The sequence below is a fragment of the Streptomyces sp. NPDC028289 genome, from assembly GCF_055565975.1.
This window is the reverse complement of sequence record NZ_JBVHTI010000002.1, coordinates 1,275,331-1,360,860: the sequence shown is the minus strand read 5'-3', so window position 1 is coordinate 1,360,860 and position 85,530 is coordinate 1,275,331. Positions and strand designations below refer to the sequence as shown.

The 85,530-nt window shown below is 71.7% G+C and carries 73 protein-coding genes and 3 pseudogenes (1 of these 76 only partly in view); 33 read left to right on the top strand and 43 right to left on the bottom strand.

Going from position 1 to position 85,530, the window contains the following annotated elements; all coding sequences use genetic code 11:
* Positions 1-91 precede the first annotated feature (91 nt).
* From ACZ4UV_RS14045 to ACZ4UV_RS14030, 4 genes are all read right to left on the bottom strand, one after another.
* The gene (locus ACZ4UV_RS14045) at positions 92-223 is read right to left on the bottom strand and encodes a hypothetical protein (RefSeq protein WP_467837901.1); all 132 of its coding nucleotides are present in this window, start codon (positions 221-223) and stop codon (positions 92-94) included.
* A 50-nt stretch (positions 224-273) separates the two neighbouring features.
* Positions 274-420, bottom strand: a complete 147-nt coding sequence (locus ACZ4UV_RS14040; RefSeq protein WP_451015684.1) for a hypothetical protein — start codon at positions 418-420, stop codon at positions 274-276.
* A gap of 221 nt (positions 421-641) precedes the next feature.
* On the bottom strand, positions 642-917 hold the full coding sequence (locus ACZ4UV_RS14035; RefSeq protein ID WP_351485970.1) for a hypothetical protein: 276 nt from the start codon (positions 915-917) through the stop codon (positions 642-644).
* Positions 914-1,732: a phytanoyl-CoA dioxygenase family protein gene (locus tag ACZ4UV_RS14030; protein WP_451015685.1), complete on the bottom strand. Its 819-nt coding sequence runs from the start codon at positions 1,730-1,732 to the stop codon at positions 914-916. Before ACZ4UV_RS14030 ends, ACZ4UV_RS14035 begins: the two co-directional genes overlap by 4 nt.
* Positions 1,733-1,814: 82 nt before the next feature.
* Between ACZ4UV_RS14030 and ACZ4UV_RS14025 the strand changes: the two genes are divergently transcribed.
* Both ACZ4UV_RS14025 and ACZ4UV_RS14020 read left to right on the top strand, forming a co-directional pair.
* Positions 1,815-2,600, top strand: a complete 786-nt coding sequence (locus ACZ4UV_RS14025) for an AraC family transcriptional regulator (protein WP_467837960.1) — start codon at positions 1,815-1,817, stop codon at positions 2,598-2,600.
* A gap of 435 nt (positions 2,601-3,035) precedes the next feature.
* Positions 3,036-3,704: an MFS transporter gene (locus ACZ4UV_RS14020; protein WP_467837898.1), complete on the top strand. Its 669-nt coding sequence runs from the start codon at positions 3,036-3,038 to the stop codon at positions 3,702-3,704.
* 715 nt (positions 3,705-4,419) lie between these two features.
* On the opposite strand, the gene ACZ4UV_RS14015 is transcribed toward ACZ4UV_RS14020, so the two are convergent.
* On the bottom strand, positions 4,420-5,394 hold the full coding sequence (locus ACZ4UV_RS14015; protein WP_451015687.1) for an aldo/keto reductase: 975 nt from the start codon (positions 5,392-5,394) through the stop codon (positions 4,420-4,422).
* 212 nt (positions 5,395-5,606) lie between these two features.
* Between ACZ4UV_RS14015 and ACZ4UV_RS14010 the strand changes: the two genes are divergently transcribed.
* On the top strand, positions 5,607-6,527 hold the full coding sequence (locus tag ACZ4UV_RS14010; RefSeq protein ID WP_451015688.1) for a helix-turn-helix transcriptional regulator: 921 nt from the start codon (positions 5,607-5,609) through the stop codon (positions 6,525-6,527).
* Positions 6,528-6,595: 68 nt separating this feature from the next.
* Here the strand turns inward: ACZ4UV_RS14010 and ACZ4UV_RS14005 are convergent, their stop codons facing one another.
* On the bottom strand, positions 6,596-7,291 hold the full coding sequence (locus ACZ4UV_RS14005; RefSeq protein WP_467837895.1) for a type 1 glutamine amidotransferase domain-containing protein: 696 nt from the start codon (positions 7,289-7,291) through the stop codon (positions 6,596-6,598).
* 221 nt (positions 7,292-7,512) lie between these two features.
* Between ACZ4UV_RS14005 and ACZ4UV_RS14000 the strand changes: the two are divergent.
* From ACZ4UV_RS14000 to ACZ4UV_RS13990, 3 genes and pseudogenes are all read left to right on the top strand, one after another.
* A pseudogene (locus ACZ4UV_RS14000) lies at positions 7,513-7,920 on the top strand (SDR family NAD(P)-dependent oxidoreductase); the annotation flags it as partial.
* Positions 7,921-7,994: 74 nt separating this feature from the next.
* Positions 7,995-8,267 carry a Rossmann-fold NAD(P)-binding domain-containing protein gene (locus ACZ4UV_RS13995; RefSeq protein WP_451015741.1) on the top strand — a complete coding sequence of 91 codons (273 nt, stop codon included), beginning with the start codon at positions 7,995-7,997 and terminating at the stop codon, positions 8,265-8,267.
* A 49-nt stretch (positions 8,268-8,316) separates the two neighbouring features.
* Positions 8,317-8,970 carry a mycothiol-dependent nitroreductase Rv2466c family protein gene (locus ACZ4UV_RS13990; RefSeq protein WP_451015734.1) on the top strand — a complete coding sequence of 218 codons (654 nt, stop codon included), beginning with the start codon at positions 8,317-8,319 and terminating at the stop codon, positions 8,968-8,970.
* 123 nt (positions 8,971-9,093) lie between these two features.
* Here the strand turns inward: ACZ4UV_RS13990 and ACZ4UV_RS13985 are convergent, their stop codons facing one another.
* A complete protein-coding gene (locus ACZ4UV_RS13985; RefSeq protein WP_467837893.1) occupies positions 9,094-9,483 on the bottom strand; it encodes a YbhB/YbcL family Raf kinase inhibitor-like protein in 390 nt (129 codons plus the stop codon).
* Between the two features lie 73 nt (positions 9,484-9,556).
* On the bottom strand, positions 9,557-10,735 hold the full coding sequence (locus ACZ4UV_RS13980; protein ID WP_467837957.1) for a YbfB/YjiJ family MFS transporter: 1,179 nt from the start codon (positions 10,733-10,735) through the stop codon (positions 9,557-9,559).
* Positions 10,736-11,057: 322 nt separating this feature from the next.
* Here ACZ4UV_RS13980 and ACZ4UV_RS13975 point away from each other — a divergent pair, with 322 nt between their 5' ends.
* Complete coding sequence (locus tag ACZ4UV_RS13975; RefSeq protein WP_451015690.1) at positions 11,058-11,675, top strand: TetR/AcrR family transcriptional regulator; 618 nt, start codon at positions 11,058-11,060, stop codon at positions 11,673-11,675.
* 127 nt (positions 11,676-11,802) lie between these two features.
* Here the strand turns inward: ACZ4UV_RS13975 and ACZ4UV_RS13970 are convergent.
* From ACZ4UV_RS13970 to ACZ4UV_RS13960, 3 genes and pseudogenes are all read right to left on the bottom strand, one after another.
* Positions 11,803-12,159, bottom strand: a pseudogene (locus ACZ4UV_RS13970) (MDR/zinc-dependent alcohol dehydrogenase-like family protein); the annotation flags it as partial.
* A 613-nt stretch (positions 12,160-12,772) separates the two neighbouring features.
* On the bottom strand, positions 12,773-13,876 hold the full coding sequence (locus ACZ4UV_RS13965; protein ID WP_451015691.1) for a sugar ABC transporter substrate-binding protein: 1,104 nt from the start codon (positions 13,874-13,876) through the stop codon (positions 12,773-12,775).
* Positions 13,863-16,403 carry a SpoIIE family protein phosphatase gene (locus tag ACZ4UV_RS13960; protein ID WP_467837890.1) on the bottom strand — a complete coding sequence of 847 codons (2,541 nt, stop codon included), beginning with the start codon at positions 16,401-16,403 and terminating at the stop codon, positions 13,863-13,865. The genes ACZ4UV_RS13965 and ACZ4UV_RS13960 overlap by 14 nt, the downstream gene beginning before the upstream one ends.
* Before the next feature lie 289 nt (positions 16,404-16,692).
* Here ACZ4UV_RS13960 and ACZ4UV_RS13955 point away from each other — a divergent pair, with 289 nt between their 5' ends.
* From ACZ4UV_RS13955 to ACZ4UV_RS13935, 5 genes are all read left to right on the top strand, one after another.
* Positions 16,693-17,781: a substrate-binding domain-containing protein gene (locus tag ACZ4UV_RS13955; protein WP_467837888.1), complete on the top strand. Its 1,089-nt coding sequence runs from the start codon at positions 16,693-16,695 to the stop codon at positions 17,779-17,781.
* 36 nt (positions 17,782-17,817) lie between these two features.
* Positions 17,818-18,603: an ATP-binding cassette domain-containing protein gene (locus ACZ4UV_RS13950; protein ID WP_390036703.1), complete on the top strand. Its 786-nt coding sequence runs from the start codon at positions 17,818-17,820 to the stop codon at positions 18,601-18,603.
* On the top strand, positions 18,596-19,867 hold the full coding sequence (locus tag ACZ4UV_RS13945; RefSeq protein ID WP_390036705.1) for a sugar ABC transporter permease: 1,272 nt from the start codon (positions 18,596-18,598) through the stop codon (positions 19,865-19,867). Before ACZ4UV_RS13950 ends, ACZ4UV_RS13945 begins: the two co-directional genes overlap by 8 nt.
* 57 nt (positions 19,868-19,924) lie before the next feature.
* On the top strand, positions 19,925-20,989 hold the full coding sequence (locus ACZ4UV_RS13940; RefSeq protein WP_451015694.1) for a sugar ABC transporter substrate-binding protein: 1,065 nt from the start codon (positions 19,925-19,927) through the stop codon (positions 20,987-20,989).
* Positions 20,990-21,382: 393 nt separating this feature from the next.
* Complete coding sequence (locus ACZ4UV_RS13935) at positions 21,383-22,984, top strand: phytoene desaturase family protein (protein ID WP_451015695.1); 1,602 nt, start codon at positions 21,383-21,385, stop codon at positions 22,982-22,984.
* A 100-nt stretch (positions 22,985-23,084) separates the two neighbouring features.
* On the opposite strand, the gene ACZ4UV_RS13930 is transcribed toward ACZ4UV_RS13935, so the two are convergent.
* Positions 23,085-23,519 (bottom strand): RidA family protein, encoded by a 435-nt coding sequence (locus tag ACZ4UV_RS13930; RefSeq protein ID WP_390036711.1) that lies wholly within the window; start codon positions 23,517-23,519, stop codon positions 23,085-23,087.
* A gap of 147 nt (positions 23,520-23,666) precedes the next feature.
* Between ACZ4UV_RS13930 and ACZ4UV_RS13925 the strand changes: the two genes are divergently transcribed.
* The 13 genes and pseudogenes from ACZ4UV_RS13925 to ACZ4UV_RS13865 all read left to right on the top strand — a co-directional run bounded on the left by ACZ4UV_RS13925 (position 23,667) and on the right by ACZ4UV_RS13865 (position 39,295).
* Entirely contained in the window at positions 23,667-24,482 is an 816-nt protein-coding gene (locus ACZ4UV_RS13925) for a fumarylacetoacetate hydrolase family protein (RefSeq protein WP_467837885.1), read from the top strand.
* Positions 24,483-24,546: 64 nt separating this feature from the next.
* Positions 24,547-25,062 (top strand): cupin domain-containing protein, encoded by a 516-nt coding sequence (locus ACZ4UV_RS13920; RefSeq protein ID WP_467837883.1) that lies wholly within the window; start codon positions 24,547-24,549, stop codon positions 25,060-25,062.
* On the top strand, positions 25,062-25,997 hold the full coding sequence (locus ACZ4UV_RS13915) for an acyl-CoA thioesterase (RefSeq protein WP_451015697.1): 936 nt from the start codon (positions 25,062-25,064) through the stop codon (positions 25,995-25,997). The genes ACZ4UV_RS13920 and ACZ4UV_RS13915 overlap by 1 nt, the downstream gene beginning before the upstream one ends.
* Positions 25,994-27,658: an AMP-binding protein gene (locus tag ACZ4UV_RS13910; protein ID WP_451015698.1), complete on the top strand. Its 1,665-nt coding sequence runs from the start codon at positions 25,994-25,996 to the stop codon at positions 27,656-27,658. Before ACZ4UV_RS13915 ends, ACZ4UV_RS13910 begins: the two co-directional genes overlap by 4 nt.
* Positions 27,655-30,030 carry a bifunctional salicylyl-CoA 5-hydroxylase/oxidoreductase gene (locus ACZ4UV_RS13905; protein ID WP_451015699.1) on the top strand — a complete coding sequence of 792 codons (2,376 nt, stop codon included), beginning with the start codon at positions 27,655-27,657 and terminating at the stop codon, positions 30,028-30,030. The genes ACZ4UV_RS13910 and ACZ4UV_RS13905 overlap by 4 nt, the downstream gene beginning before the upstream one ends.
* Entirely contained in the window at positions 30,027-30,518 is a 492-nt protein-coding gene (locus tag ACZ4UV_RS13900) for an acyl-CoA thioesterase (protein WP_390036723.1), read from the top strand. The genes ACZ4UV_RS13905 and ACZ4UV_RS13900 overlap by 4 nt, the downstream gene beginning before the upstream one ends.
* Positions 30,515-31,363, top strand: coding sequence for a PaaX family transcriptional regulator (locus tag ACZ4UV_RS13895; RefSeq protein WP_390036725.1), 849 nt, complete (start codon positions 30,515-30,517; stop codon positions 31,361-31,363). Before ACZ4UV_RS13900 ends, ACZ4UV_RS13895 begins: the two co-directional genes overlap by 4 nt.
* Positions 31,364-31,500: 137 nt before the next feature.
* Positions 31,501-32,700 (top strand): cysteine desulfurase-like protein, encoded by a 1,200-nt coding sequence (locus ACZ4UV_RS13890; RefSeq protein WP_467837880.1) that lies wholly within the window; start codon positions 31,501-31,503, stop codon positions 32,698-32,700.
* A gap of 122 nt (positions 32,701-32,822) precedes the next feature.
* A complete protein-coding gene (locus ACZ4UV_RS13885) occupies positions 32,823-33,260 on the top strand; it encodes an XRE family transcriptional regulator (RefSeq protein WP_467837878.1) in 438 nt (145 codons plus the stop codon).
* A 658-nt stretch (positions 33,261-33,918) separates the two neighbouring features.
* A complete protein-coding gene (locus tag ACZ4UV_RS13880; RefSeq protein ID WP_451015702.1) occupies positions 33,919-35,139 on the top strand; it encodes a metallophosphoesterase in 1,221 nt (406 codons plus the stop codon).
* 539 nt (positions 35,140-35,678) lie between these two features.
* Positions 35,679-36,604: pseudogene (locus tag ACZ4UV_RS13875) on the top strand (DeoR family transcriptional regulator).
* A 138-nt stretch (positions 36,605-36,742) separates the two neighbouring features.
* Positions 36,743-38,536, top strand: a complete 1,794-nt coding sequence (locus ACZ4UV_RS13870) for an FAD-dependent oxidoreductase (RefSeq protein WP_467837876.1) — start codon at positions 36,743-36,745, stop codon at positions 38,534-38,536.
* 162 nt (positions 38,537-38,698) lie between these two features.
* Positions 38,699-39,295 (top strand): dioxygenase, encoded by a 597-nt coding sequence (locus ACZ4UV_RS13865; protein ID WP_451015706.1) that lies wholly within the window; start codon positions 38,699-38,701, stop codon positions 39,293-39,295.
* On the opposite strand, the gene ACZ4UV_RS13860 is transcribed toward ACZ4UV_RS13865, so the two are convergent.
* A complete protein-coding gene (locus ACZ4UV_RS13860; protein ID WP_451015707.1) occupies positions 39,234-40,178 on the bottom strand; it encodes a helix-turn-helix transcriptional regulator in 945 nt (314 codons plus the stop codon). The two genes, ACZ4UV_RS13865 and ACZ4UV_RS13860, sit on opposite strands and share 62 nt — an antisense overlap.
* A gap of 154 nt (positions 40,179-40,332) precedes the next feature.
* On the opposite strand from ACZ4UV_RS13860, the gene dacB reads away from it, so the two are divergent.
* The 3 genes from dacB (at position 40,333) to ACZ4UV_RS13845 (ending at position 45,779) form a co-directional block, all read left to right on the top strand.
* The gene (gene dacB, locus ACZ4UV_RS13855; RefSeq protein ID WP_451015708.1) at positions 40,333-41,667 is read left to right on the top strand and encodes a D-alanyl-D-alanine carboxypeptidase/D-alanyl-D-alanine endopeptidase; all 1,335 of its coding nucleotides are present in this window, start codon (positions 40,333-40,335) and stop codon (positions 41,665-41,667) included.
* A gap of 69 nt (positions 41,668-41,736) precedes the next feature.
* Positions 41,737-44,952, top strand: coding sequence for an NACHT domain-containing protein (locus ACZ4UV_RS13850; protein WP_451015709.1), 3,216 nt, complete (start codon positions 41,737-41,739; stop codon positions 44,950-44,952).
* 101 nt (positions 44,953-45,053) lie between these two features.
* A complete protein-coding gene (locus ACZ4UV_RS13845; RefSeq protein WP_451015736.1) occupies positions 45,054-45,779 on the top strand; it encodes a phosphatase PAP2 family protein in 726 nt (241 codons plus the stop codon).
* A gap of 12 nt (positions 45,780-45,791) precedes the next feature.
* Here ACZ4UV_RS13845 and ACZ4UV_RS13840 read toward each other — a convergent pair whose 3' ends face one another.
* From ACZ4UV_RS13840 to ACZ4UV_RS13725, 24 genes are all read right to left on the bottom strand, one after another.
* On the bottom strand, positions 45,792-47,126 hold the full coding sequence (locus tag ACZ4UV_RS13840; RefSeq protein ID WP_467837872.1) for a glutamate-1-semialdehyde 2,1-aminomutase: 1,335 nt from the start codon (positions 47,124-47,126) through the stop codon (positions 45,792-45,794).
* Positions 47,127-47,133: 7 nt separating this feature from the next.
* Positions 47,134-47,685: a dTDP-4-dehydrorhamnose 3,5-epimerase gene (gene rfbC, locus ACZ4UV_RS13835; RefSeq protein ID WP_451015711.1), complete on the bottom strand. Its 552-nt coding sequence runs from the start codon at positions 47,683-47,685 to the stop codon at positions 47,134-47,136.
* Positions 47,682-48,914, bottom strand: coding sequence for a polysaccharide pyruvyl transferase family protein (locus tag ACZ4UV_RS13830; RefSeq protein ID WP_451015712.1), 1,233 nt, complete (start codon positions 48,912-48,914; stop codon positions 47,682-47,684). Before ACZ4UV_RS13830 ends, rfbC begins: the two co-directional genes overlap by 4 nt.
* On the bottom strand, positions 48,911-49,858 hold the full coding sequence (locus tag ACZ4UV_RS13825; protein WP_451015713.1) for a glycosyltransferase family 2 protein: 948 nt from the start codon (positions 49,856-49,858) through the stop codon (positions 48,911-48,913). Before ACZ4UV_RS13825 ends, ACZ4UV_RS13830 begins: the two co-directional genes overlap by 4 nt.
* Positions 49,855-51,153, bottom strand: coding sequence for a hypothetical protein (locus tag ACZ4UV_RS13820; RefSeq protein ID WP_467837869.1), 1,299 nt, complete (start codon positions 51,151-51,153; stop codon positions 49,855-49,857). Before ACZ4UV_RS13820 ends, ACZ4UV_RS13825 begins: the two co-directional genes overlap by 4 nt.
* Positions 51,150-52,403: a DUF4910 domain-containing protein gene (locus ACZ4UV_RS13815; protein ID WP_467837954.1), complete on the bottom strand. Its 1,254-nt coding sequence runs from the start codon at positions 52,401-52,403 to the stop codon at positions 51,150-51,152. The genes ACZ4UV_RS13820 and ACZ4UV_RS13815 overlap by 4 nt, the downstream gene beginning before the upstream one ends.
* Before the next feature lie 17 nt (positions 52,404-52,420).
* Positions 52,421-53,446: an NAD-dependent epimerase/dehydratase family protein gene (locus ACZ4UV_RS13810; protein ID WP_451015715.1), complete on the bottom strand. Its 1,026-nt coding sequence runs from the start codon at positions 53,444-53,446 to the stop codon at positions 52,421-52,423.
* 6 nt (positions 53,447-53,452) lie between these two features.
* Positions 53,453-54,100 (bottom strand): PIG-L deacetylase family protein, encoded by a 648-nt coding sequence (locus ACZ4UV_RS13805; RefSeq protein WP_451015716.1) that lies wholly within the window; start codon positions 54,098-54,100, stop codon positions 53,453-53,455.
* Positions 54,097-54,891 carry a sugar phosphate nucleotidyltransferase gene (locus ACZ4UV_RS13800; RefSeq protein WP_451015717.1) on the bottom strand — a complete coding sequence of 265 codons (795 nt, stop codon included), beginning with the start codon at positions 54,889-54,891 and terminating at the stop codon, positions 54,097-54,099. Before ACZ4UV_RS13800 ends, ACZ4UV_RS13805 begins: the two co-directional genes overlap by 4 nt.
* On the bottom strand, positions 54,888-56,123 hold the full coding sequence (locus ACZ4UV_RS13795; protein WP_467837866.1) for a class I SAM-dependent methyltransferase: 1,236 nt from the start codon (positions 56,121-56,123) through the stop codon (positions 54,888-54,890). Before ACZ4UV_RS13795 ends, ACZ4UV_RS13800 begins: the two co-directional genes overlap by 4 nt.
* Positions 56,120-57,361 (bottom strand): glycosyltransferase, encoded by a 1,242-nt coding sequence (locus ACZ4UV_RS13790; RefSeq protein ID WP_451015719.1) that lies wholly within the window; start codon positions 57,359-57,361, stop codon positions 56,120-56,122. The genes ACZ4UV_RS13795 and ACZ4UV_RS13790 overlap by 4 nt, the downstream gene beginning before the upstream one ends.
* Positions 57,362-57,363: 2 nt before the next feature.
* Positions 57,364-58,605 (bottom strand): O-antigen ligase domain-containing protein, encoded by a 1,242-nt coding sequence (locus ACZ4UV_RS13785; RefSeq protein WP_467837952.1) that lies wholly within the window; start codon positions 58,603-58,605, stop codon positions 57,364-57,366.
* A gap of 73 nt (positions 58,606-58,678) precedes the next feature.
* Positions 58,679-60,220 (bottom strand): right-handed parallel beta-helix repeat-containing protein, encoded by a 1,542-nt coding sequence (locus ACZ4UV_RS13780; protein WP_451015720.1) that lies wholly within the window; start codon positions 60,218-60,220, stop codon positions 58,679-58,681.
* A 7-nt stretch (positions 60,221-60,227) separates the two neighbouring features.
* Positions 60,228-62,177 carry an alginate lyase family protein gene (locus ACZ4UV_RS13775; protein ID WP_451015721.1) on the bottom strand — a complete coding sequence of 650 codons (1,950 nt, stop codon included), beginning with the start codon at positions 62,175-62,177 and terminating at the stop codon, positions 60,228-60,230.
* Entirely contained in the window at positions 62,174-64,369 is a 2,196-nt protein-coding gene (locus tag ACZ4UV_RS13770) for a bi-domain-containing oxidoreductase (protein ID WP_451015722.1), read from the bottom strand. Before ACZ4UV_RS13770 ends, ACZ4UV_RS13775 begins: the two co-directional genes overlap by 4 nt.
* A 17-nt stretch (positions 64,370-64,386) precedes the next feature.
* Positions 64,387-66,321 (bottom strand): asparagine synthase (glutamine-hydrolyzing), encoded by a 1,935-nt coding sequence (gene asnB / locus ACZ4UV_RS13765; protein WP_451015723.1) that lies wholly within the window; start codon positions 66,319-66,321, stop codon positions 64,387-64,389.
* Between the two features lie 3 nt (positions 66,322-66,324).
* Positions 66,325-67,845 carry a Wzz/FepE/Etk N-terminal domain-containing protein gene (locus ACZ4UV_RS13760; RefSeq protein ID WP_467837863.1) on the bottom strand — a complete coding sequence of 507 codons (1,521 nt, stop codon included), beginning with the start codon at positions 67,843-67,845 and terminating at the stop codon, positions 66,325-66,327.
* Positions 67,842-69,212, bottom strand: a complete 1,371-nt coding sequence (locus ACZ4UV_RS13755; RefSeq protein WP_451015725.1) for a Wzz/FepE/Etk N-terminal domain-containing protein — start codon at positions 69,210-69,212, stop codon at positions 67,842-67,844. The genes ACZ4UV_RS13760 and ACZ4UV_RS13755 overlap by 4 nt, the downstream gene beginning before the upstream one ends.
* Positions 69,209-70,474 (bottom strand): glycosyltransferase family 4 protein, encoded by a 1,266-nt coding sequence (locus ACZ4UV_RS13750; RefSeq protein ID WP_451015726.1) that lies wholly within the window; start codon positions 70,472-70,474, stop codon positions 69,209-69,211. Before ACZ4UV_RS13750 ends, ACZ4UV_RS13755 begins: the two co-directional genes overlap by 4 nt.
* Positions 70,464-71,780 (bottom strand): nucleotide sugar dehydrogenase, encoded by a 1,317-nt coding sequence (locus ACZ4UV_RS13745; protein ID WP_390036793.1) that lies wholly within the window; start codon positions 71,778-71,780, stop codon positions 70,464-70,466. The genes ACZ4UV_RS13750 and ACZ4UV_RS13745 overlap by 11 nt, the downstream gene beginning before the upstream one ends.
* A 73-nt stretch (positions 71,781-71,853) precedes the next feature.
* Positions 71,854-73,332 (bottom strand): sugar transferase, encoded by a 1,479-nt coding sequence (locus ACZ4UV_RS13740; RefSeq protein WP_451015727.1) that lies wholly within the window; start codon positions 73,330-73,332, stop codon positions 71,854-71,856.
* Between the two features lie 997 nt (positions 73,333-74,329).
* Complete coding sequence (locus ACZ4UV_RS13735) at positions 74,330-74,740, bottom strand: nuclear transport factor 2 family protein (protein WP_351485872.1); 411 nt, start codon at positions 74,738-74,740, stop codon at positions 74,330-74,332.
* A gap of 2 nt (positions 74,741-74,742) precedes the next feature.
* A complete protein-coding gene (locus ACZ4UV_RS13730; protein WP_451015728.1) occupies positions 74,743-75,549 on the bottom strand; it encodes an MBL fold metallo-hydrolase in 807 nt (268 codons plus the stop codon).
* 190 nt (positions 75,550-75,739) lie between these two features.
* Positions 75,740-76,234 carry a MarR family winged helix-turn-helix transcriptional regulator gene (locus tag ACZ4UV_RS13725; RefSeq protein WP_390036800.1) on the bottom strand — a complete coding sequence of 165 codons (495 nt, stop codon included), beginning with the start codon at positions 76,232-76,234 and terminating at the stop codon, positions 75,740-75,742.
* Positions 76,235-76,518: 284 nt separating this feature from the next.
* Here ACZ4UV_RS13725 and ACZ4UV_RS13720 point away from each other — a divergent pair, with 284 nt between their 5' ends.
* Positions 76,519-76,893 (top strand): roadblock/LC7 domain-containing protein, encoded by a 375-nt coding sequence (locus ACZ4UV_RS13720; RefSeq protein WP_390036802.1) that lies wholly within the window; start codon positions 76,519-76,521, stop codon positions 76,891-76,893.
* 199 nt (positions 76,894-77,092) lie between these two features.
* On the top strand, positions 77,093-77,458 hold the full coding sequence (locus ACZ4UV_RS13715) for an ArsR/SmtB family transcription factor (protein WP_451015729.1): 366 nt from the start codon (positions 77,093-77,095) through the stop codon (positions 77,456-77,458).
* A gap of 255 nt (positions 77,459-77,713) precedes the next feature.
* Here ACZ4UV_RS13715 and ACZ4UV_RS13710 read toward each other — a convergent pair whose 3' ends face one another.
* From ACZ4UV_RS13710 to ACZ4UV_RS13700, 3 genes are all read right to left on the bottom strand, one after another.
* The gene (locus tag ACZ4UV_RS13710; RefSeq protein WP_467837950.1) at positions 77,714-78,775 is read right to left on the bottom strand and encodes a maleylacetate reductase; all 1,062 of its coding nucleotides are present in this window, start codon (positions 78,773-78,775) and stop codon (positions 77,714-77,716) included.
* A 5-nt stretch (positions 78,776-78,780) separates the two neighbouring features.
* Complete coding sequence (locus ACZ4UV_RS13705) at positions 78,781-79,638, bottom strand: intradiol ring-cleavage dioxygenase (RefSeq protein WP_451015730.1); 858 nt, start codon at positions 79,636-79,638, stop codon at positions 78,781-78,783.
* 98 nt (positions 79,639-79,736) lie between these two features.
* Positions 79,737-80,249, bottom strand: coding sequence for a hypothetical protein (locus ACZ4UV_RS13700; RefSeq protein ID WP_390036806.1), 513 nt, complete (start codon positions 80,247-80,249; stop codon positions 79,737-79,739).
* Between the two features lie 130 nt (positions 80,250-80,379).
* Here ACZ4UV_RS13700 and ACZ4UV_RS13695 point away from each other — a divergent pair, with 130 nt between their 5' ends.
* Positions 80,380-80,727: a cupin domain-containing protein gene (locus tag ACZ4UV_RS13695; protein ID WP_390036808.1), complete on the top strand. Its 348-nt coding sequence runs from the start codon at positions 80,380-80,382 to the stop codon at positions 80,725-80,727.
* A gap of 18 nt (positions 80,728-80,745) precedes the next feature.
* Here ACZ4UV_RS13695 and ACZ4UV_RS13690 read toward each other — a convergent pair whose 3' ends face one another.
* Positions 80,746-81,777, bottom strand: a complete 1,032-nt coding sequence (locus tag ACZ4UV_RS13690; RefSeq protein WP_451015731.1) for a LacI family DNA-binding transcriptional regulator — start codon at positions 81,775-81,777, stop codon at positions 80,746-80,748.
* Between the two features lie 122 nt (positions 81,778-81,899).
* Between ACZ4UV_RS13690 and ACZ4UV_RS13685 the strand changes: the two genes are divergently transcribed.
* A complete protein-coding gene (locus ACZ4UV_RS13685; RefSeq protein WP_451015740.1) occupies positions 81,900-83,066 on the top strand; it encodes a phytanoyl-CoA dioxygenase family protein in 1,167 nt (388 codons plus the stop codon).
* Positions 83,067-83,193: 127 nt separating this feature from the next.
* The gene (locus ACZ4UV_RS13680; protein ID WP_451015732.1) at positions 83,194-84,198 is read left to right on the top strand and encodes a Gfo/Idh/MocA family protein; all 1,005 of its coding nucleotides are present in this window, start codon (positions 83,194-83,196) and stop codon (positions 84,196-84,198) included.
* A 195-nt stretch (positions 84,199-84,393) separates the two neighbouring features.
* Here ACZ4UV_RS13680 and ACZ4UV_RS13675 read toward each other — a convergent pair whose 3' ends face one another.
* Positions 84,394-84,564, bottom strand: coding sequence for a hypothetical protein (locus ACZ4UV_RS13675; protein ID WP_177232845.1), 171 nt, complete (start codon positions 84,562-84,564; stop codon positions 84,394-84,396).
* Positions 84,565-84,692: 128 nt separating this feature from the next.
* Positions 84,693-85,530, bottom strand: the 3' portion of a protein-coding gene (locus ACZ4UV_RS13670; protein WP_451020784.1) for a sugar phosphate isomerase/epimerase family protein. It continues 65 nt past the right edge of the window; 838 of the gene's 903 nt are visible here — the last part of the coding sequence; its start codon lies off the right edge, out of view; its stop codon occupies positions 84,693-84,695.

The following is an 85,530-nucleotide window of genomic DNA, read 5'->3' as shown; positions in this document are numbered from 1 at the left end:
GAATTCGTCACAGGCAATCACTCTCGCATCCACCCCACCTGACCAGCACACCGGCCCCCACGACTCCACCACAAGATCGCCCGGACACTGCCTAGTCACAGCCCAGGAAGTCCAGGCCCGTGTCGTCGAGGAACCAGTAGCGGACCCGGCTGTCGCCGACGTCGTAGCGCGCCTTGACCACCTGCTGTACATGGCCGGCGTACTGGCCGGCTCCCACCGCCACGATGGTCGCGTCGGCTCCCTGGCGTGTGCGCAGCTTCTGGGTGAAGTCGCCTAGGCGCTGCGGTAGGCGGCCGCGAGGCTGCCGGGCGTCCGTGGCTCACCGGGGTTGACGGCGGTCGAGAAGTCGTTGGTGCCGAGGTTGACCACCACGACCCGGGGGCGCCAGGTGCCCGGGTTCTGCCACACGTCGCCAAACACGTGCAGCAGCGCACGGTCGTCGTAGGTCCGGTACGTGACGTCCGTCCGGCCTCCGTATCGGCACCGTCCGCGGTCGAGGCGTTGTCCACCTCGACGGCCCTGCCACTGCCCCGGTCGACCAGCGCGTACCACGCGTTCGTGTCCACAGTGGCCGCCTGCGCCGTCCCGGCGGGACAACGCCCTTCACGGGATGCCTCCTTCCCCGGGTGGCCGGCGCCGGGTCAAGGGCCAGAGCCGTCCTCCACCTTCTCGAAGAAGAACTCGTGCTTGAGGAAGGAGACGTCGTACTCGTGGCCGGGCTGGGGCGGCAGTAGTTGGGATGCCTGGAACAGGCGCCACCCGTCGTGGAGCGCGGCAAGCCCGGTGGCATAGGGCGGCTCGTCGCTGTCGCCGGTCGTCGGACGGGTACGGCCGGTCCCGTCGTAGCGGGACCAGCCCACCACGTCGGAGTCCAGCGCCGACGTTGCGAGATAGAGGACCAGAACCTGCTGCCTCATGCGTGACTCCTCAGGGCCGGCCGGTTGCCGACGCGTGTGACCCAGTACTCGACATCGAACGAGTCGTCACCGGTCAGGGCTCGCCACAGCAGTACCCGGTTGTAGATCTCCAGTCGGGCCGTGGCCTGCTCGTACCAGGGGAAGTACGTGTTGAGTTCCGTGGTCACCGCGGGGTCGTGCAGGTCGGAGAGGTCCCACAGACGCACCTGCGGCACGGTCGGGTTGAGGCGGATTTTGTACATGTAACGCCGGCCCGCGGTGTCGTTGCGGCGGCCACTGTGCCAGATGCCGTGGTGCACGAGGACGACCGTCCCCGCCGGGCAGGTCAGACGGGTCTGCCCCCTGAGGTTCTGGACCCGGCCGACGTCCGTCTCGTTGATCCTGCGCAGATGGCTTCCGGGCACACTGAGGGTGCCGCCCATCTCGGCGGTCACCTCGTGCGGGTAGTACATGAGCTGGATGTCGAACGCATCCGGCCGCACATCGATGATCGCGTCCCCGTGGAGCGGCTGCGCCTGTCCCTCGTGCGGCTCGCGCACATGAACCGCATGGTGGTCGACGGTCGGCTCGGGGCCGACCAGGCTCTCGACGGCGCCTGCCACGACCGGCAGGGCCAGCAGCTCGTGGACGAAGGTGTCCGGCGCGAACGCCGCGCCCAGCGGAGTGCCGTAGGACACTTCCGGCAGACCCTCGGTCAAGGCCGCGACGGCCCGTTCGTTGACCTCCTGCGGCACCACCCCGTCCAGGCGCAGAAATCCCTGCGCGACGAAGCGGGCCACCTGAGCCGATGTCAGGAGTTGTTTGCTGGTTGACATGCGATGAACGTATGCGCCCCGCGCGGATCGGTCGTGGGCTGGAATCGCCCAGTGCTGGTAGTTTTCCACCCTCGTGAAACACGTGACACTACGGCTCGACGAGTCACCCACCGTGGTCAACGCAGGCATCGGGGTGCATGGCGTCTCCACCGCCCACGACGTCTTCCGCTTGCCCGACCTGTGGCAGCTGCACCTCTACAACTACGAGGGTGCCCTGTCCCTCGGGCAGTCGGTCCACCCCATACGCCCCGGCCACGTCAGCCTGGTGCCGCCGAACACCGAGGTGCACTTTCACTACCGGGGCAGGTCGGAGCATCTCTACGTCCATCTACGGCTGCACGACGGCGGAACGGCGCGGGTGCTGCCGGTGATGCAGGACGCCGCCGCCGAGAGCACGCGCCTGGCCGATCTGCTCCGACACGCCGTGACGGCCATGCCGACTTGCCCCTGGCGAGCCACGGCCGAGGTCTGGACCGCTCTGTGGCGCATCGCCGAGTTGCCGAGGGGCGACGGAGCCGGGCGCCGCCACCCCTTCGTGGCCGCGGCACAGGCCTACGTCGAGGAACACCTGGCCGGCCCGTTGTCCGTACCGGACGTCGCACGTGCCGTCGGAATCTCCCACACGTACCTGACGCGAGTGTTCCGTGCGGAAACCGGCCTCACGGTCGTGTCGTACATCCGGCACCGACGCCTTCAACGCGCCCGCCACCTCCTGTTGTCCTCCACCCTGTCCATCACCGCCATCGCGGCGGCCGTGGGCATCGCCGATCTCCAGGCCTTCAACAAGGCCTGCCGCCGCGAACTCGGCGCGAGCCCGCGCGCCGTACGTGCGGCTACCCCTGCGGAGCCGGACGGCCCAGGACCGTGAGTGAGGCGGCGGGCAGCTCCCTCATGCCGGGCGAAGCACGTACGCGAAGCTGACCCTGACGGATCCCCGCGACCCAACGGCCCATGTCGTGCTTCCCGGCTCGTCCATGCCCATCGCCACGGACACTTTGCTCCGCCCTCGCCACCACCGGGCCGACGACGACCCCGCACCTCTCACGGCCCTGCCCTCGGAACAGCAGAGCAGCCGAGGCCGCCGGTCGGGTCCCCCTCCCAAGATCCGGACCGTACCCGGGCCAACGTTTGCCCGTGCCCTTCGCACAGCACATGTGCACTGTTCAGATCTCCTGGACACGTGGAACCGTGGCGCAGGCGGGCCGCCAGGGTGGGCGCGGCACGCGCTGGGGCCTCGTGAGGCGTCCTCACCCACGGGGCCATCGAGGCCGGCGCCGCCGGATTCGGGGAGCCGCGCGTCCTGGTGGCCTTCGCACTGTCCGTGGTGGCGGGGCCCGTGTTCCTCATCGCGCAGGCGCGCGCTGCGCACCCGATGGTGCCACCGGAGTTGCTGCGCTCACGCACGATGCGCATCGCGGCCGCCGCGGGCTTCGCCGTCAACGTCGGCTTCTACGGCATGATCTTCCTGTTCAGCCTCTACCTGCAGCAGAGCCGAGGGCTGTCCTCACTGGCCGCGGGCCATACCTTCGTGCCGATGACGGTGCTCACCGCGTTCATCAGCCGGGCTTCGGCCTGGATGGCCGTTAGATTCGGGCCTCGGGTGCCTGTCGTCACCGGGCTGCTCGTCATGTCCACGGGCCTCGCGGTGCTCAGTCTCAGCCCGGTGTCCGTGCCCGTAGGGACGCTGGTGGCGCTGATGGTCCCGGTCGGCGCCGGGGGCTCGCTCGCGCTGCCCTCGGTGACCGCCGTGCTCCTGGACCGGGTTCCGGCCGAGCGGGCGGGCACCGCCAGTGGCGTGCTGAACGCCTCCCGGCAACTCGGCGGCGCCCTGGCCGTCGCCGCATTCGGCGCCCTGGTCGCGAACGCGAGCAGCTTCCATGACGGCCTGCGCATCAGCCTCCTGACGGCCGCTTCCCTCGTCCTGCCGGCCACCGCGGCCAGCCTGCTGCTGCGGCCCGGCGTGCAGAATTGACGCCCCGTCAGAGAGTCCGTTGCGTGTGAACATTCACGAGCGGGCTCTGACGGATCTGCGCCGACGCATCATGGCGACACGGTGGCCCGACCGTCGCCGCCCGGCGACGGCTTCTCGGAACGCCGGCCGCCACCGGCTGGGACCCCGACCGCGTCGCGCGCGCCCGTGCCGTGCCGTGCCGTGCTGATGGAGCGGCTCGGGGTATCGGCGGTACGTCTCCCGTGCCGTCCGGTCTGAGCGCAGACGGGAAAGCCGCGTACAGCAGACTCGCTGCCTGGATGTACGACAAGTTCGGCGTCTGGACCTACAGCGGCGGCCATCCCGAGCGCGTGCTGACCGTGGACGAGTTGCTCGACGGCATCACGCTCTGCCGGTTCACGGTGGGTCACGAACACGGCGGTCTCCTTCTCGCGTCCGTACCGGGAGAACAACGCCGGGAACTTCGACGCCGTGTCGGCGTCCGTCCCGGACGCCCTCATGGTGTTTCCCGGCGAGATCCAGCAGGCGCTGCGGAGTTGGGCATCACGCGCCCACCACAAACGGTTCCACTACCACCAGGTGGGCAACGGCGGCCACATCGCCTGCGACGGACGCGTCATCGATGCTTCCGGGCGGTACACCGGTTCCCGGTCCCTTCGGTCCCTGATCACCGCGCACCCTGCCCCACCCGCACCGCATCAGGTGCAGGTGGGGACGGTTCCGACGGGCGGGGCGGTCAGTAGCGGGCGCCGACGGGGGCCGGGATGGCGTCGAGGTCGGCGAGGTCGGCCGCGGACAGTCGGACGTCGGCGCCGCCGGCGTTGTCGGCGAGGTACTTCGGGGTCTTGGTGCCGGGAATCGGGACGACGTGCTCGCCCTGGGCGACGAGCCAGGCGAGGGCGACCTGGGCGGGGGTGGCGCCGATGCGGTCGGCGACCTCGCGGACCTTGCCCGCGATGTCCAGGTTGGCGCGCAGGTTGTCCTGCTGGAAGCGGGGCAGACGCCGGCGCTGGTCGTTCTCCGGGAGTTCGTCGAAGGAGGAGAAGCGCCCCAGGAGGAAGCCGCGGCCCAGCGGCGAGTACGGCAGCAGGCCGATGCCGTGCGCCTCGCAGTAGGGCAGAACCTCGGCCTGGACGTCTCGCGTCCACAGCGAGAACTCGGACTGCACGGTGGTGACCGGGTGGATCGCCTCGGCGCGCCGGATCTGCTGCACGCTCACCTCGGACAGGCCGATGTGGCGGGCCTTGCCTGCGATGACGGCCTCGGCGAGGGCGCCCCAGGTCTCCTCGAGGGGTACTTCGGGGTCGACACGGTGGAGCTGGTAGAGGTCGATGTGGTCGGTGCGCAGACGGCGCAGGCTCGCGTCGATGGCGGCGCGGACATGTTCGGGCCGACCGTTGGGCCTCACCAGGGGGGCACCGCCGGGGCCACCGGTGGGGTCGATGCACTCCATGCCGACCTTGGTGGCGATGACCGCACGGTCGCGGTGACCGGCCAGGGCCCGGCCGACGAGCTCCTCGTTGGTGTAGGGGCCGTAGACGTCGGCGGTGTCGATCAGGGTCATGCCCAGGTCGAGGGCCTGGTGGATGACGGAGACGGAAGTGGCCTCGTCGCGCGGGGTGGCCATGTCGTAGGCGAAGCTCATCCCCATGGCGCCCAGGCCGATGACGCCGGCCTTCGGTCCGTGGTTGCCCAGAGTGGTGGTGCGCATGCTGTGCTCTGCCTTCGTACGGAACGGCAGGCTGCCGTGTCGCAGCCCGTGGACGTAATGCCGCTGGAGCGTCGTGTCCCGGCGGCTCCTCCACCGTCGCGTTCCCGGGCAACGTGTGGCAGGCCGGAGGGTGCCGGGGAGCGGCGTTCCAGGGAGTAGCACGGCCCCCCACGGCCGCCTGACACGGGCATCGCGACTGGCACACTGGGCGTATGAGCCCTGACCAGCACAGCAACGACCTGGCGGGGTTCCTGCGCGCCCGCCGCACCCAGATCACCCCCGAGCAGGCCGGCCTTCCCACCGGCCCGGGGCTGCGCCGCACCCCGGGGCTGCGCCGCGAGGAACTCGCCACCCTCGCCGGAGTCAGCATCGACTACTACACCCGGCTCGAACGCGGCAGGGAGACGCGGCCCAGTCCCTCGGTCGTCGACTCCCTCGCCCGCGCGCTGCAGTTGCAGGAGGAGGAGCACGAGCACCTGCACCGACTGGCCGCCCGGGCCGCCCGAACCGCCCCCGAGCCACCCACCGCGCCCAGCCGCACCGTCCGGCCGGGCGTCCGGCTGCTGCTGGAGAACCTGCGGCCGAGCCCCGCCTACGTCCTCAGCCGCACCTTGGACATACTCGCCGCCAACCCGGGCGGCCTGCACCTGTACGCGGGCATCGAAAACTGGCCGGCCAAGCAGCGCAACCTCGCCCGTTACTACTTCCTCCACCCCGCCGCCCGCGAGGTGTTCCCCGAGTGGGAGACCCGCATCCGCGGCTGCGTCGCCCGCCTGCGCGCACTGGCCGGCACCGACCCCGACGCCCCCGACCTCGCCCAGCTCGTCGGCGAACTCCTCCTCAAGAGCGCCGACTTCGCCCGCCTGTGGGAGCGTTACGACGTCCGCCCGCATCGCCCCGGCACCAAGCGCTTCCACCACCCCCAGGTCGGCGACGTCACCCTCGGCTACCAGGCCATGCAGCTCGAAGGCACCCCCGGCCACCGCCTCGTCGCCTACTACGCCGACCCCGGGACCCCCGACCACGACGCCATGCTCCTGCTCGACATGCTCGGCACGCAGCGCACCCCCGACCCAGCCCTCCGCGCCGACGCGCCCGCTCCTGACCAGCGCACCGAACCGGGACGGCACTGACACGGCCGGGGCCGCCGTCCGCACGCGCACGCGAGCGGGAGTGTGTTCCTCCCGCCACTGCTACCCGGTCATTTCAGGACCTCAAGAAGCCGGTCGGCGAGAACCGTCGCCGAGTGGGGGTTCTGGCCGGTGATCAGGTTGCGGTCCTCCACCATGTACGGCTCCCAGATCGGGCCGCGGCTGAAGTCGACGCCGACCTTTTCCGTCAGCTCCGTCTCCAGCAGCCACGGTGCCCGGGAGGCCAGGCCGACGCCTTCTTCCTCCTCGTCGGTGAAGCACGTGACCCGGTAGCCCTTGAACGGGGACTCGCCGTGGATCCTGGTGGCCAGCATCGAGGCCGGAGCGTGGCACACGATGGCGAGTGGCCTGCCCGAAGCCAACTGCGCCGTCAGCAGCCGGCCGGCGTCGGCGTCGAATGCCAGGTCGGACATCGGACCGTGGCCGCCGGGCAGGTACACCGCGTCGTAGTCCTCCAGGCGGACGTCCGACAGCTTGAGGGGCCGCCGCATCACCTCAGCGGAACGGATGATCTCCTCCAGCTCCAGGGCGCCCTCCTCGCCACCCGCCATCGACGGACGCAGGCTCATCATGTCGACGTTCGGGGTCACGCCGCCGGGTGTCGCGACCACGACGTCGTGTCCGGCCTCCGTGATCTTCTTGTACGGCATCGCGAACTCTTCCGCCCAATAACCCGTCGCATACCGGGTCCCGTCCTTGAGCACCCAGTACGTCGCCCCACTCACTATGAAGAGGACTCTCGCCATGGCACCTGACCTCCTAGTCCCCGGGAACCTCTCGAACGAGCCGGGAAATGCGTGGAATTCAGCTCGGACACATACTTGACCGGGCATGAGCGAGCTTCTTCCTCATTGCACGTCCAGCACTGCAGTCGGGCAACTCGGCGACGCCCCGGGCCCGGCCGCACGCCGCGCACCGCGTCCGACCGACCCGCGTGCGACTCGGTGACCGCCATAGGTGACGTGACATGTGCCATCGGCCGGCGTGCGCCTTTGACACGGGTGAAATGGCAAACCAGCACTTTAGACGACCGGTCGGCTATTACTTCTGCGGCAGGAGACTCTCATGGGCAGGGCTTTTGGTCGACGACGTCGAACGGACCGTCGGCGCGATCGACGTGCTGATCAGCGACGCCGGGTACAGCCTGGAGGGCACCGTCGAGGAGACCGGCGTGGAGGACGCACGCCGGCAGTTCGAGGTCAACGTGTTCGGCAGCGTCGCCGTCATCAAGGCGGTCCTCCCCCATATGCGGGGCCGACGCCGCGGCCACATCTTCACCGTGTCCTCCATGGCGGGGCTGACGGCACTGCCCGGGGTGGCCTTCTACGGCGCGAGCAAGTTCGCGATGGAGGGCATCGCCGGTTCACTGGCCCAGGAGGTCGCCGGGTTCGGCATCCACGTGACCTCGCTGGCGCTCGGCCCTTCGGCACGGACTGGGCGGGCCGCTCCATGGTCCGTGTTCCGCGCACCGTACCGGACCACGACGAGGTGTTCGGCCCGATCCGTGCCGCCCGGCAGGCGAAGGACGGCAACCAGACGGGCGACCCGGCGCGCTCTGCGGAGGCCGTTCGCCGGGTCCTCGACAGTGACGAGCCGCCCGTCCATCTCGTGCTCGGCAGCGACGCCGTGCGTCTGGTGGAGCAGGGGCAGCGGCAACTGGCCGACGATCTGGCCGCCTGGTCCGACCTGTCGGCCTCTACCGGCTTCCGCGCCGGCGACTGACTTTCCCCGGCCCACAACGACACCCCCAGCAACGGCAAGAGGAGTTCCCATGGCCGCGCCCGCCTCCCCCGAGTCCCCGACCCCGGTGGATTTCTGGTTCGACCCCGTCTGCCCGTGGACCTGGCTGACGTCCCGTTGGATCCTCGACGTCGCCGACCAGCGCCCCGTGAAGGTGTCCTGGCACGTCATGAGCCTGTCCATCCTGAACGAGGACCGGCTGGACCAACTGCCCGAACGCATCCGCGTGCTGATGGGCGAGGCCTGGGCGCCGGTACGCGTCCTGACGGCTGCCCGCCTCCTCCACGGACCCGAGGCGCTGGAGCCGCTGTACACCGCCCTGGGGACCCGTTATCACCTGGAGCAGCAGCCGAAGAACCGGGCCACGCTGGAGGCGGCCCTGCAGGATGCGGGGCTGCCCACGGACCTGGCTGCCGCCGGGGACACGGATCGTTACGACGACGAGCTGCACGCGTCGCACGCCCGGGGCATCACCCTGGTCGGCCAGGACGTCGGCAGCCCGATCATCGCCGTCCCGGGCGCCGAACCGAGCGGCGATCCGGTCGCCTTCTTCGGACCCGTCGTGAACCCCGCCCCCAAGGGCGAGGACGCCGCCCGGCTCTGGGACGGCGTGATCGCCGTGGCCTCCGCGCCGAGCTTCTACGAGATCAAGCGCACCCGCACCGGCGGTCCAGACTTCAGCTGACGTGCGCCCCTCGGACTTCGGTGACGGCCGAAGTCCGAGGAGGGAGGGTCGGCCCCTGGGGGACCACGCACGACGAGCGCCGCCTCACCGCGGGGGATCCACGGCCGGGTGATGACGACGTGATCAACCCGATCCACCAGGGATCCCGAACACCGGCGTGAGCCTCGCCCGCGCCAGACCGTGGACCACGAGCCGGAAGCCGAGCCAGGCGGGGCTCGCCGTCGTCGTCACGTCGTCGAGGGTGGGGACGTCGAGTGCGTGAACGACGAACATGTACCGGTGAGGCTCCTCCCCCGGCGCTGGTGCGGCGCCGAGGAAACCGCGCCGGCCGGCGTCGTTGGTCAGCGTCCTCTCCCCGGCGGGCAGGTGTGTTCCGGCCGGGTCTCCCGCGCCGGCGGCGAGCTCGTTCACCGACGCGGGGATGTCGTGGACCGCCCAGTGCCAGAAACCGCTGACCGTCAGAGCATCCGGGTGCGGGAACGGCGGGGCCCACGCGAGCGACCGCGCGGCCACCCTGCCCCCATCGCCGACAGCGACGGGAAGCCCTCTCGGAGATGACACATGTGTCCCGTCCCCGAAGGTTCATTCAGGCCTCGGCGGCCGCCTTCGCCTCGGCCACGAGCCGGACGCGGCCGGACGCGGATCCGGCACTCGGGGTCGCCTGCCACGTCGGCAGGGTGTGCGGGAACTTGACGCGGAGCCCGAAGGCCGCCAGCGCCGCGGCCAGGACGATGCAGGAGGCCAGGAGCAGAGCCCGGTGGTAGCCATGGTGCAGGAGCGGAGTCGCCACCAGTGGCCCGAGGATCTGACCGACCGAGTACCCGGCGGTCAGCAGGGCGACGGCACGCGGGAACCGCAGATGCATCCCCGCCCCCAGGGCCAGGGTGCTCACGCCGATGAAGGTGGAGCCGAACAGCACCGCGGAGATCAGCGCGGGCGCCACTCCCCCCACCAGCGCGGGCAGGGCGATACCCACGGCCTGGACGGCGAGCGCGGTGAGCAGCAGGTCCGGCCGGGACCAGCGGCGCCCCAGGCCGGCCCACAGGGCGGCGGAGGGGATGGCCGCCACGCCCACCAGCACCCACGCGCCGCTGCCTATCCAGCCGGGCGAGGTCTGGTTGACGGCCGCGACGAGGAAGGTGCCGGCGATGATGTAGCCGATCCCCTCAAGCGTGTAGGACGCGAACAGGGCACCGAACCAGCGGTGGGTACGCGGCCCGGTCGACCCGGCCCGCGGTGCGGGTGCCGAGGGGGCCTGTTGGGGAGCCGGCTCGGGACGCAGTCCCCAGGCGCCGACGGTGAGCACCACGGCCAGCGCCGCCGAGGCCCACCACGCGGCCTGCCAGTTGCCGACCGTACGCAGCACGAGGACGAGCACGCCGGACAGCGCGATGCCCGCCCCGACTCCGCCGAAGGCCCAGCCGGGCAGGTGGGCCGGGTGCTCGCGCAGATGGCTGAGCAGGGAGCTGGCGGCGATCACGAAGATCATCGCGCTGAAGGCGCCCGCGCCCAGGCGCAGCAGCAGCCAGACGGTGGTGCTGTGCGTGAGCGCCATGGCGGCCAGTGTGGCGGCCAGTGCCAGCAGACAGCAGCGCAGTACCGCCGGGGAGCGCACCAGCCGGGGGACGAAGGTGCCGGCCAGCGCTCCGATCAGATAGCCCACGTAGTTCGCGGTCGCCAGGTTCGCTCCGGCGCCGGCCGACAGTCCGGCCTGGGCGTGCATCAGCGGAAGGATGGGGGTGTAGACGAAGCGGCCGACACCCATGCCCGTCGCCAGAGCGGCCGCGGCCTGCAGGACGTGAACCCACGGTGACCGCGGCACGCCCCTCGCGGCCGATGCCGTGTCTCGCAGGGGTACGGTGACCGCGTCGCGGCCGGTGCCGGGAACCGTGGAGCCGATGTTTCGCCTTCTTGCCATACAGACAGGCTGCGCAGGTCGGCCCGGGAAATCCACGACCCGTTTCCTCGCTGCTGCGAACCTCGGCCTCCCACCGACCAGGGCGGTCCCATGCTCCGCGGACACGCGTGCCGGACGACCGCTGCCGACAGGCCCGCGCGAAATAGTCGATCGGTCATATACTTTTGCCATGGGACGGACGAGTGATGCCAAGAACAAGATCCTCACCGCCGCTCGGTCACTGATCGAACAGCGGGGGTACTCGGCTCTTGGCGTCGCCGAGATCTGCAAGACGGCCGACGTGCCCAAGGGCAGTTTCTACTACTTCTTCGAGTCCAAGGAAACCCTGGCGCTCGCCGTGATCGACCAGCACTGGGCCGACGAGCGGCGCGAGTGGGAGTCCGCGCTGAGCGGCGACGCCGAGCCCATGCAGCGGCTGCGGCAGCTCTTCGAGTCCATGGAGACGCAGCAGCGCGTCGGCCAGGACGGTTGCGGATCGGTCCTCGGGTGCATGTTCGGGAATCTCTCCCTGGAGATGAGCAATCAGGCCGACGCCGTGCGCCGACGCCTGCAGGAGATCTTCGAGACCCAGGTGGATCTGGTCGCCGCGGTCGTGGCCGAGGCCCGGCAGCGGGGCGAGGTGACCGTGTCCGACGCCCGCGCCGTCGCCCGGTCCATGGTGGCGCTGACCGAGGGCCAGGTGCTCTTCGCCAAGCTGCACAACGACCCCGCTCAGCTCGGGACGCTCTGGCCGAACTGCCGCGCCCTGTTGGGCCTGCGGGACCAGCAGGTGCCGGCTCACGCCTGACTCGCCCGCGGCTCGGGCCGGGCGACGTGACGGCCGCCGTCGGCGGCGGGCAGCGCGGTGCTGAACAGCGCGGCCCAGCTGCGGCACGCGCGCGGGCCGGGCCGCACACCGGTCGGTCGGAGCAGCAGATGCGGTGGCACAGCGCCGGCTGCTCCCCGGCGGCCAGGCGCGGCATCACTTCGGGCAGTTCCTCGAACGCACTCTCGCCGGCGATCAGGGCGTCCAGGGCTGGGTCGGCGACCAGATCCGGGGCCAGGGCGAGCCGGTCGGCCTACGTCCGGTCGGCACGGGCCGGGGAGACGGTGCCGACCCGACTGCCCCGGATGGACAGCCGTCGGGAGTGGAAGGCCTCGCCGACCGGGAGCGTGCCGCGCCGGTCCCCGTAGCAGCTCAGTTCCACCACCGCGCCCTCGGGCCGCAGCAGTTCCAGGGCCCGGGCAAGGCCCTGCTCCGTGGCGCCGGCGTGCACCACGAGGTCGCAGTCGTCGTCCTCCTGAACGATCGGGAAAGCAGGCGTTCGACACGTATCAGGCGCTCCGGAGTGTCTCCAGCGACACGTATGTCGGCAGCCGATACGAGTCGTACGGGGAGTCCGAATGATCCGCAAGAAGTCGCGGCGTGCAGGGGCGGTGGACTGGACCTCGTTCATCAGGTGCTCCTCAAGAAGCAGGTGACGGTCGAGCGACAGGTGCGGGTCTGGCGCCGGCAGAAAACCCGCCAGCTCCGCGCAGTCCAGCGACTCCTCACGTGCCCCCGCGCCGTCGCGCCGCCCGGCACGCCGTGTCCTGCTGATCGGTGTCCCCGTCACCGCCGCCGCCCTGGCCGGCGCATTCGCCTTCACCGCGCTGACCGATTCCGCGGGCAGTGACCTGGGCACGGCCACCCACCCCGGTCCGGGCCCGACTCGCCGAAGGACGCGCCCGTACGCCGGGTTCGTCCCGAGGCGGGCCGCCCGGATGCCGTGCGCGCTTTCATACAGCCCACAGAAGCTCGGGCCGAGGCACGGAGCCCGGACCCGGGCGGGACGAGAGTCCGGGCGGGAACCGCCCCGCTGCGGCCGGGCCGGTGGGCCCGGACCCGTTCCGGCCTCCACCCCCTCAGGGAGTCAACCCTGCCTTCGCGCAAGCGGCCCGGAGCCCTGGTGTACAGATCTGGGCGAAGCTGTACACGCCGTCCTTGATGAGGGTCTGCTCGATGTTGGCGGTTGTCACGGCGACCGGGGTGAGGAGCACGGACGGGATGCCGCGGTTGGTGGGGCTGTCGGTCGTCGTCGTGGCGATGGTGTGCAGCTTCTCGCCGCGGCCCAGGGCGACGGCCATGGCGGCGGCTGCTTCGGCTTCCGCGTGGAAGGATTTGTACACCGTCATGAGCTGCTCGCCCTTGACGATGCGCTGCACAGCGTCGAGGTCGGCGTCCTGGCCGGTGACCGGTGGAAGGCGCCCGACGTGGGCGCTCTTGAGGGCGGAGATGACACCTGTGGCCATGGCGTCGTTGGCGGCCAGAACACCGTCGATCCGGCCCGGGCCCAGGGCCGAGATGGCGGCGGACATGTTGGCGTTCGCGTTGTTCGTGCTCCATCCCTGGGTGTCGTAGGAACGGCCGATCCGCACCTTGCCGTGCAGGACGGACAGCGCGCCCCGCTTGTACCACGCGGCGTTGGGGCTGGTCGGGTCGCCGTTCATCATGACGATGGTCCCGTCCCCGGGCGGGACGTGCATCGCCTTGAGGAGGGCCTGGCCCTGCAGCGTGCCGACCTTTACGCTGTCGAAGCTGACGTAGCCCGAGACCGGGCCGTCGGCGAGCCTGTCGTAGGCGACGACGGGGATGCCCGCGTTGTGCGCCTCCTGGACGGAGGAACGCTGCGCCCTGTTGTCGGTGGCGCCGAGGATGACGACCCTGACCCCCTTGGTGATCATGGCGGTCATCTGTTGCCGCTGGGCCGTCGAGTCGTCGTCGGCGTTGGCATAGGTGACGCGGCAGTGCGGGCAGAGCTGTTTCAGCTGTTGCTCGATGAGCGGCTTGTCGGAGCTCTCCCAGCGGGGCACCACCCGGCTCGGCAGCAGCAGGCCGACGGTGAAGCTGTCGGTGGTCGCTTCTCCGCCTGCCGTGCAGGCGGCCGAGGGCGCGGCCAGCAGTCCCGCGACAAGCGCGCCGACGACGTACGGCGCACGGGATGTCACACCCCGACTACGGCTCGTCATGATCGGTCCCCGTCCTTGCGCCCGGTTCGGCGCCCACCGAAGCCGGTTCCCGACGAGGTACGGCTATCTCGCTGCACACCTGCTTGCCCCCGGCCACCGGCACCGTGCCGAAGGACTCCGACATCGACTCGACCAGGAGCAGACCTCGGCCGCCGGTGGACTCCCAGTCCACGATCACCGGCTTGGCCGGCGCCCGCGGAGAGGAGTCGCTCACGCAGACACGCACCCGGTCCTCGCGGAGCACCAGGTCGAGACTGACCGGGCCCTGGGTGTGCACCAGGGCGTTGGTGACGAGTTCGGACACCACCAGCAGCACCGGGTCGGCGACTTCTTCGACCTTCCAGCGGCGCAGTGTGCGCGCGGTGAACCGGCGGGCGTGCATCACGGCGTCGGGCAGCCGCCACACCAGCCAGCCCGACCGGATCGGCCGGGTCTTCATGCCGTCGTAGCGCAGCAGCAACAGCGCCACGTCGTCCTCACGACGGCCGAAGTCGCCCAGCAGGTCGTCGGCCACCCGCCCGGGATCCGACGGGTCGGCCGCGGCGAGGGTGGCGCGCGTGCGGCGCATTCCCTCGTCCAGGGACAGGTCGGCGGCCTCGACCAGCCCGTCGGTGACGAGGGCGAGCATCGTTCCGGGCGCCAGTGCCACCGCGGTCATCGGGAACTCCGCCTCCATGGAGATGCCCAGCGGAAGGCCGCCCTCGACCTCGACCTCCTCGGTACTGCCGTCGGGATGGCGCAGCAACGGTGCGACGTGCCCGGCCCGGACGAACAGGATGTCGCCCTCGTCCATGTCCAGTTCGGCGTAGCAGCAGGTGGCGAAGAGATCCGTCTCCATGCCGACGAGCAGGCGGTTGGCGTGCGAGACGACCACATCGGGCGGGTGGCCCTCCACCGCGTACGCCCTGACCGCCGTACGCATCTGACCCATGATCGTCGCGGCCGCGGCACTGTGCCCCTGCACGTCGCCGATGACCAGCGCCACCCGGTCCTCGGAGAGGGCGATCACGTCGTACCAGTCGCCGCCCACCTCCAGTCCTCGCCGGGCCGGCAGGTAGCGGGCGACGGCGATCCCGCCGGGAAGCTCGGGCAGACGTCGCGGCAGCAGGCTGCGCTGCAGCATCGTCGCGAGTTCCTGTTCGGCGTCGTGGGCCTGGGCGCGAGAGAGGGCCTGGCCCGCCAGTGAGGCGGTGGCGGTCAGCAGCGAACGTTCCTCGGGGACGAACTCGTGCGGCCGGTCCCAACCGATCAGGCACACGCCGGCCACCCGGCCCCTGGCGGGCAGCGGCAGCACCGCGAGGCCTCCGGGGCCGATGCCGTCGAGTCCCGGTTCGAGGGCGGTGCCCGTCGGCCACAGGTCCATACGTCCGTCGCGCAGTGCCGTCTGCAGGGTGGGCAGGGCACTGAGGGGTGCGTCGGGCCACTCCGAACCACACGGGAGACGCCATGTCCGCGGCCAGACAGCGGGCTGCGGCGGGTCGAGCAGGGTGACCTGGAGCCGTTCGTCCTGCAGTTCGGCGAGTGCCACCCGGTCGGCGTTCAGGGGCCCACGCAGGGCCGTGATCACCACCCGGCTGACATCGCGCACGGTGGCGGTCCTGTCGAGCGCGGCGGTCAACCACTGGATCCGGGAGACGTCGTCGGCGTCCCGCTGCAGGACCGAGGTCGCCGTCACCACGCCCAGCACCTGCTCCGGCCGGTCGTCGGCACCTGCCGCCACTCGGCATTTCAGACTCAGCCAGCGCATCTCGCCGGTGGGGCGGCGGACACGGAAGTCCAGTTCCCGTCGGCCGAACGTCCGGGTGGACGGCTCCAGCACCGACATCAGCGCGTGCAGGTCTTCCGGCAGTGCGTGCGCGAGCAGGGAGTCGGCCTTGCCGTCGAAGTCGTCCGGTCTGATGCCGACCAGTTCGCACAGGGTCTCGTCCGCGTCGATCACGCCGGTTTCCGGCACCAGGACGAAGGAGCCGACGCGCATGCGGCGCAGTGCGGAACTCAAGGGTGCCGGCGGCGCCCCTCCCCCGGCCCCGCTCTGCAGCACCCCGGCGATCGCCTCGGCGTAGCGCTCCAGGAAGCGCTGCTGCTCGGCTTCGAAGCCGTTCTCACCGGCGCCCACGACGACGAGACAGCCGAGCCTGCCGCCCTCGGGCCCGAGGGGCAGCGCACCGAGGGATGTCCGGACCCGCAGCGGCGCCGGACATCCCTCGGGGTAGGAGGCGAGTGCCGCGGGGGTCAGCCACACGGGGTGGGGGCCGCGGAAGGCGCGGGCCGCGGGCGAGCCGCCGGACAGAGCCAGGCGTTCGGGCAGCCCGTACTCGGCGGGAGCGCATCCGGCCGTGTCCACCGACCGAAGGTCGTCGCAGCCCGCGCCGGGCACATAGAGCACCGCCAGCGCCACTCCGGCGAACGTCAGGGCGCGGACCCCCACGACGGGCTCCGGCTCCGGCGGTGAGCCGGTGTCCGCGGCGCCGGTCCCGACTGTCCCTGGCTGCGAGAGTCCGGCCTGGGCACTGCCGTGGTGAGGCATGTCCGCATCCACCTCCCGTCCGTGCCGGAGGGTGCCGACCCGCTGCCACTGGGCACTCCTCCCACCAGAGTCGCATATATGGTCAAACCAGACAGACCCGCATTACCCGGGCCGAGCGGCGCCGAGTTCGCAGTTCACCATGGCCGGTGCCAGACTGGCAGGTGGCCGTTTTGCCGCTTTCGCCCGGTCCGGGCGGGTGCGGGCCGAGACCCCGCCTCGCTCCGGTGGACCACGCCGCTGCAACCTCGGTTGCAGCCGCATGGCTTCAGGGAGGAGGGAGGCCTCGCGCATGACTGCCTGCGTCCGGGACACCGCCCTTGCCCTGGCCGCGGTCTCGACGGCCGTGTCCCTCACCGCCTGCGGATCGGGCACCGGGAACATCTCCGACCCAGGGAGCGCGAGAAAGATCGGCGTGCTGCTGCCGGATTCCACCACCGCCCGCTGGGAGACGCGGGACAGGCCCCTGCTGGAACAGAGGATCCGGCAGCTGTGCGGCGACTGCACGATCGAGCACGCCGACGCCAAAGGTGACGTGGCCATCCAGCAGGAACAGATGGACTCGTCGATCGCCCACGGGGTCGACGCCATCGTGCTGGCGGCCGTCGACGCCAGGGCCATGAGCGCTTCGGTGGGAAAGGCAGCCGCCGCGCACATCCCGGTCATCGCCTACGACCGCCTCGCCGAAGGCCCGATCTCGGGCTACGTCTCCTTCGACGGCCTAGAGGTCGGCAGGCTCCAGGGCAAGGCACTGCTGACAGCCATGGGCGCCAAGGCGCACGACGGCCGGATCGTGATGATGAACGGCGACCCCGGCGACCCCAACGCGCTGTCGTTCAAGCAGGGCGCACTGTCCGAACTCCAGGGGAAGGTGACGATCGCCAAGGAGTACGACACACCCGAGTGGAGCACGGAGACGGCGGACCTGAACATGACCGAAGCCGTCTCCGCCCTGGGCGCCGGCAGTATCACCGGCGTCTACGCCGCCAACGACGGCCTCGCCGCCGGCAGTATCGCCGCCCTCAAGGCCGACAAGGTCAGCCCGTTGCCGCCCGTCACCGGGCAGGACGCCGAGCTGGCGGCCGTACGGCGCATAGTCGGCGCCGAACAGTACATGACGGTCTACAAGCCCTTCGGACCCGAGGCCGCCGCGGGCGGTGCCATGGCCGTGGCCGCCGCCCGTGGTCAGCGCCTCGACGGGGTGGCCACCGGGCGGGTGAAGACCCACAGCGGCGAGGAGGTTCCCGCCGTGCTGCTCACCCCGGTGTCCGTCACCCTTGCCACCATCGGGGACACCGTGGTGAAGGACGGCGTGTACACGCTCAAGCAGATCTGTGCCCCGCCGCTCGCGGGCGAGTGCCGCAGGACCGGGCTGACCTGACAGGCGGGACCGGCCGGTCCCGGGCCGGGGAAGGAGTTGATTCTCTTGCCGCCCCCCTTGCTCGCCCTGCACGGCGTGCGCAAGCGCTTCGGCGTCGTCGAGGTCCTCCGGGACATCGAGCTGGAGATCCACGCCGGGCAGGTCCTCGCCCTGCTCGGCGACAACGGAGCCGGCAAGTCCACGCTGGTCAAGGTGATCTCCGGGGTGGCTCCCGCGGACAGGGGGAGCATCGAGTGGGAGGGCCGGGCCGTTCAGATACGGCGTCCCCAGGAAGCCCGGGACCTCGGCATAGCCACCGTCTACCAGGACCTGGCGCTGTGCGGAAACCTCGATGTCGTCGGCAACCTCTTCCTCGGACGGGAGATCCGCAGGTTCGGCTTCCTCGACGAGGTGGAGATGGAGCGCCGCACCAGGCAGTTGCTGGAGCGCCTGACCCGGAGTGTCCCCGCTCTGCGCGGTCCGCTGGTGTCACTGTCCAGTGGCCAGCGGCAGACCGTCGCCATCGCCCGCTCGCTGCTCGGCGATCCGCGCGTCCTTCTTCTGGACGAACCGACCGCGGCGCTGGGGTTCGAGCAGACCACCGAGGTCCTCGACCTCGTCGACCGTCTCCGTGACCACGGCCTGGGGATCCTGCTCATCAGCCACAACATGGGCGATGTGAAGGCCCTCGCGGACCGGGCCGCCGTGCTGCGGCTCGGCCGCAACAACGGCTTCTTCGACGTGAGCACCACCTCCCAGGAGCAGATCATCTCCTCCATCACGGGCGCCACGGACAACCCGCCCCGCCGGCCGGCCCACCCCGAGGCGGAGAGCGATGCCTGACATACCGGACGGGACGAGGGCCGCTCCCGCAGCCGCCACCGCAGAAGCCCGTCAGCACCGTGCCGGGAGGGCCGTCACCCGCGCCGTGGCGGCCTGGATCACCGTCCGGCGGAGCAGGCTGAGCGCCGGTGAACTGGGCCACCTTCCCGTCACCCTCGTCCTCGCCGCGGTCTGGATCGTCTTCCAGTGCATCGACTCCGCCTTCCTCTCCCCCCGCAACCTGTCCAACCTCAGCGTGGACATCGTCGGTACGGGTCTCATCGCGGTCGGCATCGTCTTCGTGCTGCTGCTCGGTGAACTCGACCTGTCGGTCGGCTCGATCAGCGGGTTCGCCGCCGCGGTCTTCGCCGTGCTCAGCGTCGACAACGGCGTGCCGGAATGGCTTGCCCTGATCGCCGCGGTGCTGACGGGCACCGTGGCGGGGACCGTCCAGGGGTACTCCGTCGCCAGGACCCGGGTGCCGGCCTTCGTGGTCACCCTCGCCGGGCTGCTGACGTGGAACGGCCTCATGCTCGCCGTCCTCGGCACCAGCGGCACCGTCAACCTCGACGAGAACGGGCTCATCGCCCACCTGACCAGCTACTACTTCACCAACGCCGGCGTCGCCTATGCGGTGGCGGCATTCGCCACGGCTCTGGTCTTCCTCGACGCCTACCTGAACAGGCGCCGCCGCAGGGCCGTCGGAATGCCACACCGCCCGCTGCACGCCATCGGGGTGCGCACCGGAGCGGTGGCGGTGATCGCGTTCGCCTCCGCCTACGTGCTGAACCAGTTCCAGGGCCTGCCGCTGGCTCTGCTGATCTTCCTCGCCGTGGTGGCGGGCCTCGACATCATGCTCCGGCGCACGCACTACGGACGGCAGGTCTACGCGCTGGGGAGCAGCGTCGAGGCGTCCCGTCGCGCCAGCCTCAACGTGACCGGCGTACAGACGGCCGTGCTCGCGGTCTCCGGCACCCTGGCGGCGACCGGCGGCCTGTTCCTGGCCTCGCGCATCACGTCGGTGAGCCAGAACTCCGGCTCCGGTGTCCTCCTGCTGAACGCCATCGCCGCCGCCGTCATCGGCGGCACCAGCCTGTTCGGGGGCCGCGGTACGACCTGGTCCGCGGTGCTCGGCATGCTGGTCATCCAGTCGATCGCCTCGGGCATGGCCCTCACCGACACGCCCACCGCCGTCCAGCTGGTGATCACGGGTGGGGTGCTCTTCGCCGCGGTGGTCCTCGACTCGCTGTCCCGGCACACGCAGCAGGCGCACGGGCGCGCCTGATCGTGACGAGTTGGTAGATATAATGACAAATGTTTTCACATGCATATGGAAGTACCGATGAGGTTGAGATCCGTCCTCTGCTCCGCTGCTTCCGCCCTCTCGGCACTGGCGCTGCTCAGCGCCTGCAGCGGCGGCAGCAGCACGGCCACGCCGGGCGACGGCAAGCCGCTGGTCGGCGTCGATTACCCGCGCTCCGACACCGACTTCTGGTACGCGTACATCACCTACACACCGGAGTACGCCAAGCGGTACGGCCTCTCGCTCAGGACCACCAACTCGCAGAACGATGTGGCCAAACTCGCCGCCAACACGCAGACGCTCATCCTCCAGGGCGCCAAGGGCATCGCGATGGCCCCGCAGAGCACGTTTGCCATCGCGCCGATCCTGGCGCAGTTGCGGGCGGCGAAGATCCCGGTCGTCACCATCGACACCCGCCCTGACACCGGCAGGGTCTACATGGTGGTCCGCGCGGACAACCGCGCCTACGGCGAGAAGGCGTGCAAGTACCTGGGCACCAAGCTGGGCGGCAAGGGCAAGGTCGTGATGCTGGAGGGCGACCTCGCGTCGATCAACGGCCGAGACCGCACCGAGGGATTCAACGACTGCATGAAGAGGAACTACCCGGGGATCAAGGTGTTCGGCGAGACCACCGACTGGGACGGCGCCGTCGCCGCGCAGAAGCTCCAGACCGACCTGACGGCCCACCCCGACATCAAGGGCATCTACATGCAGTCCAGCCTGGCCCTGTCCGGCACGCTCCAGGTGCTGAGGCAGGAAGGGCTGCTGGTCGGCCCGAAGGACAGGAGACACGTGTTCGTCGTCTCCAACGACGGCATTCCCAGGGAACTCGAGAACATCTCCGAGGGCCACATCGACGCCACCGTGTCCCAGCCGGCCGACCTGTACGCCAAGTACGCCCTGTACTACCTGAAGGCTGCGATCGGCGGAAAGACGTTCAAGCCCGGCAGGACAGACCATCACAGCACCATCGTTCGGATCCGCGACGGGCTTCTGGAGGACCAGCTCTCCGCCCCGCTCGTCACCGTCGACGGTGGCACGTACGGCGGCGTCCCCAGCCTCAAGAGCACCGACCCCTCGTTGTGGGGCCACAGCCTCGGCTGACACCACGGCCACCACTGTCGTCGCCCACGAGCAGGAAACCCGGTGCGTACTGGCCGAATTCATAGGTGGTGTTGCGTTCACCGATGCACCCGGCCGGGTACACCGTCACACCCGCAGCGGTCATCAGGCCGTCCGTCACCTTCCACGGCGCTCCACCGATCCAGCCCTGCCGCACCAAGCCTGAGAACGGACACTGTCACCGGACCTCAAGCGGACGGCCGGCGCCGCGTTCAGCGGATAGCCGGCCGATGGCGCGGGCCGTACTTTTTGAGGAACCCTCCGCGTCTGTGCCGGCATGCCGTCGAACCTCCGGGTCCGGCTACCGTCCGGAAGCCGCCGGCGGAACGTCCGCCCCGTGCCGGGCGTGGGCTTCGACACCCAACAGGAGCACACATGGCCACTACGGTCGACGCCGTCGTCGTCGGGTCCGGGGTGAACGGCCTGGTCGCCGCCGCCGAACTCGCGAAGGCGGGCTGGTCGGTCGCCCTCGTCGAGCGCGCGGACCGGCTGGGCGGCTTCATCGCCACCGAGGAACGTACGGTGCCCGGATACCTGCACGACACGTACTCCTCCTGGCATCCGCTGTTCGTCTCGGGCCCCGCGTACGCCGCGCTCGGCGCCGACCTGCACCGGCACGGCCTGCGCTACCTCAACGCCGACGCGTTCGTCACCGGCACGGTCGCGGACGACGGCCGGGTGGTTCTGGCCCACCGTGATCCGGAGGCGACCGCGGCGGCGTTCACCCACTCGGAGGACGGCACCGCCTACCTCGCGATGCTGCAGCGCTTCCTCGACAACGCCGACGCGATCGGGGGCTTCCTGGGCAGCGAACCGCGTTCTCCCCAGGTGGTGCGCCACGCGGTCAAGCTGCTGCGCCACGAGAAGCCGACCGGTACGGAGGCCTGGCTGCGGGACACGGTCACCAGCGGTCGCTCCTACTGCCGCCGCGCGTTCCACGGGGACGAGGCGGATCTGCTGTGGGTGCCCTGGCTGCTGCATGCCGGGCTGTCGCCCGACCACGCCTCCGGTGCGCTGATGCTCCCGATCCTGGCCGCGACCGTGCACGGTTTCGGCCTGCCGGTGGTGGCGGGCGGGGCCGGACGCTTCGTGGACGCGTTCCGGGCACTGCTCGCCGAGCTGCGGGTGGACGTCCGTACCGGACACACCGTGGAGCGTGTGGTGGTCAACGGCGACGGGCGCGCCGTCGGCGTCGTCTGCGGCGGTGAGACCCTGCTCGCCCGCCGCGCCGTCCTGGCCTCCGTCACCCCGTCGGCGCTGTACGGCGAGCTGCTGCCCGCCGACGCCCGCGTGCCTTCCGCGGTCCGCGCGCAGGCCGGCCGGTTCCGGCACGGGCGAGCCGCGATGCAGATCCACGTCGCGCTCTCCGCGCCGCTGACCTGGAACGACGACCGCCTGGCCGGAGTTCCGCTGCTGCATCTCAGCGACGGTTCGGCGAGCACCGGCATCGCCTGTGCCGAGGCGGAGGCGGGTCTGCTGCCGCGTCGGCCGACGGTCGTCGTGGGGCAGCAGCACGTGCTGGATCCCTCGCGGGTTCCGCAGGGCGGCGCGGCGCTCTGGCTGCAGCTCCAGGAGCTGCCCTTCACGCCGGCCGGGGACGCCGGGGAGGAACTCGACGTGTCCGGTGGCTGGACGAAGGAGCTGGCGCAGGGGTACGCCCGCCGGGTGCTGGCCCGGGTCGCACGGCACGCCCCCGATCTGCCGGACAAGCTGCTCGCCTTCGACGTCCTCACGCCCACCGACCTGCAGGCGGCCAACCCCAACGCGGTCGCCGGTGATCCGTACGGCGGCTCGGCCGAGCTGGACCAGAACCTGCTGTGGCGCCCGTTGCCGGCCGCTTCCCGGCACGCGACGCCGGTACCCGGACTGTGGCACATCGGCGCCTCGACGCACCCCGGCCCGGGGCTCGGCGGCGGATCCGGCCACCTCGCCGCCCGGCAGCTGCTGCGCCGGGGCCGCCGCTCGCGTGGGCACTGACGTCGTCGCCATGATGCAGGGAAGCGCTCTGGTCGTCGCCGGAGAGATCTCTCGGGTGACGACCGGGGCGGATGTCGTTCTCCCGCGAGAACCCGGAGGTTCAGGTCGTGGCGGGCCGGACGAGGCGTTCGTCGGGGATGACCGCGACCCCGAGGATCTCGATCAGGGCCTCGGGCTGCCACAGGCCCGTGGTGCCGATGCCGGCCATCGCCGGATAGACCGGCCCCGCGAGCTCGCGCCACACCGCCCCGATCTCCCGGCCGTGCGCCTGGTAGTCGGGGATGTCGGTCAGGTAGAGCGTGATGCTCACCAGGTCCTCCGGGACGCCACCGGCCTCCTTCAGCGTGGCGAGGATGTTCCCGAACGCCTGCCTGAACTGCTCGACGATGCCACCGGGAACGATCTTCATATTTTTGTCTAGAGCGGTCTGACCGCCCAGGTAGAGCGTGTTGCCGCTGAGCGTTCCGTGCGAGTAGCCGCTGGGCTTGGGCAAGGACGCGGGGTTGACCGGAACCGGGGCGGAGTTGGTCGCCATGGAGAGCTCCTGCGGGGCGTTGCCGGGGCTGTGTCGGGCCTGTGCTGTCTGGCGCCACACCGTAGCATCTATTGACAGAGATGTGACGCTCGCGGAAATAATGAAATATCCGAGGGGGCGCGCAGCGCCGAAGAGAGAGAAGAACCCATGCGTCTTTCCACCGTCGCCCACGCCGCCGGTAGCAGCGCCGCGGTGCTCGACGGCAGCGCCTGGCGCGCGCTGCCGGCCGCCGACCTGTCGGCCCTGCTGGCGACGGTGCCGGTCCGGGGGGCCGCCGATCTGGCCGGGGACGCTCTGGCCGACGCCGTTCCGGTGCTGCCGCTGCCCGCTCCGGGCAAGGTGATCTGCTGCGGGCTGAACTACGCCGACCACATCCGGGAGACGGGGCGCGAGCTGCCGTCGTACCCCACGCTCTTCCCGAAGTACGCGGACACCCTCGCCGGTCCCGATGCCGACATCGTGCTGCCGGCCGGCCTCCGGGTGGACTGGGAGGCCGAGCTGGCCGTGGTGGTCGGTGCCACCCTGCGCCGCGCCGACCGGGCCACCGCGCTGGCAGGGATCGCCGGGTACACCGTGGCGAACGACATCTCGGTGCGCGACTGGCAGTACCGCACCCTGGAGTGGTTCCAGGGGAAGGCGTGGGACGCCTCCACCCCCGTCGGCCCCGTGGTCGTGACCCCGGACGAGGTCGACCCGGCCGCGGGCCTGGAGGTGATCTGCCGGGTCAACGGCGAGGAGGTCCAGCGGGACACCACGAAGACGCTGGTGTTCGACGCCGCCGACCTGCTCGCGTACATCTCCACCTTCACCGTGCTGCGCCCCGGCGACCTCGTGCTGACCGGCACGCCCGGCGGCGTCGGAGTGGCCCGGGAGCCCCAGCGCTTCCTCGCCGACGGGGACGTCGTGGAGACCGAGATCCCCGGCATCGGCACGCTGCGCAACACCGTGCGATTCACCGGCTGAGGCCCCGCCCCTCCACCGACGCAGCGCCCGCCGACACCCGCCCACCCACCGACGAGGAGCCCTCATGAACCCCGATCCCAGTCAGTACGTCCCCGGTCAGCAGGTCCCCGGTCAGTACGTCCTCGACGGCGACAACTCGATGTACGCCACCGAGAGCGGCCTGGTGGTACCGGTCGTCACGCGGGGCGGCAGCGAACCCGGTGACACGGGGCAGTCCGCCGGCGCCACCCGGATCTCGGGTGTGAGCATCCAGCACACCCCGGCGACCAGGATCTGGTTCGGCAAGGTCCACAACGACGGCGGCTACCGCTCGGTGCCCCACCACCACGGCGAGGCCGAGACCGGCGGCTATGTGCTCTCCGGCCGGGCCCGGATCTACTTCGGCGCGAAGTTCGAGGACTACATCGACATGGCGGAGGGCGACTGGGTGTTCGTCCCGCCGTTCCTGCCCCACGTCGAGTGCAACCTCGACCGCAACAACCCGCTGACCTGGATGACGACCCGTACCCCGGAGAACATCGTGGTCAACCTCCCCCAGGTCGCGGACGCGGGCCTGCGCGACTGGACGGACCGCCCCTGATGACCGACACCACCTCCGAGGTCTTCACGGCCGCCGTCACCCTCACCCCCGCCGAGGCCGAGCGTTTCGACCTCGCCTTCACCGCGGTCACCCAGCCCTGCCCGTGGCCCAAGGCGTACGGCGGCGACCTGGTCGCCCAGGCCGCCGCGGCGGCGATGAAGTCCGTCGACGACGGCAAGACGCTGCACTCCATGCACTCCTACTTCATGCGCCCCGCCGACATCGGCGCCGAGGTCCGCTACGAGGTGGAGCTGCTGCGCGACGGCCGTGGCTACGCGACCCGGCAGGTGCGCGGATACCAGAACGGCAAGCCGCTCTACGTCTGTCTGGCCAACTTCGCCGCCGGCGAGCCCGGCGGGACCTACGCCGAGGGCCTGCCCGACTGGCTGGAGGCCTCGGGCCTGCCCGGACCCGAGAAGCTGCCCGGCTCCGCCGAGTACCTCGCCGGGCGGACCGGCGGCACGATGACCGAGGTCTCCAAGGACTACTGGTGCGGCGGCCGGGGCTTCGACATGCGTCATGTGCCGGGCCCGGTCTACCTCGACGTGGAGGGCGAGCGGAAGCCCCACCAGGCGGTCTGGGTCAGGCCGTTCGACGCCCTGCGGCCGGTCGACGGGCTCACCGACGCGCAGCGGGACACCGCCGCCCTCGCCTACGTCTGCGACTACACGATCCTGGAGCCGGTGCTCCGCGTCCTCGACCTGCCCTGGGCACGGGAAGGACTGGTCACCGCCAGCCTCGACCACGCGATGTGGTTCCACCGGGCGCCGCGGGCGGGTGTGGTGGACGGCTGGCTGCTCTACGCCCAGGAGGCGGTCGCGGCCGACGACGGCAGGGGGCTCGCCGCCGGGCGCTTCTTCACACCCGACGGCACCCACCTGGCCACCGTCGTCCAAGAGGGAATGATCCGCGCCGGCGCCGGAGGCCACCGATGACCCTGTCGCCGTCCGGGCACACCGACACCTTCGCCCGCGACCATCTGCCGCCGGCCGGGCAGTGGCCGGTGCTGGAGTTCACCACCGAGGCGCTCCGGTACCCGGAACGCCTCAACGCCGCCGTCGAGCTGATCGACGCTCCGGTGGCAGCCTTCGGCCCCGACCGGCCCGCGCTGCGTACCCCCGAGGGTGACGTCTGGACCTACGGCGAGCTCCGGCGGCGAGTCGACCAGATCGCCCAGGTGCTCACCGAGGACCTCGGGCTGGTGCCCGGCAACCGGGTGCTGCTGCGCTCCCCCAACACCCCCTGGACCGTCGCCGCGTGGCTGGGCGTGGTCAAGGCCGGCGGGATCGTCGTCACCACCATGGCCGTACTGCGGGCCGGCGAGCTCGCCCCCGTCGTGGCGAAGACCCGGCCCACCGTCGCGCTGGTCGACCACCGCTTCCTCGACGACGTGTTCGCCGTGCGGGAGTCGGTCGCGCCGGACCTGGTCGTCGTGCCGTACGGCGGTGACACCGCCGACGACCTGAGCAACCGGGTCGAGACGAAGGCGGGCCGGTTCGCCGCGGCCGACACCGCCGCGGACGACGTCGCGTTGTTCGGGCCGACGTCCGGCACCACGGGCGTCCCGAAGATCACCACCCACTTCCACCGCGACATCCTGTCGATCGACAACACCTTCGGGAAGCACACGCTCCGGCTGCTCCCCGACGACCTGGTCGCGTGCACCGCCCCGCTCGCCTTCACCTTCGGCCTCGGCATGCTGGTCGTCTTCACCCTGCGGGCGGGTGCCTGTGCCTTCCTCACCGAGTCGGTGCCGCCGGCAGGGCTCGCCGACCTCGTCGCCGAGCACGGGGTGACCGTGCTCGCCACCGCCCCGACCGCGTACCAGCAGATCCTCAAGTCCCGGAAGGCGGACCGGCTCACCGGGCTGCGCCGCGCGGTCAGCGCGGGCGAACACATCCCGCAGGGGCTGTGGGAGGAACTGCGCGACCGGCTCGGCCTCAAGGTCATCGACGGGATAGGCGCCACCGAGATGCTGCACATCTTCATCTCGGCCGACGGCGACGACATCCGCCCCGGGGCGACCGGCAAGCCCGTGCCCGGCTACCGCGCCACGATCCTGGCACCGGACGGCACTGAGCTCGGGCCCGGCGCCGAGGGTCTGCTCGGCGTGATCGGCCCGGTCGGCTGCCGCTACCTCGACGACGAGCGGCAGGCCGCCTATGTCCTGGGCGACTGGAACGTCACCGGTGACACCTTCCTCCGCGACGAGGACGGCTACTTCTGGTACCGAGCGCGCAACGACGGCCTGATCGTGTCGTCCGGGTACAACATCGCCGGCCCCGAGGTGGAGGCCGCCGTGCTCACCCACCCGGACGTCGTGGAGGCGGCCGTCGTCGCGGCGCCGGACGCCGAACGCGGCTCGATCGTCTGCGCGTTCGTCGTACTGCGCGACGGCGTGGCCGGCGACACGGCGACGGCCCGGAGTATCCAGGACCACGTCAAGCAGCAGATCGCCCCGTACAAGTACCCACGCGACGTGCGCTTCACCGACTCGCTGCCGCGCAACCCCAGCGGCAAGCTCCAGCACTTCAAGCTCCGTCAGCTCGTGCAAGACCAGCTCGTGCAAGACCAGATCGTGGAGGAGCGGCCATGAGGATCGCTATCGCGGGCGGCGGCCCCGGAGGGCTGTACTTCGCCGCCCTGATGAAGCAGCTGGACCCGGCGCACGAGGTCACCGTCTGGGAGCGCAACGCGCCCGACGACACCTTCGGGTTCGGCGTGGTCTTCTCCGACGAGACCCTCGGCGGCATCGACAACGCCGACGACGTCGTGCACGCCGCGATGGAGCACCGGTTCGCCCGCTGGACGGACATCGACATCGAGGTCGACGGCGAGCGGTTCACCGTAGGCGGCCAGGGCTTCGCGGCGATGAGCCGCAAGGAGCTGCTGCAGATCCTGCAGCGGCGGGCCGCCGAGCTCGGCGTCACCGTCCACTACCGCACCGAGGCCCCCGACGTGGACGAACTGCGCGCCACGCACGACCTGGTGCTGGCCGCCGACGGCCTCCACTCCGCCGTCCGCACCAAGTACGCCGACGTGTTCGGGCCGTCGCTGGACCGGCGGCACAACAAGTACATCTGGCTCGGCACCGACCTGGTCTTCGAGGCGTTCCAGTTCTTCGTCAAGCAGACGGAGTGGGGCACCATGCAGATCCACGGCTACCCCTACTCCGACACCGGCTCGACCTTCATCGTCGAGATGCACGAGGACGTCTGGCGGCGGGCCGGCTTCGACCGGACCGAGGACCAGGTGTTCCCGCCGGGCGTCTCCGACGACCACGCCGTGGGCCGGATCGCGGAGATCTTCGCCGACGAGCTGAAGGGCCACCGGGTCCTCACCAACAACTCGAAGTGGCTGAACTTCACGACGGTCCGCAACGAGCGCTGGTCCGACGGCAACGTGGTGCTGCTCGGCGACGCCGCCCACACCGCCCACTTCTCGATCGGCTCGGGCACCAAGCTCGCCATGGAGGACGCCCTCGCCCTGGCGGCCTGCCTGCACGAGCACCCGTCGGTCGCCGAGGCGCTGGCCGCCTACGAGGCCGAGCGCAAGCCGGTCGTCGAGTCGACCCAGCGGGCCGCGCAGGCGTCGCTGGAGTGGTTCGAGAACATCGGCATGTACGCGGGCCAGGATCCGGCGCAGTTCGTCTTCAACCTGCTCACCCGGTCGCGGCGCATCACCTTCGAGAACCTCAAGGAGCGCGACGGCGAGTTCGCCGCGCTGATGGAGGCGGAGTTCGCCCGGCACCAGCAGGCTCCCGAGGTGGCCCCGGCGATGTTCCAGCCGGTCCGGATCGGCGCGCTCGAACTGAAGAACCGTGTCATCGTCTCCCCGATGGACATGTACTCCTCGGATGACGGTGTCCCCGGCGACTTCCATCTGGTGCACCTGGGCTCCAAGGCGCTGGGCGGAGCCGGCCTGGTCATGAGCGAGATGGTCTGTGTGTCGCCCGAGGGCCGGATCACGCCGGGCTGCCCCGGGCTGTGGACCGACGAGCAGCGCGACGCCTGGCGCCGGGTCACGGACTTCGTCCACGACCGTACGACCGGGAGGATCGGCCTCCAGCTCGGCCACTCCGGCCGCAAGGGCTCGACCAAGCTCATGTGGGACGGCATGGACGAGCCCCTCGACGAGGGCAACTGGGAGGTGATCGCGCCCTCGGCGCTCCCCTACGGCGCCGGCTGCCATGTGCCCCGGGAAGCGACCCGTGCGGACATGGACAAGGTGGTCGCCGACTTCACCGCCGCCGCCGTGCGCGGCGTGGCGGCCGGCTTCGACCTCATCGAGGTGCACGCCGCCCACGGCTACCTGCTCTCCTCCTTCCTCTCCCCCGTGGCCAACCGGCGCACCGACGAGTACGGCGGCTCCCTGGAGAACCGGCTGCGGTTCCCGCTGGAGGTCTTCGACGCGGTGCGCCGGGCCGTCCCGTCGCACATCCCGGTCACGGTCCGCATCTCGGCGACCGACTGGATGCCGGACGGCAACACCGCGGACGACGCCGTCGACATCGCCCGCGCGCTCATCGAGCACGGCGCGGCCGCCATCGACGTCTCCTCCGGCCAGGTCGCCAAGGACGAGAGGCCGGCCTTCGGCCGCTCCTACCAGACGCCGTTCGCCGACCGGATCCGCCACCAGGTGGCCGGACCCGCGGGAGTGCCGGTGATCGCGGTCGGGGCCATCTCCTCGTACGACGACGTGAACTCGATCCTGCTCGCCGGGCGGGCCGACCTGTGCGCCCTGGGCCGCACCCACCTCTACAACCCGCAGTGGACCCTGCAGGCCGCGGCGGAGCAGGAGTACCGCGGGGCCGGTGCGCAGTGGCCGGTGCAGTGGGCGGCGGGCCGGCGCAAGCCGCCCACCTCCCGTACCGACAAGGTCCCGCCCCGGCTGTCGCTGCTGCGCGCGGGAGTCGGCGGCGATGTGCACCTGCGCTGGACCCCGGCCGCGAGCACGGTGCCGTCGTGACCGCCGCGCCCGCGTCCGCGAACGCGGTCGGCGTGTACCGGACGCGCATCGAGTGGATCGACACGGACGCGGCCGGCATCTACCACAACAGCACGGTCGTACGGTTCGTGGAGGCGGCGGAGGCCTCGCTCATGGCCGGGCTCGGCCTCCACGACTACTTCCCGGTGGCGCCCCGCGTCCGTTACGAGGTGGACTTCGAGTCGCCGCTCTTCTTCGGCCAGGACGTGCGCACGGTCGTGGAGCTGGTGCGCATCGGCACCAGCTCGATGACCTTCGCCTTCGAGGTCTGGGGCGAGGAGTTCCGGGGCCGTCCACGCGGCCGGGCCGCGCACGGCCGGTATGTGACCGCGCACATCGGCCGTGACCATGCGGACGGTGCCGTGAGCGTGCCCTGGCCCGAGGAGTGGGTCGCGGCGCTGACCGGGCCCGTTCGATCGACCGGGGCGGTCCGATCATGCGATCCCGGTCCGGCATACTCACTGGAATGAGCGAGACGAAGGGCGACCGGCCCACCACAGCGGCGCGCCGGTCCCGGACCGTGCTCGTGAGTTTTCTCGGCGCGATCGTGCGCAAGATGGGCAACTGGATGCCCATCGCCGGGACGGTCGAGCTGCTGACCGCGTCGGGGCTGGACGCCGCGAGCGTCCGGACGGCGGTGTTCCGGCTCAAGAAGCGCGGCTGGCTGGAGTCGGAGAGCCGGGCGGGCATGCGCGGCTACGCGCTGACCCCGGCCGCGCTGGAGGCGCTGGCCGCCGGTGACGAGGTCATCTGGCACGCCCGGCAGCCGGCCGAACTCGGCGACGGCTGGTGCTTCGTGAACTTCTCCGTGCCCGAGTCGGCCCGCGCGCTGCGCCACCGGTTGACCGGTCACCTGACCTCGCTCGGCTTCGGCAACATCGGTTCCGCGGTCTGGATCGCGCCCGCCCGGATGCTCCCGGCCGCGCAACGCGCCATCGCGGAACTGGACCTCACCGAGCAGTGCGCCGTGTTCGTCGGCGACTACGTCGCCGGGCAGCCGCTGACGGCCATGGTCCGGGGCGGCTGGGACCTCGACGAGATCGACCTGCGCTACCGGGAGTTCATCGGCGCGTACGAGGGTGCGGCGGACCGGCTCACCGAGGCCGCGGTCATCGACGGACGGCACGCCTACGTCACGTACCTCGCCGTGATCGACCACTGGCGCAAGCTTCCGTTCCGCGACCCCGGGCTGCCCCGCGAGGTGCTGCCCGAGAACTGGTCCGGCCCTGCCGCCGTCCAGCTCTTCGAACGCATGGTCACGATACTGGAGGGCCGGGCGCTGGCCCACGCGGCCGCGTACTGGTCCACGTCCTGATCGCCTGCGGCTTCCGGCCCCACCCCGGAGAGCGTCGGCGACGCCGCACGGGTGAGAGCGCGGCGCCGCCTCACCGGCGCCGCACGCCCACCGGACCAGTCATCCGCGCGACCACCATCCCCTGGAAAGCTGAGGACATGGCCATCGATCTGAAGGCGCTGCGCGCCTACTTCCCCTCCCTGGACACCGGCCTCGCCTTCTTCGACGGCCCCGGCGGAACCCAGACCCCCCGCCCTGTCGCCGACGCCATCGCAGCGACCCTGACCGGCCCCCTCTCCAACCGGGGTGTCACCAGCCCGTCCGAACTCAACGCGGAGCACGCCGTGGCGGCTTTCCGGGCCGCCTACGCAGACCTGCTCAACGTCCCCGCGGGCGGCGTCGTCCATGGCCGTAGCGCCACTCAGCTCACCTACGACTTCTCCCGTCACCTCGCCAAGGACTGGAAGAGCGGCGACGAGATCGTCCTCAGCCGCCTGGACCACGACTGCAACGTCCGCCCCTGGGTCCAGGCCGCCCAGCGCGCCGGAGTGACCGTCCGCTGGATCGGGATCGATCCCGACACCACAGACCTCGACGTCAGCTCCGTCCAGCGGGCGCTGTCACCGCGAACCCGGCTGGTCGCGCTCACCGCGGCCTCGAACGTCCTGGGGACCAAGCCGCCCGTTCGGCAGATCGCCGACCTGGCGCACGAGGCCGGCGCGCTGGTGTACGTGGACGGCGTGCACTACACCGCCCACCACCTCGTCGACGTACCCGCACTCGGCGCGGACCTGTTCGTCTGTTCCCCCTACAAGTTCCTCGGGCCGCACTGCGGTGTGCTTGCCGGATCTCCCGAACTCCTCGGCACCCTCCGGCCGGACAAGCTCCTGCCCTCTCCCGACGCGGTGCCCGAGCGATTCGAGTTCGGCACACTGCCCTACGAGATCCTGGCCGGCGCCACCGCCGCCGTGGACTTCCTCGCCGCCGTCGACCCGGGCACCGCGGCGACCCGCCGTGAACGGCTCACGCACTCGATGGGCTCCCTGCACGGGCATGAGCAGACCCTGCGCACCAGGCTGGAGGAGGGCCTGCAGGCCCTCGGAAGCGCCGTCACCCTGCACTCCAGGGCAGCCGACCGCACCCCGACCCTCCTGATGAGCTTCGACGGCCGCGACGCCCGCCAGGCCCAGACACACCTGGCCGCCCGCGGCGTGGTGGCACCCGCCGGGTCGTTCTATGCATACGAGCCCTTCACCGCCCTCGGACTGAAGGACCCGGCACTGCGCGCAGGCCTCGCGCCGTACAACACCGCCGACGACATAGACCGGCTCCTCGACGGCCTGTCCGCTTTCCTCTGATTTCCCCCGACCGAGAAGGGGGCCGACACGCCGGCCGCGGGCGTAAGCTGAGGTGAACGGACATCCCGGGATCGTTCCACCAGAGCTGATGCGAGGCTGACGCAGTACCAGAGGGGCCGCACGTGAGCACCGCCGAAGCGTCTTCGCCGACCACCCTCGCGGACAAGATCGACGCGCTGTTCCGCGTCGTACGGCGTCCCAACCGTGAGCAGTTCAGCCACGAGGAGGTCGCCCGGGCGTGCCGGGAGGCCACCGGGGAGAGCTTCTCCCCCACATACCTGTGGCAGCTGCGCACGGGCCGCCGGGACAACCCCACGAAGCGGCACCTCGAAGCGCTCGCCCAGTTCTTCGACGTCCCCGTCGCCTACTTCTTCGACGACGACCAGGGCACCGCCATCGCCAAGGAACTGGAGCTGCTGGGGGCCTTGCGGGACGCCGGAGTCCGGAGTGTGGCGCTGCGGGCGGTGAACCTCTCGCCCGAGCACGTCAGCACGATCAGCGACATGATCGACGTCCTTGCCCGGCGTGAGAGCGCCGGGCGCGACCGCACCGACGGCTGACAGCCCGGTGCGACGGTCGCGGCACCCTCCGCCACCCTCGTCCCGCCGCCGTCGACGAGGTCGAGCTGGACGGTGTAAGCCGCGGTGTCGGTGCCCTGGTTGGTCACCGTGAGTCCGGCCCTGGGGATCTTCGTGGTGGCGTCGACCGCACAGGAGTCGATCGTCACGTCGGCCGAGGTGACCGCGCCCTTGCCGGCGGTGGCCGTCGGAGCGCCGGTGGCGGCCGTGGCCGACGGCGGGACGGCGGTCGGGGTGCTCTTGTCGCCGCCGGTGACCGCGGAACCGTCGCCGGACGAGAACGCGGTGACAACAGCCAGGGCGGCCACGGCGAGCAGCGCCGCCGTGGACACGGTCCTCGTTCGGATGTGCAAGGGAGCTTCTCTTCCCTTGAAGGGATCCTCTCCTGCCGTCGGCGTCACCCTTCCCGGCGCCGCTCGTGCCGCAGCCGCTCGCGAGGACGACCGACAGAACCGCGCACGCTCCCCTGGCCCACCGGGCGGCGCGAGATCCTTCCAGCTCCGAGGATCCGCCCCCAGCCTCGATGAAATGAACTCAGATTCATGAGATTGCATCAATCGTTCATATGAGCTAATAGCACCGGGCTCGCGCAGTGCCCGGTACAGTGCGCGGGACGGCAGCCCGGCCAGAGAGGGGAAGCGTGACCGACACCAGCAGCACCCGACCCGCCGACAGAGAAGCGCAGGCTCCGCGGCAGAGCCGACTGCACCGTCTGATGCGCTACATCCCCCTCATCGCCCCCGTCCTGCTGTGGGCCGTGCCGTGCTGGGTGCTCCTGTACACCGGCCAGCACTGGCCGCTGCCCGTCTCACTGACCGGCACCGCCCTGTTCGCCCTCGGCCTCGTCGGTATGCCGCTCGCGATGATGCGCGGCCACGGTCGACGCCAGCAGGACCGCGCGGCAATCGTCGGTGACACCCTGCTGGGCACCAGCTGGGTCCTGTTCACCTGGTCCGTCCTGCTCGGCGTCCTCCTGCGGCTCGCCCTGACCGTGGCCGGCGTCGGCGGGAGTCAGGACCGGGCCCGCATCGTCACGTGGGCCGTCCTCGGCACCACCGCCGTCCTGCTCGCCTGGGGGTACGCCGAGGCCCGCCGGGTGCCGCGCGTGCGCCGGCTAGACGTGCAACTCCCGCGGCTGGGTGCCGGGTTGGACGGCCTCCGCGTCGCCCTCATCACCGACACGCACTACGGCCCGCTCGATCGCGCCCGCTGGTCGGCACGGGTGTGCGAGACGGTGAACACCCTGGAAGCCGACCTGGTCTGCCACACCGGCGACATAGCGGACGGCACGGCCGAACGCCGCCGCGCCCAGGCCGCTCCACTCGGTACCGTGCAGGCCACCCGGGCCCGTGTCTACGTCACCGGCAACCACGAGTACTACAGCGAGGCCCAGGGCTGGGTCGACCTGATGGACGAGCTGGGCTGGGAACCGCTGCGCAACCGCCACCTGCTGCTCGAACGCGGCGGCGACACCCTCGTGGTCGCCGGCGTGGACGACGTCACCGCCGAGTCCTCCGGCCTGACAGGCCACCGCGCCCACCTCGCCGGAGCCCTGGACGGCGCCGACCCCGACCTGCCCGTCCTGCTCCTGGCACACCAGCCCAAGTTCGTCGACCGGGCGGCCGCCCACGGCGTCGACCTCCAGCTCTCCGGCCACACCCACGGCGGCCAGATCTGGCCCTTCCACCACCTGGTCCGCATCGACCAGCCCGCCCTCGCCGGCCTCAGCCGCCACGGCACCCGCACCCTCCTCTACACCAGCCGCGGCACCGGCTTCTGGGGCCCGCCGTTCCGCGTCTTCGCCCCCAGCGAGATCACCCTGCTCGTACTCCGCGCCCCGCACCCGCCCACCTCGGCATAGCACCGGGCGGGCGCCGCGCCGCGTCCGGCGGCGGTCCGGGCATGGTCCCGAGCCGCGGCCGCGGCTTCACCTGCCCCTGCCCAGCCTGCACGCCCGGTCTTCGGCGGCCTAACACGTCGTCCGCCCGGGGCAGATGACGCTCCCTCACCCTCCGGTCCCCCGCGTGTGCCCGTGGAGGTGGACGAGGACGGCGGGTGTCCTGCCGGAGCGGGCAGCGGTCGTGGACGGCGGCCCTGTGCACCGGCCGGTTTTTCCGGGGCGGCGCGGGGACACGGGCGGCGAACGGGCGGTCGTCGGTCAGGGAGCGGGCAACGTGTTCCGCGCCGTGGGGCGCTCCAGCGCGCCGTACAGGCACTTCCCCCTCCGGGAAACGGGCACATTCGGTCACGAACCGCGCTACGTCGAAGCTGGCCAGTACGCGTCATCGCCCTGTACAAATGTGGCCACCTGAGGCCGATCGGGCCGGACTCCGCGAAATCAACCGGCGCGGGCACAACGCGCAGAGCCGTGGACCAGAGCCGTGAGACGGAGGTGCCGCCGTGGACGCCGAGGAACGAAGACGCGGAATCCTGGCAACCGCACGCCGTTCGGGATCCGTCGACGTCGGCAGGCGCGCCGCCGACCTCGGGGTGTCCAGGGAAACCGTGCGACGGGATCTGAGCCTCCTGGAGGCCCACGGGCTGGTCCGTCGTACCCACGGCGGTGCCCACCCCGTCGAGAGCGCGGGTTTGGAGACCACACTCGCCTTCCGTACCACCGAACACATCCCGGGGAGGTCCAGGATCGCGACCGCCGCGGCCGCCCTGCTCGGGGACGCCGAGACCATCTACCTCGACGAGGGCTACACCCCGCACCTCATCGCCGCCCTCCCCGCGACCGGCCACTGACCGTGGTCGCCTCCTCGCTGGCCACCGCGGGTGACCTGGCCGCGGCGGAGAACATCACCGTCCTGCTGCTCGGCGGTCGGGTGCGTGGCGGGACGCTGGCCACGGTCGACCACTGGGCGCGCCGCATGCTCCGCGACTTCGTCATCGACCTGGCCTACGTCAGCGCGAACGGCATCTCCCGCCACTGGGGCCTGACCACCCCCGATCCCTCGGCGCTGTCGGCCGACGAACTGGCCCGGCCGGGCGGCCGGGACGTGGTGGTCGACGCGACGGGCAACGCCGCCGCCATCCAGGACGGCCTGGACCGGGTCGCCAAGGCCGGCACCTTCCTGCAGTTCGGGGTCGCCGACTACGCGACGACGGCGACCATTGCGCCGTACCGCATCTACAACCAGGAGATCACGATCGCCGGTTCGATGGCGGTACTGCACAGCTACGAACGCGCTGCGGAGCTCTTCGCCTCCGGTGTCCTCGATCCGCAGGTCTTCATCAGCCACCGGCTGCCGCTGGCGGAGTACCCGCAGGCACTGGACCGGTTCCCGGCCGGTCAGGGACGCAAGATCGTCGTCCTGCCCTGACCCCGGGCGACCGGTCTTCGCGGATCCGCCATGTCTTGCGGTTTCCGCCGAGAACGTCCGTCAGCGCTGCCCTGGGGCGTCGCCGGCCGCACAGTGAAGCCACCGGCGACGACGCCGGACGGACGAGAGGTGCCCAGGATGCCGGAATTCGACGACGGGACCGCCGAGACCGAACTGCCCTCCGGCCCGGTGATGACCACGGACGTCCTGGTCGTGGGATCCGGGCCGGCGGGCGCCGCCGCGGCCCTGCTGCTCTCCACGCTCGGCGTGGACAACATCATGATCACCAAGTACCGCTGGACGGCGAACACCCCCCGCGCCCACATCACCAACCAGCGGGCCATGGAGGTCTTCCGCGACGTCGGCATCGAGGACCAGGTGCTCGCCGACGCCACGGACCACGCCCTCGTCGGCGACACGGTGTTCTGCACCAGCATCGCCGGGGAGGAGATCGGCCGGATCCACACCTGGGGCACCCGCCCGGACCGCGAGGCGGACTACCGGCTCGCGTCGCCCTGTCTGACCGTCGACATCCCGCAGACGTATCTGGAGCCGATCCTGGTCCGCAACGCCGCGCGGCGCGGCACGCAGACGCGGTTCTCCACCGAGTACCTCTCCCACACGCAGGATGCCGACGGGGTGACCGTCGACGTCCTCGACCGGCTGACGGGCAAGGCGTACCTGATCCGCGCCAAGTACCTGATCGGCGCCGACGGGGCCCGCTCCGCGGTCGCCGCGGACATCGGCCTGCCCTTCGAAGGGGCGATGGACATCGCCGGCTCGATGAACATCACCTTCAAGGCCGACATCGGCCGCTACGTCGCCCACCGGCCCTCGGTCCTGTACTGGGTGGTCCAGCCCGGCTCGAACGTCGGCGGGATCGGCGCGGGGCTGGTCCGGATGGTCCGTCCCTGGAACGAGTGGCTGATCGTGTGGGGCTACGACATCGACGAGGAGCCCCCCCAGGTCGACGAGGCGGCGGCGGTCCAGATCGTCCGCAACCTCCTGGGCATGCCGGACCTCGACGTCGAGATCACCGGCACCAGCCTGTGGGGCAACAACGAGATGTACGCCACCCGCCTGCACAGCGGCCGGGTGTTCTGCGCGGGCGACGCCGTCCACCGGCACCCGCCGAGCAACGGCCTCGGCTCCAACACCTCGGTGCAGGACGCCTACAACCTCGTCTGGAAACTGGCCGCCGTCCTCAAGGGCCACGCGGGTCCCGCGCTGCTCGACACCTACTCCGCCGAGCGGGCGCCGGTCGCCGAACGCATCGTCAAGCGGGCCAACAGGTCGAGCAGGGAGTTCGTCGACATCTTCAGGGCCCTCGGTGTCCTCGACGCCACGACGGAGGCAGAGATGACGGCCGCGATCGAGGAACGCAAGGCCAACACCCCCGCGGGCGCCGCCAAACGGGCCGCGCTGGTCCGGGCGATGGACCTGAAGAACTACGAGTTCAACGCGCACGGCGTCGAACTCGGTCAATTCTACGCCTCGTCGGCGATCCTCCCCGACGGCAGCGCACCACCCGTGCCGACGCGCGATCCCGACCTCTACTACGAGATGTCCACGGTGCCGGGCGCGCATCTGCCGCACGCGTGGGTCGGGGACAGCGCGCACCGCAGGGCGCTGATGGACGTGGCGCCGTACGACCGCTGGACGCTCGTCACCGGTATCGCGGGCGAGGCATGGGAGGGCGCGGCCGAGAAGGTCGGCCAGGAACTCGGTGTGCCGCTGGCGACGGTCGTCATCGGTCCGGGGCGGGAGGTCACCGACCTCTACTACGACTGGGCCAAGCTGCGCGAGGTCGAGGAGAGCGGGGTGCTGCTGGTCCGCCCCGACAAGCACATCGCCTGGCGTGCCATGACCCTACCGGACGACCCGGAGGGCCGGCTGCGCGACGCCCTGACCGCCGTCCTGGGAAGGGCCTGAGCCGGTGCGCCCCGAGGCCTCACGACGGCTCGCGGCGGCCTTCGACGCGCCGACGGCGTCCGCCGGACCGGCCCTGCCGTATGACGAACCGGACCCGCCGCGGACCGTCACGCTCGGGCCGGTCGTCCGGCTGGTGCGCGCGGCCCGGGAAGGAGCACGGCCATGACCGGCGAGACCCGGGACGCCGTTCCCGCCGAGCAGCAGGCGCGGGAGGCGGAGATCACCCGGCAGGTCCTCGACTCGTTCGGCGACTGCACCGACCCCCGGCTCCGGGAGCTCATGGAGTCCCTGGTGCGCCATCTGCACGCGTTCGTACGGGAGGTGCGGCTGACGGAGGACGAGTGGCACCAGGGGATCGGGTTCCTCACCCGGACCGGGCACATCACCGACGGCCGCCGCCAGGAGTTCATCCTCCTCTCGGACGTGCTCGGTGCCTCCATGCAGACCGTCGCCGTCAACAACCAGGCGTACGGCGACGCCACCGAGGCCACCGTCTTCCCACGACGCGGTGTTCGGCGTGAAGGAGTCCCTGGTCAAGGAGTTCCGGCGGCAGCGGCCGGACGCCCCGGCACCCGACGGGCTGGATCTGGCGGGGCGCGCCTGGTCCCGGGTCCGGTTCGACATCGTGCTCGCACCCGACGGCACCTGACCCGCCCCGGCCGGGCGGCGGGTCCGGCTCTTCGCAGGCCGTCAGCCGTCAGCCGCCCGCCCGGGCCTCCCGCAGCACGTCGGTGGCGCGCACCCCGTACCGCTCCTTGAACCGGTGCGAGAAGTGGGCGGCCGAACCGAAGCCGCAGCGCGCGGCCACCTCGGCGACGGTCGGGTTCCCGCCCGCGGCCAGCAGGGCCCTCGCCCCCTCCAGCCGGCGGGCCAGCAGGTACTGCGGAACAGTCGTGCCGCCCGCCGCGAACACCCGGGACAGGTGCCGCTCGCTGATCCCGATGCCCTTGGCGATCCGGGCCGCGTTGAGGCCGCTGTCACCCAGGCGGTCCTCGGCGTAGGCCTTGGCCATCGCCAGGTGGACGGTCGAGAGCTCGGCCGGGCGGCCGTTCACCACACCGGCGAGCAGGCCCAGCAGGGTGTCCTCGTCGACCGGCCGGGACGTCTCGGGGTGCACGGCCCGGCCCGCCAGCCGTGCCAGCGCCCTGGCCTGAACGTCGCCCGTGCCGAAGTCGAACACCCTCGGGAGGGTCAACGGCTCCGGGCCGGCGACTTCCCGCCACACCTGACGCGGCACCTTGACGGCCAGCTCCTCGAGGCCCTGGGAGAAGCCGCGCATGAAGGGCCGGTCCGCGTCGCACACGATCAGCTGCCCGGGCCGGACCACCTGGACGCCGTCGTCGTGATAGAAGAACGCCTCTCCGACCAGCGTCAGATAGCAGGCGACGGCCTCGGACGGCAGGCGCCGGACGACCGCACGGGTGCGTTCGACGACGTGGGAGTTCCCCGTCACCCGGGCCACGTGGACCCTGGGGAGCTGCAGGTTGATCTCGGTCGCCTCGAGGGCCCGGTCGTCGAGCGACCGGCAGCGCAGACCGATCAGCGCGGTCGCGTTGTGGTTCTCCCACAGCGCGACCCGCTGGGCCTCGGGCAGTCCGATCGTGCTGAAGCGCACGGGCCCCGACGGCATGCCGGTCGTCATTCGCCCAGGGTATTCCCCCGGGCGCCCGACCCGTGGGGCCGGATGCAGGAAACCGTGCCGGGAGAACCGGATCACGCCTGTAGCTTTCACTCTTGGGAACTCAAGATCTCCTTCCCAACTACCGTTGTCCCACGAGCACTTCGACGAGGTCTGCATGTCCAACCCCCCATCCCCCGTCCGTACGTCCGCTCGTCACCGCAAGGCGAGAACCGTCCACCCCGCCCTCCGCAGGGTCGCCGTCGTCGCCGTGACCGCCCCCATCGCGGGGACGGTCCTCTTCGGCACGACCGCCTTCGCCGCCGGCAAGACCGACGCCAAGACCGCGGCCACGGCACTCGACCCCGCCGAGCAGAAGATCGCGGACAATCTCGACACCCGCGTCCAGGACACCCGTCTCGGCTCCACACTGAGCGGCGTCGTCATCGACGCCGCGTCCGACAAGGCCGTCTGGGGCCACGACGCGAGCACCGCGCTGATGCCCGCGTCCAACACCAAGCTCGGCACCGCCACCGCCGCCTTGACGGTGCTCGGCCCCGGCCACCGGTTCACCACCAAGGCCGTCTACGGCGACGGCACGCTCACTCTGGTGGGCGGCGGCGACCGCACCCTGACCAGCGCCGACCTCGAGGCGATGGCGAAGACCGCCGTCGCGGGACTCAAGAACGCGGGTCTCACCTCGGTCAAGGTCCAGGTGGACGACAGCCTCTTCCCCGAGCCCACGCTCGCGACCGGCTGGAACGACGGCTACTACCCGGACTCCGTCGCACCCGTACGGGCGCTCGTGGTCGACGGCCACCAGGTCACGGACACGTCCCTGGACGCGGGCCAGGTCTTCGCCGGGTTCCTCGCCCAGCAGGGCGTCACCGTCACGGGCGACGTCACCCACGGCACGGCCGCGAAGGGCGACGTACCGGTCGCCCGGCACCGGTCCGGCAAACTGTCCGCCATCGTCGAGCACATGCTCAAGGTGAGCGACAACGATATCGCCGAGACCCTGCTGCGGATGACCGCGATCGGTGCCGGACGTCAGCCGACCTTCGAGGACGGCACGGCGGTCGTACGCGAGGTGCTCCGCGGGTACGGCGTCTCGCTGGACAACTACGAGATCCACGACGGCAGCGGACTGTCCCGCGCCAACCGCATCCCGGCCCAGACCATCGCCGACATCCTCGACGTCGCCGACGACGCGCGCAACGCCCCGACCCTCAGGTACATCATCGACGGCCTGCCCGTCGCCGGAGAGGCCGGCTCCACCCTGGGCCCCGAATGGGGTCGCTTCGACACCGCGGACTCGCAGTGCGCCGTCGGCAAGGTGCAGGCGAAGACCGGCACGCTCACCGGTGCGATCGCGCTGAGCGGGCTGACCAGGGCCGCGGACGGGCGCTGGAAGATCTTCTCCTTCATCGAGAACAACTCCACCGCCGACCCGGCCGCCACCAAGGACGCCCTCGACGGCCTGGCGGCCACGGTCAACGGCTGCTGGGCATAAGGCTCCCGGTCTGCGCCCCTCCGAAGCCCGCACGTGACAGAGTGGAGGCCGCACACGGGGAGTGGGGGCATGGGGGTGCGCAGACTGCTCAGGTTCAGCGACGCGTTGGTGCTGCTCGGTGCCGAACCGGCACGGCTGGCGGCACTCGACCGGGTCCTCGGCGGCGCGCTCAATCTGGCGACCGGCGGGATCAGCGGCACGGTGATCGGGATGGCGGACGCCAGGGGCCGCGTCCTCGGACTCGGCCGGGACGCGGTGCAGGGCATCGGCGCGCGTCTCGGCCGGGCGCACAGCCGGGCCGAGCGGACGGACGTGTTGCGCGCCGCGCACACCGTGGTCGTGGTGGTGGCGTTCTTCGAGGCCATGCAGGAGCTGGACCTGCCGTTCGCTCTCGACGAGGTCGACCTGACGCGTGGTGAGCAACTCGCGCTGGCCCGGGTGGACTCGACGGCTCCGGCACCCGCACCGCAGGTCTCGGACCTCGTCGCGCTGCTGGTCGCGGCGGATCTGCCGGGCCCTGCCCCGCACCTCTCGTCCGAGGCGGTCGCGGCGGCCCTGCTCGGTCGCTACGACGAGTACGCCGGCAGGTTCCTGGCCTTCGTCGAAGGGCTGGCGGTCTGGGAACGCCTCGACATGCCCGGCCGGCGGGAGGCCCGCCGCCTGCTCATGGAGGTCCTGCCCAGGACGGCGCAGGCCCGCTACCAGGGCCTGTACACGCAACTGTGTGTGCAGGGACCCGAGTTCGGGCTCTGGACGGCGCAGATGGAGCACCAGGCGACCCGCGCCGAGGTGCACCGCGCGCTGGACGGTGTGGAGACACTCCTCGCCCGTACCGCCCAGACGCTGCGCCCGCCGGTCGATGTGGCCGCCGCGCTCGCGCGCGCCCACGAGGCAGCGCTGGCCCGCACCATCCTGGATGCCGAGTCCGCGCCGGACGGCATCCTCATCCCCACTCTCGAGGAGCTCTACCTCGACCCGCACTTCCGGGTGAGCGGTGTGTCCGGACCGAGCGGACCGGCCGACGAGTCGTGGTGGGAGCGCGTCCCCGTCCGGCGGGACCTGACCCGGTACCTGGCCGGCGCGCTCACCTCTCCCCATCTGGCCGGGGCGCCGCTGCTGGTTCTCGGCCAGCCCGGGGCCGGGAAGTCCGCACTGACCCGGGTACTCGCCGCGCGCCTTCCGGCCGTGGGCTTCCTGCCGGTGCGGGTGCCGCTGCGGGACGTGCGCGCGGAGGACGAACTCCAGGACCAGATCGAGCAGGCGATCCGCGCGGCCACCGGTGAGGCCGTGAGCTGGCCGGAACTGGTGCGGGCCGCCGGTGGCAGTACCCCCGTGCTGCTCCTCGACGGCTTCGACGAGCTGCTGCAGACGACCGGCGTCCACCAGAACAACTTCCTGATCCGCGTGGCCCAGTTCCAGCGGCGGGAGGCCGAGCAGGGCCGCCCGGTCCTGGCGTTGGTGACGAGTCGTACCGCCGTCGCGGACCGCGCCCGCTATCCGGACGGACTGGTGGCGCTGCGCCTGGAACCGTTCCAGGACGGCCAGATCAGGCAGTGGCTGGCGGTGTGGAACGCGGCCAACGAGGCTGGTTTCCGCGCCCGCGGCCGTGCACCGCTGGCGTGGGGACACGTCGTACAGCACGCGGAACTCGCCGCTCAGCCGCTGCTGTTGACCATGCTCGCGCTGTACGACGCCACCGACGGCGGCCTGCAGCACGCCACCGGCGACTCCCTGGACGCGGCCGACCTCTACGAGCAGCTGCTCACCTCGTTCGCGCGGCGCGAGGTGCGCAAGTCGACCCTGGACGCCGTACCGGACGAGGAGACCACGGAACGGGTCGAGCAGGAGCTGCAGCGGCTTTCCCTGGTGGCCTTCGCCCAGCTCAACCGGCGCCGCCAGTGGGTGTCGGCCGCCGAACTGGACGAGGACCTCACGGCGGTCCTCGGGCGGCAGCAGGCACAGGCCGCCGCCTTCCGCACCCCGCTGAACGCCGCCGAGACGGCTCTCGGCCGCTTCTTCTTCGTCCAGCGTGCCCAGTCGGTGCGCGACGGACAGGTGCTCGCCAGCTACGAGTTCCTCCATGCGACGTTCGGCGAGTACCTGGCGATCCGGCTCGCCCTGCACGTGCTCGCCGACCTGCTCAGGCCCCGCCCGGCGCTCTCGCTCGGCGGTGCCCTCTTCGACGACGACCTCGCCTTCGCACTGCTGTCGTACGCCTCCCTCTCGTCCCGTCAGATGCTGCGCTTCGCCCGGTCGCTGACCGGACGGATACCCGAGGCCGAACGCCGGCGGCTCGCCCGGCGCCTCATCCAGGTCCACACCCAGCACGAGACGCGCACCGGCGACCAGCACCCGGGCTACCGTCCCGCACTCCTGCGTACGGCGACGCGGCACGGTCTGTACGGCTCCAACCTCGTCCTGGTCACCGTTCTGCTCGCGGGGCGCTGCTCGGTGGCGGAGCTCTTCCCGGACTCCGCGGACCCGGTGAGCGCATGGCACCGGCACTGTCAGCTGTGGCGCTCGGCGATGTACGAGGGACAGTGGACGGACTTCGCCCTTTCACTGTCCGTCCACCCCTACTGGGAGGAGAACGGACGGGCCCTGGAGGTGTCGCTGCGTGCGGCTGAGGACGGTACGAGGCCGCCCGAGCCGCTCGACATGAACTGGCTCTACCGCTATCCCCGGGGGCACGGCGGTCCCGGCTGGTCGCGCTCGTACTGGGACGAGGTGTGGCACAAGATGTCGCTGTCCGCCGGCACCAACGACTCGGTGATACGGCACGCCATGGACCCGGTGTTCCACTGGCTCGGCCCGGCCGTGACCACGTTCGTCGCGAGGGAGGGCGCCTCCGCCTCCTCGCTCGCCCACGACCTGCTCGACCTGCTCCTCACCGCCCGCGACGAACAGGTCGACAGCCGCCTCGCCGCGCTGCACGAGCGCGCCCTCAGCGGCATACGGCTGTTGCTCGACGCGCCGTCACCGCACCTGGTGCGCGCCGTGGACGTGCTGATCACGGCCTTCTGCCGGGACAAGGAGCGGCTTCCCGCGGGCGTGTCCGACGGTTTCTCGGACTTCCTGGCGAAGGACCTGGTCCCGCTCGCCCTCGGCAGACAGCACGAAAGGCTCAGGGCGCTGCCGCCAGAGCTCGGCCCCCAGCTGTTCCGGGTGCTGTGGCCGGACCGTACCGGGGAGCTCCGCGACCGGTTGTCGTGGGAGCTCGTGGAATCCATGGTGCGGTATCAGACAGACCTCGACCGCTTTCCGTCGCCACCCGAAGGGGCCTGAACTGTCACGTCGGCCCGGTCCGGTCACCCGTCCGGGGCGCTGGGCGGCTATGGTCGCTGGGGGGCGGTTCGGACACGACGGGGGGGCTCACGTTGGATCGTCTGGCAGGAGCGGACCCGGAAGTCGGCCCGGCCCGATCCGCGACGCACGCGCTGGTGCCCCGGGCGCTGCGCGCGTGGCTCGGGCCGGTCGCGGCGCTCGCCGCGCTGGTGGTCGTCGTGCTCGGGGTCCGGTATGCCGGAGACAGCGAGCCCGGCAGGGTGGACAGGTGGATCGTCCCGCCGACGGCGGACAGCGTGCGACCGCCGTGGCGGCACGTCGCCCTGACCCTTGACTTCCTGGGAGAACCCGCGGGATCGGCGCTGGTGATCGTGGCCTGCGTGGCGGGCTGCCTGCTGCTTCGGCGGCCCCGCGCGGCGGTGCTCGTCGCCGCCGGCACCGGCCTGACCGTGGGGACGACCACCCTGCTCAAGCACGTGGTGGGGCGCACCATCCACGGCCCGGGCAACCTGTCCTACCCGAGCGGGCACACCGCCTTCTTCACCGCTCTCGCCCTCATGGCGGCGCTGCCCGCGACCGGTCGGCTCGGACTCGGCAGGGCGGCCGGCACGTCACTCGTGCTCGCCGCCTCGCTGGCCGCCGCCGCCGCCATGGGCTGGGCGGAGGTCGGCCTGGGCGCGCACTACCCGACCGACGCCCTCGGTGGCTGGTGCACCGCGCTGGCGGTGATACCGGCGACCGCGTCGCTGGTCGACCGCCTGGCCGACCGCATGGCCGACCGGCGGGCCGAGCGGATGACCGACGCGGGCCCGCGGGAGCACCGCTGACGTCACGTCAGGTCACGCCAGGCGGCGGAACACGGGCTTCACCGCCCGCCCGGCCAGCCAGGCGGTGGGGTCGGCGGCTTCCAGCGCCTGCCGGTACACCGCACATGCCTCGGCCACCACGTCGACGGTGCGGTCGATGTCCGCCTCGTCGAGTGCGCTGCTCACCACGAACGACGGGGCGAGCACCCCGCCCGCGAGGAGCCGGCGCAGGAACAGGGTGCGGTACTGCTGCGACGGCCGCAGGTTCTCGTCGAGGGTGGCGAAGACCAGGTTGCTGGCCCGGCCCCGGACGACGACGTGGTCGCCGACGCCCGCGGCGGCCGCGGCGTCGCGGACACCGGCGGCCAGCCGTTCGCCGAGGGCGTGCAGGCGCGCGGTCACGCCCTCCTCGACATAGGTGGTCTGCACGGCCATCGCGGCCGCCAGGGAGTGCGTCTCCGCACCGTGCGTGGTGGACAGCAGGAACACCCGGTCACCGGAATCGCGCAGTCCGCCCCGTTCCATCAGGTCGCGTCGCCCGGCCAGCGCGGAGACGGCGAACCCGTTGCCCAGCGCCTTGCCGAACGTGGAGAGGTCGGGGACGACGCCGTACAGGCCCTGGGCGCCGGCCTCGGACCAGCGGAAGCCGGTGATCATCTCGTCGAAGACCAGCACGCAGCCGTGCCGGTCGGCCAGGTCGCGCAGGCCGGCGAGGTACCCCGGCGGCGGCTCGGACTGGGTGGCGGGTTCGAGGATCAGGCAGGCGATCTCGTCCTGGTACCGGGTGAGCAGTTCCTCCGTGGCGGCCAGGTCCCCGTAGGGGAAGGACACGGTGAGCTCGGTGGTCGCCGCCGGGATGCCGGCACTCATCGGCGTGGTGCCGATGAACCAGTCGTCGACGGAGAAGAACGGGTGGTCGGCGCAGAGGGCCACCCGCGAGCGGCCGGTGACGGCGCGGGCGAGGCGCACCGCGGCGGTGGTGGCGTCGGAGCCGTTCTTCGCGAACTTCACCATGTCGGCGGTGGGCACCGTGGCCAGGAAGCGTTCGGCGGCCTGGACCTCGATGATGGACGGCCGGACGAAGTTGCTGCCGCGGTCGAGTTCCCGCCGTACCGCCTCGACCACGCGCGGGTGGGCGTGGCCGAGGCTGACCGAGCGCAGGCCGGAGCCGTACTCGATGTAGCGGTTGCCGTCGACGTCCCACACGTGGGCACCGCTGCCGTGGCTGATGACCGGGGCCAGGTTCTCGGGGTACTGGTCGTCGCCCTTGGCGTAGGTGTGCGCGCCTCCCGGGATCAGAGCGTGCAGCCGCTCGTTGGCCTGCCGCGAGCGGGGCAGGAGCAACCCCTCGGTGTCTTGGGTGTGCACGCCGACCTCATCTTTCTCGGTGCTTCAGGACCTCGGCGAGGCTCGGCGCCTCCCGGTCCCGCTGGGACATCGACGTGACCGGCAGCGGCCAGGGAATGGCGAGTTCCGGGTCGTCGAAGGCGATCGTCACGTCCTCGGACGGATCGTGCTGACGGTCAATACGGTAAGAGGTGTCCGCGATTTCGGTAAGAGCCTGGAAGCCGTGCGCGCATCCCGCCGGGATGTACACGGTCTTCTGCGTCTCGCCGGACAGCTCGAAGAAGGCCCGGCCCAGGTACGTCGGCGAGTCCGGCCGCAGGTCCACGACGACGTCGAAGATCTGCCCGTACGAGCACCGCACCAGCTTGGCCTCGCCGGCGCCGGAGCGCAGGTGCAGGCCGCGCAGCACGCCGCGGACCGAGCGGGACACGCTGTCCTGGACGAAGGCGTCCGGGTCCAGGCCCACCGAGCGGACCACGTCGGCGTCGAAGGTGCGGCAGAAGAAGCCGCGCTCGTCGGCGTAGGGCGTCGGCTCGAACAGGAACGCGCCGGCGATCTCCGGGACTTCGGTCGCTTTCATGAAGCCTTCCGTGGGGCGTGGGCGTGGTCGTTCGCCGGGAACAGGGTCGTGGTCAAGGCGGTGAACTGCTGGGCGAGTTGCCGTGCGGCGACCCGGTTCCGCTCGGCGAGGGTCTGCCGTAGCTCCGCCGCGTGCTTCTCCAGGTCCCGGAACTGTTCGAGGAGGCGGTCGGCGTCGACCTCGCGGGCCGGGTGACGGTACGCACCCAGACCCATCCGGTCCATGAGCGCGTCGCTCTTCGCCGCGTAGCAGAGGGCGAGCACGGGCGTACCGGTCTTCAGCGCGCAGATCAGGTTGTGGTAGCGGACGGCCACCACGGTGTCGGCGGCCGCCATCTCGTTCATCAGGTCGGCCAGTGAGGCCGGTTCGGCCGCGGTGACCAGCGGTGAGTCGACCGCGTCGAGGATGGCGGCGACCACCGACAGATCGCACTGGTCGCCGGTGAGGAGCCGCACGGGCCTGCCTTCCTCGACCAGCGTACGGACGAACCTGATCGTCCCGTCGAGGTAGCGCCGGTAGATCTCCTCGGCTCGGGCGCGGTCGTCGTTGCCGCCGTGGAAGTCCATGACGCCGAGGCAGACGGGACCCGGCGTGCCGGTGGGCGCGCCCGCCTGTGGTGTCGGGAGGGAGAACGCGAGGTCGGGGTAGACCTCGTCGCGTGCGGTGTTCACCCCCATCGCGCGCATCGCGTCCCGGGACTGGCCGTCCCGGTACGACCGGTACGCGGCGAGCCGGGCCGACCAGCGCACCAGGGCGCGGGTCGGGCGGCTCTTGATCTCGGCGGCGCCGACGCTGACCAGCGCGACCCGGGTGCCGAGCAGCCGGCCGCTCGCGCAGAGCAGGAACAGCGCGTACGGGAAGCCCCACGGCCGCAGCGGCAGGGTGGCCTCCAGGACGCCCATGCCCGGCACGATCACCACGTCGTGCCGGCGCACCCAGGCGGCGGTGCGGAAGACGTCGACGAGTTTGCCGAGGCCCTTCGCGGCGACCGCGCCCGCGCGGGACGCGGTCCGGTACTCCGCCCGGTTCCAGTGCATGCGGGTGGCGGGGATCCCGAACCGGGCCGTGACGGCCTCGGGTCCGCCGCACAGCGCGTCCACGACCGCGTCCGGGTGCTCGGCGCGGAGGTAGCCGAGGACGGCTTCGAGCGACCCGTCGTTGCCGAGGTTGCCGGAGCCGAGCAGGCCGAACACCCCGACGCGCACCGGAGTTCCGTCCGCGGACGTCATCGCCGCCTCCCCTCACGGCCGGCGACGAGGGCGTCGACGGAGACCGTGAGCAGGGCCGGGTCGACCGGGGCGCGGTCCTCGACCCGCTCGCCGGCGCCCGGCCGGACCCTGCTGGTCATCCACGCGGCCAGATGGCGGTAGCACTCCCGCCGGTCGGCCGGGGACAGCGGAGCCCGCCGGATCGCCGAGGCGAAGCCCCAGACGTACTCGGCGAGCAGCCGGGGCGTCGGGTGCAGCAGTCCTGCCCGGCGCGGGTCCAGGTTGACGCACCGGGAGCGCTTGGACGGGTTCGCCCGCTCGGCGCGGGTGGGGTGGTCCCGGCGGAAGTACAGCAGCTCCGGCACCTGGTGGAAGCGCCCGTGCAGGGTGATCTCGGCGACGAACGTGCGGTCCGCGTGGTGGTAGCTGTCCATCGGCTTCACCCGGCGCAGCACGTCGGCCCGCATCACCCCGTAGAAGTCGTCGCCGCCCGGCTCGAACAGCAGGCTGCGGAAGCGCTCCGGCGCGTGCGGCGAGTCGGTGGCGAGGGTGTACTCGTAGGGGACCGTCACCTGGCCGTCGCCGTCGATGACCGCCTGATCGGTGTGCGCGAGGATCACGTCCGGCCGCTCGTCCAGCGCTTCCACGCAGCGCCGGAGCAGGTCGCGGCCGTAGAGGTCGTCGTGCGAGGCCCACTTGAACAGCTCTCCGCGGGACTCGGCGAACACATGGTTGTGGTTCGGCGTGGCGCCGATGTTCCGGGGCAGCCGGTGGTACCGGATGCGGGAGTCCTGCGCCGCGTACTTGCGGCAGATGTCGTCTGTCCCGTCGGTCGAGGCGTTGTCGGAGACGACCAGTTCGAAGTCCTCGTAGGTCTGGCCGAGCAAGGCGTCGAACGACTCGGCCAGGTACTCCTCGCCGTTGTACACGGGCAGGCCGATGCTCAGCCTGGGTCGGGCGGTCATGAGGTCCTCACTTCGGGAACGGGGTTGTGGTGGTGCTCGCGCAGGGCGGACCGCAGTTGCAACCACCAGACGGCCGAGCCGCTGAGGGTCGCGGCGGCGACGCCCCAGGCCGAGCCGGCCGTGCCGGCGGCGGCCGCGCCGCCCAGTCCGCCGCCGACGTAGCAGGCGGAGGCGAACAGCTGGCAGCGCAGGCTGCGCCGGGCCGCGCCGAGGGCGCGCAGACCGGCCGCCGCGCCGGTGCCGAGGCCCGCTCCCGCGACGCTGAGGGTGATCTGCACGACGAGGTGCGAGGAGGAGTGCCAGACGTCGCCGAGCGCCAGGTCGCCGAGCCGGTCGGGCATCAGCAGCAGCGCCGAGCCCCAGAGCAGCGCTCCGGCGGCCTGTCCCCCGCCCAGGAGGAGGCAGAACCTGCCCAGTTGGTGCGGGGCCCGGCGCAGCACCCGTGCGGCCTCCGGGACGGTGACCAGCGAGAGACCCATCAGCACGGCGAGGAACGGGCCCATCAGGAGCTCTGCGCCCCGGATGGCGCCCACCGCGCCGACGCCGACGATCACACCGACCCCGTACGCCCGCACCTGGCTGGCGCCGCTGAGGGAGACGTTCTCGACCAGGTACCGGTAGCCGAGATCGCGCTGCTTGCGCAGCCAGCCGCGGGCCTCGACCATCCGGGGCCGGATGCCGGACTGGAGGTAGCCGTACCCCGCGGCCACCGTGGCGGAGGCGCCCCAGGCGAGCACGAAGGCGGCCACGGTGTCCACGTGGGCCGCCACCACCATGGCAGGGACGAGGGCGATGCCCCACACGACGTCGTTGAGGAACGCCTTGCGCCCGTTGCCGGCGGCGAAGAACGCGAACCGCCAGGCGTCCTGGAGCAGCAGCCCCGGCATCATGAGGCCCAGGGCGGCGAAGGCGGGCCCCACGCGGCCGCCGAGGCCGAGACCGGCCGCCAGACACGCCACGCCGAGGGCCGCACCGACGCCGAGCGCGGTACCCGTCGACCGGGCCACCGCCCCGCGCCAGGAGGCCTCCGGCACACCGCTGAAGCGGACCACGAGCGGGTCGGTGGCCAGGCCGCGGGAGACGTTGAGCACCACGCCGTAGGTCACCCAGGCCAGGCTGAAGACACCGAACGCGGTCACCCCCAGCGAGCGGGCCACGTAGAGCCCCACCGCGAAGTTGCTGATGCTGGAGGCCGCCTGGTCGGCCAGTCCCCAGGACAGCCTGCCGACGAGGGCCCGCCTGGCGGACCCGGCCGGTGCCGTCGTCTTCTCCCCCTGGGTGGTCATGTGCGTCATTCCTTGACGAGGTCGGCGCCGCGCAGGGCATCGGCCGCGGCGGCCACGGTGTCGAACGGCAGCCCGGACCGCTCGGCGACGTCCAGCAGACTGTGCTCGCCGTCGGCGAGGTTGAGTACCCAGAGCATGGCCATCTGGGCCTGCTTGGTGTCGCTGCGGCCGCCGAGCGCGTCGTACAGCCCGCGCCGGCCCAGCTGCGGTTCGCCGTAGGGGCTGAGGTTGACGTACCGCCGGTTGCGGTCGAGGACGGCGAAGGCCTCGCGGCAGACGGCGAGGGTGTCCGCCATCGCCGCCGGGGAGACGAAGTCCAGGTTGTCCGCCGAGGTGTGGTACTCGGGGTAGCCGGCGTACGGGGTCCGGGTGAGCGAGCCCACGCCGAGGTTGAACCCGGGCGAGCAGAACTGCCGCTCGTCGTAGCCGTACGGGGTGAACTCGGTGACGCGGTGCGGGCGTTCGGAGGCGGTCAGGACATGCTGGAGCACCCGGTCGATCTCCGCGTCGCCGCGCCTGCTCTGCTTGTACGTCAGCCGGCCGGGGTCCCCGGCGCAGGCGAGCACGAGGCCGTGCTTGACCCGGTCCACCCGCTCCGCGTTCCGGGCCAGCCAGGTGATCGCCCCGATGGTGCCGGGCGCGAACAGGAACCGGTAGGTGTAGTAGGTCGGCTGCTCGGCCAGGGCCCGGGCGAGGTACGTCGCCACCGCGATGCCGGCCAGGTTGTCGTTGGCCAGCGACGGGTGGCAGACGTGGCAGGAGACGATGACCTCGTCGGCGACCTGTCCGGGGACCACGTACTCGGCGTAGGTGAGGTGGCCGTCGGCGAGGGTGGAGTCGATGCGCACCTCGTACTCGCCGTCGGGCATGGCGTCCAGGGTCTCCTGGGCCAGGCAGAACCCCCAGTCCGGCTTGTAGTAACTGGTGCGGTAGGGCACCCAGGAGGGGTGGTCCGGCAGGGTGTGCAGGTGCCCGCGCAACTCGGCCAGCGGCATGGTCGCCGACACGGGCACGCTGTAGCCGAGCACGTGCAGGCTGGACGCGGCGAAGTCGACGACCCGCCGGCCGGCGGTGTCGGCGACGTACGCGTCCCGGATGTTCCACTCCTGCGGCACCGTCCAGTCGAGCACCTGCGTCCCGGTCGGCACCTCGTGCACCTGCAGCGGGATGTACTCCCCGACGATGTCCAGGGTGGCGCGCACACCGTCGCCGGTGATGCTCCGGCAGAGCGGGTACATCCGCTCCACCAGCGCGTACATCTCCTCGCTCACGTCGGTCACCGGCGCCGCCTGAGGGTGTCGTCGACGGTGCCGGCGTCGGACGCCGCGCGCAGCACGGCGAGCCGGGTGTAGCGCCGCTCGAAGTCCTCCCGGTTGAGGTCGAACTTCCGGTAGGCGTCGGCGAGTTCGAGCGCGCCCTGCTTCACCGTCCACTCGCAGTCGAAGCCGGGTATCGCGGCGCGGAACCGGGAGAAGTCCACCCGGTAGGACCGCGGGTCGGCGCCGGTCTCCCCGGTGATCACCACCTTGGAGCCGGCCACCGCCTCGGCGACCTGTCCGGCGATCTCGGCGACCGTGACGTTGTTGATCTCGCTGCCGATGTTGAACGCCCGGTCGTGCACCGCCTCGCGCGGCGCGGTCAGCGCGGCCGTGAAGGCCCGCGCGATGTCGGCGGCGTGCACCAGCGGGCGCCAGGGGGTGCCGTCGGAGAGCACCAGGACCTCGCCGGAAAGGAGCGCGTGGCCGACAAGATTGTTGAGCACGATGTCGGCGCGCAGCCGGGGCGAGAAGCCGAAGGCGGTGGCGTTGCGCATGTACACCGGGGTGAAGTCGTCGTCGGCCAGCGCGTGCAGGTCGTCCTCCACCCGCACCTTCGACTCCGCGTACGGCGTCACCGGGCGCAGCGGGGCGTCCTCGGCCACCAGGTCGTCGCCGCCGGCGGCGCCGTAGACCGAGCAGGTCGACGCGTACAGGAAGCGCCGTACTCCGGCGTCGCGGGCCAGCCGGGCCAGGTGCACGGACGCGTGGTGGTTGATGTCGTAGGTGAGCTCCGGCGCCAGCGAGCCGAGCGGGTCGTTGGAGAGCGCGGCCAGGTGGATCACGGCGTCCACCCCGGCCACGTGCTCGGCCGTGACGTCGCGCAGGTCCACCCGCTGCCCCGGCGGGTCCTCGGGCCGCGGGCCGAGGACGCAGTCGGCGAACAGGCCGGCGTCGAGGCCGACGACGTCGTGCCCGGCGGCCTTGAGGACCGGGGCCATCACGGTGCCCAGATAGCCCTGGTGTCCGGTCAGTAGTACGCGCAAGGTTGTTCAACCCCCCAGGTTGAGCGTGAGTTTGGTGACGGCGAACGCCTCGGCGTAGCGCGCGTGGCATTCGATGCCGCGGATCCGGGCGAGGCCGAGGAAGGCCTCCCGGTCGTACCAGGGCCGGTGCCGCTGCGAGGGGTAGTGCTCCTGCAGCAGCCGCACCTTCTGTTCGGCGGTGTCCGGGTCCAGCGGCTGGTAGGCGGCCGGCCGGCCGAGGTCGCCGTCCCACTTGACGATCTCGTAGCCGAGGACGAGGTGGTCGCGGAACGCGGTGGTCATCAGCTTGGCCAGGCCGCGGTGGTCCTGGTGGGCGTCGTCGGTGCGCGGCGCGAGGACCAGGTCCGGGTCGGTCTGCGCGCGCAGTTCCTCGACCGCGGACTTGGCCTCCTCCCAGTGGGCCGGGAAGCGGCCGTCGGGCAGTTTGTGCACGGTCAGCCGCAGGTCGGCGCCCGGGCAGAAAGCGGTGAGCGCGGCCTGTTCCTCCTGCTCGCGTTCGCTGCCGCCGCCGGTGAGCACCAGCGCGTCGACCCGGACACCGGGCCGCGCCCGGCACAGCGTCAGCAGCGTGCCGCCGGCGCCGATGACGATGTCGTCGCAGTGGGCGCCCACCGCGACGATCCGGTTCAGGGGGCCGCCCCCGAGCCGGATCACGCTCTGGCTCCGGCGGTGTCCCGCTCCCACACGGCCCACGGGCGGTCGCCCCGGGCATAGGCGGCGTCGAGCGCGGCCCGTTCCTTCACGGTGTCGGTCGGCTTCCAGAAGCCGCGGTGCTGGTGCGCCACGAGCCGTCCCCGTTTGGCCAGCTGGGCGCAGCCGTCGGCGACCAGGTCACCGTTCTCGGGTATGTGGTCGAAGACCTCCTGGCGGAGCACGAAGTAGCCGCCGTTCTCCCACAGCGGCAGCTCGCTCACCGCGGTGATGCCTCCCACCAGGCCGTCCTCGCCCAGCTCCACGCAGTGGAACGACGACTGCGGCGGCACCACCATCATCGACGCCCCGGCGTCGCGCGCGGCGAACTTGTCGATCATCTCCGGCAGCGGGGCGTCGGTGAGCACGTCGGCGTAGTTGGCGAGGAACATCTCGTCGCCGTCCAGGTGGTGCCGCACCCGGCGCAGCCGCTCCCCGATCGGTGACTCGATGCCGGTCTGCGCGAAGGTGATCGTCCAGTCGGCGATGTCGGTGGAGAGCAGCTCGGTCCGCCCGCCCCGCAGGACGAAGTCGTTGGACGTCGTCTCCTCGTAGTTGAGGAAGAAGTTCTTGATGTGGTGGGCCCCGTACCCGAGGCACAGGATGAACTCCTTGTGCCCGAAGTACGCGTAGTAGCGCATGACGTGCCAGATCAGCGGGCGCGGGCCGACCATCGCCATCGGTTTGGGCACGTCGTCGGAGGTTCCGTTGCGCATCCGCATCCCGTAACCGCCGCAGAACAGGACGACCTTCACGACTTCACCTCGACGATGCTCAGTTCCGGGATGGGAAAGACGAGCCGGCCGCCCCACTCGTGGACGAAGGCCAGCTGTTCGGACAGTTCGGCCCGCAGGTTCCACGGGAGGACGAGGACGAAGTCCGGCTTGTCGGCGGCTATCTGATCGGGCGCCAGGATCGGGATGCGGGTGCCCGGAGTGAACCTGCCGTGCTTGTAGGGGTTGCGGTCGACGGTGTAGGCCAGCAGGTCGGGGCGGATGCCGCAGTGGTTGAGCAGGGTGTTGCCCTTGCCCGGGGCGCCGTAGCCGACGACCGTCTCGCCGCGCTCGGCCGCGTCGACGAGGAACCGCAGCAGGTCGCGGCGCACCTTGGCCACCCGGGCGGAGAATTCGGCGTAACCGGAGAGCTCCTGGAGCCCGGCGGCCTTCTCCCGGGCCAGGACGTCGGCCACCCGCTGCGTCGGCTCGCCGGCCGCCTCGGCCGGGCGGGCCCACAGCCGGATGGAGCCGCCGTGTGTGGGGAGCAGTTCGACGTCCACGAGCGTGAGTCCGCCGCTCGCAAGGGCCCGGATCGCGGAGGCGACCGTGTAGTACTGGAAGTGCTCGTGGTAGATCGTGTCGTACTGGTTCTCCTCGATCAGGGTCAGCAGGTGCTGCACCTCGATCGAGACCCAGCCGTCGTCGGCGACCAGGGCGCGCAGCCCCTGGGTGAACCCGACCACGTCGGGGATGTGCGCGTACACGTTGTTGGCCACGACCAGGTCCGCCGGGCCGTGCTCGGCGCGGACGGCCGCGCCGGTCTCCGGGGAGAGGAACTCCGTGAGCGTGGGCACCCCCGCCTCCCGTGCCGCGCCGCCGACGTTCACCGACGGCTCGATGCCGAGGCAGCGGATCCCCCGGTCCACCACGTGCCTCAGCAGGTAGCCGTCGTTGCTCGCCACCTCGACCACGAAGGCGTCGGGTCCGAGCGGAAGCCGCTCCGCGGCATCGGCGACGAAGGTGCGCGCGTGCTCCACCCAGGAGGTCGAGTAGGAGGAGAAGTACGCGTACTCCTTGAAGGTATCCTCCGGCGTGATCAACGGAGGGATCTGCGCGAGCCAGCACTCGGTGCAGACCCGCAGGTGCAGCGGGTACGCCGGTTCCGGCTCGTCCAGTTGGTCCGCGGCGAGGAAGCTCTCGCACGGTGGCGTCGCCCCGAGGTCGACGACGCTCGCCATCGCCTCCGAGCCGCACAGTCGGCATCGTGTCATGTGCTGTTCCCATCCCCCCTGCTCACGCGGGTGTCCCCGTCGCGAGCCTGTGCCGACCGCCCCGCGATCGCGGTGCGGTACTCCTCCTCCAGGCGCGCCAGGCCGACGGCCGGGCTGAAGCCCTGCTCGTAGCGGCGGCGGGCCGCCCGGCCCATCTCCTGGCCCAGGTCCGGGTCGGCCGCGATCCGGCGTATGCAGGAAGCGAGCGAGGCGGGCTCGCCCGGCCGGTGGAGCAGCCCGGTGACCCCGTCCTCGACGAGTTCGACGAACGCGCCGTGGCCGGCCGCGACGGTCGGGACGCCGGCCGCCATCGCCTCCACGACCACCAGGCCGAACGCCTCCAGCCAGGTCGAGGGCGCCACCACGGCGACCGACCGCGCGACGGCCTTCCGGCACTCCGCCGTGTCCAGCAGGCCGGCGTAGCGGACGTCGTCCCGGCCCGCCGCCCAGGCGGTCACCTCCCGCTCCAGCGGCCCCGTGCCCGCGATCACGAGCGGTACGCCCACACCGCCGTCGGCCGCGATCTCGTCCCACGCGGCCATGAGCAGCCGTACCCCCTTGGCCTCCGCGAGCCGGCCGAGGTAGAGCAGCTGCTCTCCCCCGCCCTCCCGGCACAGGCCCGGGTCGGGCACGAAGTTGTGCTTCACCGCCAGTCGCTCGGCCGGCATCCCGGACCGGACCAGGACGTCGCGCTGGGCCGCGGAGATGCAGAGGAACCGCTCGACGCCGGACCACCACCGCCGCCGGTTGGCGGACAGGCTGACGGCGAGCGGCACCGTCGCGAGGCGGGAGCCCCGGTAGCAGCCGTGCCGGACGGCGGGCAGCGGTGTGGAGCCGACGCACTCGGTGCACGGCCGGCCGTCCCGCTGGAGCGTGCCGGGCGGGCAGACCTGGGTGTAGTTGTGCAGCGTGGCGACGGCGGGCACACCGGCGTCGGCGCACGCGGCGAGGACCGCGGGCGACAGGAGCGGGAAGACGTTGTGGACGTGCACCACGTCCGGCCGCTCGGTGCGCAGCCGGGCGGCGAGTTCCGTGCGGACCGCCGGGTTCCACGGTACGAGGAGCGGTACCGCGACCTTGCCGAGGAGGGACCGGGCGGCGATGTCGTCGCTGCGCCGCTCGAACACCCCGACCCGATGGCCGGCCGCGCGCAGCAGCTCCACCTCCTGGTCGACGACCTTGTTCTCCCCGCTCGGCTGTGCGGAGCCGTAGCGGTTGTGCACCACGAGGATGTCCATGGTCAGGTCACCTCCGAGCCCTGGGTCGTCGGTCGGTGGAATCCGGGCGCCGAGGGAGCAGCCGCCGCGACGGGTGTCGCCAGCAGCGAGGCGGCCAGGGCCAGATGCAGCAGGTACGGCGAGGCGTCGCCGAGGCCGGCCTCGGTGTACGAGGCGATCGCGCAGTAGCTGATCAGGAAGATCGCGCAGGCGCGCTGCAGCGACGGCGGCCGCAGCAACGCGACGCCGCCCAGCACGAGGATGATCACCGCGACGAGGGTGACGCCGACCAGACCCTGCTCGTTGTAGACGGCCAGCCAGCTGTTGTCGATCGGCAGCCCGCCGAACGACTTGTCGCCCAGGCCCACGCCGAGGAACTTCTCCGGGGTCGTCCGGGGCGCGGCGAGCAGGGCGTCCCAGACCTTGGCCCGGCCGGTGAGGCTGGAGAAGTTCTCCTTGCTCTGTCCGCGCAGGAACCACGTCTGCAGGGCGGAGGCGAACCCGACCGCGGCCACCGAGCCGACCAGCACCGCCCAGGTGAAGAACCGGCGGGCGGCCGCGCTGGTCAGGATGAGCGAGCCGATCGCCAGTGACAGACCGAGGAGCAGGCCGAGGGTGGCCGTCCGGGTGTGGGTCAGCGCGAGCAGCACGAAGGACGGCACGATGACCACCGCGGCACTGGTCCGGTCGGTCCGGCGGCCCAGCAGGAGCAGCGCGGTGAGCCCGATGATCACCGCCGCGTACTGCCCGATCTGCGGCGGGGTGAGCGGCCACAGCGCGCCGACCAGCCGTCCGCCGTAGAGGTCGGGCAGGGCCGCACCCGGTGAGACGACCAGGCCGGCGGCCACCGATCCGAGCACCGCGAAGTAGGCCCGGATGTGGTACCGGACGAACGTCAGGCTGCCGTCCCACCAGCGGCTGAGCAGCCACAGGGTGCCGATGAAGAGCGTGAGCCGGAAGCAGCGGAACAGCGCGCCGAAGCCGGACTCCAGGTTGGCGCTGGAGATCACGCTCGTCACCAGCAGCAGGGTGAGCAGGAGCAGGTAGGCGCTGGGCCGGACGCGCAGCCGGAGGTTGACCAGCAGCGCCAGCGCGAACGCGGCGACCAGGGCGCCCATGGTGACCATCTGGATGAGGGAGCGGGGCAGCGTGACGATGGTCTTCGCCCCGGCGGAGCCGAGCGTGTTGAGGACCAGCAGCCCCCAGACGACGCCGACGATCCTCGGTGTGGCAGCGCGCGGTTCCGCCTCGGTCTGCCCCTTCATCTGCCCGTTCACCTCCCTGGTCAGCCACGTGTTCATCGGCGTGTTCATCCGCGTGTTCATCCGCGTGTTCATCTCAACCACCGGCCTCTTGGTCGAGGGTGCTGCCCGCGTCCTGCCGGTAGTCCGTGCCCTGCCACTCGTCGAAGTCGAGCACCTGGCTCGGGTCCTGGGCGACGAACTGCCACGGTCCGAGGTAGACGTTGTGGTGCCAGCGGTTGTCCTGTCTGTGGGTGATCGCCTCGGCCACCTTCTCGCCCTTGTACGGCGACCAGTCCGGATAGGTCCCGTAGTTGGACAGCACCGCCATGCGGTTGCACATGTCGGTGCACTTGACCACGGACTCGTCGAGCACGAAGCGGTTGTCGTGGATGTCCACGCGCTGGGTCTTCCACCGGCAGTCGGCGTAGAGCGGAGCCTTGGCGATGGCCGGCTCCGTGCAGCGGTGGGCGTTCTTCACCAGCAGGGTGCAGTCACCGGACGAGGTGTTGGCCGGACTGTTGCAGAACCGGTCGGCGTTCTCCCACAGGGTGATCCCGGACCAGTTGTTCTCCAGCACGTTCCGGTAGATCTCGATCCTGTCGGTGCGGGCCCGGATCCGTGGTTCACCGCCGGACTCCGACAGGTAGACGGCCGCGTACGGGAAGTTGTCGCCGCGGTCGGCGTACTTGCGGCCCTCGACCCAGTTGTTCCGACGGATCGTGTTGTTCCGGACGACCGCGTTGTAGCTGGTCTCGTAGATCAGCGCGGCACCGTCGTTGGCCTCCAGCACGTTGTTCTCGATGAGGAAGTCGTTGTTGTCGGTGTCCGCCCACAACCCGGCTCCGCGGTTGTCGTGCACCCAGTTGCCGCGCACGTCGGCGCCGTCGACGGCCCAGAACTTGACGCCTCCGGTGCAGCCGCAGCCCTGCTGCCGCCGCTCCCAGTCGTCGGTGTTGTTGCCCACGATCTCGTTGTCCTCGACCACCAGTCCGGTGATACCGCCCCCGCCCTTGTACGCGTTCATTCCGTACTGCCCGTTGTCGCGCAGGCAGCTGGCGCGGACCTGCTGGCGGGCACCGGCCATCAGCCCCGCCCCGGAGTTGTCCTGGATGGTGGTGTGCTCGATCACCCACCCGTCGGCCGAGTCGTGGTTGACCACGCCCTCGTTCTGGGGTGCGACGAAATGCTGCACGGTCAGGTAGCGGATGGTGACGTCGCGGGCGGTGCCGGCGAACGCGTACTGGTTCTTCTTCCCGCCGTCGAGCACCGCGCCCGGCGCGCCGAGGTAGCGGTCCCCCTTCTTGGGGATGACCTGGGCGTATCGGTCCGGGGCGAGCCGGTGCTTGCCCGGCCGGAGCCAGAACGTGGTGTTCGGGGGGCTGCTCCTGGTCTTCGCCGCCAGGTCGCCGACGACCGCGGGGTCGACCGTGACCGCCCCGGCCGGCGCCTTCGCCGGCCCGGCCGCGGGGTTGGCACAGACCCGGGCCACGGCTCGGGCCGCGGACGTGGACGTGGACGGCGCGGCGGTCGGCTTCGCCGCCGGGGCGCCCGACGTGCTGTCGCAGCCGGTCGCCGTCAGCAGGGCCAGCGCCAGCGGTGCCGCCGCCAGCGCCCAGTGCCGCCTCTTGATCACCACGTGCCCCCTAGCCGCCGAACCTGAGCACGGTGGTGAACCCGCCCGCGCCGTCGGCGGGGCTGGTGCCGGTGCCGATCAGCGTCGTGGTGGGTTCCTTGCGCCCGAATCCGGCGGAGTACCAGCCCAGCGGCGGGCCGGTCTCGCCGCGGTGCGCCCGCCAGGACAGCTGCGCGGGCAGGTCGAGCACCGCGGAACGGCCCTCGCCGTCCCGGATCCAGGTGAGTACCGCCCGGTTCCCCACCAGGTCCGCGGCGATCTCCGGGCCGAGGTGGAACGCCAGCCGCACGGTCCGGCGCGGCCCGCGCACCTCGTCGACCACCTTCAGCTCCTGGCTCGCGGCCGTCAGTTCCACCCGGCGGCGATGCACGGAGCCCTGGTACCCGTCGTGTTCGGCACACCAGCCGGCCACGTCCTCGCCGGAGGTGTCCACGGCCAGCACGCGGGTGCGGGCCTGCCGGGTCCACAGGAACGGTCCGCCGGAGACCGACTGGTCGGTGGCGTCCAGTTGCAGCGTGTTGTGGCCGAGGGTGGAACGGAAGTACTGCCGCCACACGGGCTGCCCGTGGTAGCAGAAGGTCCCCGGGTCGGCGAGGACGTCGACCCCGTCGTGCCGGACCTCGACGGACAGCGCGTCCGCGTGGGCGTGCGCGGCGATGGACAGGAAGCCGTGGGGGCCGCCGTCGCAGCGGCACCAGATCTCCCCCGGACCGCGCAGGATCGTCATGCCCGCGTCGGCGAGGTGCGCCGGCCGGACCGCCGGGCGGGTCACGGACAGTCCGGTGGGCTTGATGAGCGCGGCCAGCAGCGGGGTGCGCACATCGGTGCCGGTCACCTCCGGCCACCAGGCGAGCCGGCCGAACACGGCGTCGCCGGTGGCCAGCAGCGAAGCCCACCGGTCGGTGCCCGCGCCGTCCACGACCAGACCGTGCCCGTCGTCCGCGTCCCCCTGGCGCGGCGGCCGCAGCCGGTTGTCCACGACGGCCGCGAGCGCGTCGGTCATCCGCAGCAGCACCAGCCGGACGGACGCGGGGACCGGCACGCCCGCGGCGTCCGCCTCGGCCACCGCGGCCAGACCGAGCTCCAGCACGAGTCCGTGGTACTCGGTGGCCAGCTCGCGGTTGAGGCCGGAGGCGAAGGTGTTGCTGCGCAGGTGCCGCTCCAGCGACCGCAGCGCGTCGGCCCGCCAGCGCCCCGTGGCGGGGAACCAGCCGAACGCGCAGGCCGCGGCGAACTGCCCGGCGGCCTCCGCGATGACGTGGTTGTTCGCCGAGGAACCCCGGCTGGGGAAGGCTGCCAGCCAGCGCTGGTGGTGCCAGATCTGGTTCCGCGCCACGGGGTTGTCCTCGAACAGCCCGGCCGCGCCCGGCCAGTCGTCGAGCAGCCGGCGGATCCACACCCAGGACAGCAGCCGGATGCCCAGCTCGATGCCACTGATCCAGTGCACGCCCCGCAGCGGCGGGTTGGCCGTCCACCACGACCGCAGGTGCTCGGCCACACGCTCGGCGTACCGCTCGTTCCCGGTGATCGCGTAGGCGGCGGCGAGCACAGTGAGGTACTGGTGCCGGGACAGCTCCCAGATCTGCTTGATGTCCCCGACCGCGTCCTCGTTGCGGTACGGCACGTCGAAGGCGTAGCCCCAGGGGGCCCGGCGCCCGGTCTTCGGGTCGCACCACCAGTCCGGGTCGGTGAGGTCGTCGCGGACCACCCCGAAGTACTCGACGTGCCCGTACATCAGCCGGTCCGCCTCGGCGACGAGACGCTTCGCGGCGTCCGCCGGCACCGCGGCGAGCGTCCCGGCGGGCAGGACCGCGGTGAACCGGGCGCCGGTCACGCTCGGGCAGTCCGGCCGGGCGGACCGCCACCGCCGTCTGCGCACCGTGTCGCCCACCCGGCCCGCGACCTCCCGCGGCCCCATCCGGGACAGGCGCCGCAGGTACCAGCTCGCGCTCATGGTCATCGTGCCCGCTCCAGCGCCACCGGCGCGCCGGAGGCCAGGGAGCTCCGCACGGCGAGGGTGGCCGCCGTGGTCGCGACCAGCGACTCCAGCGGCACCGGCATCGGCCCGCCGGTCCGAACGGCCTTGACGAACGCGGCCAGTTCGGCGTTCTGGCCCTTGTCGCGGGCCTTCGGCAGCCGCGAACTCACCCAGCGCTTGCGGCCGTACACCGAGGCTCGGACGAAGTCGTCGAGCCTGAGCACCTTGCCGTCGGCGACGAGGTCCAGCGTCTCCTTGGGGAAGCCGGGCGATCCGGTGGTGACGTAGCTGATGGCGGCGGTGGACCCGTCCGGGTACCGCAGCACGATCTGCAGGTCGTCGTTGCCGGACGGGGCGACGGCGTACACCGAGACCGGGTCGGCGTCGAGCAGCCAGCTCGCCGTGTCGACGAAGTGCCCGCCCTCGCCCTCGAACCGCGAGCCCTCGGTGCCCTGGCGGAGGTACCAGCTGCCGTGCTGCAACTGGCCGGCGTTGACCAGATAGCGCAGGCTCGCCGGTCCGGTCCGGGCGCCGAACCGCTGCCTGGCCTCGGTCAGCAGGGGTGCGAAGCGACGGTTGAAGCCCACCTGCAGGCGGTCGTTGCCGGACTCCTCCACCGCCGCGAGCACGCCGGCCAGTTCGTCCTCGGTGAGGGCCAGGGGCTTCTCCACGAACACCGTCTTGCCGGCGAGGAGCGCCTGCCGGGTCAGTTCGGCGTGCGAGCTGTGCCGGGTGACGACGAACACCGCGTCGATCGACTTGTCGCCGAGCACGGCGTCGAGGTCGGTGGTCGCCCCGGCGAAGCCGAACTTGCGCTGCGCGTTGGCCGCGGAGAGGGCCGTCGTGGTGACGACGGTCGACAGCTCGACGCCGTCGCGCTGGGCCAGGTGCGGCAGCAGCATCGACGTCGCGTAGTTCCCCGCGCCCACGAACGCGAGGCGCACCGGGGAGGTGGCGGCCCGGGCCGGACCGGGCGCTCCCCCGCCGCGGCGCACCGCGGGCACGGCCATCGACGGGGCCTGCGCCTCCCCTTCCGTCGCCTCCTCAGCCTGTTCGGGGTACCGGAACAGCACGGCCACGGCCTTCAGTTCGCCGTCCTTGAGCCGCCGGTACGTCTCGACCGCGTCGTCGAAGTCGGCGACGTACGAGATCAGAGGCTCCACGTCGACGCTGCCGCGGGCGACGAGGTCGAGGAAGCACGCGAGGTTGCGGCGCTCGGTCCAGCGCACGTAGCCGATCGGGTAGTCGCGGCCCTCCAGCTCGTACTCCGGGTCGTAGCGCCCGGGGCCGTACGAACGGGAGAACCGGACGTCGAGTTCCTTCTCGTAGTACGCGTTCCACGGCAGGTCGAGGCGGCACTTGCCGATGTCGACGACCCGGCCGCGGTCCCGGCAGAGCCGGGCGGCGAGCTCGACGGGCTGGTTGCTGCCGCCGCCGGCGGCCAGGTACACCTGGTCCACTCCGTGCCCGTCGGTGAGTTCGGCGACGGCGGCTTCCAGGGCCGCGGACGCGGGGTCGCCGCAGGCCACGGCGCCCAGGCGCTCGGCGAGTTCGCAGCGCGCCGGGTCGGGGTCGGCGCCGACGACGCGGACTCCCGACGCACCGAGGAGCTGGACCACCAGCTGCCCGATCAGGCCGAGGCCGATGACCAGGGCCACCTCGCCGAGCTGCGGCTCGCCCTGGCGGACGCCCTGCATCGCGATCGACCCGACGGTGCCGAAGGCGGCGTGGCGCGGTGCGAGGCCGTCCGGCACCGGGGTGTAGAGGTTCTTCGGCACCCAGTTCAACTCGGCGTGCAGCGCGTGCTCGTTGCCGGCGCAGGCGACGAGGTCGCCGACCTTCACGTCGTCGACGCCGGCGCCGACCTGCTCGACCACCCCGCACAGCGAGTATCCCAGCGGCGTGTAGGAGTCCAGCTTCCCCATCACCTTGCGGTAGGTGGCGGGCACCCCGTTGGTGGCCACGCTCTGCATGACCTTGGCCACCTGGTCCGGCCGGGAGCGGGCCTTGCCCAGCATCGACATGCCGGCCTCGGACACCTTCATGAGCTCGGTGCCGGTGGAGATCAGCGAGTAGGCGCTGCGGACCAGCACCCCGCCCGGCTTGCACCCCGGCACCGGAACGTCGAGCACCGCCAGCTCGCCGCTCTTGTAGTTCTGTACAACCTGTTTCACCGGAACTCCCCTGATTCCTAAGCCGTTTGCCGAGTGCTCTGGCCGGACCCAGAGGTCGCGTCGCGATACCAGTACTCGAGGGTCAGCACATGCCACAGATGCTTGGAGAAGTCCTGCTGCCCGGCGGCGTCCTCGGCGACCATCCGCGCCAGCGCGTCGCGCCGCAGGAACCCGGAGCGGACGAGCTCACCGTCGTTGACGACCTCGCGCACCAGCGGCGCCAGATCCCGGCTCATCCAGGCCCGCAGCGGCGCGCTGAACAGGCCCTTGGGCCGGTACACGATCTCCCGGGGCAGGACCGAGGTGGCCGCCTCCTTGAGGACGGCCTTGCCCTGCCGTCCGACGATCTTGCGGTTGCCGGGCACCGCGAACGCCGCCCTGACCACCTCGACGTCCACGTACGGCACGCGTACCTCGGTCGAGGCGGCCATGCTGGAGCGGTCCGTGTACGTGAGGTTCAGGCCCGGCAGGAACATCCGGGCGTCGGTGAGGCACATCCGGTTGACGAAGTCGTCGAGGTCGTTGTCCTGGTAGACGTCCGCGTGCTCGGTCAGCACGTCCTCGACCGTCCCGGCCAGGTCCGGGTCGAGCAGGGCGAGCAACTCGTCCTGGTCGTACATGGTGTAGCTGCGCCGGAAGGCGGTCTCCTCCGGCAGGTCGGCGAAGGAGAGGAACCGTTTGGCGAAGCGCACCGACCGGTACCCGCGGCGGGCCGTCGCGACCGGCAGCCGGTCCACGGCCCCGGAGACCCCGCGCCGCAGGGGCCGCGGGACGCGCTGGTAGCGCAACGCGATCAGGTTGGCCAGGTGCTTGCGGTAACCGGCGAACAGTTCGTCCGCGCCCATCCCCGAGAGCATCACCTTGACCCCGGCCTCCCGGGCGGCCGAGCAGATCAGGTACGTGTTGATCGCGGCGGGGTCGCCGATCGGCTCGTCCAGGTGGTACGTCATCTCCGGCAGCAGGTCGAGCACGTTCGGCGCGATCTCGATCTCATGCAGGTCGACACCGAACTTCTCGGCCACCTGGCGGGCGTAGCGCAGGTCGTCCGGCATCGCCTCGAACCTGGCGTCCTCGGCTCGGAACCCGATCGTGTAGGCGGAGATCCCCGGCTGGTGGCGGGCCGCCAGCGCGGTCAGGTAGCTGGAGTCGAGGCCGCCGGAGAGGAAGGTCGCCACGGGTACGTCGGAGAGCAGGTGGCGGCGGGTCGACTCCTCGACGACGGCGGCCAGGTCCGGCTGGTCGCCGGCCAGGGCCCGCTCCCGGCCCTCGGCGGCGACGTCCTTCAGGTCCCAGAACCGGCCGCGCTCCACCCGGCCGTCGGCCCGGCATCTCAGCCAGCTTCCCGGCGGCAGCTTCTCCGCCTCGCGGAACGCGCACCGGGAGTCCGGCACCCAGTAGTACAGCAGCGAGGCCACCAGCGCCGCGTCGTCCACCTCCAGCTTGCCGCCGGTGGCGGCGGCGAGCGCCTTGAGCTCGGAGGCGAACACCAGGCCCGCGCCGCGCCGGAGCAGGAACAGCGGCTTGATGCCGAGCTGGTCGCGGGCGAGCACCAGGTCCCCGGTGCGCTCGTCGAAGATCCCGAAGGCGAACATGCCGCGCAGCCGGGGCAGGCACTCCGTGCCCCAGCGCCGCCAGGCCTCCAGGAGCACCTCGGTGTCGGAGGTACCGCGGAAGCGCACCCCGGTGGCCGCCAGCTCGGCCCGCAGCTCGGGCGCGTTGTACAGCTCGCCGTTGTACGTCAGGACGAGGCCGTCCGAGGCCATCGGCTGGGCGCCGGTGTCGGACAGGTCGATGATGGCCAGCCGGCGGTGCCCGAGGTGCACTTCGCCGTCGCCCACGGGGTGGCTGTACCGGCCCGCCCCGTCCGGACCGCGGTGGGCGAGGGTGTCGGTGAGCCGGTCGGTCACGGCCTTTCCGTCCGGCCAGCGGTAGGTACCTGCGATGCCACACATGTGCTACCGCGCCTCCTGGTCGTTCTCCGGGCCCCGGACGGCCCACACCGGCTGCCGCTCGGCGCGCCGCTGGCCGGTCCCCTGCTGCCGGGCCGGTCGCTCGCTGCGGCCGCGCAGCGCCGTCTGCAGTCCGTCCCACAGGGTGCCGTCGGTCCGGTCCCGCGGATCGGGGTCGATCAGCACCACGCCGATCACCGGGATGCGCTGGTCCGCGAGCTGCCGGGCCACGGTGTGCAGCCAGGCGGCGCTCCCGTGTCCGGCCCGCACCACGAGCACCGTCTGGGTGCCGAGGTACTGGAGGTCGGTCCACGCCGTGCCGGGCGCCACCGAGCCGACGCCGATCCGGCGCTCCTGGGGCGGCACGGTCGCGGCGCGCTCGGCGCCGACCACGGTCGGGTCGCCCGGCTTCTGGCGGCGGCCCGCCAGAAGCTGGCGGGGCAGCGCGTCGACGACGGTCACCGGCCCCTCCGCCGCCAGTGCCCTGGCGAGGTCCAGGGCGATCACGCTCGCGCCGCGCGCACAGCCCAGTTCCAGCAGCGACACCGGTTCCGCGGAGCCGCGCAGGGTGCGGGCCAGGGCCGCGGTGAGCCGTTCGCGGGTCAGCCGGGTCCGTCGGCGCTGCCACGGCCTGCCCGACCGGCGGGGCAGTTCCGCGATGACCGAGGCGCCCAGGTTCGCCGCGATGTCCCGGCGCAGCACGGGGCGGTCCGCCACCACCGTGCCGACCGCGGCGCCCGCGAGCCCGAGGAAGAGCCCGAGGACGAGGCCGATCGCGGAGTCGGTCGCGACGGCCTTGGGCAGGGAGTGCCGCAACGCGCGCGGGGTGTCCACGATCTGCGTGCCGGCGACGACCTGGGGTGCGCCGGTCCGCGCGTCCGCGGCGCGCTCGTCGAAATCGGAGATGCGCGAGTTGAGTTCGGCGCGGCGGGCGAAGAGCGACTCGAGGGTCGCCGACGCCTTCGGGTCGCTGTCCGCCGACTGGTTTCCGATCTCCTTGTTGACCTGGGCGAGTTCGTCCCGCATGCGGTCGCGCTGGTCGAGCAGGGCCTGGGCCTGGGCCTGCGCGGTCCGCTGCATCCGCTGCACGTGGTCCGCGACGAACGCGTCGGCCAGCGCCTTGGCGCGGGCCACCGCCTGGGCGTCGGTGGCGCCGGTCACGGTGATCTGCAGCAGGTTGTTGGTCAGGCCGGCACCTTTGTAGTCCTGGAGGAAGTCCTCTGGTTTCTCGGTGGACTTGAGGGACCGCAGGGCTTTGCCGGCGATCTGTGTGGTCTGGAGCAGCTGGACGTCGGTGCGGATCAGCGTTCCGGTGTCGTTCGGCTGGTCGGCTTCGTGCGCGACCAGCACCTCGGTCACCGCGGTCGGTGCCGGGGGCATCGCGACCGCGAGCCCGGAGCCCCCTATCAGACCGAGGAGCGCCGTGGCGTACCAGAGGCGGCGGCGCCTGCGCACCGCCACCACCAGGGCCTGAAGGTCGAGAAGCGGAGCGGCGGCCGACGGCTCCGCGGTCGTGCTGGTCGTCACGCTGAACCTCCTGTGGCCTGGCCGCGAACCGCGAGTGCGAGAGTGGCGTCGTCCGGAAGCTGACCGGCGGGCCGCGTCTCACGGGCGCGGACCGGGTCGGCGACGACGATGCCGAGGACCTCGTGCCGGCCGTCGGCACACGCCTCGGCGATGCCGGCGAGTTCCTCCGCGGTCCAGCTGCCCGCGCTGAGGACGACCAGGGCACCGGACTCGGTGTCGCGGTCCGGCACGATCGGCCGGTCCACCGAGACCTCCACCACCCGCAGCTGTGGATCGCTCTTGGCCTCGGCGGCGAGCTGTCCGGCGGCCCGGCGGGCGATCTGGTCGCCGTCCGGTACGACCACCAGCAGCCGCCGGGGGGCGGGCAGTTGGTCCCGAAGACGGGCACACACCCGCCGGTAGCGGATCCGCCGGGCGGCCTCGTCGTCGGACCTCGGCGGGGTCGGCAGGTCCCACCGGGTGTCGATACCGAGGAGCCGGCGGATCCAGGACGGTCGGCCGCCGTCCTGCGGCCGGTGCGCGCCGCGTCGCTCGGCGGGCACCTCGACGGTGCCCAGCAGCGCCGAGCCCAGCGCCGCGGTGATCTCCGGTTCGGTGCGCAGCCGGCGGTTCATCCGGGCGGCGGCGAGGTGGCCGACGACCGCGAGCACGAAGAACAGCAGCGCTCCCGCGCCGATGAACTGCGTCCTCGTCGGCGGGGCCTCGCCGGTCGGCCGGGCCGCCGGACCCATGACGACCATGCCGGCCTTGTTGGTCGCCGGGTCGGCCTCGTCCAGCTTCGTCATGGCCTCCTCCAGCGAGGTGCTCAGCTTCTCCAGCTCGGTCCGGGCCTGCACACCCTCGACGGTCTGCCCCGGATCGGACGCGTCGGCCAGTTCGGTGATACGGCGGTTGGTCTCCTCGACCTGCTTGCGCAGCGCCTCGGCCTCGGTGGCCGCCGCGGAGTCGGTGCCGCCGCCCGCGACCCGGGCGGCGAACTTGACGAACTGCGCGGCCACCTGGTCGGAGAGCTGCTGCGCGCGCTTCGGGGTGTCGGCCGTGCCCGAGATCTTGATGATGTTCCCGTCCGCGGCCGAGGCGGTCACCTGGTTCCGCAGCTCGGCGGCGCTGGCGTCCCGCCAGTCGAGCGCGGCGGCCGCGCGGTCGACCACCGTCGAACTGGTCGCTATGTCCACCTGGGTCAGCAGCTCGCGCTCTTCCCACTGCCCCGGCAGCAGGACCGACGCCGACGTCGTGTACTGCGGCGGGAACACCACGGAGGCGCCGTAGCCGACGAGTGCTCCCACCACGGCGACGACGGCGAGAAACCGCCAGCGCCGGCGGAATATCCGCCCGATGGTGACCAGACGTATCGATTCCTCGCTCAACTGCGCTGCCTCTTCCCTGTTCGAACCTGATCGGCCGCCGGCACCGGGGTGTGGTCACGGCAGGCGGCGGTGTAGGCAGCAAGCAGCGACGCCTGCGAGTTGCGCCAGGAGAGCGGCCCGCTGACCCGCTCCTGGCCGATCTTGCCCATCCGGGCCCGCCGGTCCGGGTCGTCGAGGAGCTGCGCGACGAGCGCGGCGAACTCGGTCTCGTCGTCGTCGGCCGCGTAGACGGCGGCCTCGCCAGCGGAGACGCGCGCTTCCTTCAGGTCGAACGAGACGATCGGCCGGCCCATCGCCATGTACTCCAGGACCTTGTTCATGGTCGACACGTCGTTGAGCGGATTGCGCGGGTCGGGGGAAAGACAGACGTCCGCGGTGGACAGGTAGCGCACCAGGTCGGCGTCCGGAATGCGCCCGGTGAACTGCACCTGCTCACCGAGCCCGAGCCGCCGGGACAGCTCCACCATCGCGTCGAAGGCGTCGCCGGAGCCGACGAACACCGCGTGCCAGTCGGTCCGCCCGAGCTCGTCGCGGAGCTTCGCGAGGGCCCGCAGGGCGTAGTCGACGCCGTCCTGAGGGCCCATGACGCCGAGGTAGCAGAGCAGATGAGGCTTGCCGCGCTTCAACTCCGGCTCGGGCGGCACCGGCTGGAACCGCTCGACGGCGGGTGCGCTGCGCACCACGAACACGTCCTCCGGCCGTCGGCCGCCGCGGCGTATCGCGACGTCGCGGTAGCTCTCGTTGGTGGCGAGGACGATGTCCGCGGCACGGTAGGTCCGCCGTTCCAGTGCGCACACGGCGCGGTAGAGCAGGTCCTCGCCGCGGTCGAACCGGGAGAGGTACAGCTCGGGTACCAGGTCGTGCTGGTCGAAGACGAACCGCGCGCCGCGCCGCTTCAGCCACAGGGCCGGCAGGAACAGCAGGTCGGGCGGGTTGCAGGCGTGGACCACGTCGACCGGGCCGACCTTGCGGGCCAGCCGGACCGTGTGCCAGAGCGCCGATCCGTACTCCTTCAGGTAGCCGGCCGGGCCTCCGGTGGCCGCGCGCAACGGGTAGCGGTGGATCCGCACCCCGTCGATCTCCACCTCCGGCTCGGTGTCGCGCTTGCTGCCCTGCGGACAGATGACGTGCACCGTCCAGCCCGCGTCGCGCAGCGTCGTGCACTCCTGCCACACCCGCCGGTCGAAGGGCACCGACAGGTTCTCCACCAGGATCAGCGCGCGCCGGCCGGAACCGGTGCCGCCGGTCGGGTTACCAAGCAAGGCCCATGTACCCCGGTTCGGTCCGGCGCGTCTCGGCGTCGGGAAGGCGGACGAGGTCGACTATCACGGGTCCTTCGCCGTGCGGCAGCGCCGCCGTCACGGCCGGCTCCCTGGTCCCGACCAGGCACACCTCGGCGTGGTCGAGCACCTCCTCGACGGAGTCCGCGAGCAGTTGCGCGAGGTGCGGCAGCCGGGTCTCGATGTACTCGCGGTTCGCGCCGATCAGCCGGGAGAGGCTCACGTTGGCGTCGTAGATCTTGATGTCGTACCCCTTGCCGAAGAGCCGCTCCGCCAGCTCGACGAGCGGGCTCTCGCGGAGGTCGTCGGTGCCGGGTTTGAAGGACAGCCCGAACATCCCCACCCGGCGTTTTCCGGTGCGTTCGACCAGGTCCACCGCGCGCTGCAGATGGTCGGAGTTGGAGCTCAGCACGTGGGCGAGGATGGGCACCGAGACGTCGGCCCGCTGGGCCGCGTGGACCAGGCTGCGCAGGTCCTTGGGCAGGCAGGAGCCGCCGAAGGCGAAGCCGGGCCGCAGGTAGGCGGGGCTGATGTTCAGCTTGCGGTCGGCCAGGAAGACGTCCATCACCTGGTGCGAGTCCACCCCGAGCGCCTGGCAGACCGCGCCCAGCTCGTTCGCGAAGCCGATCTTGAGGCCGTGGAAGGCGTTGTCCGCGTACTTGATCGCCTCGGCCGTCGGCACCGGCACCCGGAACACCTCGCCGGGCAGGCCGTCGTACAGCGCCAGCACCGCGTCGCCGCTTGCCGGGTCGAGTTCGCCGATGACGGTCTTGGGCGGGTCGAAGAAGTCCCGCACGCTCGTGCCCTCGCGCAGGAACTCCGGGTTGACGGCGACCCCGAAGTCCACTCCGGCGGTGCCGCCGACGTTCTTCTCCAGGATCGGCACCAGCAGGTTCAGGCAGGTGCCGGGAAGCATGGTGCTGCGGAACACGATGGTCTGCCGCCCGCCGCGCTCGGCGAGCGCGGCGCCGATCTGCTCGGTGACCCGTTCCAGGTACGTGGTGCACAGGCTGCCGTTGGGCTCCGACGGCGTGCCCACGCAGATCAGCGACACCTCGCTGTCCATGATCGCCTCGCGGACGTCGCCGGTGGCGCGCAGGGCTCCGGTCCGCACGACCTCGGCGAGGAGCTCGCCGATACGTTCCTCCACCACCGGGGCCTTGCCGTCGTTGACCAGGTCGACCTTCACCTGGTTGACGTCCACCCCGATGACCTCGTGGCCCATGCTCGCCAGGCACGCGGCTGATACGCAGCCCACGTAGCCGAGCCCGAAAACGCTGACTCTCATGACTCGTCCCTCCCCCCGGGCAGGCCCTTGTGGCCTGCGCTCCGCGCGTCGGCCTGCCGACGCCCCCCGCGCATCAGTAGGCCCCCTGCCCGTGGAGCACCGCACGCATCGTCTTCCACAAGATCACCGTGTCGAGGGCGAGCGACCAGTCCTCCACGTACCGCAGGTCGAGGCGGACCGCCTCCTCCCACGGCAGGTCGCTGCGTCCGCTGATCTGCCACAGGCCGGTGAGCCCGGGCTTGACCAGCAGCCGCCGCCGGATGTCCGGGTCGTACGCGGCGCACTCCTCGGGCAGCGGCGGTCGCGGGCCGACGAGCGACATCGCTCCGGTGAGCACGTTGAAGAGCTGCGGGAGTTCGTCGATCGAGTACCGGCGCAGCACGGCTCCCACCCGGGTCACCCGTGGGTCCCGGCGGACCTTGAACAGCAGCCCCGCTCCCTCGTCGCGGTCGGCGAGCTGGGCACGTGCCCGGTGCGCCCCGACGACCATGGTGCGGAACTTGAGGATCGTGAACTCCCGGCCGTCCTTGCCGACCCTGCGCTGGCGGTAGAAGGCCCCGCCGCGGCTGTCCGCCAGCACCAGCAGTGCGACGGACGCCATCAGCGGCGCGAACAGCATCAGCAGGACCGCCGCGCCCACCCGGTCGACGACTTCCTTGATCGCCCGGCGGCCCCCGGTGAAGGTCGGCAGGCTGACCCGCAGCAGCGGTATCCCGAGCACCGCGTCGACGTGCAGCCGCGGGCCGGCCACCTCCATCAGCACCGGGGCCACGACCATCTCGGCATCGCTGCCTTCGAGGTTCCAGGCCAGCCGCTGCAGCCGGTCCGGGGTCCAGTACGGGTCGGGTGTGACCGCGACGACACGGTACCCGTCGTGGCGGACGTGCTTGGCGACGTCCGCCAGTCCGCCTACGACCGGCACGCCGTCCAGTTCGTCACCGTCGAGTCCGCGGCCGTCCGTCGTGCACACCGCCTGCACCCGCCAGCCGATGTGCGGGAACTTGCGGGTCCGGGTGATCAGGTCGCCCACGGTGGCCGGACTGCCGGCCGCGAGCACCGGTCTCAGGCACCGCCCGTCCTTGCGCCGTCTGTGCAGATCGAGGCGGAGCAGATACCGCGCGGTCATCGTGACGAGCCCGATCGCGGGGATCGCGACGAAGATCCAGAGTTTGATGTTGCGTGAGGTGAGGGCGATCCCGCCGAGCGCCAGGACGACGGTCGCCGCGAACAGCGAGCGTCCGAGCCGGCGGAATTCCTCGGCGCCCTGGCCGAGCACGGCCGGCGCCCACGACCGGCCCACCACGAGCGCCGACAGCACCAGCAGTTCGGTGCCGAACGCGAGAATCCCCCATTTCTCGTGCCAGTTGGCCGCGTCCCGGCCCCCGAAGAACTCGCCGATCCCCGCCACCACCAGGGCGGTGGCCACGGTATCGCTGATGATCACGGTACGCCGGTACCGCTGCTCCCACTCGATCGCCGGTCTGTCGACCGGCCCGTCCGCCAGACGCCTGCGCGCCGGCGGGAAAGGGCCGACTAGTCCCCCCTGCCGCACAGAAACCCCCCGGTTCCCAGTGGTTCGAGATGGTGCGCTGACACCGTTCCTCCCCCCGGGAGGCCCCCGCCTCCCGTACGCTTCCGCCCCCGGGAGGCCCCCCGGCTCCCCGCGCCGCGCTGTTCCTTCCGCGGACGGCCCCCGCCGTCCGCGTATGACATCCCGGCTACTTCAGCGCTGCTTGTGCAACCCGCCCGTCCCGCAGCGGACCCGCCTGCCCTGCCAGGCCCTCGAAGCGTGCGGGAACCCGTCGGAACCGCGAGTGCTCCCCGCACCCGAAGCCCCTCTCGGACCGCAGGAGTTGATCACCCCCACGCCCGGCGGCACGGACACGGCCACCGGCCGCCCGCATCGCCTGACCCATAGATCATCATTTGTCGCCTCGTGTCCCAGCATGCGAAGCACGGTCAATCTAGACCATCAGGGCCCGTCTGAAGAGAGGGCTGTGTGGAATTTGTGCTCGTGTTTTGAAGACGGGTCAACGGCCGGACGCCCGCCCTGCGAGGCCTCGGCGACGGACGACACTCCGTGTGACCTGCGACGACGGGAGTTTCCCGAGCCCCGAGTACCGCCGGTAACCCCGGGGCGTTCCGGCGCTGCCAACTGGCTTGCTTTCGGGGTCTGTTCGGCGGATTCCCATCGGTGAGCGCCGGGCGGCGGTTGCGGGGCGGGATTCGACAGAACCTGGGAAGGGATCTTTACAGCTCTGTCGGCGCGAGCGGAACCGGAGGGCGCCGCGCTCAACCGGGCCGCGCCGGCCGCGCTGCGGCTGTCGCTGCCGAGGCGCCGACTCGCACAGGCGGACCCGCCACGGACCGGACGGACGTCGAGAGCGGGCGCCTCTGCCGGTTTCCACGGGTCGAAGCCGGCGAGACGGATGCGACAGCCGTCGGCGGAGCCGGGTTCGGGCTACGGACACGGAGTGAACCCGGCCGGACGCACGACCGCAGACCGTCCGTGGGCCATGGCGGGCTCGAGGGCCCGGCACCCGCCCGGATCAGCCGTTCATGGCGTCGCGGACGAGGGCGGTGTCGACGAACTGCTCGAAGCGGACGATCAGGCCGCCGCGGACCACGAAGTGGTGGGCGACGCGCACCGCGAGGGGGCGGCCGGTGCCTTTGTGGACGGCCGTGTAGCGGGCCAGGACGACGACGTTCTCGCCGTCGGCGACGTAGGTGTCGTCGTGAGCGGTCCAGCCGTCCCAGTCCTGGCCGAGTTTCTCCATCACGTGGGAGGTGACCCCGTCAGGGGTGCGGTACGTGCCCGCCAGCGGGAAGCCGGCCATCTCCGTCCACTCGACGTCGGGGGCGAGCGTGGCCCGCAGGGCCGCGAGGTCGCCGGCCGCCGAGGCCAGGTACTGGCGTCGGACGACGTCGGCGGGGACGGTGGAGGTGGCGAACTCGCTCATTCTCAGCCCCACTTCATCTCACCCTTGGCGACCTTCGCGCCGATCTGGGCGGCGATCGGCATGCCGTTGTCCGGGTAGCGGGCGACCAGCGCCTCGGTGAGTGCGGCACCGTCCGCGGCCTTGCCCAGCTCCTCCTCGAACGCGAGCAGGTACTCCCGGGTGGCGGTGATGGCGGAGGCGTCGGCGGCGGTGCCGGGGAGGCGGTGGCCGGGGACGACCAGCTCCGGGTTCAGGGCGGCCATCTCGTCGAGCAGGTCGATCCAGGCGGCGCGGTCGCCGGGGGTGGGGGTGTCGGCGACCCAGACGTGCTCCTGCTGGAAGAGCAGGACGCCGCCGAGCAGGGCGCGATGTCCGGCCTGCCACAGGTAGTGACGGTCGGGCAGGACGGCGGAGCCGCCCTTGAGCTCGAAGCGGTGGCCTTCCAGGGTGAGGTCGCCGGTCAGCGGGGTCAGGTCGACCAGACGGGTGGGCAGGTTCGGCCCGAGGGCCGCCCACGCCTTGAGCTTGCCCTCGTAGGAGTGCGCGATGTGCTCGATGACGATCGGGGTCGCGACGAAGACGGCGTCGGGGAAGGCGTCGGCGAGGACTTCGGCGCCGAAGTAGAAGTCGGGGTCGCCGTGGGAGACGAAGACGGTGGTCAGCTTCTTGCCGGAGTCGAGGATCTCGGCGGCCAGGCGGTGACCGTCGGCGCGGGTGAAGCCGGCGTCCACCAGGATCGCCTCGCTCTCGCCGGTGACGAGGGTGGCGGTCTTGTTCTTGATGCCGGCCGGGAAGTCGAGGTCGAGGACCTTGAAGGAAAGGGTGCTCATCGATGGCTCCTTGAACGGGGAAGCGGTCGGAACGGGGGGTGCAGTCGGTACGGGCACCCGCGCAGTGCGGGATTCACCTGACATAACAGTTACTGACTGCTCAGATATTTTCACGCGAGTGTGCCGACTGCAACCGCCGTCGGCGGTGCCGGCACGGTGTGACGGGCGCGACGGCACCCCGGACGGAGGCTCAGGGCAGGCGCGGCAACTCGTCACGCGCCGAATGGCTGAGGATGCGGAGGTCCTCCGCGAACCGCTTGCGATGCGCCGCGGGCAGGGGGTCCAGGAAATACCGGTTGATGTTCTCCCGATGGATCCGGGAGGCCCGTACGGCGGTCTCCGCGCCCAGCGCGGTCAGCCGCACCAGTCGCCCGCGCCGGTCGTCGGGATCCTCCGCGCGCTCGACCAGCCCGGCCGCCTCCATACGGTCCACCAGCCGGGTGGCGCCCCCCGTCGTGAGGACCTGCTCCTGGGCGACGGCCCGCATGGAGAGTCCGGGCTCGCCCGCCCGGCCGAGGATCAGCAGCACCTCGAACATCAGGTGGCTGACACCGCACTCCGCCTCGAGGGCCCGGCCGAGGATGTACTCGAGCCGGTTGGCGGCACCCTGCAGCCGGCCGAACGCCAGGATGAGCTCGTCGTCCGCGGCCTCCTTCGCCGTCGAGATCTCCGTCTGCTCGCCCACGCCCACGCCACCCCTCTGTTCGTCCCGGTACCACCGTACCGATCACGCACCGTGCGCTCGGCCGTCCGGCACCGCGCGTCCGGCCCTCGCCACAGCGTCAACTTCGCACTTCATCGAACCAATTTCCGTCGCTCAAACGGACTGGGTGCGCAGTTGTTCGGACAGCATGCGTCAGACCCGGAGACGCCGTCCCGGCGTCACTTCCGCCGACCTACGGTCCCTACGTCGGACGGGCCGGCGACCGCCGGTCCGTCGCCATCCGCATACGAAGGGGAGGCGCCAGTATGGCGAGCGTGGAAGTGTCGCTGAAGGAAATGATGGCCGGGGTGGAGGGGGCACTGGGAGCCGCGGTCGTCGACTACACCAGCGGCATGGCCCTGGGGACACTGGGCGGGGGCAAGGACCTCGATCTGACGGTCGCGGCGGCCGGGAACACGGATGTCATCCGGGCCAAGGTGCGCACGATGGGAGAGCTGGGCCTCAAGAGCCGGATCGAGGACATCCTGATCACACTGGAGAAGCAGTACCACCTCATCCGGCTGATCACCGGCCGCAGCGGGAACGGCCTGTTCCTCTACCTGGTACTCGACAAGGGGCGCTCGAACCTCGCCATGGCCCGTCACCAGCTGAAGCGGGTCGAGGAACAGCTCGAGGTCTAGCGACGGTCCAGGTTCCGGGCCTTCGTGCGCCCATGATGTGAAAGCTTCTTCAAGTGACCACATCAGCATGATCCCAATTCATGCCTGCACACGGCCCCGAACGGCAAGGATCGGCCTACAGGGCCAGTGCGGCGGTGTCGCGAGGCGCCGCCGCACCTCGGCGCCCCACCCCACCCGACCCGGCAGAGAGCGAGCGGTCATGCAAGTCCCCCTCTACCAGGCCAAGGCGGACTTCTTCCGCATGCTCGGGCACCCGGTACGGATCAGGGTCCTGGAACTGCTCCAGCACGGGCCCGTCCCCGTGCGGGATCTGCTCGCCGACATCGAGATCGAGCCGTCCAGCCTCTCCCAGCAACTGGCCGTCCTGCGCCGCTCGGGCATCGTGGTGTCCACCCGGGAGGGCTCCACCGTCCGCTACGCACTGGCCGGCGGGGACGTCGCCGACCTCCTGCGCGCGGCACGCCGCATCCTCACCGAGCTCCTCGACGGGCAGAACGTCCTCCTCGCCGAACTACGCCAGGCCGACGCGTCCGCCCCGCCGATGTCCACGAGCGGCCGCGGCTGACCGACGGTCGGCGAGCGCATCGAACACCTGCCCGTCGGCGAAGTCGGCTGCCACGTGCTGCGCGGCCCGATCCCCGGTCGACCCACTTCGTGTACGCCCCAGTCCATCAGGTCCGGACAGTTCAGGTCCGTGTCCCGTGAAGTCGTCGATTCAGCGGGCCAGTTGCCGGGCGCCGGGACGCGGTGACACCGCCGCCGCCTGTGAGTTCGCCTCGCGCGTGGTTGCCGGGCAGGCATCCCGCGGAGTCCGCCGCCGTCACGACCGCGCCGGACCCCCCTCGTACGCCGCGCGCAGCACGGTCAGCGCGTCGTCGGTCGTGACCGGTCTGGGGTTGGCGTACGGCTGCCCGGCGACCTGGGTGGCGGCGACCGTCAGGTCGGCTTCCTGCAGGCCGAGTTCGGCGAGGGAGCGGGGGGCGCCGAGGCGGGCGGCCAGGTCCTGGAGGGCGGCCGGGGCGTCGTCCGTGCCGAGGGCCCGGGCGATGGCGGCGGCCGCCTCGGGGGCGGCGGGCGCGTTGAAGGCGAGGGCGTACGGCAGGACGACGGTGTGGGTCTCGGCGTGCGGGAGGCCGAAGGTGCCGCCGAGGACATGGCACAGCTTGTGGTGCAGGCCCATGGTGGTGGCGCCGAGGCAGGCCCCGCACAGCCAGGCGCCGTACAGGGCGCGGGAGCGGGCCGGTACGGCGTCCGGGGCCGCGGCGATCTCCGGCAGCGCGGCGGCCAGCGCCCGTACGCCCTCCTCGGCCATCAGTGCGACCAGCGGCGAGCCGTCGGGGGCGTACAGCGCCTCGACGGCGTGGGCGAGGGCGTTGATCCCGCTGGTCACCGAGAGCGGGACGGGCAGGGAGAGGGTGAGTTCGGGGTCGTAGACGACGCTGCGCGGCAGCACCACGGGGTCGCGGCCGGTGCGTTTGACGCCGTGCTCGGTCAGGCCCCAGACCGGGGTCATCTCGGAGCCGGCGTAGGTCGAGGGCACGGCGATCAGCGGGAGCCCGGTGCGCAGGGCGATGGCCTTGCCGAGGCCGATGGCCGAGCCGCCGCCGACGGCCACGCAGCCGTCGGCGCCCGCGGCCCGGGCCGCCTCGACGCCCCGGTCGGCGACCTCCACGGGGACGTGCATCCGGGCCCCGGTGTGCAGGCCCGCGCAGACGTCCCCGAGCGAGTCGGCGACCGCTCGCGCCGTCGCCGCGCCCCGCTCGCCGCTGAGCACGAGGAGCCGCCGCAGACCGAGGTGCCGGGCCTCCTCGGCGGGTGCGGTGAGCGCGGCGCCGGGGCGGAAGACCACTCGGGAGGGACGGGTCTCGTACACGAAGTCCAAGGGGTTCACGAGCGCTCCAGGACCAGGTCGAAGCGGGCGTGCCGGAACGGGTTCGACACCCCGTACTCCCCGGCCAGGGCGGGGTCGTCGGTCGGGGTGAAGTCCTTGACCAGGCTTTCCTTGACGGCGAACACCGCGTCGGAGTCCAGGTACTCCCCGCCGGCGACGAAGATGTGCGTGGTGACCGGCGCGTGACCCGCGGCCGAGACGATGAAGTGGATGTGGGCGGGGCGGTAGGGGTGCCGTCCGGTGGCCTTGAGGAGGGCGCCCACCGGGCCGTCGGTCGGGATCGGGTAGGCGCTGGGCACACAGGTCCGGAACCGGAAGCGGCCCTCTTCGTCAGCGGTGAACAGGCCCCGCCCGTTGCCGGGCGGCTGGACGTCGGGCTGCTGCACGTCGTAGAAGCCGCTCGGGTCGGCCTGCCACACGTCCAGGACCGCGCCGGGCAGCGGGGTGCCGTCGGCGGAGCGGACGACACCGCTGACCACGCAGGGTTCGCCGTCTCCCACCAGGTCGATGTCGGCGCCGGGTTCCCGGACCGGGGACTCGGTCATGTGGAAGGGGCCGAGGACGGTCGACTCGGTGCTGCCGGGGTCGCTGTGCCCGTTGACCGTCTCGACCAGCATCGACAGGCCGAGGACGTCGGAGAGCAGGATGAACTCCTGGCGGGTGTCCGTGCAGGTCTGCCCGGTCTCGGTGAGGAACGCGATCGCCGCCTCCCACTCGCGCCGGGTCAGCCGGGTCTCGCGTGTGAAGGCGTGCAGATGGCGGACGAGCGAGGCGAGCAGCTCGCGCAGCCGGGGGTCGTCGGTGCCCCGCAGACTGTCGACGGCCTCTGCGGTGACTGCGTCTTCGGTGGTCATGCCGGCTCCTTGCACGGAGGAACAGTGCCCTCGGGTGATCGTAAACCCGTTCACTGTTCAATGAACCGCGGGCCACGCACCGCGCCCGCCCACCGCGTCTACTTGATGAGCGCGTTGGCCACCACCACGATCACCCCGAGCAACGCGTCCGCCGTGCCGATCAGCACGGCGGCCGGCCAACTCCGGGCCGACCAGCGGGCGGTGACGATGCCGAGGCCGAACAGGATGACGATGTTCAGGACGAACACCGGGTACTCGACGCCCTTCGGCGGCCACCAGCCCCAGCCGGCACCCGCGAGCAGGAAGACCGTGGGCAGCACGGCCGTGACCAGCGGCCATTCGTCGGCCAGGGTGTGCAGCACGTCCCAGCGCCGGTGCGGGGCCCGCTCGGCGATGTAGTGAGCGTAGCCGTGGGCCAGGGCGGAGGCGCAGGCGGTGACCAGGAGCCAGAGGGCGTCGTAACGGCGGCCGGCCGCGGAGGTGTGGCCGTACTGGCTGAGCGCGGCCACCATCGAGCAGGCCAGCACGGCGCCGTAGACCCCGCCGAACAGGACGGCCTCGCGGGTGTCGTGCGCACGCGGCTCCGGCACGGCCGCCGTGGAGTCAGCCATGTCCTCCACGATCACCCGGGCCGGACCCGGCCGCCACCGGGCGTGGCCCGACGAAGTGTCCTCCCACCAGGCCGGATGCCGCACATCCTGTCCACGGCCGGGACACCGGTCGGCTCGCTAGGGTCGCGGTATGACGACGCACAGCTTCGCCCTGCACATCCCCGACGCCGCACTCGAACCCGACCCGCTCGACCCGGCGCAGATCGTCTCCGGCGCGCCCGAGGTCACCGGGAAGGTGGTCTGGGAGTCGGCCGACGGCCGGCAGATCCGCGGGATCTGGCAGATCACCCCGGGGGTGGTCACCGACACCGAGGCGGACGAGCTGTTCGTGGTGGTCAGCGGCTCGGCGACCATCGAGGTCGAGGGCGGGGCGACGTTCACCGTGGGCCCGGGTGACATGGCCGTACTGCACGCGGGCGACCGTACGACCTGGACGGTGCACGAGACGCTGCGCAAGGCGTACGCGATCAATCTGTGAGCCGGTCCGCGGACGCGCTCAGCGGGTCGCGGCCGCGGGCATGTTGTAGGGCGTGACCACCTGGATCGCCGACGGCAGGGTCGGACCGGCCGGGGGCAGTGCGCCCTGGGCGCGCATCACCAGGTGGCAGGCCTCGCGCATGTCCTGGCGCAGGTCGTGGTGGAGGACGGCGGACAGCCGGTGCTCGCGCAGCAGGCGCGTGTTGTCGTGGTCGAGGTCGTGGGCGATGAACACGGCGCATGCGCGGCCGAGGTCGGCGAAGGCGCGCAGGGTCGCGATGTTGCCGCCGCCGATCGAGTAGACGGCGCGGATCTCCGGGTCGCGCTCCAGGGCGGCGCGGACCAGGTCGTACTGGGTGGCGTCCAGCCCCTGTCCCTCGGCGATCTCCACCAGGGTGCGCTCGGGGTGCCGGGCTCGCATGGCGCTGCGGAAGCCCATCTCGCGCTCCTCCTCGTTGCGGAAGAAGCCGCTGCTGAGGCTCGTGAGAACGTTGCCGGGCCGGTCGCCGAGCCACTGGCCCATCAGGTACGCGGCGGTGGCGCCGGCGGCCCGGTTGTCGCTGCCGACATAGGCCAGCCGGCCGCTGGCGGGCAGGTCGGTGACGAGCGTGACGACCGGGATCTCCGCCGACCTGAGGCGCCCGACGGCGGCGGTGATCTCGGGGACGTCCGGCGCCTTGAGGATCACGCCCTGCGAGCCGCGGCGGCCTATCCGGTCCAGGGTCCGCACCAGCTCCTCCACCGGCCCGGTCTCCCGGAAGTGGAACCGGGAGCGCACCACCGCCGGGTGCAGGGCCGGCAGCTCGGCCTCCAGCGCGCCCCGCACGGCCGTGGTGAACCGTTCGGGCGCCTGCATCACGATGTCGACCATGAAGGTACGGCCCACCAGCCGGACCTGGGTGCGCTGCCGGTCCAGGTCGGCGATGGCCCGCTCCACCTCGCGGGCGGTGCTCTCCCGGACGCCGCCCCTGCCGTTCAGCACCCGGTCCACGGTGGCCTCGCTGAGCCCGGCCTGCCGGGCGATCTCACGGATGGGGAAGGGGTGGCCCACGGGCTGCCTCCTTGAGGGGTTTTTGACGGGTCGCTGCTGGTTGTTCGAGGGGTTTGTGCTGACAAGAATGGCAGAGCCCCGCCGTGGCCGAGACCATGGCCGTGACCGAAAGCAGGACATCGATGTCCCTCGCCGCCGAACAGGGCCGTGCCTGGCTCTCGCAGCAGGACTGCGACCTCGACGAATTCCGTGCCCTGGTCGAGCGGACCACGGACCCGGCCGGCTACCCGTACGCCTCGGCCGTCGAGGACAACGTCCTGGTCTACGACAGCGAGCGGCTGCGCGCCGCCGACGCGGCCCACGAGGTGCGGACCGAACTCGTCCGCGCCCTGACCGACGGTCCCGGCGTCGCGGTCTTCAGGGGCGCGTTCCCCGATCCGAACGTGGTCGACCGGGCCACCGCGGTCTTCGAGGCGCTCATCTCGGAGCAGCGCGAGTCCGGCGCGGGGGCCGGCGACCACTTCGCGACGCCCGGGGCCAACGAGCGGGTGTGGAACGCCCTGGAGAAGGCGGCGCTGTACGACCCGGACGTGTTCGCCGACTACTACGCCAACGACGTCGTGGCCCTGGTCTCCCGGGCCTGGCTGGGCCCCGGCTACCAGATCACCTCGCAGATCAACGTGGTCGAGCCGGGCGGCGCGGCGCAGACCGCGCACCGCGACTACCACCTCGGTTTCCTCTCCGACGAGCAGGCCGAGGCGTACCCGGCCCATGTTCACCGCCTCTCCCCCGTGCTCACCCTCCAGGGCGCCGTCGCGCACTGCGACATGCCGGTGGAGTCGGGGCCGACGATGTACCTGCCGTACTCGCACACCTACGAGCCCGGCTACCTGGCCTGGCGGCGGCCGGAGTTCCAGGAGTACTTCAAGGCCCGCCACGTGCAGCTGCCGCTCGCGAAGGGCGACGCCGTGTTCTTCAACCCGGCCGTGTTCCACGCGGCCGGCACCAACCGGACCCTCGACGTGCGCCGGATGGCCAACCTGCTCCAGGTGTCCTCCGCGTTCGGGCGGGCCATGGAGACCGTGGACCGGGAGGCGGTGGCCAACGCGGTCTACCCGGTGCTGCGCCGGCGCCGGTCGGAGGGGGCGGGCGAGGCGTGGCTGGAGCACGTCATCGCCGCGAGCGCCGAGGGCTACCCGTTCCCGACCAACCTCGACAGCGATCCGCCGGTCGACGGCATGGCCCCGCCCTCGCAGGCGGACCTCGTGCGGCGGGCGCTGCGGGAGGGGTGGGTGCCGAGGGTGCTGCGGGACGGGTTGCGCGCGGCTGCGGTGCGGCGGGAGAGCTAGGGGTCGACAGGCCGGAGGTCGTCTGCGGGTTCGTTGTAGCTGGTCGCGCGGTTCCTCCCCCAGCCTTCGGCCGGGGGTGCCCCCAGCGCCCCTTGGGGCGCGTCATACATCAAGGAGTTACAAGCACATGCGTATCGGAATCCTCGGTCTCGGCCGTATCGGTGCTTTTCATGCCGAGACTCTCTCCGGGCTCGACGTCGTCGAGTCGCTCGTCTTCACCGACCCGTTCGCGGACGCGGCCAAGGCCGCCGCGGAGAAGTTCGGTGCCGAGGTCGTGGACTCGCCCGAGGCGCTGCTGGCCGCCGGCGTGGACGGCATCGTGGTGGCCGCCGCCACCGACGCCCACCCGGCCCTGATCCTGGCCGGTGTCGAGGCCGGTGTGCCGGTCTTCTGCGAGAAGCCGGTCGCCAAGACCATGGCCGAGGGCGTCGAGGTCCTCAAGGCGGTCCAGGGCAGGGGCGTGCCGATCCAGATCGGCTACAACCGCCGCTTCGACGCGGGCTTCGTCGCCGCACGGGCCGCCGTCCAGGCGGGCGAGCTGGGCAAGCTGCACACCGTGCGCTCCACCACCCTGGACCCGGCCCCGCCGCCGGCCGCGTACATCGCCGCGTCCGGCGGGATCTTCCGGGACTGTTCCGTGCACGACTTCGACATCATCCGCTGGGTGACCGGCCGTGAGGTCACCGAGGTGTACGCGGTCGGCGGCAACCGGGGCGCCGACTACATCCGGGAGGCGGGCGACGCCGACACCACCGGCGCGATCCTCACCCTCGACGACGGCACCATCGCGGTGGTCTCCAACTCCCGGCACAACGCACGGGGTTACGACGTCCGCATGGAGCTGCACGGCTTCGCCGACTCCATCGCCGTCGGCCTGGAGGACAAGCTCCCGCTGCGCTCGGTGGAGCCCGGTGTGACGTTCCCGGCGGGCACCCCGCACGACTTCTTCATGGACCGGTTCACGGCGGCCTACCGCGCCGAGCTCACGGCGTTCACCGAGGTCGTGGCCGGCACCCGGCCCTCCCCGTGCACGGTCGAGGACGCCCTGGAGGCCGGCTGGATCGCCGACGCCTGCACGCTGTCCCTGCACGAGCACCGGCCGGTGACGATCGCGGAGGTCCGCGGGGCCTGACACCCGCGGACTCTCGCACGACGGCGGGGCGGGGACCGGACCACGGTCCCCGCCCCGCCGTTCGTCGTGCCAGGCCCGCAGCCCCTCCACGATCAGCGCCTCCCTCGTCGGGAAGTGCCGGTAGAGCGTGCCGACGCCGGCCCTGCGGACGATCTCCGAGGGCGGGGCCGGCACGGTCCGGCTCCCGTCGGCGGCTCAGAGGCCGTAGCGCACCGCGAACTCGTCCGGGTCGTAGGCGTCCCGGTCCGGGTCGTGCTGAACAGCCGGCCTGGTCTCCACCATGTCCTCCGGGCGGATCCGCTCGGGCAGTGCGCCGAACCGCTCCTTGCGTGTCACGGCCTCGGCCGCGGTCTCCTCGTGGCTCATGCTCGTCCTCCCCGTCGTGGCGGGCGTCACCCGTCACCATGCGAACGCGCGCGCCCCGGCGGGTGTTCCCGAACCCGCCGGGGCGCGCGGAGCCCGCGGAGAGATCCACGGGCCCCGGGAAGCGGCTGTCAGGCGCCGCAGGACCGCAGGAACGTCCGGGTGCGCACCGCGATGGGCAGCGGCTTGTCCGGCTCGCAGGGGTACATGTCCTGCTCGACGATCGCGAACAGGTCGACACCCAGCCGCTGCGCCGCCGCCAGCACCGGACCCAGCTCCGGCACGCCGGCGGGTGGTTCGCACATCACGCCCTGGGCCACGGCGGGCCCGAACGGGGTGCCCCGGGCCTGGACGTCGGCGAGGATCGCCGGGTCCACCTGCTTGAGGTGGAGGTAGCCGATCCGCTCGCCGTAGGTCTCGATCAGCTTGACGCTGTCGCCGCCGCAGTAGGCGTAGTGACCGGTGTCCAGGCAGAGGTTGACCAGCTCGGCGTCGGTCGAGTCGAGGAAGCGCTCGACGTGTGCCTCGGTGTCGATGTGGGTGTCGGCGTGCGGGTGGACGACGATGTCCAGGCCGTACGTCTCCTTCACCTCGTGGCCGAGCCGCTCCATGCCCTTGGTGAGGTGGGCCCACTGCTCGCCGGTCAGCTCCGGCGGCTCCAGGATCTCGGCGGTCTTGTCGTCCCGCCAGAAGGACGGGATGACCACCAGGTGGTTCGCGCCCATGGCCTGGGTGAGCGCGGCGACCTGGCTGACGTGCTCCCAGGTCGACTCCCAGACGGCGGGGCCGCGGTGCATGCCGGTGAAGACCGTGCCCGCCGAGACCTTCAGGTCCCGCTTCCCGATCTCGTCGGCGAGGCGGGCCGGGTCGGTCGGGAGGTAGCCGTACGGGCCGAGTTCGATCCAGGAGTAGCCGGCCTCGGCGACCTCGTCGAGGAAGCGTTCCCAGGGAACCTGCCGGGGGTCGTCC

Coding starts and splice junctions, on each gene's coding strand:
- ACZ4UV_RS13745 (WP_390036793.1), bottom strand. CDS start 71,780: ATGAGAGTCAGCGTTTTCGGGCTCGGCTACGTGGGCTGCGTATCAGCC.
- ACZ4UV_RS13960 (WP_467837890.1), bottom strand. CDS start 16,403: ATGCCTCACCACGGCAGTGCCCAGGCCGGACTCTCGCAGCCAGGGACA.
- rfbC (WP_451015711.1), bottom strand. CDS start 47,685: ATGAAAGCGACCGAAGTCCCGGAGATCGCCGGCGCGTTCCTGTTCGAG.
- ACZ4UV_RS13735 (WP_351485872.1), bottom strand. CDS start 74,740: ATGAGCGAGTTCGCCACCTCCACCGTCCCCGCCGACGTCGTCCGACGC.
- ACZ4UV_RS13785 (WP_467837952.1), bottom strand. CDS start 58,605: ATGAAGGGGCAGACCGAGGCGGAACCGCGCGCTGCCACACCGAGGATC.
- ACZ4UV_RS13905 (WP_451015699.1), top strand. CDS start 27,655: ATGAGGATCGCTATCGCGGGCGGCGGCCCCGGAGGGCTGTACTTCGCC.
- ACZ4UV_RS13920 (WP_467837883.1), top strand. CDS start 24,547: ATGAACCCCGATCCCAGTCAGTACGTCCCCGGTCAGCAGGTCCCCGGT.
- ACZ4UV_RS13700 (WP_390036806.1), bottom strand. CDS start 80,249: ATGGCTGACTCCACGGCGGCCGTGCCGGAGCCGCGTGCGCACGACACC.
- dacB (WP_451015708.1), top strand. CDS start 40,333: ATGTCCAACCCCCCATCCCCCGTCCGTACGTCCGCTCGTCACCGCAAG.
- ACZ4UV_RS13675 (WP_177232845.1), bottom strand. CDS start 84,564: ATGAGCCACGAGGAGACCGCGGCCGAGGCCGTGACACGCAAGGAGCGG.
- ACZ4UV_RS14035 (WP_351485970.1), bottom strand. CDS start 917: ATGAGGCAGCAGGTTCTGGTCCTCTATCTCGCAACGTCGGCGCTGGAC.
- ACZ4UV_RS13795 (WP_467837866.1), bottom strand. CDS start 56,123: ATGACACGATGCCGACTGTGCGGCTCGGAGGCGATGGCGAGCGTCGTC.
- ACZ4UV_RS13825 (WP_451015713.1), bottom strand. CDS start 49,858: ATGACCGCCCGACCCAGGCTGAGCATCGGCCTGCCCGTGTACAACGGC.
- ACZ4UV_RS13685 (WP_451015740.1), top strand. CDS start 81,900: ATGTCCCTCGCCGCCGAACAGGGCCGTGCCTGGCTCTCGCAGCAGGAC.
- ACZ4UV_RS13910 (WP_451015698.1), top strand. CDS start 25,994: ATGACCCTGTCGCCGTCCGGGCACACCGACACCTTCGCCCGCGACCAT.
- ACZ4UV_RS13860 (WP_451015707.1), bottom strand. CDS start 40,178: ATGACGACCGGCATGCCGTCGGGGCCCGTGCGCTTCAGCACGATCGGA.
- ACZ4UV_RS14010 (WP_451015688.1), top strand. CDS start 5,607: ATGAGCCCTGACCAGCACAGCAACGACCTGGCGGGGTTCCTGCGCGCC.
- ACZ4UV_RS13915 (WP_451015697.1), top strand. CDS start 25,062: ATGACCGACACCACCTCCGAGGTCTTCACGGCCGCCGTCACCCTCACC.
- ACZ4UV_RS14015 (WP_451015687.1), bottom strand. CDS start 5,394: ATGCGCACCACCACTCTGGGCAACCACGGACCGAAGGCCGGCGTCATC.
- asnB (WP_451015723.1), bottom strand. CDS start 66,321: ATGTGTGGCATCGCAGGTACCTACCGCTGGCCGGACGGAAAGGCCGTG.
- ACZ4UV_RS13680 (WP_451015732.1), top strand. CDS start 83,194: ATGCGTATCGGAATCCTCGGTCTCGGCCGTATCGGTGCTTTTCATGCC.
- ACZ4UV_RS13820 (WP_467837869.1), bottom strand. CDS start 51,153: ATGACGCACATGACCACCCAGGGGGAGAAGACGACGGCACCGGCCGGG.
- ACZ4UV_RS13895 (WP_390036725.1), top strand. CDS start 30,515: ATGAGCGAGACGAAGGGCGACCGGCCCACCACAGCGGCGCGCCGGTCC.
- ACZ4UV_RS13730 (WP_451015728.1), bottom strand. CDS start 75,549: ATGAGCACCCTTTCCTTCAAGGTCCTCGACCTCGACTTCCCGGCCGGC.
- ACZ4UV_RS14005 (WP_467837895.1), bottom strand. CDS start 7,291: ATGGCGAGAGTCCTCTTCATAGTGAGTGGGGCGACGTACTGGGTGCTC.
- ACZ4UV_RS13850 (WP_451015709.1), top strand. CDS start 41,737: ATGGGGGTGCGCAGACTGCTCAGGTTCAGCGACGCGTTGGTGCTGCTC.
- ACZ4UV_RS13870 (WP_467837876.1), top strand. CDS start 36,743: ATGCCGGAATTCGACGACGGGACCGCCGAGACCGAACTGCCCTCCGGC.
- ACZ4UV_RS13980 (WP_467837957.1), bottom strand. CDS start 10,735: ATGGGTGTCGGCCGCTTCGTCTACACCCCCATCCTTCCGCTGATGCAC.
- ACZ4UV_RS13940 (WP_451015694.1), top strand. CDS start 19,925: ATGAGGTTGAGATCCGTCCTCTGCTCCGCTGCTTCCGCCCTCTCGGCA.
- ACZ4UV_RS13945 (WP_390036705.1), top strand. CDS start 18,596: ATGCCTGACATACCGGACGGGACGAGGGCCGCTCCCGCAGCCGCCACC.
- ACZ4UV_RS13890 (WP_467837880.1), top strand. CDS start 31,501: ATGGCCATCGATCTGAAGGCGCTGCGCGCCTACTTCCCCTCCCTGGAC.
- ACZ4UV_RS13715 (WP_451015729.1), top strand. CDS start 77,093: ATGCAAGTCCCCCTCTACCAGGCCAAGGCGGACTTCTTCCGCATGCTC.
- ACZ4UV_RS13965 (WP_451015691.1), bottom strand. CDS start 13,876: ATGACGAGCCGTAGTCGGGGTGTGACATCCCGTGCGCCGTACGTCGTC.
- ACZ4UV_RS13695 (WP_390036808.1), top strand. CDS start 80,380: ATGACGACGCACAGCTTCGCCCTGCACATCCCCGACGCCGCACTCGAA.
- ACZ4UV_RS13925 (WP_467837885.1), top strand. CDS start 23,667: ATGCGTCTTTCCACCGTCGCCCACGCCGCCGGTAGCAGCGCCGCGGTG.
- ACZ4UV_RS13975 (WP_451015690.1), top strand. CDS start 11,058: ATGGGACGGACGAGTGATGCCAAGAACAAGATCCTCACCGCCGCTCGG.
- ACZ4UV_RS13815 (WP_467837954.1), bottom strand. CDS start 52,403: ATGTACGCGCTGGTGGAGCGGATGTACCCGCTCTGCCGGAGCATCACC.
- ACZ4UV_RS13720 (WP_390036802.1), top strand. CDS start 76,519: ATGGCGAGCGTGGAAGTGTCGCTGAAGGAAATGATGGCCGGGGTGGAG.
- ACZ4UV_RS13865 (WP_451015706.1), top strand. CDS start 38,699: ATGACCGGCGAGACCCGGGACGCCGTTCCCGCCGAGCAGCAGGCGCGG.
- ACZ4UV_RS13995 (WP_451015741.1), top strand. CDS start 7,995: ATGGTCCGTGTTCCGCGCACCGTACCGGACCACGACGAGGTGTTCGGC.
- ACZ4UV_RS13930 (WP_390036711.1), bottom strand. CDS start 23,519: ATGGCGACCAACTCCGCCCCGGTTCCGGTCAACCCCGCGTCCTTGCCC.
- ACZ4UV_RS13775 (WP_451015721.1), bottom strand. CDS start 62,177: ATGACCATGAGCGCGAGCTGGTACCTGCGGCGCCTGTCCCGGATGGGG.
- ACZ4UV_RS13790 (WP_451015719.1), bottom strand. CDS start 57,361: ATGGACATCCTCGTGGTGCACAACCGCTACGGCTCCGCACAGCCGAGC.
- ACZ4UV_RS13935 (WP_451015695.1), top strand. CDS start 21,383: ATGGCCACTACGGTCGACGCCGTCGTCGTCGGGTCCGGGGTGAACGGC.
- ACZ4UV_RS13955 (WP_467837888.1), top strand. CDS start 16,693: ATGACTGCCTGCGTCCGGGACACCGCCCTTGCCCTGGCCGCGGTCTCG.
- ACZ4UV_RS14030 (WP_451015685.1), bottom strand. CDS start 1,732: ATGTCAACCAGCAAACAACTCCTGACATCGGCTCAGGTGGCCCGCTTC.
- ACZ4UV_RS13705 (WP_451015730.1), bottom strand. CDS start 79,638: ATGACCACCGAAGACGCAGTCACCGCAGAGGCCGTCGACAGTCTGCGG.
- ACZ4UV_RS13990 (WP_451015734.1), top strand. CDS start 8,317: ATGGCCGCGCCCGCCTCCCCCGAGTCCCCGACCCCGGTGGATTTCTGG.
- ACZ4UV_RS13830 (WP_451015712.1), bottom strand. CDS start 48,914: ATGACGTCCGCGGACGGAACTCCGGTGCGCGTCGGGGTGTTCGGCCTG.